We start from the raw sequence: 115,343 nt of genomic DNA on the forward strand, positions 1-115,343 counted from the left end.
GCTCAAATTTAAAAGGTTTCAGCATGTATAAACTTTATTTTTTTCTGTTGTGTGCAATGCTTTGCACCTCTTGCAGTAAGAAATATAAGATAGAAGGTACTTCATCTGTTTCAATGTTGGACGGCAAGATGCTTTTCATAAAAATCCCGGTGGGTGATAGATTGGTCAACATTGACTCGGCTGAAGTGATTCATGGCTTATTCGAGATGCAGGGAAAAGTGGATTCTACGGTACTGGCCTCTTTGTATATGGATGATGACTGCATTATGCCCTTGGTGATAGAACCCGGACATATTGCTATACAGATTGACAATGCGGGGATTACGATTAAGGGGACTCCACTGAATGATTGTTTCAACGACTTCGTGATGCAGAAAAATTCGCTCGATGATCGTGCTTACGAGGTGGAACATGAAGAAAGCCGTATGATTATGGACGGAAAGGACTTGCAGACCGTTCATGAGGAAATCCAGAAAAAACGGGACCAGCTGTCGGAGGAGATGAACCAGCTGGCAAAGACTTTCATCCAGGACAATTATGAGAATGTGCTGGGTCCGGGTGTCTTTCTGATGTTGGGCAACAGTCTGCCTTATCCGTTTTTGACACCGCTTATGCAAGAGATTATAGACGGGGCTCCCGACTCTTTCAAGAATAATTACATGATACAAGAGTATGTGTCGGTGGCGCGTGAGAATATGTCGCATGCCCCTCTTCATTAAAAAAACAATCGGGTAGAAAGAGATTCCCTTGCTACCCGATATTTTTTTCTTCTTTTTCTTATTTCTTTCCTTTGTATTTTTCCGGCAGATCCTTTTCAATGGCCTGATAGGACTCTTCCATCAGCAGGGTCAGGTTTTCCTGTCCTTTTCCCTGTGGGTAAATGGGTTCATGGATGGTCAGTTTCAACGGATGCCAGGAAAGCAGTTTGCCTGTGCGGGGAAGCACGTCGAACGAACCGCTGATGGTCATGGGTACTACGGGCATCTGCAGCTGGTCGGCAATAAGGAAAGCGCCTTTCTTGAACTCGTTCATGTGTCCCGTGAAAGTTCTTCTTCCTTCCGGAAATACCACGAGCGAAGTGCCTCCCTGCAAGATTTTCTCAGCCCGTTTGATGGTTTCGTACACTTTTCGCGGACTGGATTTGTCGACGAAGATGAATCCGGCCGATTCGCAAGCCTTTCCTACAAAAGGAATGTTGCGCAAACTTTTTTTCATCATCCACTTGAAGTTCCGGCCCAGAAATCCGTAGATGAGGAAAATGTCGAAGGCCCCTTGGTGATTGGCCACAAATACGTATGAGGTTTTGTGGTCTATATGCTGATGCCCTTCCACCTTCACCGGGAGCAGAAACAGAAAACAAGTAAGTTGCGACCAGATTTTGCCGGGATAGTATCCCCAGAAATGGCCGTTGCCGAGCCAGCATCCCAACATGGTGGTCAGTGCGGTCAGAATGGTTAGTACAAGAAAAATGGGTAGTCCGATACAGATTTGATAAATGATGTATAAGAATCTCATAATTTGATGTGGTTATTTTGAGGGTTAGTTGAATTATTCTTTCTTTAAAGTGATGACCGTAATCTCCGGCCAGGCTCCCAACCGCATGGGAAAGAGCACATAGCCCAGTCCGATGTTGACATACAAGCCACGATTGCCTTCCAGATACAATCCCCGGTGTTCCGGATAGATAAATTTGGATACGGAAAAGCCGAACAGACTGATTTGCATGTCGTGGGTGTGTCCCGACAAGGTCAGCTGTACGGATGTGTCCGGAAGCACTTTTCTCCGCCAGTGGGTAGGGTCGTGGCTGAGCAGCACTGTGAACATGCCGTCGGTTCCTTTCAGGGCCTTGGACAAATCTCCCCGGTCGGGGAAGGGAGGCTTTCCGCTGTTTTCCACTCCCGCCAGGGCAAGTGAGTCCTTACCTTTATATATTATATGCGAATCGTTCAGTAGCATTTTCCAGCCCATGCGGTTCTCGCGAGCAATCAGACTGTCTACATTGGCCAGACGGGCATGCTCGTTTTCCCATTTCGCGTAGGTGCCGTAATCGTGGTTCCCTAGCACGGCATACACGCCGTCGGGCGCTTTCAGTTGGGAGAATATCGGCATGAATTCCACCAGCTCGTCGGCCCGGCTGTTGACCAGGTCGCCGGTAAAAACGGCCAGGTCAGCTTTTTGTTGGTTGCAGAGGGTAATGGCTTTCCGAAGCGCTTCCCCGTTGCCTTTCCAGCTTCCGGAATGGATGTCCGACAGCTGCAGGATGCGGTAGCCGTCGAAAGCTTGTGGAAGGTCGGGCGAACAGAAAGTCACCTCTTTCACCTGAAAATATTCCTTGCCTTTGAGGGCACCGAACAGGATGTATCCTAAGATGAGTACCGCGGGTACCAGAGAGATGCTGCCGTGAGGCAGGTGGCAGCGGAAAAGTTTCTGGAGCAGTCTCAGCAAGATGCTCGTCAGCATGAAGAGGGTCTTCGGAATGGTGACACACAAGGCCACAATCAGGTACGTTCCGAAATACTCATGCAATTGGTCGTGCCCGATAAGGAATACTACCAGAATCAAGAGCAGCACGAGGGTCGGCCACCAAAATCTCTGCTTCCATTTTTTATTGTGCCAGTGCGACAGATAGGTCTTGCAGATATACCAGTCGGGCAAGAGGAACAAGGCCAGAAACAGAAGTGATACTCTTAATAGAATCATATTGGCAGGTTTAAATGGGGTTAGGATTGTAAGTTGGCAGCCAGGTATTTGCGTAACACGTCGGGCTCCATTTGCCGTCGGGCAGCATAATCCATGAGCTGTTCTTCATCGATTTTTCCCACGGCAAAATAGCGGGAAGCCGGATGCGCGAACATCAGTCCGCACACCGATGCATGCGGCTGCATCATCCCGTTCTCGGTGAGGCGGATGCCGATGCGTTTCATGTCGATGAGGCGGTCGAGCAGGAAGCTGACTGAAATATCCGGCAGGGAGGGATAGCCCACGGCAGGACGGATGCCCTGATAATCTTCGTTCAGAAGCTGCTTCATGGTGAGATGCTCGTCTTTGGCATATCCCCAAACCTCCTTGCGCACGGTTTCGTGTATCTTTTCGGCAGCTGCTTCTGCCAGGCGTTCTCCCAGCGTCTTGATGAGCAGGGCCTGGTAATCGTCGTGCAGGAACTCTTCTTCCATGGCCGGGTCGATGGTGGTGGCAAATCCTCCCACCGTATCCTTGATGCCCGATGAAAGCGGGCGCACAAAGTCACTCAGGCAAAGAAACGGGTCATCGGGTCGTACACGGGTCTGCTGGCGAAGCAAGGGGAACGACGTCCCCTCCAAAATCAGGTTGTCTCCGTCGGCATTGGCCTCCATAAGTCGGTAGATGGCATACACGCCGTATTTCCCGTCAATGTGGTTGAGCATGCGTACAGCTTCCTTATGCAACTGCACGGCTTCGGCAGCCTTGGCACGGTCGGTTTCCGGGAAAGAAGCCAGCCAGCCGGCCCGGCAGGCATCACAGCCATGAATGTCGGCAATGGTGGCGAAACGAGGCTGGAATCCCCACGCATGGAAGAAGTAAATCCAGTTGATGTATTCGGCCAGGTCGTGTATGTCGTAACGGACGGTGGTGATGTCTGTTTTCATGCGGTTTCTTTTATCGTTCAAATTTCAGGGCTTGTCCGCGGTGAGCCTTGTCTACCTTTCCATTCTCATAAACTACCGCTCCGTTGACAAAGGTTTTCTCTACTTTCCCGTGGAACGTACGTCCTTCCATCGGGCTCCAGCCACACTTGCTTTCAATGCAGTCGGTAGTGACGGTCCATTCCTTATGAGGATTCAGCAGCACCAGGTCGGCCTGGTATCCCGGTCGGATGAAACCTCTCCGGCTGATTTGGAAGAGCTGGGCAGGTGCGTGACACATTTTCTGTACCAGTTGTTCCATCGAAAGCAATCCTTCGTGCACCAGTTCATAGATGCTCACCAGCGAGAACTGCAGGGTAGGCATGCCGGATACCGCCTTCAGCGCACCGCCTTGTTTCTCCGACAGCAGGTGAGGGGCGTGGTCGGTGGCAATCACGTCAATCAGGTTCGTGGTCAGTGCCTTTCTCAGGGCATCGCGGTCGGCTTTCGTCTTGATGCTGGGGTTGCATTTGATGCGGGCTCCCAAGCGGGCATAGTCCTCGTCGCAGAACATCAGGTGTGACACACAGGCTTCCGCCGTGATTTTCTTTTCAGTCAGCGGACGGTCTTCCAGCAGGCCCAGTTCGCGTGCCGTACTGATGTGCAGAATGTGCAGGCGGGCTCCGGTTTCCTTGGCCAAGGCTACGGCCAGTGAGGAAGAACGGTAGCAAGCCTCCTCATCCCTTATCAGCGGGTGGAAAGAAATGTCGAGGTCCTCTCCATATTCTTGTTTGTAGCGTTCGGTATTCTGACGGATGGTATTCTGGTCCTCACAATGCGTGGCAATCAGCATACCCGCTTCCGAAAATATCTTTTTCAGTGCCTCCATGCGGTCTACCAGCATGTTGCCCGTACTGGCTCCCATGAAAAGCTTCACGCCGCATACCCGGTTCTTGTCCAGTTCCTTCAGCAAGTGGGTGTTGTTGTTTGTGGCGCCAAAGTAGAACGAATAGTTCACGATGCATTTGGTGGCGGCATCCTGGAATTTGTTGTCCAGTGCTTCCAAGGTAGTGGTCTGCGGGTTGCAGTTCGGCATATCCATGAAAGAGGTGACTCCACCTGCCGCAGCCGCAGCCGTTTCGGTGGCCATATCCGCCTTCTGCGTCAGTCCCGGATCGCGGAAATGTACATGGTCGTCTATCACTCCCGGCAGCAGGAAGCATCCTTGTGCGTCAATCTGTTCGTCACATTCGGCTGCGGGTTTTCCTTCTCCTTCGATAATCTCCTGGATTTTCTCTCCTTCAATAACCACGGAACCGGCAAACCGGCGTCCTTCGTTTACAATGATTGCATGATGTATCCACGTACGTTTCATAAACACTTTTTTCAATTAGAATTCTTGGGGTATTTTTTGAACCAGCTGTCCCATTTCAGCTGGATGACGCCGAACACGGCCTCTCCGAAAATGCTGCTGTTCATCTTGGAAGTACCCAGCTCGCGGTTGATGAAGATGACAGGTACTTCGGTGATGTGGAAGCCGCATTTGTAGGCCGTGAATTTCATTTCAATCTGGAAGGCATAGCCTTTGAAGCGGATACGGTCCAGATGAATGGTTTCAAGCACTTTGCGGCGGTAGCAGACAAAGCCGGCAGTGGTGTCGTGAATGGGCAGGCCGGTGATGAACCGCACGTATTTGGAGGCGAAGTACGACATCAGGACTCTTCCCATCGGCCAGTTGACCACATTGACTCCGCTCACGTAGCGTGAACCGATGGATACATCGGCCCCGTCGTCGTGGCAGGCCTTGTAGAGCCGGGGCAGGTCGTTGGGGTTATGGCTGAAGTCGGCATCCATCTCGAACACATAGTCGTATCCGTGTTCGATAGACCATTTGAAGCCGGTGATATAAGCGGTTCCCAGTCCGAGCTTGCCTTTCCGTTCAATCATGAACAGGCGTTCGGGAAATTCTTTTTGCAGCCGGCGAACGATGTCGGCCGTACCGTCGGGAGAATTGTCTTCGATGACCAGAATGTGGAAACATTTTTCCAGTCCGAATACTGCCCGGATGATATTTTCGATATTTTCCTTCTCATTATAAGTAGGAATTATCACAATACTGTCACTTGTCTGCATGGTGTTTTTATTATGTCGTGCAAATATACATATAAAATATGGATTCCTTTTCGAGTGCTTTATTTTTCTTCGGAAAAACGCAAGTGCGTTTGCCCTAAAGCGCAAGTGCGTTTCAAGTAAAACGTAAGTGCGTTTCAGGTAAAACGCAAGTACGTTTTGAATCAAACGCAAGTGCGTTTTTTTGCCTTCGCCAAGGAACTGGAAAATGGCCTTCTGAGGTGCTCCAGAGGGGGTGGTTGTACTTCCTTCTAAATTTTTTTGAAAAAAAGAAGGTGACGTACCTGCTTTCACAAAAAAAGTTTGTAGACTTGCGCCCGTATTGTAAAATAAGATTTGAAACTGAAGTTATGATTATAGGTATAGATGTGGGAGGAAGCACCACCAAGATTGTAGGCATGGAAGACGGACGCATCCGTCATCCGATGTTTGTGACGGCCACCGACCCTGTGACTTCGTTGTTCGGGGCTTTTGGCAAGTATATATACGACCATTCCATTCAGCTCTCGGAGGTGGAACAGGTGATGCTGACCGGAGTGGGCAGTTCCTATATACAGCAGCCCTTGTACGGTTTGCCCACCGCCCGGACGGACGAGTTCATTGCCAACGGATTGAGTGCGCAGTATGCTACCGGGCTGGACAAGCTGATGGTGGTGAGCATGGGTACGGGCACCTCCTTTGTGCGTGTGGAGAATGAGGAAATTCGTCACATAGGCGGCATCGGTATCGGAGGCGGTACCTTGATGGGCTTGTCGCGCCTGTTGCTGCATACGCAGGACATTCTGTGGGTATCAGAACTGGCGGAGAAAGGCGATTTGCGGAACGTGGACTTGCAGATTCAGGATATTTGCCGTACCTCGTTGCCCGGCCTTCCTTTGGATGCGACGGCTTCGTTGCTGGGCAAACTGGATAACAATGCGGCTCCCGAGGATGTGGCTTTGGGCCTGATGCACATGGTCTTGCAGTCCATCGGGCAGGCAGCCGTACTGTCGGCTCTGGAGATGGGTATCCGCGATTTCGTGCTGATAGGCAACCTGACGCAGCTTCCCCAGTGTCGTCCGGTGTTTGAAACCATCGGGCAGATGTACGACGTACGTTTCATCATTCCGGAGAATGCGGAGTATCAGACAGCCATAGGTGCGGCCTTGGCTTATATCAAAAAAATAGAAACCAGTCTGGTAAGGGAGTGAACCTTATCGGACTGGTTTCGGTCTTAGCCTAAAAACGGTTGAGAATTCTCCTTCCATTCTTGAATGCTTACAACAAAATAATGTTTGGAGCTTACTTGTTTTTTTTATTTTTATCTTTAAATATGGTTCTTATCAGATTAAAAATAGCTACAGTAAAAGCATAAAACAAACAAGGCTTGATGATACTTTTTGTTGAAGTTTCTGTAAACATATAGTACATTGACATCATTCCGAATAATAGAAAAAAGTCCTTAAAAAAAGTGATGTATATCTATAAATTTTTTCAATCATACTAATTGATAAATAGGTAGTGTAAAATGAACTGTGTCAGGATTAGTCTTATTCTTTTCGCAGAATATCCGCAATCAGGTAAATCTGGCTTTCCGTCACCTTTTGTGATTCCAAGGCCGCTTTGTCGGCCAGGAACAAGGCGATGAAGTCCTCTCCCGGTTCGCATCCGGCCTGTGCCTTCCGGTAATGGGACAGGGCCTGAGGGATGTTCCCCATGGCCAGATAGACGTGCCCGGAGTTCAGCCAGTCGTTTGCCTGAGGAGGCTCCAGCGCAAGCAGTTTTTCGTATATCCGGAGGGCATCTTCGTATTTTCCGGACATAAAATAGCACCAGCCGATGGCCCGCCGGGCTTTCTCCGGATGTGTTTCCAGGAATTCCACTTTGTAGAACAGCTTGATGGCTTCCGGATAGTTCTTGAGTGCTGTAAGACATTGTCCCGTCTGCATCAGGAGGTGCAGGTTGTCAGGGTCGGCCTCCAGGACTTTCCGGTAGAAGGTGACAGCCATGGCATAATCTCCGGATTGTTTGTAGCATTGTGCCAGTTGCTTGAGCGTCCATAAATGGTTGGGCTTTAAGGCATCTGCCTGCAGATAGGCCCGGATGGCTTTCTCATAATCCTTGTTTTTCTGGTAGGCAAATCCCAGTTTTTGCCAGATTTCCGCTTGGGCCGGGTCTTTTTCAGCCAATGCTTCATAAAGTATGGCAGCTTCCTGCATGTACCCCTTGGAGAAGAGGTAGCCCGCAATCTGGCCATGATACTCTCCTTTTAAAATCAGGGGACGAAGCAAGCTGTTGTTCCAGAAATCCAGCTTGTCTTTGAAAATGTCGTGCATCTCCTGTCTGAACCGCCACAGCTTGTAGAACCGGTACAGGTTATGGATGTACTGCCGTTGGACGGTGTTGAGTTTCTGTTCTTCCAGGTTCTCGTTCAGATTTAGGTCGTTGGGTATCAGGTCTTCTCCGTTCAGCTTGGAACGCATGAAGGTCTGCTGGTCGTGAGGCAGTGACTGCGTGGCCAGGCAGAAGGAATATTTGTCGGAATCGCAGAATGCCGGGGAGCTGATCATCAGTCCGAGCAAGGATTTCTCGCTGAACGTCTTTCCCTTATAAATTCGGTACAGGTCGGGCACTTTCAAGCTGAACAGATAAAACCAATGGGCCGCTTCCTGGAAAAAGGAGAACGTTTTCAGCTGGGAGAAAGCAGTCATATACGTATCAGCGCCTTCCATCTGTAATTCACCCAATTCGCGCATTTGCTTGTTCATCTGTTCCATGTCTTTCTGCCATTCCGGATTGAGGTCCTCGATGTCCTCTATTTCGATGGCCTTCAGTTCCGGGTTGCGTAATTGGGGGTTACGCATCATTTGAGGAATGATTTCCTCCCTCATTTTCTTGTCAATCTTTTCTGTTTCGCGCGAAAGAAGGAAAATGATTTGGATGTCGTGCAACTGTTTCAGGAGAGACGGGTTATCTTCCATCAGCTTCAATGCGGACACCAGCTCCGGATACAGGCGGATGCGGTCCGACTGGAAATAGGTGGCAAGTGCGATGCCTGCCAGTGCCCGTTGGCTGACTGCGGATTCGCTGCCCTGCTGATAGGCAAAAAACAGCCAGAGGAATTTCCGCTGGTCGAAAAGCTGCAGCAGGCTCAGGGTTACGGCGCTGGTCATCACCGCCTTGTCGTTGGTTGCCATGGAAGAGCTGAGGAACAGTTCGCGGGCTTCCTGGAAGTCTTCTTCACCCCATTGTGTGGAAACCCATATCTTGTTGAACAATTCATCGATGGCATTCTGGTGGAGGGTGTAGTTTTGAAGGGCCTGCTCCTCTTCCTCAGGTGTCTGGGGAGAGGGTTGTTTGGCTGCTTCCAGCATGAAACCGATTTCCTTGAAGGTGTGCGGAGGTGTCTGCGCGAATTTCCTGAATTTATCCGCAAAATAGCCGTAGGCCTTTTCCTGGTCTTTCAGGAAATACGTTTTGTCGGCCAGCTCATATCCCTTGCATAGCAGCTGGTTGTAGATAGTTTCGCGTTGGGGGTCCTGCGTCCCCATTTCCGTATATTGAAGCATATAGTGATAAGTCGTCTGTTGGGTCTCAATCTGCGACTTCAGCTCCCAGTTATTCAGCGTGTTTGCAGCCTCTTTAATCTTGGAGAAAGCTTCCTTGAGTCTTTTCTCGTGTAAGAGTTGAATGATTTCTTTGTGCATGATATTTGTTCAGAAGTCTAAAAATAATGGAGAGGATTCTTTTTCCACCCCCTTCCTTGGGAGACAAAAGTAATAATTATTTCTTACTTTTCCGATTTTGGTGTTTGTATAAAAGAAAAAATAATGCTTTATGGAAAATTGTTTTCTTCTCATTATGAGGTGATTATGCGATTTTTGTGGGTTTTTCTCAGAAAAAGTTGAATTTTTTTTCTGTTGGCGGATAGGGGTTTTGCCGGTAAGCTGCGTTATGAAGACGAAATCACCTAGCTAAGTGAAACAACAGAGAAACTAAACGCAAGACTGTTCATCGATAGAAATTGAATAAGAATTGCATAATTTTTAATGATTAAAAAACTAGAACTTATGAAATTTAAATTTATTGCATTATCTTTGTGTATGTTGGCAAGTGCGAATCTGGTAAAAGGACAAGAACATAGTAAGAATTTCACACCTTCTGAAAACCGCCATGACATCCGTCTTTCGGTGAGTGACGGTTTGACTCAGGGAACGGTCGACGTGTTGGGTATGGGACTGCTGGATGCGGTGACAGGCAGCAAGCGTACAGACGAAAATTACAGTCTGGTCTACGGCTTGGGTTATCGTTATTCTTTCGGACGTTTTAAGGTAGGTGCCGATTTGGGATTCTCTAAATCAAACAGCAAACTGACCTTGGCGGGAGAAACGACTCCTTCTCTGAAAGAAAGCAACCTGAATTTCCTGGTACTCCCGGCTGCGGAATTTGTGTACTATAAAAGAGGGCTGGTAGAATTGTATGGAACGGCTGCTGCCGGTGTGAACTTGAGCCGTCACAAGGAGAGCGCATTGACCGATGCCGGAAAAAAGGCGGTGCAAAAAGCTGATTTGAGCACTTCTTTTGCTTATCAGGTAAATCCGATTGCTTTGCGAGTGGGTAATGACCGGATAGGAGGTTTTGTGGAAGCCGGACTGGGACACAAAGGCTTTGTGACGGCAGGCGTTAGCTTGAAGTTTTAATTAAATTCGAATATTGACTGAATCACGAGAATGAAAGCCAATAGAAAGGACATATTCAAATCCCGCTTTCAGGAACATTATTCAAGGCTATGCCATATAGCCTATGGATATGTTTCTGACGCGGACGATGCGGAAGACATCGTGCAGGAACTCTTTATCGGTGTGTGGAACAAGCAGCTTGATGCCATGCCGGAAAAAGAATTCGCAGCCTATCTGACTACTTCCGTAAAAAACAGTTGTATTTCCTTTCTTCGGAAGCGGCGGGAAGACACGGTGTCGATAGAGGACCATCCGGCTTCTGCCAGCTGTCTGCCGGATGAAATGCCAGAGGAAGGAGCACGTTCTCCTGAGGACCTGCTGCATGCGGCCTTGGCCACGTTGCCTCCCAAATGCAAGGAGATTTTTTTGTTGGCCAAGCTTCAGGGCTTGAAGTATCGTGAAATTGCCGGAAAACTGGCTTTGTCGGAGAAAACAGTGGAGAATCAGATGACAAAGGCCATCAAGTTGCTGCGTGTCTATGTGGCCGAGCATGGTTTTCTGCTGGTGACGGTCATTGTTTCCATTTTATCCATGATTATAAATCGTAAATGAGTATGAACAAGAATGAAGATATAAATGAATTGCTGGCCCGTTATTTTGCACATGAGCCGTTGACTCTTGTTCAGCAACGTGCACTGGATGAGTGGATTTCGGCGAATGGTCAGGAATTTGAACGAATGCGAAAGCTGATGGAGATACCGGTAAAGGTTTCGAAAGAGATTCACTTTGATGCCGAAAAGGCCTGGCAGAAAATCGAACCTCGGTTACAGGAACGTCCGAAAACGGTTGCTTTCCGGCGGAAGATGACTTTTATCTGGTCTGCCGCGGCCTCTCTGCTACTGTTATTGGGAATTGGAGCGTTCTATCTTTTCCGTACAGGTACGGAAGAACAGCTCATCCGTTATGCGAATACAGGCACGAAGGAACAACGGGTGCTTTTGCCCGACAGCTCGGAAGTGATTCTGTATCCGAATGCTACACTGGCCTATTCTTTTTCCGGTAAGGAGGAGGGGCGGCATGCCCAATTGCGAGGTAAGGCTTTTTTCCAGGTGAAGAAGATGCACGGGATACCTTTTCAGGTAGAAACCGCTTTGTTGAATGTGGAGGTACTGGGAACTTCGTTTCTGGTGGATGTGACACGGCAGGAAAAGGCGGGTGTGTATGTCAAGACCGGTAAAGTGCGGGTGGAGGCTTCCAGTCAGGAAGTGGTCATTGAAGCCAACGAGAAGGCGGAGCTGAAGGACGGGGCCTTGCAGGCTGACACGATTTCACGTCCGCAGGATGTGTTTGGCGAAGAGCAACAGGTGCTGGTCTTTGAGCGGACACCGGTGACGGAGGTGGTAAGCGTCATAGCCGAGAAGACAGGAATGCGAATCGATTTGGAAAAAGGGCTGGAGAAGAACCTGATAACCACTCGAATCAGTCTGTCGGAACCGGACATTGCCAGCGAGCTGGCTTTTCTTTGTGGGTGCAAATGTGAGACATTGGTAGAAGGAAAACATTACAGGCTTTATGAAAAATAGATGGCTGTTTCTCTTGTTGTGGATGATGAGTGGTTTCGGATTCCAGCAAGTGAGCGGACAGGAAGTCAAATCAGCGCATACGGTAGCGGAAGAGTGGATTCAAGTTCCTGGCTCTTCCGCTACCGTGTCGCAGTGGTTTGGCTGGATAGAAAAGTACACAGGCATCGTGTTGTCGTATAATGCGGCACAGATAGAGATGGATAAAGTCTGCCGGATAGAACGGGGTGAGAAGATGACCGTAAAGGAGCTGTTGGATAAGATTCTGGCAGGTTATCAGGTAAAGACGGCTTTTGTACCTCCCCGGAAGCTGGTGATTCAGGCACGCCGGATGGAAAACTATTATGTCAGCGGTACCGTGTGTGAGGAGGAAAGCGAGGAACGGTTGTATGGGGCGGTCGTGACATTGGAAGACAGGCGTGGAAAGCAATGGAATACCATCTCGAACGAAAACGGGATGTTCCGTCTGTATGTGCCGGAAGGGCTGTATGTCTTGAAGACTTCCTATATGGGCTATACTCCGCAGACCCGTGCCGTCCGGGTGGAAAAAGACTGCTTTGTCCGTACTCATCTGAAGCCGTTGCTTTTTGAAATAGAGGAAGTGACGGTTGAGTCCGGCAAACGGGAAAATGAGCTGAATGGACTGACGCCTTCTAATTTGCTTTCGTTTAACGGGAACGATTTGTTTTCTCAGATTTGGATTCTGCCGGGGGTGACCTCCTCGTTGGCAGGGCATAATTTTATGGTAGATGGGGGAGGATACGATGAGAATCAGTTGTTGCTGGACGGGGTACCTGTTTTCCATCCGGGCCATTTCAATTCCCTGTTGCCGGTCTTCAATGGAGATGCGGTGAAAAACATGGTGTTCTATAAAGGTTTTTTCCCTACCAGACTGGAAGGGAAAATTTCGTCCGTGACGGAAGTGAATCTGAAAGAAGGAAACAAAGATGAACATGTGCGTACGCTTACACTGGATATGCCGGCTGCTTCGGTTACGCTGGAGGGACCGATTCTCAAGAAGAAACTCTCGTATATGGTGAGTGCACGGCGCAGCTGGCTGGATTTCTTCGATGGACTGTTGTCGGAAGAAAACCGCTTGAACCACTCCATGTATGACTACAATGCGAAATTGTCTTATAGCCTTTCTCCCGTCAGTACACTGAATGTGCTGGCTTACGGTGCACGGGATGACTATCGTTTGCCGATTAAGGAGAATGGCGAGAATGCTTCTGTACTACGCTGGGACAATCAGGTTTACCAGCTGTCCTATACTACGCAAAAAGGCAGTCTTGGGAATACGACTTCCGTATTCTATTCCGCTCATAACAACCGGGCGTACATGGGGGAAATGGGGTATGATGGCGAAAGCTATGTGCATAGCGGCATCAAGTCGCTGAATGCGGCGACAGATTTCAGTTATGCTTATGAGAATCTGTATCATGCCCGCTGGGGAGTGAAATATGCGTATGAAATTTACGATCTGGTGTCGCAAGGGGGAGAGGTGACGGTGCGTCATGAACCAGTGAATCAGGTTTCCTTGTATTATGACAACTTGTTGCGCATCTCGCCCGAACTGTCTGTGCAGGTAGGTGTGCATGGAGTGGGGTATTACCCGCAGCACAGCCGTTCGTACTATAGCATCCAGCCCCGTTTCTCGCTGAAATATTTCCCTTCAGAGAAAAATCTGCTGTATGTGAACTTTTCAAAGATGGAGCAATTCTATCATTTCCTCCGTTTTGACAGTTTTTCTTTGCCTACGGATTTCAGGATGCCCAGTATTGACGGTTTCAAGCCTCGTTCCTCCGAGCATTATGAAGTGGGATGGAGGCATTTTCTGAAAGACGGACAGCTGGAGTTTTCCGCCTACTACAAGACGAGAAGAAATGTGTTGGCCTTGCGGCCGGACACGTGGATTGAGGATGGTTCGTGGCAACAGTATCTGATGGCGGGAAGGGGAGACAGTTATGGGATAAAAGGGTATTACTACCAGCAGTGGAAGCGTTGGACTTTGCAGCTTTCGTATGCGTATTCCCGGAGCCGGGAATGGTTTGGCGAGATGCCGGAAAGAGGAAAGATGCCCTCCTTGTATGATGTGCCTCATCAGTTGGCTGGAGCCGTTTCTTACCAGCTGACGAAGCATTCCTTATTTTCCGTAGGGGGGATGTTGCGCTCGGGAAAGGTCATGCAACTGAATGAAGATTTTGAGCTGTTGCCTGCGGAGGAGTTCCGGAAGAGGCGCGAACCGCTCAATTATCGGGTGGATGTGGGGTATTCTTACCGGAAATCCTTGGGCGAAAAACTGCTCTTACTTCGCTTGGGAGTCTATAATCTGGTGGGCAATCCTTCGGAAGAAGACATCCTGAATTTTTATTCGGTGCATTGGCATAGTAATTGTTTGCCATACGGGAGCATCAGTTTTAAGTTTTGAGTAGTGAATTCTGGCTCATTCTTTGTCTTTTTGTGTGTATATTCAAACGAGATTTGCTATTTTTGCACCATCTATTGATGGAACGATGAGTATAAAAGAACTTCAGGATATTTATGCCAAACATCCTAATATCGCTGGTTTGGCTTCTTTGTGTAAGGATAAGAGTGTAAAAAATGTATTTCTGGAAGGTATGCACGGTTCATGTGCTTCCTTGTTTGCTTCGGCATGGGTCAAGTCCGTGCCGGGTGTGTATGTGTTTATCTTGAACGACCTGGAGGAAGCGGGATATTTTTACCATGACATGGTACAGGTAAACGGAGATGCGGACATCCTGTTTTTCCCTTCTTCTTACCGTCGGGCCATCAAATACGGGCAGAAAGATGCGGCCAACGAGATTCTCCGTACGGAGGTGCTGAGCCGTCTGGAACGGCAGGAGCCGGTGGCAGTGGTCACTTATCCGGAAGCCTTGGCCGAAAAAGTGGTATCCCGGAACCAGCTTTCCGCATCTACCTTGACATTGAAGGTGGGGCAGAAAGAGGAGACGGGGAAACTCATGGAGAAACTTTCCGGCTATGGCTTTGAACACGTGGACTATGTGTACGAACCGGGACAGTTTGCCTTGCGGGGGAGTATCCTGGACGTATATTCCTTTGCATCGGAATATCCTTATCGAATCGACTTCTTCGGTGATGAGATTGACAGTATCCGGACGTTTGAAGTCGAGACGCAGCTGTCGAAAGAGAAAAAGGAGTCGGTGAGTATCGTACCCGAATTGTCTACCTCGGAAGGTTCGGATATCTGTTTCTTGGACTTCGTTTCCCAAAATGCGATTCTTTGGGTAAAGGATTTGCTTTGGGTACGCGAACGTATTCAGGCGGTTCATGACGAGACCGTATCGCCGCAGGCGTTGAAAGCCTATGAAGGGGAGGAGACGGACTTGATGAATCTTTCCCGGAAACTGATTGACGGGGCAGAGTTTACGGTGCGTGCCTTGGAGTTTTTCCGGATTGATTTCGGGCATAAGGCCATAGGAACTCCTCAGGCACGGCTTGCTTTCGAAACTTCCGTACAGCCTATTTTTCATAAGAATTTTGAATTGGTGTCGAGCTCCTTTACCGATTTCCTGCAGCGGGGCTATCGTTTGTATATCTGTTCGGATAGTGCCAAACAGACGGAGCGATTGAAAGATATCTTTCAGGAAAGAGGAGACCGGATTACGTTTGAGCCGGTGGACCGTACGCTGCACGAGGGCTTTGTGGACCATTCGCTTCGGATGTGTGTGTTTACAGACCATCAGATATTCGACCGTTTTCATAAGTACAACCTGCGCAGCGACAAGGCACGGAGTGGAAAGGTGGCTTTGTCACTGAAAGAACTGAATACGTTTGAGCCGGGGGATTATGTGGTGCATATCGACCATGGTATCGGCCGTTTTGCGGGACTGGTGCGCATTCCGAACGGGAATACTACGCAGGAGGTCATCAAGCTGGTGTATCAGAATGACGATGTGGTGTTTGTGTCCATTCATTCGCTGCATAAAATTTCGAAATACAAAGGCAAGGAAGGCGAACAGCCGCGTATCAGTAAGCTGGGAACCGGTGCTTGGGAGAAAATCAAGGAACGGACGAAGACCAAGATTAAGGACATTGCTCGCGATTTGATTAAATTGTATTCGCAGCGTAAACAGGAAAAAGGATTTAAATACAGCCCCGACAGTTTCTTGCAGCATGAACTGGAAGCCAGTTTCTTGTATGAGGATACGCCCGACCAGCTGAAGGCTACTCAAGATGTGAAGGCGGACATGGAGAGCGACAAGCCGATGGACCGTCTGGTGTGTGGAGACGTGGGCTTCGGAAAGACGGAAGTGGCCATCCGGGCGGCTTTCAAGGCAGTGGCCGACAACAAGCAGGTGGCGGTACTGGTGCCGACTACGGTGTTGGCTTTCCAGCATTACCAAACGTTTAAGAAGCGTCTGGAGGGAATGCCTTGCAAGGTGGAATACCTAAGCCGTGCGCGGACAGCCAAGGAAACCAGCCGTATTCTGAAGGAACTGGCCGAAGGAAGCATCAATATACTCATTGGTACGCACAAGATTATCGGGAAGAGCGTAAAGTTCAAGGATTTGGGGTTGCTGATTATTGACGAGGAGCAGAAGTTCGGGGTGAGCGTGAAGGAGAAACTCCGTCAGATAAAGGTGAACGTGGATACATTGACCATGACGGCTACGCCGATTCCGCGTACGCTTCAGTTCTCACTGATGGGAGCCCGTGACTTGTCGGTTATCCAGACTCCGCCGCCCAACCGGTATCCGATTCAGACAGAAGTGCACACGTTTAATGAGGAAATCATTACCGAGGCCATCAACTTTGAAATGAGCCGTAACGGACAGGTCTTTTTTGTGAACAACCGGATTCAGAATCTGGCGGAACTGAAGGCCATGATTCAGCGGAATATTCCGGACTGTCGGGTGTGTATCGGACACGGACAGATGCAACCGGAAGAACTGGAAAAGATTATCTTCGATTTTGTCAACTACGACTACGACGTGCTGTTGGCTACGACCATCATTGAGAGTGGTATCGACATTCCCAATGCCAATACCATCATCATCAACCAGGCGCAGAATTTTGGATTGAGCGACTTGCATCAGATGCGGGGACGTGTGGGACGAAGCAACAAGAAGGCTTTCTGCTACTTGCTGGCTCCTCCGTTGTCGTCTTTGACTCCTGAAGCCAAGCGCCGCTTGCAGGCCATCGAGAATTTCAGTGACTTGGGAAGCGGTATTCACATTGCCATGCAGGATTTGGACATCCGTGGGGCCGGGAACATGCTGGGAGCCGAACAGAGCGGATTCATTGCCGACTTGGGTTATGAAACTTATCAGAAGATTCTGAACGAGGCAGTGACCGAACTGAAAAACGAAGAGTTTGCCGATTTGTATGCCGATGAAATCAAGGCCGGCGAAGAGAAAATCAGCGGTGAAGAGTTCGTGGATGAATGTACCGTGGAAAGTGACCTGGAGTTGCTGTTCCCGAATGAATACATTCCGAGCAGCAGTGAGCGTATGCTGTTGTACCGGGAGCTGGACAAGCTGGAACTGGACAAGGATGTGGAGGCGTTCAGGGCCCGGCTGCTCGACCGCTTTGGAAAGATTCCTCCCGAAGGAGAAGAGTTGCTGCGCATTGTGCCGTTGAGGCGGCTGGCCAAGCGCCTCGGAGTGGAGAAAGTGGTGTTGAAAGCCCAGCGTATGACCCTCTTTTTTGTCAGCAACCTGGACAGTCCGTATTATCAGAGTATGGCTTTCGGAAAGATTATTGCGTATATGTCCAAGAACCCTCGTTACTGCAATTTGCGGGAACAGAACGGACGTCGGAGTATGGTGGTCTCCAAGGTGACCAACGTGAAAGATGCAGTCAGTATCCTGCAGGAAATTGTCAGCCTGGACGGAGAAAGTGCTCAGTAGGCCCCGGTTGTCTCAATCGGGTGACAGTGGGATTGCATTTTTGTTTCAGTAAGCTTGGGATGATTCTTTTTCGGGTCGGAAGAGAAGGACTGGGAGGAATAAACGGCTATTTTTATGCCTCAAACTAAGAAAAGCTTATGAGAAAAACAGGATGGATACTGCCGTTTCTGGTTTTCCCTTTGTGCATGCAGGGGCAGACGGCACGTGAAGAGATTGATGAGAATCCGGCACTGGCGGGAGGAAAATACTATGCCTATGAGGTACCCGATGTGCAGCTTACTTCAGCCCCCGCGGGTTATACTCCTTTTTATATATCGATGTTTGCCCGTCATGGGTCGCGTTATCTGACGAAGGAAAAGAAATATACTCAGCCTTTGTCGCTTCTCCTTGCAGCGGATGAGGCCGGGGTGCTGACCGCAGACGGAAAGCGGGCATTGAAGGTGGTGGCTGCTTTGGCTCAGGAAGCCGAAGCACGTTATGGCGAGCTGACGCCGAAAGGGGCGCGGCAACATCGGGAGCTGATAGACCGGATGTACCGGCATTATCCGGAGGTGTTCGCTGACGGTGTGCATGTGGATGCACGCTCTACCTATAAAACACGAGCCTTTCTTTCCATGGCAGCCGGTTGTGTGGAATTGAAGGGGTTGAACCCCAAGCTGCACATCACCACGCAGGCCAGTGAGGCAGATGCCTATTATATAAAGTACAAGAATCCTTTGTATGAAGCACAGCATCTGGAGAACAGTGACTCGGTGTATCGTGTGGCAGATAGCGTGTATGTGCATCCGGCACGCTTGATGAAACAGCTGTTTCGTGATTCTTCTTACGTAGAGGCTCATATCCAGCCGGTGAAGTTGATGACAGACTTGTTTGAATTGCACGGTATCAGCCAGAGCAGCGACCGTCAGCCCGATTTGTCTTTCCTGTTCACTCCGCAGGAACGGTATGACTTGTGGCAGCGTAACAACTTTGAATGGTACTATGAGAAAGGAGCTTCCCCGTTGAGTGACGACTGCATGTACAAGCTCGAAAAAAATCTGTTGAAAAATTTTATCGAAACAGCCGATACCGTGATTGCTTCCCGAAAGAATGGGGTGACGTTGCGTTATGGACATGACACGAACCTGGCTCCTTTGGCGGTACTGATGGGCATCAATGACTTGCAGGCTTCCACGGCGGACTGGCAGCGCATTGCAGATACGTACCGTACCTATTGTATCATTCCGATGTGTGGAAATGTGCAACTGATATTTTACCGAAAGAAAGGGGTGAAAGAGGTGCTGGTCAAGGTACTGTTGAACGAACGCGAGGTGAAGCTGCCGCTTCACAGTGAGATGGCTCCCTATTATGCTTGGAAAGACGTTCGGAATTACTGGTCGAAAATGCTGGAGAGCATCCAGCTGCCGGTACAGGTAAAGTAGTTTGGAAGCATTATACATATTGTAAGGAGGGGTATTTCTTTTTGAAAGGGGTACCTCTTTTTTTTGCACGTATCTCTTGCCTAAATGTAACAAAAAAGAAATTTCTATGCAATAAGGATGAAAATAGGATGGGATACTTTTGCGGCAAATAAGAAAAGGAAATGAAAGCAAGTATTGTTTTGGCGTTGTTGTCACTGATGTCTGCAAGTGTGCAGGCCAGTGTGGTAAAAGGAAAGATTAAGGATGCACAGACAGGAGAGGAAATTATCGGTGCATCGGTAATGGTAAAGGAAGAGCCCGGAAAGGGAGCTGTTACGGGGTTGGACGGTAGTTTTAACCTGTCTGTCAATCGGGATAAATATACATTGGTCTGTTCTTATGTGGGATACAAAAAATATGAGGTGACCATCACTCCAGACAAGAAAGAAATCGTGATTCCACTGAAAACCGATGATGTGGCACTGGATGAAGTAGTGGTGGTGGCCTCCAATCCGGGAAGAACGGAAGCTGGTGCACGCGGTATTGAACGTCAGGCCATGAATGTGGTCAACGTGATGAGTGCTAAGGCCATCGAGCTTTCACCGGATATCACCGTAGCGAATGTGATTCAGCGTATGTCGGGCGTGACCATCGAGCGGAACAGCAGCGGAGAAGGCCAGTATGCGATTCTGCGGGGTATGGACAAGCGCTATAATTATACTTTGATTAATGGGGTGAAAATTCCGAGTCCGGACAACAAGAACCGTTTCGTGCCGCTGGATATTTTCCCGTCGGAGATGCTCGATCGTTTGGAAGTAACCAAATCATTGACTGCCAATATGGAAGGCGATGGAATCGGAGGAGCGGTCAACCTGATTATGAAGGATGCACCTACGGAACGGCAGTTTACCGTGAATTTGTCGACCGGTTACAATGCCATGTATTTCGGCCGTGACTTTCAGTCGTTCAACCACGGGGCCATCGTCAAACAGTCGCCGTATGAACAGATGGGTATGCCGGAAGACAACCGGGTGACCATGGATAATTTCACAACCGACAACTTACGGATGAGCTGGAAAAAGCCTTTGCCGGATTTGACTGCCGGGATTTCTTATGGCGACCGTTTCTTTCAGAACAAGCTGGGCGTGATGCTGGCCGGCAGTTTCCTGAATACCTATCGTGGTAAGGAAAGCCAATTGTATTATCAGCCGGGCACCACTCACAACGGCATTGAGTATCGTAATTACTCTTCCCAGCAGACCCGTATCGGGGCGCATGCCAAACTGGATTATTTCATTAACGAACATCATAAGTTGACCTGGTATAATGGTTACATGGATATGCGTGAAGCAGAAGTGCGCGACGGACATGACGACAAGGAAGGAGCCGTACGTATGAAGTGGAATCACCAGTATATCATCAATTCTACCTTGAAAGGCGAACATTCCTTTTTGGACGATGGGGCGCTTCGCCTGAACTGGTCGGCAGTTATCTCGAAAGCCTACAGTGAGACTCCGGATAATACGGAAATTTTCTTGCAAGGCACACACGTACAGACTTCTGGAGCAGCTACCCGGCGTTGGGAACACAATTCAGATAAAGATAAGGCGGGATATGTGGACTTGATGTACAAACTGAAATTGGACGGTGGTTCTGTCTTTGATTTCTCTGTCGGAGGTATGTACCGTGACAAGAAGCGTGACAGCTTTTTCAATGAATACACCTTCAACTCGGCAACGGGAGTGAAAGATCCGCAATATCAGGGGGAAGACTGGAATAACTACGATGAGATTTTGTTTACTCCCTTGAAATACGGTAACATCAGTGACCCGTTGAACTACGATGCTTCTGAAAAGATTGGCGCAGGCTACGGAATGGTGAAATATACCTATCGGAAATGGGAGTTCATTGCGGGAGTACGTGTGGAACATACCAATCAAGGATATGTATTGAAGTTCCCGACCGAGAATGAAGATCCCGAGGGAAACCAGAAGTATACGGATGTGCTGCCCAGCTTTCATGCAAAATATGGAGTGCATAAGAATGCCAACCTGCGTTTCTCGTACGCACGGTCTATCAACCGCCCCAGCTTCTTTGAGATTGTGCCTTACAGCATCATCAATGAAGACTACAAGGAAAAGGGTAATCCGGATTTGAAACATACTGTGGCCGACAACATCGACCTGCGCTATGAATATTTTCCGAAATCGTCCGAACAGTTTATGGTGGGCATGTTCTACAAACGGTTGCAGAACCCGATTGAATATGGTTTGCTCAACGAGGGACAGGATACCTACTATAAACCGATGAACTTCGGCGATGCAACCAACCTGGGTGTGGAAGTGGATATCATGAAATATTTCAACTGGTTCGGTATCAAGGCTAATTATACGTACACTCACTCTACGATTACGACCGAGAAGCGTATCATGGACGGCAACGATGTGAAGAGCATTTCGCAGACACGTCCTTTGTTCGGACAGGCGGCCCATGTGGCGAATTTATCGTTGCTTTTCAAAAGCACCAAATATGGCTGGGAAGGACAGATTGCCGGAAGTTATACTGGAAAACGTTTGAGCGATATTTCCAACTGGTATAATGATGATATTTGGGAAGACGGCTACATGCAGCTGGATGCATCTGTGGAAAAGAGCTTCAAGAACGGCATCAGTATTTTTGCCAAAGTGTCCAATCTGCTGGACACTCCTTTGTTGCGATTCATTCAAAGTGGCCCGCAAACAGCGAATGTAACCTCGGAACGGAAAGATGGGAATGTGATAGAACGAAAAGAATGGCACGGACAATCGTTCATGCTGGGAATCAGATATAAACTATAATCAAATATAAATAATTAACTAGTAACTAAATTTATTACGTAATGAGACTGAAAAATTATTTGCTGGCAAGTACAGCTTTGGTAGCGTTGTCTTTTATGGCCGCTTGTACGGAAGAAGATCCTATCGCTAATGGTGACGGTACCGAGAATACGGATGGAAATGATGAAAACAATGGTGGGAACAGTGAGGAAACCAATGACAATGTCATTGTTTGGCCTGCTGATACCGTCGTAAAGCTTACGGATCATTACACTGTGCCGGAAGGAAAGAGCCTGGTGATAAAGGAAGGAGCACAAATCATTGTAAGTTCAGACGGAGTAGGAGCCAATCACGCACCGATTGAGTTTACTGTCAATGGTAATTTGTATTGTGAAGGAACTGCTGAAAAACCGATTTTGTTCTCTGTTCCAGAGAATGAACGTACCAATGAAAATATTTTTGAAGGCCTTTGGGGTGGAATTGTGGCCAGTGCTACTTGTGAGGAAATGCTGATTGACCACACCATCATTGAATATACAGGAGGGCAGGTAATTGAAGGTTCCCCTGCGGCAAGTGCTGAAATCTATACAGCCGGAGATGATGCGTATCCCCAGATTACTACTAACAACATTAACGGACGTTATGTGATTACCAATTCCATCCTGCGCAACGGCTGGTCGGATGGTATTTACCTGATGGGAGGAAATGCCATTATTGCCAATAATATTTTCGCTGCCAACGGATACGACGGGGCGGAAGCTGTAAACGTAAAAGCCGGTTGCGTGGTCGATGTGGCCGACAACGTGATGTTCAGTCCGAATACCAACGGCTTGAAGCTGTCCAGTTCCGGTCAGAGCGAAGACCGTGCAATGGCCAAAATCCAGGCTTACAACAATACTATTATCAATGCCGGATGGCGTCGTGACGGTGAAAAAGGCGGTTGCGTGTATGTCGAAAAGAATGCGTTGGCAAATGTCTTCAATAACCTGATGGTGAACTGCAAGTTCAGAGCTATGACTCCGAATTATGACATTCCGAATAATGTAGATGAAGGTTATAACGACCAGTCTGTCATTGATTATAACTATTATGCTTCCGGTACACAGAAGAGTGATGTAGTGTTTACGGAAGAATCTGGTGTGGCTTATTCTTGGGAAGGATATGCATACGCACATGAAAACTACAATGAAGGCGTGGTAGATGCACACAGTGTGATTACAAAGACTGCTGAAGAATGTGCGGCCAATGACCCGAAATTTGTCAACTTCCCGATTAACGACGTAGCTTTGACAGCTTACGTGTACGATGAGGCATGGGATTTCCAGGTAGAAGCTGGTTCGCCGGTATTGACCGGTGCGTATGCCGGAAACGATGCGGCATTGGCTCCTTATTTTGGAACGGAAGGTTTGAGCGTAAACGGCCAGACATATACATCTCCGAAAGTAGAAGCTCGTTTCGGTGCCTATGGCGCAAAATGATAATTTCCTTTTCTAGGTTTTGTTAAGGCAGTCAGAGTGACTGCGTTTTCCTCAATTGAATAAGTCCGGACAGCCTGTTTCGGGCTTATTCTTTGAATATCTCAATTTATTTAATTTGTTTGTTTTATGATTTCATTGAAGAAATTTTTCTGGACCTGTTGTTTGTCCTTGTCTGTATTGGTGGTGTTTGCGCAGGATGCTTCTGCATGGAAGGCGTTGGAAAAGCCGGTAAACTTTCTGCTGGCCAATGACTTGGGACGTAACGGTTATTACGACCAGAAGCCTATTGCCGAACTGATGGGGCAGCTGGCGGAGAATGTAGATATCGAAGCTGTAGTAGCAGCAGGCGATGTGCACCATTTTGAAGGTGTCCGCAGTGTGAACGACCCATTGTGGATGACCAATTACGAACTGATATACAGTCATCCGGAGTTGATGATTCCCTGGTATCCGGTTATGGGAAACCATGAATACCGTGGCAATACCCAGGCGGTATTGGATTACGCGCAGGTGAGTGCCCGTTGGGAAATACCGGCCCGTTATTATACGAAAGTGTTGGAGAATGACGATGTGACCGTGCGCTTGGTCATGATTGATACCGCTCCCTTGCTGGACAAATATCGGAAAGATGTGGAGAAATATCCGGATGCCTGTCGGCAGGACATGGACAAGCAGCTGGCATGGATGGATTCTGTGCTGACCGCAGCCAAGGAAGACTGGGTGCTGGTAGTAGGGCATCATCCGATTTTTGCCGATACCGACAAAAGCGACGCCGAACGTCTGGACATGGAAAAAAGAGTAGACACTATTCTGCGCAAGCATAAAAATGTAAATATGTACCTGTGCGGTCATATTCATAACTTCCAGCACATCCGCAAGCCGGGAAGTGCCATCGATTATGTGGTAAACTCTTCCGGTTCGTTAAGCCGTAAGGTGAAGACAGTCGACGGGACCCAATTCTGTAGCGGTGAATCCGGTTTCTCTTTGGTTTCGGCCGATAAGAAAGAATTGTGTCTGCACATGATAAACAAGGACGGAAAAGTAATTTATACGGTCCGCCAGGCCCGATAGACCGTTTTGTGTATGTATCCCCGACCGGAAAAATGAGAATTTATAAAATATTTTAGGAATAAAAATACATATTCTGTATTCCGTTGTTTTGTAAACTCGACTTTGCGTTATTGTTTCTGGAAAGGTAATTTTCTCCTCATTTGTAGGTATTTTCTAGGGAAAGAGTAGCGATTTGGCAAAAAAAGAGGCATTCGTTGGAACGGTGTCTCTTTTTTTGCTATTTTTGCACAGTTTTTAGGTTATCTGTGCACGAATGGATTTTTCAGTGCGTGGATAATCAGGTAATTGGGTCGTATGAGAACGATCCGGTATCATAGAAATCATAATTAAAACATAAAGCATGATACACAAAGTATTGATCGCTAACCGTGGTGAAATTGCTGTGCGCGTGATGCGCTCTTGCCGTGAAATGGGCATTCGTACCGTGGCAGTTTTTTCCGAAGCCGACAGAACGGCTCGCCACGTACTTTATGCGGATGAAGCTTGTCTGATTGGCCCTGCTGCGTCTCGCGAAAGTTATCTGAACATAGATAAGATTATCATGGCGGCGAAACGTCATGGAGTGGATGCTATTCATCCGGGATATGGGTTCCTGTCTGAAAATTCAGAGTTTGCACGTCGTTGCCGTCAGGAAGGTATTATTTTTATCGGTCCGGATCCGGAGACAATGGATGCGATGGGTGACAAGATTTCTGCCCGCAAGCACATGATTGCAGCCGGTGTACCGGTCGTTCCGGGTACAGAACAACCGTTGCAGAGTGTGGAAGAGGCCAAAGAAATCTGTAATCAAATCGGTTACCCGGTCATGTTGAAAGCTTCCATGGGGGGTGGAGGTAAGGGTATGCGTTTGATTCACAATGTAGACGAAGTGGAAGAAGCCTATAACACAGCCCGTTCGGAATCTATGTCTTCTTTTGGTGACGATACCGTCTATCTGGAAAAATTTGTAGAAGAACCTCATCATATCGAATTCCAGATTCTGGGTGATAATTACGGAAATGCCGTACATCTTTTTGAACGTGAATGTTCTATCCAGCGCCGTAACCAGAAAATCGTGGAAGAAACTCCTTCTCCTTTTGTCACTCCTGAATTGCGTCAGAAAATGGGTGAGGCAGCTGTGGCTGCGGCAAAGGCTGTGCATTACAAAGGAGCCGGTACGATTGAGTTCCTAGTCGACAAGCACCGCAATTTCTACTTCTTGGAAATGAATACCCGTTTGCAGGTAGAACATCCGATTACGGAAGAAGTGGTAGGTGTGGACTTGGTAAAGGAACAGCTTCGTGTGGCCAACAACGAGCCGCTCCACTTCAAGCAGGAAGACCTGCAGCAGCGCGGACATGCCATTGAATGTCGTATCTGTGCCGAGGATTCAGAAAACAACTTCATGCCTTCTCCGGGTGTCATCCGTCAGCTGATTGAGCCGAACGGCATCGGCGTACGTATCGACAGCTACGTGTACGAAAGCTACGAAATTCCTATTTATTATGACCCGATGATTGGTAAGCTGATTGTGTGGGCTACCACCCGTGAGTTTGCTATCGAACGTATGCGCCGCGTGTTGTACGAATACAAGATTACCGGACTGAAGACTAACATCGGTTACTTGCGTCACATTATGAACGTGCCCGACTTCGTGGAAGGGCATTACAATACCTTGTTCATCCCGAAACACCAGGATATGCTCCGTGAATGGGCCGGACAGAAGGAGGAAGAAACTGAAAACATTGCCATGATTGCCGCTTACATCGACTACCTGATGAACTTGGAAGAAAACAAGTCGGCATCCAGCGATAACCGTCCGATCAGCCGCTGGCGCGAATTCGGTCTGAAAAAAGGAGTATTGCGAATCTAAGCGTGTTTTAATTAAAAAGTAGAAGATTATGGAAATACATATAGGTGACAGAGTTGCGGACGTGACACTGGTCAGCAAGGAAGGCAACAAGGTGCAGCTGACCATCGACGGAGTGCCTTACGATGTAGACATCGTGATGGCCGAAAACGGAAGCTGTTCCATCCTGCACGAAGGAAAGTCGTACAACGCCGAACTGATTCGTAAGGAAGGCGGAAAAAGCTATACCGTGAACGCACATTACCAGTCATACAACATCGACATCATTGACTCACAGGCCAAATACCTGCGCATGCGCAAGGGCGGGGAAGAAAAGCAACAGGACAAGATTGTTTCTCCGATGCCGGGTAAGGTGGTCAAGATTCCGGTAAAGGTAGGCGACCGTCTGCAGGCTGGCGACATCGTGGTAGTGATTGAAGCCATGAAGATGCAGAGCAACTACAAAGTGAACAGTGAATGCGTGGTGAAGGAAATCCTTGTGAACGAAGGAGATTCCGTCAACAGCAATCAGGTAATAATGACATTGGATGTAATTAAAGAAGACGAACAATGACAACAGCAGAACAATATAAGAAATTTGAGGAGCTGGACAAACTGGCTTCTCAGGGCGGCGGTGTAGAACGCGTGGAAAAACAGCATGCCAACGGTCACATGACAGCCCGCGAACGTATCGACATGTTGCTCGACAAGGGTACGTTCAATGAAATCGACAAATTCGTAATCCACCATTGCACAGACTTTGGCATGGATAAGAAACACATTCCGGGCGACGGTATCGTATGCGGTTACGGTAAGATTGACGGTCGTCTGGTATATGTATATGCATACGACTTCACCGTGTATGGCGGTACGCTGAGTGCGACCGGTGCCCAGAAAATCGTGAAGGTACAGGAACTGGCACTGAAGAACGGTGCTCCGGTCATTGCCTTGAACGACTCAGGTGGTGCCCGTATCCAGGAAGGTGTGGGCAGTATCTCCGGTTACGCTTCCATCTTCTATCAGAACACCATTGCTTCGGGTGTGATTCCGCAGATTTCGGCCATCTTGGGTCCGTGTGCGGGAGGCGCCTGCTATTCTCCGGCCCTGACCGACTTCATTTTCATGGTGAAGGAAAAGAGCCACATGTTCATCACCGGTCCGGACGTAGTGAAAGCCGTGACCCACGAAGAAGTGGACAAGGAAGAACTGGGTGGTGCTTATACCCACAGCAGCAAGAGCGGTGTGACACACTTCCTTTGCGATACGGAAGAAGAAACCCTGATGAGCATCCGCGAACTGTTGAGCTTCCTTCCTTCCAACAACATGGAAGATGCGCCGATGATTCCTTGCACCGACGATATCCGCCGTGCGGAAGAATCGCTGATGACAGTCATTCCGGACGACCCGAACATGCCGTACGATATCAAGAACATCATCGAGCCGGTGGTCGACAACCATTATTTCTTTGAAGTGATGCCTCACTTTGCCAAGAACATCGTAGTCGGATTTGCCCGTCTGGGCGGACGTTCCGTAGGTATCGTGGCCAACCAGCCTGCTTACCTGGCCGGTGTGCTCGACATCGATGCCTCTGACAAGGCTTCCCGCTTCATCCGTTTCTGCGACTGCTTCAATATTCCTATCGTGACGTTCGAAGACGTGCCGGGCTTTCTGCCGGGATGCACACAGGAACACAACGGTATCATCCGTCACGGAGCGAAGATTGTGTATGCCTACGCAGAAGCTACCGTACCTAAGATTACCGTGATTACCCGTAAGGCTTACGGAGGTGCTTACATCGTGATGAACAGCAAGCCGATTGGTGCCGATGTGAACTTCTCTTACCCGACTGCCGAAATCGCCGTAATGGGTGCCGACGGTGCCGTAAACATCCTCTACCGCAAGGCTACTCCGGAAGAGAAAGCCAAGGCAGTGGAAGAATACAAGGAAAAATTCTCCAATCCTTACCGTGCGGCCGAACAGGGTTACATCGATGAAATCATCCTGCCGAAAGATACCCGTTACAAACTGATTCAGGCATTGGAAATGACTCAGAACAAGAGCCAGAGCAATCCGCCGAAGAAACACGGCAACATGCCGCTGTAATCAGCTGACGATTATTCAGTAAATCCACATAAGAAGCGAAGAATTCCGCCGGTCATGCGCGAGGAGTTCTTCGCTTTCTTGTATAGTTATCACATTAGATTCTGTCATTATGAAGGAAGCATTTATAAAACTGCATCTTTCCATTCTCATTGCCGGAGGGACGGGCGTGTTCGGGAGACTGATTTCCCTGAACGAAGGACTGCTCGTGTGGTACCGGATGATGTTTGCCTCCGTGATGTTCTTTCTGCTGCTCTCGTGCCTGAAGAAGTTGCGGAAGGTCACTTTCGGCGATGTGGCAAAGATTGCCTCCGTGGGGCTGCTGCTGGCCAGCCACTGGATTTTCTTCTATGGAAGCATCAAGGCCTCCAACGTGTCCATCGGTGTGGTCTGCCTGTCGCTGATGAGCATCTTTACCGCCATCTTTGAGCCCCTCATCAACCGTCACCGCATTTCCTTGCGGGAGATTCTGTTCAGCCTGGTGGCCGTGGGAGGCATCGTGCTGATTTTCCATTTCGACACCCGCTACCGGACCGGTATCTGCATGGGCGTCATCTCGTCGGCCCTGGCTTCGCTGTTTACCATTGTCAACAAGAAAGTGGCCGTGAACTATACCTCCAGCACCATGCTGATGTACGAGATGCTGGGCGGTTTTCTGGGCTTGTCGTGCATCCTGCCTTTCTACCTCCATTATTTCCCCGTGGCCTCCATTCTGCCCGGAACGCAGGATTTCATTTACCTGCTCTGTCTGGCTTCAATCTGTACCGTCGGACTCTATATCCTCCAGATTCAGGTGCTGAAAGTCATTTCCGCCTTTACGGTCAATCTGAGCTACAACCTCGAGCCGATATACAGCATCATCGGTGCCATGATTATTTTTCAGGAAGCCAAGGACCTGAACTTCAGTTTTTATCTGGGCCTGGGACTGATTGTGCTGTCGGTGGTGCTCCAGACCCTCAACGTGCTGTCGCAGCACCATAAGTTTGTACCCTCACTCTACGTCAAATGGAAACGCTGAAAAAACGTATCGAGCAACTGCTGGACACCCTCAACGAGCGGGTGTATGGCAAGGAAGAAGTCATGGCCCTGGCCCTGCTTTCGGCTGTGGCTGGAGAGAGTATTTTTCTGCTGGGCCCTCCGGGAGTGGCCAAGAGTATGGTAGCCCGTCGGCTGAAACTCCTGTTCCGCGGAGGTACCGCGTTCGAATACCTTATGTCGCGTTTCAGTACCCCTGACGAGATTTTCGGCCCCGTGTCCATCGCCAAGCTGAAAAACGAGGACACCTACGAGCGCATGACCGAAGGCTATCTGCCCACCGCCACCGTGGTCTTTCTGGATGAAATCTGGAAAGCCGGTCCTGCCATTCAGAATGCCCTGCTGACCGTCATCAACGAGAAAATCTACCGCAACGGACAGTTCACCGTACAGGTGCCCATGAAAGGGTTGATTGCCGCCTCGAACGAACTCCCCGCTTCGGGACAAGGACTGGAAGCCCTGTACGACCGCTTCCTGGTGCGCAAGCTGGTGGGCGGCATTGAAGACCTGTCCGAATTTGACCAGATGATTCTGACCGCCGATGAAAGCGAGCCGGAGGTGGACGAGCAACTGGCCGTGAGCGACGAAGAATACCGCCAGTGGCAGGAACAGATGAAGGCCGTCGGTCTGCACTATTCCGTGCTGGAAGTGATTCATTCCCTCAAGGATAAGCTGGAAGACTACAACCGTCAGCTGGAAAATGCCGATGTGCCCGCTTCGCCCGCCTTGTACGTGTCCGACCGTCGTTGGAAGAAAATCGTGCGCCTGCTGCGGGCCTCCGCCTTCCTGCAAGGAAACACCGAGGTGCGCCTGTCCGACTGCCTGCTGATGGTACACTGCCTGTGGAACGAGACCGGACAGATAGACTGGGTGCGCGATGCCGTGCTGACGGCAGTAGGCGAGAGCGTGCGCGGCTATGTGCTGAACCTCTCCGGCATTGAAGCCGACCTGCAAGCCCTGAAGAAAGAACTCGATTCGGCAGGAGCCCTGCGCGAACGGGCCGATGCCGGACTGCAATTGGTCGATGCGTATTATTACCAAGTGGAGCGTGTGCGGCTGGCCGGACGGTTGCTCCTCTTCGCTTCCGACTACCAGCAGCTGGACGATACCGGCAAGCAGTTCTACCTGCATAAGGACAAGTACAAGACCGACTGTTACGTGCTGAAGAAATACGACCCCTCGATGCGCGGCAAGGTATCCCCCTCGAAAGTCTACACCCTTCGTCGGGGCCGCCGTTCGGTATTCATCAACGACTATGAATACCCCTTGCTGTGTACGCCCGACTGCACCGCCCTGCCCGCCATGGAAGTACAGTCGCACGAAGACCTTCCCGCCCGCTTCAGTCGGCTGGAGCAGCAGCTCGGCCACGTGGAAGCCCATTGCGGCGACTGGGTGAAAGAAGAAGCCGACTATTGCGCGAACCATCTGTTTGTCGGACGAAAAGAAAAAGAAGCCATGAGCCGGATACTGGGCGAGCCGACGAAAGCCCTGTTCCGCTATCGGAACGGATTGGAGGAAATGAAACATGCATACCGGAAAGAGAACGAGGAATATCCGTCTGAAAGACCTGAAAACAGCCTATTTGGAGCAACTTCGTGAGCGGAGCCGGGCAAGGATGGAAGAATATCTTCAGGGGCGGACGGTGCTGGAGAGCGAGCTGGAAGAATGTGTGTGGGACTATTACCGCAAGACGGTGCCCTCGCTTCAGGAATTCTATTCCCGCTATACCCCCGAATGGGAAGTCTTCTATGCCAACGAAACTCTCTCGTCAGCCGATTTCCTGACCTTCCTGCAACGGATGGAAACGGCTTTTCGCAAGCGTTATACCTTGGCCGAACTCGATGTGTCCTATTACATCGGTCGCCTGTCCCGGCTTCCCGAAGGAAGCGAAGAACGTGCGGCCTTGCAGGAACTCTTCTTGGACAAGTGGCACCATCTGCTCTCGGTGAAGGAATACGACTACCAGTACCAGCACCTTTTCCGCCTGTGCGAGGGGTTCGCCCTGCTGGACAAGTCGTTCGGCCTGAAAACGGAAGGCAACCTCCGGGGTTCACGCGTGAAATGGCTGTTGCGGAACCATCCGGAACTCTATCAGAAAGTGGTGCCCTATGAGAAAGCCATGGAGCAGAACCGCCAGATACGCGAGCTGGTGCGCTGCCTGGGAAAGAACGTGGGTGGACGGAAAGAAAGTTTCGACTCCCTGTCGGGGCTTCGGGCCGACAGCCTGATTCGTCATGCCGCCCAAAGCGACGTGGAAGGAGTGGCCTTGGGCGACGACCTCAACAGCCTGCTGCCCGTGGAGTATTGCTACCTCACGGACGAGGTGCTCTATCCCTTCTTCATGCAGCGCTATGTGGAAAAACGCCTGCAACAGTTCGACTCCTATTCCCGCGAGGATCGTTCCGACCGTTCGCCGGAGAAAAAGAAAGTCAGTGCCCAGGGCCCCTACATCATTTGTGTGGACACCTCCGGTTCCATGCGCGAAGGCCGCGAACGCCTGGCCAAGTCGGCCGTGCTGGCCATTGCCCGACTGACGGAAGCCACCTCGCGGAAATGTTACGTCATTAACTTCTCAGAAGACATCCAAACCCTTCTGGTGCGCGATTTGAAGACCGATTTCCCTGTGCTGGTGGACTTCCTGCAACGTCGTTTCGACGGCGGTACCGATGTGCGTCCGGCCTTTGCCGAAGCGCTGATGATGCTGCGTACCCACGGCTGGCATCGGGCCGATGTGGTACTGATTTCCGATTTCGAGATGCCCCCTCCCGATGACGCGCTGTTGGCCGACATCCATCGTGCCCGATTGCGGGGAACTTCCTTCTATGCGCTGGTGTTCGGTACCCACCCGGAAACGGACTACCTTCACGAGTGTGAAAAGTACTGGGAGATGTATTGAACGGAAAAATCACTTTGCTTTTATCTTCTGATTTTTGCTGGGTATAAGATTTAAAATGCGAAATTCTGCTTTCTTTTTGAAGGGCGGAATTTCGCATTTTTTGTGTATGGCCATGTATCCCCCTCTCTCAGAAGGCTTGTAGAGGGGGTGCTTCCTGTCTGAAAACGGGTATTCGGATGAATCTGGAGAAGAAAATGCGGGGAAATTGGCCTGAAAAGCCGGATTTGACGTCAAAATACCGAAGCGTTTGGAAGAAAACTCCGAAGCGTTTCAGGAAAAACTCTTTGACGTTTGAAGGAAAACGCAAGTGCGTTTGAGAGCAAATGTACTTGCGTTTTGGAAAGATGGTTTTGGGGGCTTCTGGAGAGGGGGCGTGGGTGAAGACTTTTGAGGAGATTTTTTTGTGGAATGGGGGGATTGGAGTGTGAAAATGGGAGTTCCTTTTTGTACGTGTTTGCTCGTGTTTTGTGGAGGATGTGCGTGGGTTCTTTCTTATTTGTGTGATGGTGTTTGTTGTTTTCTTGAATTCCGTTTCTTTTTGGATTTGTATAGATACTTTTCCTTGGGAAAAAGGGAAGCATGGGGGTTGGAGCGACTGAATTAGAAAATTTGAATGAGGAAGGAGGGGAATTGACATTTTGTTATGTTGGAATAACTCGTGACACAGTTTGTTTTACACTACCATATCCATCGTACTGTTTTGTTATGACAACCTAGCTAAAAAAAGAATATAATCTGTATATTTTCCCTTTTTTATCATTGTTCAATGCCATTTATCAATATATTTGTGGGCATCTTCCTGTGTAACAAACAATGATGCGAATTGCAAGTTTAATATATACAGGTTGAATACAGCTATGTCTTTTGACAAATGTCTGTTGTAAAATGAGACTTTAACATCTAATCCACTTAGTTGCATGATATAACAATGCAAAATAATATGAATATGAAACTGAATCACTATATGGGTGTAATAGCATGTATTTCCTTGTTATTGCTTGGTTCTTGTAATTCTGAATATTCGGAAAGTAGAAATTTTGATGATATAATTTTTCAGATAGAAAATGATCCACAATCCTATTTGTTAAAGTTAGATACGATAAACATGAATTGCGTAAAGAATAAAAGAGATGCGGTTCATTTTATATTAGCTGCAATCACACTCAGTTATACGGATAATAATTATTATCCATCAAAGAGTGTGTTGGAAAGGTGCATTCAGATTTTTAAGAAAGAAAAAATGATTCAGCCATACCTTGAAACTTTATATCTTCTTGCGGAAACCTATAAAAAAGAAAATGATATAACAAAAGAAGTCCATACCATAGAAACCGCAATAAATATTGCTAGACAAGAATATGACCAAGAATGGCTTTTTTATCTTTACAGCTATCTCGGTGAAATGTATATCAGGCAATTTAATACCTTGAATTTTATTAAATACCAGACTCTTGCCAATCAATGCATAAAGGATGTAAATTTTCAAGATATGAGTATATCAACTCAAATACAAGTTGCCAAAAGCTTTCTATATTTAGATCGATATAAAGTCTCATACGAAAAATTGAATGAAATAGAAAAACATCTTGGTAAGAAGAATATATTTTTAAGTGAAATAAAACGTCTGCAGGGAATTGCCTTATACAAAATGCAACATTGGGATGCTTGCATAGAAAAGCTGAAAGAAGCTGTAGTTGAGGAAACATCCATTGAACATAAATTCACATGTTTCGCAATTTTGACATATTGTTATTATCGTAAACAGGACTTGTTAAATGCAGAAAAATATAAGTTTCTGGCGATAGAGAATAGTATAAATGGAGGAAATGCCTTTGCAGAAATAGAATTCTATACGTTGTGTGCAGAGTTTGCTCGGTTAAATCATGATGCAGGCGAACAAATAAAATGCCTTAACAAGCTAAAGGAGAAATATGAAATGGCATTTGATTGCCTGAATGGAGAATCATTGGATAAGGCGATACAGGCCTATACAAATATTTGTGAGAAACAAACTATTCATAGACAGATAGTCATTTATAAATACATTCTGGTAGGACTTCTTTTAGTATTATGCGTATCTTTGGTGATATATATACAGATTCGGAAAAAGCAAGTTTATAAGATTCTCGCTTTGCAACAGCAGATTAATTCTTTGGATAACCTTAGAAATGTAAAAAATGAAGTCAAAGAGTTTATTTTGCGTGATTTTGAGATAGCAAAGAAGATAGCAATTTTGCGCTCAACACAGCAAGTGCAGAGTGCAAGATTTCTTAAGGATTTGAAAAAGTATCATATAATAGATGAGAATTATTTGCTCGGTACACAGTGGGAACAGTTTTATAATCATATAGATATATCTTTTGATGGGTTCTATTCAAAACTTATTCAGAAATATTGCCGAAAACGGAGCATCCCCACCCACTCTGAACGGCTTAATCCATCCAGTTTTACCGCTAAATTGGCCTTGAAAAGTGCCTGAAAAACGGAGTATATCCGTTCATTTCAGCTAAAAACGCCACAAAACGCCATAAAAAACGGAGCATATCCGTTCAGTGGTTTGGATATTACGATAGAATCTCCGTTTTCTCTACAGAAATCGGAGTATATCCGTTCACTAATGAGAATGTAATAATACTATAATCAGTTGTCTACATACGGAAAACGGAGTATATCCGTTCACCTTCTCACAGAAACGACAATGCCTGCATAAAAAACGGAGCATGTCCGTTCACTTGCTACTCTTTTCCCGTATCTTGTATGCAGAAAACAATCTTCATACGATACGACTATGGCAGGAAAAAGTAAGAATATGAGCCAGATCAAACAACTTCTTCTACTAAAGAAGAGCGGAATCTCCAACCGCAAGGCTGCTGATATAATCGGCATGAACAAGGAGACAGTGAACAACTACATGAATAAGGTCAACGCTGACAGTCTGAGCCTTGATGAACTTATCAGGTTGGATGATCCCATTCTTGAGCACCGTCTCAAGGGCGGCAATCCTGCATATAGCGACAAGCGTTTTGAAACATTCAAAGCCCTTCTTCCATATCTTCAGGAGGAGATGAAGCGCAAGCATGTCACGCTGAAGCTGCTTTGGGAAGAATACCGTAATGAGCATCCGGATGACCACTACAGCCTGACACAGTTCCGTTTTCATTACAATCAGAACACAGAGGCCAGGAAGGAGTCGCCATCCACCATACTTGCCGACATGCGTACGGGCGGCGAAAAGCTTTTCCTCGATTTTGCCGGTGATACTATGGGATACGTTGACATGGAAACCGGTGAGGTCGTCCAGTGTCAGGCTTTTGTAGCCACTCTGCCTGCAAGCGACTACGGTTATACCCTCTTCGTACGTTCACAGCGTACAGAAGACTTTGTATATGCCATAACGCAGTGCCTGAAACATCTTGGCGGCGTACCAAAGATGCTTGTCCCTGACAACCTTAAAGCTGCTGTTGTCAAGACCGACAGATATGAGCCTTCACTTAACCGTGTAATGGAGGATATGGCCAATCATTACGGTACGGTCATCATACCGGCACGTCCCGTACACCCTAAAGATAAAAGCAACGTGGAAGGGACCGTGAGGCTTGTCTATATGCGTGTGTTTGCCGAACTCCGCAATGAAACCTTCCATTCACTGGAAGAGCTTAACCGGGCAGCCTCACTCAAAATGAAAGCGCACAACCAGAAACGCATGCAAAAGCATCCTTACACGCGTGAGGAACGGTTCCTTGCCGTAGACAAGCCAAATCTTATGCCACTGCCTGACAGAGATTTTGAGATTGTGTCATATACCGATTTGAAGGTGTCAACCAACTGCTGTATCTATCTTGGACGTGACCAGCACTATTATACAGTACCGTATCAGTATATATCCAAAACCGCACATGTCGCATATACACGCACACTGGTAAAAGTATATGTGGACGGTGAGCTTGTAGCCACTCACCTACGTGATTACAACAGGGGAAAGTATACTATCGTAAAGGAGCATCTTGCAAGCAATTCCCGGGAATACAGAGGGATGAGTGCAAAATCATACATAGAGCGTGCCGAGCGTGCATCCGGCATACTGGGAGATGTAATCCGCCGCATATTTTATTCTTCCACAATGCCTCCGGAGACTCATTACAAGACCTGCGACGGGCTTCTAAACCTGCAAAGGAGCAGTGATCCGGTCGTTTTCCAAAAAGCCTGCGAGGCAGCCCTGAATGTAGACAGATGCAACTATCGCTTTATCCGTTTACTGGTAGAGAGCAAGTGTGCCGGTGTGGGGCAACCTTCATCTTCCTTTGCTCCTCCGCAGCACTGTAATATCCGTGGAAAAGCACAGTTCAAATGACAGACTTCTAACACTCAAAACAAATAACGATGGATGAAATTATCAATGCTCTAAGAAACCTTAAGATGCCTGGAATGGCCCATTACTGGGCTACCATGCAGGAGACGCGACAGGCAGAGTCGCTCTCCTTGAAAGACGGTCTGCAACTGCTTATACAGGCTGAACTGGATAACCGGAATCAAAGCCGGAATGCCCGTCTGATAAAAAAAGCACACTTCCGTTATCAGGCTTCCATAAGTGAAGTTATCTATGACTGCAAGCGTGGCGTGGACAAGCAGAAAGTACTTAATCTTGCCACTTGTGACTATGTGAAAAACGGGGTATCCATACTTATTACGGGTGCTGCCGGTACCGGTAAAAGCTGGTTGGGTACAGCGTTTGGTCATCAGGCCTGCATGAACGGATATAAGGTTGCTTATTATAACCTGTACAGGCTCTTCGAGGAAATAAGCCTTGCCCGTATATCCAGTACCCTGCATCGTTTCTTCGCCAAGCTGGCACAGACTGACCTGCTTATACTGGACGACTTCGGCATGAAAGTTCTTGACGGACAACAGTTACTTGACTTTATGGAGATTATAGAAGACCGCCATGGACAAAAAGCTACGATCATCATATCACAACTGCCGGTTGCCAACTGGTACGATGTGATGAAAGGCAACACGACTGCAGCTGATGCAATATTAGACAGGTTGGTACACACAAGTGTGCGCTTCGAGCTACAAGGCAGCAGTTTACGTCAAAAAAGACATCAAAACTGCAACGTTACAGACGAAAATCAATAAATTTGCATCGCCATAGGTAAAGAGTATGAAAAGTGAACGGATATCACCGTTTTGGGTGAACGGATATCAACCGTTTTCAGCAGAAATATCCTATGCTGAATGACAAAGAAGTCCAGTTGTGTTGCATGCTTGTTTCTGGATTCAAGACAGAAGAGATTGCTGCCATTTGGATGAATAGTGTCTTTTCAGTACATAAGTACAAAACTAATATTAGAAAAAAAATTGGTATTCCTGAAGGTGGGGATATTGTCTTGTTTTTAGTTGAAAAACTAGACTTATAATTGCTTTGTCTTATATTACAAGCATTTATACTGTATAGTATTTGATAATCAGATATATACAAATCTATCTTACAAGCTTATTTCTATGGATTACCAATGGTTTAATGGATAGTTTGCCTTAATTTCGCATCAAACAAATATCTGTAGTCTGATGGTATTATTGCCCTGGATTTTATGAAATAGATACAAGGAGACTATAAAATATCTGGCAGTACTACAACAGTAAAAAAATAATGATTTCTTAAGCAAATATGGAAACAATGGTATGGTATTGAATATATGTTAACATTTAGAATTGTATATTATGAAAAGACTTGCATTATTATCGTTGCTGTCATTCTGTTTTATGGCGGTATTCAGTTTTCCTGTAGATACAGCAAAGGTGAACCGTACATTCGCTTTAATGGTAAAATCGGGATATACGGCAGAGACCCAACGTGAATTCTTCGATGCTTTTCCTGTAACCTGGCATGAACTCTGGCTTACATACGGAAACATACCTTCGTTTGATAATCTTAAATCAAGTTTCGAGAAACACATGTACGAAGGTTTGTATAAATTAGATAAGATACCCGACAGCTTGTTTTACGACAGGCTGATAACTCTTGGCATTGGCGGTACTAGGATAGTAGATGATATTGGAGGTTGTCTTCAGGATTTGATAGCAAGGAAACTTGAAGAAAACCCTGAGTTGATGATGGAACGTCTCAGCAAGAAATACTATACGGCATATTTCCCTTTCTGGTATTCCCTTTTCAACAGTCTGCTATGTACTGATGAGAATGTGGAAATATACAGGAAATTAGAGAATTATGAATTAATGTTCAAGGAGAAATATCCGGTTATAATGAACTATATGGAGCAGGCATTTATACTTTCCAATGGTAAGGCCATATTTGAAGACAATCGTTTCCCTTTATACTATAAATCACATAAACCTGAAGAAGTGAAGATGCAGATTCAACGGGAGGACGGAGTATATTTTGTGGCGGAACAGTTTCCGGAATATCCCGGTGGAGTAAACGGAATGTTGGAATTCATAAAAAAGAATTTCAAGTTGCCTGAATCATACTCAGGTAAAAACGTCTTTATAACCGTAAAGGTGGTAATAGACACAAACGGCAATATCAAATCATCCACAATAGATAAAAGTTATGATGAAACAGCGGATAAAGAGGCCCTCAGGGTGGTATCACTAATGCCCCGCTGGAAAGCTGCGATAGACAAGGGAAAGAACGTTCCTTTCTTATACACAATACCTCTCAGATATAAGTGACAATAAGAATTCAATAAGATGGAAATAAATGAAGTCTTGATAAAGAAAGCGGCAGAGCATATAATGCTCAACTCATGTTCTGTCCAGACCTTACAGGAATCATCGTGCGAGTGAAATAAGAAATAGATGTAAAATATGAATCTTTAATGACGATATAGTTTATGAAAAAACAACTTTTAATTACTGCTCTTTTCTTCTCATTTATTTCGGTTTCGGCCCAACAGAAGAAATATTCCCAGGAAGCAATTGACCTGAATGATAGAGCCACGGAAATCATGTTGCGGAATCTTTCAAATAAAGACTCAATAGCGGAGGCGTTGAACTTGTTAGATAAAGCCATCGCTTTGGATCAATCTTATATTACAGCTTATGGAAATAAAGTAAATTTATTATTGTCTGAAGAAGAATATGATAAAGCTATAAAGACCCTTGACGAGGCGATAAAATACAATCCGGAACAGCATGGATTCTATCTTTTGAAAGCTAAAGCACTGGAAGAGCAAGGACAGTCGGAAGAAGCTCTGGCTTTTTATAAAAAAGCATTGGAAACGTGTGAAATTCAGATGAAAAAAAAATCCTGCCGTTGGTTCTTTTCTCGACAGCTATTTCCTGAAATATTGTATTTATGGAATAGACACACCGGCCAGTGAGGTTATATCCGCTATACCGACTTCATTCACAGATGAACAAAGGAAGTCAATCACAGTATTCCTTGATGCGGTTGGTTCCTTCAAAAAATATAAGGATGTATTTATAAAGAACGGTAGTCGGTCATTGAACCAGAAAAAACCTTCTATGCCGCAAAAGCGGGAGGACGGAGTTTACTACGTGGTTGACGAACTGGCAGAATATCCGGGAGGACACGATGCAATGATTGAGTTCGTTAGTAGAAATTTCAGAAAACCAGCCAATAGCAAACCGGGTATTGTTTTGGTGAACTTCGTAGTGGAAGACGACGGCACTATACGTGATGCCGAAATAATGAAAAGTTTGGGCAAGGAAATCGATGACGAGGCATTGCGAGTGGTAAACATGATGCCAAAATGGAAGCCGGCAAAAGTTGGTGGAAAGGTCGTAGCCATGGTATGTAACATCCCTTTTATTGTAAAATAATTTATAGTAAATAACCGGTATTATGGGTGACAATTTGGAACCGGCAGTCTGATAGGGTTGATACTGACACTGGGATTCTGCATATTTATAGTTTAAGATATGAATATTACAAACATTAAATTATGGTTTGAAATGGCGAAAGAAGACGCTGTTTTTTATAGAAGATCAACCTTTGTTTCAAAGTTAGGGAGAAAAATAGAAAAAGATCCTTATTATGGAAAAATAATAGTGTCAAAGCAGAAGTTATAAAAAGATAAATTGCATAAAAAGAAATATGAAAAATATATTGATTTCATTTTGCTTTATAATGTTTTCTATTGGAATACATGGGCAAAACTTTAGTTCGGACGACCTATCGCTACTGAAGAAAACTCCTGAAGTATCTTCATTGTACAATTCTGCATTACATTACGTGCTTCTTTATGAGAACGATGTGGATTCCTTGACAAAAGCTCTCACTTATATTGACAGAGCAATAGTCATTAATCCGAATATATCATACTCTTATTTATGGAAAGGTGAGATATTGTTCCGTATAGGGAAAAAAGAAGAATCATTGAACTTGTTTTCTTCATTATGCGAAAAAGAATCCTGCACTTACCACACGTTATTTTTGACAGGTATGCTGTATGAAAAGACAGGTTTCCCTCAAAAAGCCCTTGAATATTATGACCGCGCATTGGATAAGAACGCAAAATTATTGAAATCAGCTGCATGCAACTTGAAAGATTTCATGTCTAATCTTGTCATACGTTATTTCATAGATGGTAAGATGATGGATATGGATGAAGTAAAATCTTTATTACCAGACCACTTGAAAAGTACAAATGATAAAATAATACAAACAGAAGTGGATAATTTATATAAAAATTTCGATAAGGATAATTATATAAATAACCTGTGGAATCATAATATTATGGAATATTAATGAGGAGGTAAAAAGCTAACCTAAAAAATAGGGAAAAAATTTAGAGGTAAATTTTGTTTTTTTTGTCTAAATATCAGTATCTTAGCGTAAAAGCAGATTATAAGATGAAAGAGTCATTGTATATTCGGAAAGATTTCAAAGGCCAATTATATATGTAGGGATTGTGATAAAAGATTCCGTCATAAATGATAAAAGAGGTTGCTTCAACTGGGAATGCAACCTCTTTTCATTTCTTATTCTGCATTCTTTTTCAACCATTCCTGTCGGCGGAGGTCAGGCAGGTGCTTTACCTTGAAATTCTCAAAGGTGGCATTGAAGCCGTTTCCGTCCGGGCTGGCCGCCATGAGACCTACCATGACAGGGACGTGGTCCTGCAACCAGGCGTTGCGCATCATGACATATTCCTTGTCGTCGAAGGAATAGAAGATTTCCACGGCATCCAACCGTCTGACAGCCTTGATCCATACGTAAGGTACCGGCTTGTCCAGTGTGATGACGCTCCAGTCGGAAGTCTTGTGGGTGACGACCGTGCTCAGGTTGAACTTGCCGTCCACAAACTCAATACCTGTCTTGATGTAGTTTTCATGGTCAATGCGCAGCATCAGTCCGGCCTGGTCGAAACGGGTCTTGTAGTCGCCGGTCACTTTTACCTTCACTTCAAACTCTCCTCCGTAAGTGGTGTAATAGAACGGAGCGTCGTCCACGGTAAAGCCATAGTGTGAAATTCGCCAGTAGTCACTCTGCGGGGTGACAAACATGGTCAGGGCTTGATTTTCAATTTTCCATTGTTCAGGTTCGTTGAACCATTGCATTTTTTCCAGTGTCTGGGCCATTCCGGCTTGAAGCGATGCACCGAGTGCCAGGCCCAGGATTAGTTGTTTTTTCATATCGGATGAAATTAATTCAGGTTTCTAAATAGGTAAAAAGTTTCCCGAGTCATTTGTCGGTAATCATTTTTCCTCGTTATCTTTGCAAATGTAGCGCGTGGGCAACGAATACACAATGATGATTAATAACCATTTTCATGAATATAGTAGATGAATTGAACAGCCGCTTTTTGACGCAAAGTCTGGCTTCAAAGGATGGCGGGCTATCGGCGGTGGAGCTGGATAAATACAAAAAGATAGCTTCCGGTTATGCGGAAATGGAAAATGCGGTGGCCGTGTTGAGCGACATGCATGCCAATGTCAGCTATGTGTATTATGGACAGTTTTCCAAGACGTTGGGTTGGAGGTGTATGCCTTCCGCTGAAAACCGGATTGATTCGATTTGGGAGGATGGAATTTTGAAGCTGATGCATCCGGACGATTTGCACGAGAAATATTTGCAGGAACTCCGCTTTTTCCATTTTGTCAGGCGTCAGCCGAAGATGAAGCGGGCCGATTTTTATCTGGCCAGCAAGCTGCGTATGAAGGACGGGGCAGGTAACTATCAGTTTGTTCTGCATCGGTTGTTTTATGTGTCTTCTCCTGTGACGAATGGGTTGTGGCTGGCTTTGTGCGTGTACACACCTTGGTTCCCGATGTTTGCGGGAAAGAGTGTGGTGGTTAATTCGGTCACGGGCGAGGTGATGGAACTTGGCCGCCGGAATGACTCACAGATTCTGTCTTACCGGGAAACACAGATTCTCCGGCTCATTGCCAAGGGAATGATGAGTAAGGATATTGCCCTCTTGCTTTCCATCAGTATCAATACGGTGAGCCGGCACAGGCAGGAAATCCTGCGGAAGCTTCAGGTGAAGAGTTCCATAGAGGCTTGTCGGGTGGCGAAGGAGCTGGGAATTATGTAAATGGATTCGAAATATACTAAACCTAAATAATAAGACATGAAAAAAATGCTGATTCTATCGGTGCTGCTTGCATGCGGCCCGGCCTGCTTTTCGCAGCAGGTAGAGAAATTCCCTTTGGGAGATTATGAGGAACTGACGGACACGAAGCCTCACGACGGGGTGGAAGTGTGGAATAAGATGACGGTTCCGGTCCAGTTCTGCTGGGGGACAACGGATGTGCGTTACAAGAAACTGGATGTGCCGGATGTGAAGCAGACCGGTACGCTTCGCCTGAAGGCGTGGAAAGGAGAACGAGTGAACGCGCAGGCGGTATTGTGGACACAGAAAGACCTGGAAGGAGCGGAAATGACCGTCAGTGAGTTGAAAAACGGCTCTTCAGTGATTCCGGCTTCGGCGGTACGGACACATTTTGTGCGTTACGTGATGACCGATGAACTGAACAAGGACGGAAGCGGAGGATGCGGTGTACGTGAGAATAAGGCGGAATGGGATTCTTCGATGGTGGCCGATGTGCTTGATATCGTACGGGTGCGGGAGGTGAAGGCACGCAGCACGCAGCCGGTGTGGCTGAATGTGTGGGTGCCTGCGGAGGCAAGGCCGGGAAAATATAAAGGTACATTGACGGTTTCCGGAAAGAATTTCGAGGCGATGAAACTGCCGTTTGAAATTGAAGTTGTGAACCGTACGTTACCGGCTCCCAAGGACTGGGTGTTCCATTTGGATTTGTGGCAGAATCCGTATGCGGTGGCGCGATACTATCAGGTACCGTTGTGGAGCAAGGCGCATTTTGATGCCATGCGTCCCATCATGAAGATGCTGGCCGATGCGGGGCAGCGGGCCATCACTGCCAGTATCATGCACAAGCCATGGGCCGGACAGACGGAGGATGCGTATGACAGTATGATTTTCCGGATGAAGAAATTGGACGGTACGTGGGTGTACGATTATACGGTGTTCGACAAGTGGGTGGAGTTCATGATGAACGAGGTCGGCATCAAGGATTTGATCAGTTGCTATACGATGATTCCGTGGGCGTTGAGCTTTGACTATTTTGACCAGGCGACGAATCGGGTGCAGTTTATCAAGGCGGCACCGGGGGATGAGGCTTACGCGGAATACTGGGGTACGTTTCTGAAGGATTTTTCCCGTCACTTGCGTGAAAAAGGATGGTTTGAAAAGACGGCTATTTCCATGGATGAGCGCCCGATGGAGGCCATGCGGGAGGCTATCAAGGTGATCAAGGAGGCCGATCCGGAGTTCAAGATTACGCTGGCCGGAAATTACCATGAAGAGATTCAGGGCGATTTGTATTACCTCAGTATACCTTACGGGAATCAGTTTCCGGCAGAAGTGAAAGCGGAGCGCGAGCGCAAAGGACAAATCAGTACGGTGTACACGTGTTGTACGGAGGCGTTCCCGAATACCTTTACGTTTTCCGCACCGGCTGAAGCGGCATGGACAGCGTTACATGCTGTGGCAGGTGGATATGACGGGTATCTGCGTTGGGCCGTGAACAGCTGGCCGATGGATCCGTTGCGCGACTCTCGTTTCCGTACATGGGCAGCTGGGGATACTTACAGCATCTATCCGGGTCCGCGTAGCAGTATCCGCTTTGAACGGCTGGTAGAGGGCTTGCAGGATTGCGAGAAAATCTATGTGCTGCGGAAGGAACTGAAAGCCAAGGGGGCTACTGGAAAGCTGAAGAAACTGAATGACAAACTATCGGAGTTTACGCCAGAAGGTTGGATAAAGACGAACAAGAAATCGCCTGCCTTGATGGTGAAAGAAATGAATGCATTACTGAATGAGATGTAATCAAAGGCGATGAGTTGCAATAAAAAAAGTCCGGTCGGAATGGCCGGACTTTTTAGTATGATAAAACGGTAAGAAATTATTTCTTGGTGCTCGGATTGTAGCGTGCGTTCAAACCGTCTACGATTTCCTGTGTGATATCCAATGATTTGTCGGCATACAGCAGGTTGTCCAACTGGGTGTTGCTGATAATCAGGCTGTAGCCTTTTTTCTGGTTATACACTTTCAAGAATGAATTGATGGAGTCGCGGAGCTGCAGGCTGTTCTTTTGGTTTTCTGCTTGAAGGTCAGCGTAAAGCTTTTCCTGCAACTGCTGCAAGTCGCGCTGTTTCTGCAACAGACGGGCATTTTCCTGCTCTGCACGTTCACGGCTGGCAAATCCGTTGTTTTCCAATTTACGCTGAAATTCTCTCATTTCTCCATCCAGCTCTTTTGCTTTTTCGTTCAAAGTGGTACGGATGTTTTCTTCTTTTTGAATCATCAGTTCGTTCAAATCGTTCCAAAAGCGGTATTTTGTCAGCAGGGAATCTACTTCTACATAGGCAATTTTCATATTGGTACCTGCTACTGCCGGAGCAGATGCTTCAGTGGAAGTTCCTTTCTTTTCTGTACATTGTGCGAACAGGAATACTACGGCAAGTGCCAGGAGTCCTTTCAAAACATTCGTTTTTTTCATAATGATATCGATAATCGTTTTTAGTTAATTATTAGCCTTTTATTCAGTATCAGCTTGGGCTGACTGCCTCTCCGGAATGGCATGGGGATTGAGGTGCTGGGCGGCACGGTCCTGCGACTGTACGCATCCGATTCCTCTCTTACGCATGGCCTTGCTTCCGCTTACATGGGTGTTGGGGAAGCGTCCGTTTTTCTTGAAAAGTATCTTTACTGATAATAGCGCTATGCAGATAGCAACTATTAACAAAGTTATCAGAAGAGTCTTGAGCATTTCTATTAATTTTGTGGTGCAAAGATATAGTTTTTGTCACGATTCCTTAGGGTTTTGTCTTTAAAAAAGCCTTCTATATAGGGAAAAAACGTGGATTTAACTTTTGTTTGCATGCAATTTTTAATCGTTTATAGAAATACTTTTATGGAAAAGAAAGATTTACAACCGGCATCGGTGTTCCATTATTTTGAGGAAATCTGTCGTGTGCCGCGTCCTTCAAAGAAAGAAGAAAAGATTCGGAAGTATCTGGTCGATTTTGCCCAGGCACAGGGGCTGGCGTACAAGGTGGATGAAGCTGGGAATGTGCTGATATGCAAACCGGCTACAGCAGGCATGGAGCATTTGAAGAAAGTGGTGCTGCAGTCGCACATGGACATGGTGTGCGAGAAGAACAACCAGACGATACATAATTTTGAGACGGACCCGATTGAAACGTATATCGACGGGGAATGGTTGAGAGCGAAAGGTACTACGCTGGGAGCGGACAATGGCATCGGAATGGCTACCGAACTTGCGGTGCTGGCTGCAAACGACATTCAACACGGTCCGCTGGAATGCTTGTTTACCGTGGATGAGGAAACTGGACTGACCGGGGCTTTTGCCTTGAAGGAGGGGTTCATGAGTGGCGATATCCTGATTAACTTGGATTCGGAAGATGAAGGGGAACTGTTTATCGGGTGTGCCGGAGGAGCCGGTACTACGGCTGAATTCCCGTGTCCGATGACGGCGGCTCCGGAAGGTTATTTCTTCTTCCGGGTGACTATCAAAGGACTGACGGGCGGTCATTCTGGGGATGACATCAACAAGAACCGGGCGAATGCCAACAAGTTGCTCGACCGTTTTCTGGTTATCCTGATGGAGCAGTATGATTTGCGTCTGGCTCTGATTGACGGAGGAAATTTGCACAATGCCATTCCGCGTGAGGCGCATGCCGTGTGTGCGGTGCCGATGGCCGACAAGGAAAATGTACGGGTAGCCCTGAATATGTTCCTGGCCGATGTAGAAAATGAGTTCTCTGTAACGGAACCGAATCTGGTTATGGAACTGGAATCGGAAACGCCTTGTGCGGAAGTGATGGAAAAAGGAGCGATGGAGCGCTTCCTGCTTTCATTGTATGCCGTACATCACGGAGTATATGCCATGAGCCAGGACATTGAAGGGTTGGTGGAAACTTCTTCCAACTTGGCTTCGGTAAAGATGCGTGATGGGAAAATTGTTGTGGTGACCAGTCAGCGCAGTTCCATTCTGTCTTCTCGCGAGGATATGTCGCAGATGGTACGTGCGGCTTTTGAGCTGGGTGGGGCGACTTGTGTCACTGGGGACGGTTATCCGGGCTGGAAACCGAATCCGTCGTCTGCTATCCTGAAGGTAGCGGTGGAAAGCTACAAGCGTCTGTTTGGAGTGGAACCGAAAGTGAAGGCTATCCATGCCGGACTGGAATGTGGCTTGTTCCTGGAGAAATACCCGTTGTTGGACATGGTTTCTTTCGGACCGACGTTGCGCGGTGTACATTCACCGGACGAACGTATGTTGATTCCTACGGTAGATAAGTTCTGGCGTCACCTGCTGGATGTGTTGGCTCATATTCCGGCTCGTGTATGAGAACAATGATTTATAGTTTGCTGGGGATAGTGTGTGGCTTGTGGGCCACACCGCTCCTGGCACAGCACTCGTTTCGGGTGATGGAATACAATGTGGAGAACTTGTTTGACTGCCGTCACGATTCGTTGAAGCAGGATACAGAGTTTCTTCCGGGGAGTGTGCGGAACTGGACATATTCTCGTTTTCAGGACAAGCTGGATAAGATTGGAAAGGTGATTCTGGCGGCGGGGAAAGAACAGGTGCCCGATTTGGTCGGTTTGTGTGAAGTAGAGAATGATTTCTGTTTGAAAAGTCTGACCCGTTATTCCTCTCTTCGGGAGGCGGGGTATAAATATGTGATGACTTCTTCGCCCGATGAGCGTGGCATTGATGTGGCGCTGTTGTATCAGCCTGCCTCATTCCGTCTGTTGATATCGCAGAAAATACGTATTCCGTCGGATTCGTTGGGAATGCGGCCTACCCGGGATATCCTGTATGCTTCGGGGCGTGTGGTCAGCGGGGACACCTTGGATGTGTTTGTGTGTCATCTTCCCTCGCGTGTGGGAGGAGCAGAGAAGACGGATCCATATCGTTTGTGGGTAGCTCGCAGAATCCGTCAGGCAGCTGATTCGGTCATGGCCAAAAGACAGAATCCCCGTCTTATTATCATGGGTGATTTTAATGATTATCCTGATGGAAAGTCATTGCAGGAAGGTCTGCGGGTTTCCACTTTGTCGGATGAACCGGATGTGTGTGCATTGTATAATCTGATGGAGAACCAGCAGGAGGGTACCTACCGTTATAAAGGTGAATGGGGGGTACTTGATCAGATGGTGGTGAACGGAGGTTTGCTACAGCCCAATGTCCGTACCCGGACTTCAAAGGAAAAGGCTGCCATCCTGCGTTTCCCTTTCTTGTTGGAAGAAGACAATGTGTATGGAGGGGAGATGCCTTTCCGTACGTATAAAGGAAGACGGTATCATGGGGGATACAGTGACCATCTTCCGGTGCTGCTGGAGCTGCAGGTGGAAGAATACAAATAAAGAAAGGGTGACTTTTGTCACCCTTTCTTTATTTGTATTGTAAGTGGAATTCCACGACGGCTTCTATTCCTTTCCTGAAAATATCGAGCGAGAAATTTTCATTTGGGGAATGGATGGCATCGCTTTCCAGTCCGAATCCCATCAGAATGGTCTTAATGCCGAGTATTTGTTCGAAGTCGCTGATAATAGGGATACTTCCTCCGCGACGTACGGCCAGCGGTTTCTTGCCGAAAGCTTTCTCAAACCCTTTTTCTGCGGCTTGATAGGCGGGGTGGTCAATGGGGCAGACATAGCCTTCGCCGCCATGCAGGGGAGTGACTTTTATTTGTACATAATCGGGGGCCTGCCGGGTGAGGTAGTCTACAAACAGCTGGGAAATCTTTTCATGTTGCTGGTGGGGAACCAGTCGGCTGGAAACCTTGGCGTAGGCTTTGGAGGGCAAAACTGTTTTGGAGCCTTCACCGGTATATCCTCCCCAAATGCCACAGACATCGAATGAAGGGCGGCAGCTGTTACGTTCCAATGTAGAGTAGCCTTTTTCGCCTTTCAGGGCTTTCACGCCGATGGCTTCCATGTATTTCTTTTCGTCGAACGGAATCTGGGCAATCATTTCGCGTTCGGCAGCCGGCACTTCTTCCACATCGTCATAGAAATGGGGGACGGTAATGCGACCGTCTGTATCGATAACCTTGGACAGTAAGTCGCAGAGCACGTTGATGGGATTGGCTACGGCTCCGCCGAAATGTCCGGAATGGAGATCACGGTTCGGACCGGTCACTTCGATTTCCCAATAGGCCAGACCTCTTAGGCCGGTGGTGAGGGAGGGAAGGTCTGCGCCCAGCATGCTGGTATCGGACACTAGAATAACATCGGCTTTCAGAAGTTCCTTGTGGGCTTTCAGGAAAGCATTCAGACTGGGTGAACCGATTTCTTCTTCTCCCTCAAAAATGAATTTCACGTTATGGTGAAGCAATCCTTCCCGTACGAGGTATTCAAAAGCCTTGACTTGAATCATGGACTGTCCTTTATCATCGTCGGCTCCGCGGGCCCAGATATGTCCGTCGCGTATTTCTGGTTCGAAAGGCGGGTTTTTCCACAGTTCCAGCGGTTCGGCCGGCATCACGTCATAATGTGCATATACCAGTACGGTGGGGGCATCGGGGCTGACACGTTTTTCGGCATAGACCAGCGGATGTCCATCGGAGGGCATTACCATGGCCTCGTCGGCTCCTGCTTCGAGCAACAATTGGCGCCAGCGTTCGGCGCAGGCCAGCATGTCATCCTTGTGGACAGGAAGGGCACTGATGCTGGGAATACGGATGAGGCTGAACAGTTCGTCGAGGAACCGAGCTTCGTTTGCTTGGATATAGGGTCTGATTTCCATGCTGTGTGTATTATTTATAGGTGCGTAGTTTTATTAAGCAAATAATAATCGAGTATTGTCATGGCTGCCATGGCTTCTACAATGGGGACTGCACGAGGCAGGACGCAGGGGTCGTGACGGCCACGTGCCTTTAAAATGGTTTCATTGCCGTGGATGTCGACCGTGGGCTGTTCCATCAGTACGGTGGCTACTGGCTTGAATGCAACCCGGAAATAAATGTCTTGTCCGTTACTGATGCCTCCCTGGATACCTCCGGAGCGGTTGGTGCGGAAAGCAATCTTGTCGTTCTCGCGGTAGAAGATATCGTTCTGCTGGCTACCTTTCATCTCCATGTGTCCAAAACCTTGTCCGTATTCAAAGCCTTTGACGGCATTGATGCTGAGCATGGCATTGCCCAAAGCGGCATGAAGCTTGCCGAAGACTGGCTGTCCCAGTCCGATGGGGCATCCTTGAATGACACAGCTGATGACCCCGCCGATAGTATCACCTTCCCCTTTGGTCTGGTAGATGTAATCGGCCATTTGCTTGGCCAGTTCCTGGTCGGGGCAGCGTACGGGATTGTTTTCGATGGTACTCAGGTCATACTTGGTATAATCTTTGTCTAGTTTGAAGGTTCCCACCTGTGAGGTGAAGGCAGTGATGCGGATGCCCAACTGCTTCAGGGCCAACTTGGCAAGGGCGCCTCCTACTACGCGGGCGATGGTCTCACGGGCAGAGGAACGTCCGCCTCCCCGGTGGTCGCGTACGCCATATTTTTGCGTGTAGGTGAAATCGGCATGTGAAGGACGGAATACCTCCTTCATGTTGTCATAGTCGTTGGAATGTTGGTTGGTGTTCCATACGACAAATCCAATGGGACAGCCCGTAGATACACCTTCATAGATTCCGGAAAGGAATTCTACTTCATCGGCCTCTTTTCGGGCGGTTGTGATGGAGGATTGGCCAGGCCGGCGACGAGCCAGTTCCTGTTGTACAAACTCCATATCGATGGCAATGCCTGCGGGAAATCCGTCAATGACACCGCCTATGGCTTTTCCGTGTGACTCACCAAAGCTGGTGAGGCGGAAGATATTTCCAAAAGTGTTGTTGTACATGGTTGTATAGTATAATTGTATTTATTATTAGAATTTGCTTCCGGCACCTCCGCCGCCAAAGCTTCCTCCTCCGAAACTTCCGCCACCGAAGCCACCTCCAAAGCCTCCGCCTCTTCCGAATCCTCCGCCAAAGAACGGTCCGCCCAGGAAAGGGCCTCCGTTTCCGCCCCGGTGGTGGAAATCATCGTCATTGACTTTCCGCTGGGTGCGGCGTACATGTCCACAATGGCTGCAGAGGTAGGTGACTTCTTCGGTACGTACGCCTCCCGTACGAGAAATCGTTCGTACGGAAACCTGTTTCAGGGTATGCTTGTGGCAGTTAGGACATTTGTTTCGTTGGCGTACCGAATACCAGAGTAGGGCGGGAACCAGAATGAAACAGCATCCCAGTACAATGAAAAGCAGGAGGTTGTCGGATTCTCCCTCAGGAGGAGTGGGGGAACCGGAACTCTTGTCCAGTATCTGACGTACGGCTTGGACTCCTGCCATCATACCGGCATCCCAGTTGCCTTTGCTCAGGTAAGGATTCATGTAGCGGGTTTGGATACGTTTACAAATGGCATCGGGAAGGATGCCTTCCAGACCGTATCCGGTAGCAAACTGGATGCACCGTTCTTCGGTGACCAGCAAGATGACCAGTCCGTTGTCCTTCTTTTTTTGGCCGACTCCGTTTTTCTCACCCAACTGGTAAGCAAAGTCAAAGCAGTCGCCTCCTTCTATCTGGCGGACTGCCACAACCAATGTTTGGATGCCGGTTTTCTGCTCCAAGGCAAAAAGGGTGGTATCCATGGCGGCTACGGCGGCCTCACTTAGTACACCATCGGGGTTACTGACGTACCGTGCCCGGTTTTGCAAGTGTACCATGGGAATGTCTTCCACCTTGTATCCTTCTGCTTGTAAATGGCAGAAAAATGCAGTCAGTAAAAAGAACAGCCCAAGTAAAAAATAACGTTTCATGAGGAAGTCCGGTTTAGAACTTTACTTCCGGGGCTTTCTCGCTGCCTTCTTCTGCTTCGAAATAAGGACGCTTCTCAAATCCGAACATGCCGGCAATGATGTTCTTCGGGAAACGGCGGATGTTGGTGTTGTATTCGCGGGCTGTTTCGTTGAATTTCCGGCGTTCCACGCTGATGCGGTTTTCGGTTCCTTCCAGTTGTGCCTGCAACTCCTTAAAATTCTCGTTGGCTTTCAGGTCTGGATAATTTTCCGTGACGGCAAGCAAACGGCTCAATGCACTGCCTACTTCTCCTTGTGCTTTTTGGTAAGCGGCAATTTTTTCAGGAGTCAGGTCGTCTATGTTGATACTCATCTGAGTAGCTTTGGCTCTGGCGGATACTACGGCATCGAAAGTTTCCTTTTCATGGGCGGCATAGCCTTTGACGGTATTGACCAGGTTTGGAATCAAGTCGGAACGACGCTGGTACTGGTTTTCCACATTGCTCCATGCCGTGCCTACGGTTTCTTCTTGAGTGACCAAAGAGTTATACGAACTGACGCAGTATACTACCAAAATGACTACTACTGCGATGAGAATAATCCATGTTTTTTTCATACGTGTTATTTATGTTTTATGATTAGTTTCAGTGGCAAACATACACAAAAATCTCTTTTTTTGCCTATCTTTGCACAATAATTTTGATAAGTTGTAATATTATATATGAAGAATATCCGAAACTTTTGCATTATTGCACACATTGACCACGGGAAGTCCACCTTGGCCGACCGTTTGCTGGAATATACACAGACCATCAAGATTACGGAAGGACAGATGCTGGATGACATGGATTTGGAACGTGAGCGTGGAATTACTATCAAGAGTCATGCCATTCAAATGGAGTATAATTATAAAGGTGAGAAATATATCTTGAATTTGATTGATACTCCGGGACATGTGGATTTCTCTTACGAGGTGTCTCGTTCCATAGCGGCATGTGAAGGTGCTTTGCTGGTAGTGGATGCTTCGCAGGGTGTGCAGGCCCAGACCATTTCGAACCTGTATATGGCATTGGAGCATGATTTGGAAATCATTCCGGTGATGAACAAGTGTGACATGGCCAGTGCGATGCCGGAAGAAGTGGAGGATGAAATAATCGATTTGCTGGGATGCAAACGTGAAGAGATTATCCGTGCTTCCGGTAAGACAGGATTGGGAGTGGAAGAAATCTTGCAGGCCGTGATAGAACGGATTCCGGCTCCTCAGGGAGATGAGAATGCTCCGTTGCAGGCCTTGATTTTTGACTCTGTGTTCAACTCTTTCCGGGGAATTATCGCTTATTTTAAAGTGGAGAACGGAATTATCCGTACCGGTGACAAGGTGAAATTCTTCAACACCGGGAAAGAATATGTGGCAGATGAAGTGGGGGTGTTGAAGATGGACATGGTACCGCGGAAAGAACTCCGTACGGGTGATGTAGGTTATATCATTTCGGGTATTAAGACTTCAAGAGAAGTGAAGGTGGGCGACACCATTACACATATTGACCGCCCGTGCGACAAGGCAATTGACGGATTTGAAGAAGTGAAACCGATGGTGTTTGCCGGGGTTTATCCGATAGAAGCGGAGGATTATGAGAACTTGCGTGCTTCCTTGGAAAAGCTTCAGTTGAACGATGCGTCTCTGACCTTTCAGCCAGAATCTTCTCTGGCGTTAGGATTTGGTTTCCGATGCGGTTTCTTGGGACTTCTCCACATGGAAATTGTACAGGAGCGTCTGGACCGTGAGTTTGACATGAATGTCATTACGACGGTGCCGAACGTATCTTATATGGTATATGATAAGCAGGGGGGAGTGCAGGAAGTGCACAATCCGGGTGGTATGCCAGATCCTACTTTAATCGATCACATTGAAGAACCTTATATTGACGCCTCCATCATTACAGCGACCGATTATATCGGTCCGATTATGACTTTGTGTTTGGGTAAGCGAGGTGAGCTGGTAAAGCAGGACTATATTTCCGGAAATCGTGTGGAACTGCATTACAAGATGCCTTTGGGAGAAATTGTGATTGATTTCTATGACAAGCTGAAGAGTATTTCCAAGGGATATGCTTCGTTCGACTACCATCAGTCGGGTTTCCGTCCTTCCAAATTGGTAAAACTGGATATTCTGCTGAACGGAGAGTCGGTGGATGCACTGTCTACCTTGACTCATTTTGACAATGCTTACGATTTGGGTCGCCGGATGTGTGAGAAATTGAAGGAACTGATTCCACGCCAACAGTTTGAGATTGCTATCCAGGCAGCCATTGGGGCCAAGATTATTGCGCGCGAAACCATCAAGGCAGTGCGAAAGGATGTGACGGCCAAATGTTATGGAGGTGACGTGAGTCGTAAACGTAAGCTGCTGGAAAAGCAGAAAAGAGGGAAAAAACGGATGAAGCAGATTGGTACTGTAGAGGTGCCTCAGAAGGCATTTTTGGCAGTACTGAAGCTGGATTAAGTGTTAATTTGTGATATGGAAGCGTCAGAAAGACAAATTTTTGTCTTTCTGACGCTTCTTCTTTTATCCATTCAGCAAAAAAAATTATAAAATTATTTGCCTTGTTTGTTGTATTTACAAATATAAATGCTTAGTTTTGTTACTGAAATAAGAGGTTTTAGAATGATTGACGATAGGTACCTTTTTTAAATTGTTGTTAAATCTATTATTAAAAAACACGAGTATTAACCATCTTACTTTTTTAATTCAAATGAATGCTAAAATAAAAACAGTGAGGTATAAAAAAATAAAGAGATGGGGCAGTATAATCATTTAAGTCGTCCTATTTTGGACTCTGATCGTTCTGAACTGAATGAAGAAGAAAAAAAGAAACTTTTTCAGAAATGTATATTGATGGTGGATATGTATGTCAAGTCGCATATTCATAATTTGGATGATGCCCATAACTTACGCCAGGAGATATTGTTGAAGGCACTTGAAGCTTATGATAAATCTTATCATGAAAGAGGGCGTTTTAAGGCGTGGGTAATGACCATTGCCATGAATATGGTACGTGACTATTACCGTAAGAAGCAGAGAGGACCTTACATCATTCTTATCGGCTATGAGCCATTGAATCTGGTATATGAAAGTCGCCCATGGAGCTACTTCTGTAAGTGTGATTATGCTTGTGAGGTATTACGTGAAGTGCTAATGGAACTCACTTTGCCTGAACGGGAATTGATTCAGGATCGTTTTTACTTATGTATAAGTCTCCGACGAGCAAGTGAAAAGCGGCATATCAGTAAATCGGCCTGTTCTAAACGGTGTCAAAAGATTCTGATGAAGATTCAATCGAAATTTAGGGATAGAGGAATTGACGGACAGTTCTTAATTGAATTGTAAATAAAGAAAAGTATCTGGATGGTTTTTCCTATCTGGATGCTTTTTTTCTTGTTTATCAGAATTATTCTTTTAAAGTTGAATGTTTTTTGTACATTTGCACACGAAAACAATAAAAGGATATCTTTATGTTAACATTGGATTGTATTTATCGGGCTTCATTTGCCTTGAAAAACGTAATACGGAGAACCGATTTGATTTATGCTCCTCAGATAAATCCTGAAAGTCAGATTTATCTTAAACCGGAGAATCTGCAATATACCGGTTCCTTTAAATTGCGTGGGGCATGTTATAAAATATCTCGTCTGACGGATGAGGAAAAAGCAAAAGGGGTGATTGCCTGTTCTGCAGGGAATCATGCACAGGGAGTTGCTTTAGGAGCTACCAAGCATGGCATAAAATCGTTGATTTGTTTACCGGAGGGGGCCCCAATTTCGAAAGTGGAGGCTACGAAGCGTTACGGTGCTGAAGTTTGTCTGGTACCGGGCGTGTATGACGATGCTTATCAGAAGGCGTTGGAACTCAAAGAGGAAAAAGGCTATACCTTCATTCATCCTTTTGACGATGAATATGTCATAGCGGGACAAGGAACCATTGGATTGGAATTGCTGAATCAGCTTCCGGATGTGGAAGTCGTGATTGTCCCGGTCGGTGGGGGAGGATTGATTTCGGGTGTGGCTTATGCATTGAAATCATTGAAACCCGACGTGAAAGTGTATGGAGTACAGGCTTTGGGCGCTCCCAGCATGTTACGTTCTATAGAACATGCCAAGCGTGAATGCCTTTCTTCTGTTTCTACGGTGGCGGATGGCATTGCGGTGAAAGAACCGGGTGAACATACGTTTGAGTTATGTAGCAAGTATGTGGACGGTATTGTAACCGTAACGGAGGATGAGATTTGCGCTGCTATATTGGCATTGATGGAGCAGCAGAAATTGATTGCGGAAGGGGCTGGTGCAGTCTCTGTAGCCGCAGCTATGTTTAATAAGGTTCCGGTAGCGGGTAAGAAGACCATTTGTGTGGTTTCAGGTGGCAATATTGATGTGACTATTTTGAGCCGTGTGATTGGCCGCGGACTGGATATGTCCGGACGTTCCTATACAGTAACGCTTGATTTGCATGACAGACCGGGGGAACTGATGGGAGTGGCTGCTGTGATAGCTCGCTTGGGCGGAAATATCATTTCTGTTTTGCATGAGCGAAACAACAATAACAGTAATGTGACAGCTTGTTTTCTGCGCTTGGTAATGGAAACACGTAATGCGGAGCATATTGCGCAGATTCGGAATGCGTTGCTGGAAGCTGGCTATTCTATCGTTGACTGACGATAAAAAAGAAGAGGGACAGTTACTGGGGTACAAGACTGTCCCTGTAAATTTACTTTTTTTAAACAGATTTTCTCCGTTAGCGTTACCAACAAAACAATATTTATCGTACATTTGCCACACATTTGTAATGTATGGTTTGCAAAAATGACTAATACAATAAAACATCTAGGTATTGTGGAAAGCATCAACGGTTCTTATCTGAAAGTAAGGATTGTACAGACTTCTGCCTGCTCTTCGTGCAGCATAAAAGGGCATTGCAGTGCGGCGGAGTCTAAAGAAAAACTGATAGATGTGTACAATAAGGACGGGCTTGACTGCCAGGTTGGAAGTCAGGTTATGATAAGCGGAGCAGCATCCTTGGGAATGAAAGCAGTAATGTGGGCTTTTATTTTTCCTTTTGTGGTGTTGCTCGTTTCACTTTTTGTTTCCATGTGGATTACAGGGGATGAGGCGGTTTCTTCGCTTGTTGCTTTATGTATGCTTATACCTTATTATCTGATACTTTTCGTTTGCCGGGAGAATTTTAGACGTACTTTTGTTTTTGTTTTGGAATCAATTAATAATTAATAAACTAACTTTATATTATGAGTTTAATTTTGGTTGCAGTGATTTCACTGGGTGCCATAGGCTTGATTTCAGCTGTTATCTTGTATGTGGCTTCCAAGAAATTTGCTGTGTATGAAGATCCGCGGATTGGACAAGTTGCTCAAGTGCTTCCTCAGGCCAATTGTGGTGGATGTGGTTTTCCGGGATGTTCGGGTTTTGCCGCAGCTTGCGTGAAAGCCGGTTCTCTGGAAGGAAAAATGTGTCCGGTGGGTGGCCAGCCTACGATGGATAAGGTGGCAAGTATCTTGGGACTGGAGGCTGTGGCTTCTGAGCCTAAGGTGGCAGTCGTAAGATGTAACGGAACCTGCGCCAATCGTCCGAAACTGACGCAGTATGATGGAGTACGTTCTTGCGTAGTAGCCAATTCAACCTTTGGTGGAGAGACTGGATGTACTTTCGGTTGCTTGGGATGTGGTGATTGTGTGTCGGCTTGCCAGTTTGATGCCATTCACATGAATCCGGAAACAGGCCTTCCGGAAGTAGATGAGTCCAAATGTACGGCGTGTGGAGCTTGTAGTAAAGCTTGTCCGCGTAACATCATTGAAATCCGTCCGAAAGGAAAGAACAACCGGAGAGTTTACGTACAGTGTGTCAACAAGGACAAAGGGGCTGTGGCCCGTAAAGCTTGTGCAGCTGCCTGCATCGGTTGTGGAAAGTGCGTAAAGGTATGTCCGTTTGAAGCCATTACTTTGGAAAACAACTTGGCCTATATCGATCCGGCTAAGTGTAAATCTTGTCGCAAGTGCGAAATGGAGTGTCCGCAGCATGCTATTATAGCGGTGAACTTCCCTCCTCGTAAACCGAAGGCTGAAACACCTGCTGCTGAAAAGACAACGGTAGAAAAGCCTGCAGCTAATCCTACCCATACGGAAGCTGTAAAGAAGGAAACTGTAACTCCGGCTGCCGGAACTCCGAAGCAAACCGAGGCTTAATCTTATAATTGTATAATACTAAATAACATAACAGTGAAGACGTTTAGAATTGGTGGAGTTCATCCAGCAGAAAATAAATTGTCAGCCGGGAAGGCCATAGAAACGCTTGCGCTCCCTAAGCAAGCCGTGTTCCCGTTGTCTCAGCATATTGGTGCGCCTGCTACTGCCATCGTGAAAAAAGGCGATGTGGTGAAGGTCGGTACCAAGATAGCTGAAGCAGGTGGCTTTGTATCGGCTGCTATCTTCTCTTCCGTTTCCGGTAAAGTAAACAAGATAGACAGTGTGATTGATGCGAGTGGTTATCGTAAACCTGCCATATTCATCGATGTGGAAGGTGATGAGTGGGAAGAGTCGATTGACCGCAGCACGGAGTTGGTCAAGGAATGCAATCTGACTCCGGAAGAAATTGTAGCAAAAATTAAAAATGCCGGTATCGTGGGCATGGGTGGTGCCTGCTTCCCGACGCATGTGAAACTGACACCTCCTCCCGGATGCAAGGCTGAATGTGTTATCATCAACGCCGTGGAGTGTGAGCCCTATCTGACTGCCGACCATCGCCTGATGTTGGAGAAGGCCGACGAGATTCTGGTGGGCGTACAAATTCTGATGAAAGCAGCCAAAGTAAATAAAGCTTATATCGGTATCGAAAACAACAAGCCGGATGCTATTCAGCTGATGACTCAGAAAGCGGCAGCTTATCCGGGCATTGAAGTTGTTCCATTGAAAGTAAAATATCCGCAAGGAGGTGAAAAGCAGCTGATTGATGCGATAATCGGGCGTCAGGTACCGGCTCCTCCTGCCATCCCTATCAATGTAGGGGCTGTGGTGCAGAACGTAGGTACGGCGTATGCGGTATATGAAGCCGTTCAGAAGAACAAACCTTTGTTTGAACGGGTAGTGACCGTTACGGGTAAGTCATTGAAGAACCCGTCTAACTTTCTGACTCGTATGGGAACTCCGATGAGCCAGCTGATAGATGCCGCCGGTGGCCTGCCGGAAGATACCGGAAAAGTAATCGGCGGTGGTCCGATGATGGGTAAGGCGTTGGTGAATACCGAGGTACCTATCTGTAAAGGTAGTTCAGGTGTACTGATTATGAACGACAAGGAGGCACGCCGTGCAGAGCCGCAGCCGTGTATCCGTTGCGCAAAATGTGTGAGTGCCTGTCCGATGGGCTTGGAACCCTTCTTGCTGGCCACTTGCTCGGCTCACGGCGACTGGGAACGCGTGGAGCACGAAATGATTATGTCGTGCATCGAATGCGGTTCATGCCAGTTTACGTGTCCTTCTCATCGTCCGATGTTGGATTACATCCGTTTAGGTAAAGGTAAGGTGGGCGGTATCATCCGTGCACGTAATGCAAAAAAATAATTGGAGAATCTTATGGCAAACAAATTAATAGTATCCTTATCGCCGCATGTACATAGTGGCGACAGTGTACAGAAAAACATGTATGGCGTGCTGATTGCGCTGATACCGGCTTTGCTTGTATCTTTCTACATGTTCGGCTTAGGAGCAGTGGTGGTGACACTGACTTCTGTCATAGCCTGCTTGTTCTTTGAATGGGCTATCACCAAATATATCTTGAAGCGTGAACGTACCACTATTACCGATGGTTCGGCAGCGTTGACTGGAGTGTTGCTGGCATTCAACTTGCCTTCCAATCTGCCGTTGTGGATTATCATCATCGGTGCGCTGGTAGCTATCGGTGTGGGAAAGATGACATTTGGTGGTTTGGGATGCAATCCGTTCAACCCGGCTTTGGTGGGACGTATTTTCCTGTTGATTTCTTTCCCTGTACAGATGACTTCCTGGCCGGTAGTGGGACAGCTCACCAGCTATACGGATGCGGAAACGGCAGCTACTCCGCTGGCATTGATGAAGATGGCCGTACATGGCGATGCCAATGCCTTGAGTCAGCTTCCTGATACGATGTCTTTGTTCCTGGGTAACAATCCGGGATGTATCGGTGAGGTGAGTGCGTTGGCCTTGTTGCTGGGACTTATCTATATGTTGTGGAAGAAGATTATTTCTTGGCATATTCCTGTTTCCATTCTGGTCACTGTGTTTGTGTTTTCTGGACTGATGCATTTGGCAAATCCTACGGTATATGCTTCTCCGTTTGCCCATCTGTTTACCGGAGGTCTGATGCTGGGAGCTATTTTCATGGCAACCGACTATGTCACTTCGCCGATGACCCACAAGGGCATGCTAATCTATGGGGTAGCCATCGGTTTCCTGACCGTAGTAATCCGTACTTTCGGTGCCTATCCGGAAGGTATGTCGTTCGCCATTTTCATCATGAACGCATTTACTCCGTTGATTAATACATATTGTAAACCAAAACGCTTCGGGGAGGTAGTGAAGAAATGAAAAAACTAGAATCATCTTTAAAGAATATGGCTCTGGCACTGACCGGATTTTCCGTAGTGGCCGGAGGTTTGCTGGGCTGGGTGAACGATGTGACCGCAGAACCGATTGCACAGGCTAACGCCAAGACGTTGAGCGATGCCATTGCTGTAGTGGTTCCTGGTTTTGACAACAATCCGGCAGAAGCTCCTGAAACAGTAGAAGTCAATGGGGCTACGTATAAAATCTATAAGGCGACCAAGGATGGACAACCTATCGGGGCGGCAGTAGAATCGGCTTCCAATGGATTTGGCGGTACGTTGACCGTATTAGTCGGATTCGATAACGAAGGAAACATCATTGATTATTCCCTTTTGAGTCATTCTGAAACGCCGGGGCTGGGTTCAAAGGCTGCCGACTGGTTTAAGAAAGGCGCCAAAGGCGACATTACCGGAAAGAATCCAGGAAAGGCCCCTTTGACCGTCAGCAAAGATGGGGGAGATGTGGATGCCATTACGGCTTCTACTATTACTTCACGTGCTTTTCTGCTGGCTGTGAACAATGCCTATGCAGCTTATATGAATCAGCATGTAGATGGGGCTAGCGGCGCTTCTCAGCAGAAAAAAGGTGCTGAGGAATATGAAAAAGCAGATACGACGAATGTAGAACCCGTTAAATAATAGGAGGACAGGCTATGAATAACTTTAAAGTGTTAATGAATGGGATTGTTAAAGAAAATCCTACGTTTGTACTCCTTTTGGGTATGTGTCCGACTTTGGGTACAACTTCTTCTGCCATCAACGGTATGGGTATGGGACTGGCTACAATGTTCGTATTGATTTGTTCCAACGTGGTGATTTCTCTGATTAAGAACTTGGTGCCGGACATGGTACGTATTCCTATTTTCGTGGTAGTCATTGCGTCGTTTGTAACCTTGTTGCAGATGGTGATGCAGGCATACGTGCCGGCATTATATGCTACGCTGGGATTGTTCATTCCGTTGATTGTGGTAAACTGTATCTTGCTGGGACGCGCGGAAGCTTTCGCGGCCAAGAACAATCCGGTTTCTTCCTTCTTTGATGGATTGGGTATGGGACTTGGATTTACCATTGCCTTGACCTTGCTGGGCGGTGTACGTGAGTTTTTGGGTACAGGTAAGCTATTTAATATCGCAATTATGCCGGAAGATTATGGCATGCTGATATTCGTACTGGCTCCCGGTGCGTTCATTGTATTGGGATATCTTATTGCGATTGTAAACCGCTTGAAAAAAGCATAACCCTTAAAAATAGAAAAATATGGAATATATATTGATATTTATTACCGCAATCTTTGTGAACAACATCGTGTTGTCACAATTCTTGGGTATCTGTCCGTTCTTGGGAGTTTCCAAGAAAGTTGAAACCGCCATGGGTATGGGAGCAGCGGTAGCTTTCGTGTTGACGCTGGCCACAATCGTGACATACGTCATTCAGAAGTTTGTGCTGGATGCATTCGGCCTGGGATATCTACAGACCATTGCATTTATCCTTGTTATTGCCGCATTGGTGCAGATGGTGGAAATTATTTTGAAAAAAGTTTCACCTTCTTTGTATCAGGCTTTGGGTGTATTTCTGCCTTTGATTACTACTAACTGCTGTATTCTGGGTGTGACCATCTTGGTGATTCAGAAAAACTATGATTTGCTGACAGGTGTGGTTTATGCATTCTCTACTGCACTGGGCTTTGCGCTGGCATTGATTGTGTTTGCCGGTATCCGTGAACAGCTGAGCCTGGTCAATATTCCTAAAGGAATGCGTGGTATGTCTATTGCATTGGTTACGGCAGGTTTGCTGGCAATGGCCTTTATGGGCTTCTCTGGAGTAGATAAGGGCTTGGCTGTGTTATTTGGTTTGAATTGATTTTGTCATTTTAATAGAATAACCTCATAAAAAGTGTTATCCAAGGTGTATTTGGATAACACTTTTTTAATTTTTTAATGGCAGCTTGGTGTACATTTCAATCTTTTTTTCTACTTTTGTAGAGATATAATAAATGACTTTAATAAAGGAGTTAAATATAAGAAAACCTTAGTGTTATGAAAAAAAGAATTCTCGTGACAGGTGGAACCGGATATATAGGTTCTCATACTGTGGTTGAATTGCAGAATAGCGGTTACGATGTAGTAATTGTGGACAACCTTTCTAATTCACGTGCAGATGTAGTGGATAGTATCGAACAAATCACAGGCATACGTCCTGCTTTTGAAAAAGTAGACTGTTTGGACCAGGCAGGCTTGGATGCTGTGTTTACTAAATACCCGGGTATCGAAGGTATTATTCATTTTGCTGCAAGCAAGGCTGTAGGTGAGTCTGTTCAGAAACCGCTGCTATATTATCGTAACAACTTGGTTTCATTGATTAACCTACTGGAGTTGATGCCAAAGCATGGCGTAAAAGGAATTATCTTCTCTTCTTCTTGTACGGTTTACGGTCAGCCGGATAAATTACCGGTAACTGAAGAGGCTCCTATTAAGAAGGCTGAATCTCCTTACGGTAATACGAAGCAGATTAACGAAGAGATTATTCGTGATACTGTGACTTCCGGTTCTCCGATTCATGCCATCATGTTGCGTTACTTCAACCCGATTGGTGCGCATCCTACTGCTTTGATTGGTGAACTTCCGAATGGTGTGCCGCAGAACCTGATTCCGTATCTGACACAGACTGCCATGGGTATCCGTGAAAAACTGAGCGTGTTCGGTGATGACTATGATACACCTGATGGTTCTTGTATCCGTGACTATATTTACGTGGTAGACTTGGCTAAAGCACACGTTATCGCAATGGACCGTATTTTGGGTGACAAGCAGAAAGACAAAGTCGAAGTATTCAACATCGGTACAGGACGTGGTCTCTCCGTATTGGAACTGATTCACAAGTTTGAAGAGGCTACAGGCGTGAAGTTGAACTACCAGATTGCGCCGCGCCGCGCAGGTGATATCGTGAAGGTTTGGGCTGATCCTGCTTATGCAAACGCAGAGCTGGGCTGGAAAGCTGAAACTTCTATTGAAGATACCTTGCGCTCTGCCTGGAAGTGGCAGGTTCACTTGCGTGAGAAAGGAATTATGTAAAATTGAATCTTAATAAATCGAAAAATACTGAACTAAATACGTTTTACAACGTTATATGTGATGTACAGCTCTTGTAATGGTTGTCTATGTGAATAGCTAATCGTGAAAGCTGACTTCCATTCGGAACAAGCAGGGAGTTGTATTTTTGCATAGTAGTTTTGTCGTGTTTTATTTTGTGTTTGTGTTGTGGCTGTTCTCCGACGAGAGTCGGGGAACAGTTTTTTTGTATTTAGGGATTTCATTGTATTCTTTCATCCGATATTCGAATCAGGAGAGTGGGATTTCCAGATTATAAACCACTGATGAAAGCCTGGGGGATTCTCGCCAAGCTTGTCTTTTCGGATAGTGACATGAAGTATTATATCTGCATGCAGGTAGTAAGAAAATTCACTCAGGATTGTGGGTACCATCTTTCGAAGATCGCTTTTCTCCATCGGGCTGGTGTATCCCTTTCTTTTTCCGGAGCTTCTTCTAAAAAACAATTGTCTGATAAAGGAAATAATCTGTTTTCCTCACGGTAGTTTGAAAGGAAAATTTTCCCTCGACTCGTTCGTGCGGAGACCTCGTCACGTTCGTGACGAGCACTTGGCACGTACGTGATAAGCCATTGACACGAACGTGATGAGGTATATGAGGTAGGGTGTTTGACAAAATTTGCTGAGATTGTTTGGCCATCAGGCCGAAAAACTCTATCTTGTATCCAGTATGAAAAATCAGACAACTATGGAAATCAAGCATGATGAATCCCGGCAGGAGTTTTATGTGGAACTGGAAGGGCATCGGGCCTATGTAGCGTATCAGATTCACGATGGAGGATTGGACATACGGCATACCATTGTGCCGGAAGCCATTGGAGGAAGGGGCATAGCCTCGGCCTTGGTAAAAGCTGCTTACGGTTATGCCCATTGTAAAGGATTGAAGGCGGTGGCCACTTGCTCGTATGCCGTCATTTGGTTGCAACGGCATCCTGAGTATCAGGGAGAAGTGGGAGAGGATTATGCCGGAAAAGGAACCTGTGCCCTGTAAGGAAGGGCACAGGCATATTGCTTTTAGACGCGGTAAATTTTCTTTTTCTTGATGAAAAACAGCCACCGTAGGAAAGATGCGGTGAAGGTGTGGCTGAAGGAGTTGATTTCGTCCGTGCGGTCGTCAATGTCGTTCAGCAGTCTTTCTGCGTCTTTTTCAGACAACATACCGCTGTTGACCATCTGCCGCACGGTACGGCGTTCATTGCTCAGCAGCATACGGATGGATTTGACAGTCAGTGCGTGGCCGTATGCCTTCGGGAAATTTTCCGCCAGGTTGCCGATAAAGGTTCCCATACGGGTGATGTTGTCGTTAATCTCTGCGCGTAGGACTTCCAGTACGGGTTGCTGTTCACTGGTAATCCATTCGGACGACGTCAGGTCGTTCAGCAATTTCAGGCTTTCTTTCTGCAAGATGATGAATCCCCGCCCCAGATCATAGACCACCGTGATGCGTTCACGGAAATAGAAGGTCATCCAGTTCTGGAGGTAAGGAAGTCCCCGCAGATTGTTCAGCACATCGGTTCGTTGGCAGAACTTGAAGATGGAATGCCGCATGTTCAGCGGATACTTCCCGTCGTGGTCATACAGTTCATCCAGTGAGTTCATAAGTCGCAGGAAGACCACTTTCGAGATAACTCCTTCTTCATAAATCTGCCGGCAGACAGCTTTTTCCTTGTCCAGCACGCGCAGACGGATTTCCGGAAGCATGGCTTGGTTCTGCGGATTCTTGGCCGGTTCTTGCGGGCGGTTGGTCATGTAGCTTTCCACCTTGTTCCAGTTGGCACCTTCCAAGGCTTCTCTCTTCTTCAGGCTTTCTAGGTATTTCTCGGAATTTTCGCGAACCGATTTCTCAATACGGTATTCCAGCATGGTACGAGCCGAGGGGATGTGTGTCAGTCCCAATCGGTTCAACAGTGCCCGCATGGTCGTGGCATTGATGCACAAGGTCAGGGTCACAATGCCGGCTGTGAAGAACAATACCTGACTCCGGATATCTTCGGGAATAGCCGGGGTATAGGAGACCATCAGGGCCAGCGTCATGGCCAGTGCCCCGCGCAGTCCGCCCCAGGTGAGGATGACCGATTCCCGTTTGGTAAGTCCGTATCCCAACCGTTTCATAACCGGATAGAGCATCATAATCATGGCAAAGCGAATCAGGTTGAGGGCGACATAAAGGAGTAGGAGTATGCCGAGCGCACTCCAGGAGAAGTCCACTTTTTCCGCAATGACGATGCCCACCAGAATAAAAATCAGCGTATTGGCGATGTAGGTCAGCAGCTCCCAGAAATGTTCCATGAAGGTGTTCACCTGAGGCTTCAGCCGTGGTTTCCCTACGTAGGTTACGGTCAGCCCGAAGGCTACGAGGGCAATAACGCCCGACACACCGAGGTAGTATTGCGAGAGGATGAACGTGAGATAAGCTGCCAGGATGATGACACTGTTCTGCACCATTTCCTCCGAATTGATGCGGGTGATGAACCAGATGACGATGCGTGCCAGAAAGAATCCTAGCAGGGTACTGATGCCCACTTCCTGAATGAATGTGACGAGAGGAGAGGTATGGCTGGCTTCGCCCGACACGTAGGCTCCGAAGAAGAGCATGAAGCACACGATACCTGTTCCGTCGTTCAGCAGGGATTCCGCATCTACGAGGGTGGAGAAACGTTTACTGGTTTTCAGCTCGTGCAGCAGGGCCACGACGGCTACCGGGTCGGTGGCACTGATCAAGGCACCGAACATGAGGGCAAATGCCCAGGTCCATGATTCGAGCCCGGGAACAAACGTGGCGATACCCATAAGGAAAGCCCCTGTCAGCAGCATGCAGATGACGAGTCCCGGAGCAGCCAGCAGGGTGGCGTTGGCCAAGGTCTTCTTGAAGATATGCAGGTTGAGTTCGTAGGCCGCATCAAAAATCAGGATGGGCAGGAACAGGTAGAGAATCAGGTCGGGATTGATGTTGGCTACAGAATTGACGGCACTGTGCAGTTCTGGCATCGATTGGAACACTCCAGTGCGGTTCAGTACGCCGACAAGGATTCCGATGGCGAACAGACCGACTGTGTAGGGAAGTCGGCTGTGCTTGAGCAAGGATTTCAGGATAGCCCCGATAATGAGTCCTCCGATGGTCAGCAGCAGAGGGGCAAGAAAGGTGTATTCTTCCATAGTTTGTTGTCCAATAAAAATGAGCATTTGAATATTTAACAAAGTTAAAAAATCAAATGCTCATAAACAAGTGGTTTGCTTCTTATTTCTCCTTTTTTCTTGCGATTTCTTCGGCCATCTTGCGGGCAGTAGCCCGGTCGGGCTTACCAGTTCCGGTCTGTGGCAACTGCCGGATGCGGAAGATTTGCTTGGGTCGCCAATAGGGAGGAAGGGAATTGAACGCCTTTCTCAAGGCTGTTTCCGGGCAAGTGCCGTGCTCGTCTTCCAGCAGCAGTACGATGCGCTCCCCAAATTTAGGGTCGGGGACGGCAGTTATTTGGAAGGGAGTTGCCAGAAAGGATTTCAGCGCATTTTCCACCTCTTCAATCTGTACCTTGACGCCCCCCGTATTGAGCGTGTTGTCTTTTCGTCCCAGAATACGGAACTGTCCTTGTGTGTTAAATTCACAGATGTCATTGGTGGTCAGGATGTCCGGGCAGACAGCTGGGGCCTGGATGGTCAGGGTATGTTCCGGTGAAAGAGATAGCTTGACGTATGGGAAGGGCGTGTACCAGTCGGAGGCTTCCGGACCGTTGAGGCGTCGCAAGGCAATGTGCGACAGGGTTTCCGTCATGCCATACGTGCTCCATACGGCGTGTGGAAATGACAACAGTTGCTTTCCCAAAGACGCATCGATGGCTCCTCCGCCGATGATGAGGTGACGGATTTGCCGAAGGCATTCTTTTTCTTCGGCCACTTGCAAGGTGTTGTACACCTGCATGGGAATCATGGCAGCGAAAACGGGAGCAGTACTTCTCTGTGCCAGTGGATGTCCGCTGGGAGTGACTGGAAGCAGGTTCAGTCCGGCCACCAGCGCACGGACTACTACCATCTTTCCGGCGATATATTTTAATGGCATGCAGAGAAGGGCCGTATCGTTTGCCGTCAATTCCAAAAAGCTGACCGTCAGCATGGCGCTTTGCATCATGCGTTGTTTTTCTACCCGTAGTGGCTTGGGTGTCCCCGTTGAACCGGAAGTGTGTACCTGTACAGTATCGTTGTCGTCAAACCATTCACTTAGGAAATCGGCTAAGTAAGCTTGGAAACTGTCCGCTCCGTATTGGGCATAGAAGGTTTCCTGTAGGATACTGGGTTGGCCTTCCTGTCGGGCACGGGCCTCTGCAACCGAATAGTCCACTCCTTCTATCCGGATGTGCTGACGGGCAATGTCGGTGATAAATGTAGGATTGTTCATGTCAGGGACGATTCAGGAAAGTTAGAAAATCAGGGGCCTTTTCTTCGGGATGGAACCACAGGCAGTCGCCCTCGATGTGCAGCGGATAGTCGAGGTTGTCGGTAAAGAGTAGGCCGGTACCGAGTCCCTGTGGCATGGTCGGGTGAAGTGTGGCACACCATTGGGCGATGGCGTTCAGGCCGATGTTCGATTCCAGCGCCGAAGTCACCCAGTAGCCGATGCCCCTTTCCTGAGCCAGTGAAATCCATTCTTCTGCCCCTCGGATGCCTCCGTGGAGCGACGGTTTCAGGATGATGTATTGCGGACGGATGGTATCTAGCAATTCTTTTTTCCGGCAGGTTTCGTTCACGCCAATCAGTTCCTCGTCCAATGCGATAGGGAAGGGAGAGGCGGCGCATAAAGTCTTCATTGCTTCCCATTGTCCGGCCCGTATGGGCTGTTCGATGGAATGTAGCTGGAATTCGTTCAGTTGTGTCAGTTTCCACAGGGCATCTTCCGGTTGGAAGGCTCCGTTGGCATCCACACGGAGTTCGATGTCGGAAGCGGAAAAATGACGGCGGATGTGTGCCAGCAGTTCCAGTTCACGTTCAAATTCGATAGCCCCGATTTTTACCTTGATACACCGGAATCCGGCTTTCATCTTTTCTTCAATGCGGCGGTACATCTCGTCAAAATTGCCCATCCAGATGAGTCCGTTGATGGGAATACCTTGTGTGCCTCGGCTGAAGGGCGTATCCCAAAATCTCAGGCTATGGGCTTGTAGGTGGGCAAAGGCCGTTTCCAGTCCGAAAAGGATGGACGGATAGGGGTGGAGTGCTTCGTAGTCGATGAGACCATCGACTGCGGTCTTTTCACAGATTTCAGCCAGCAGACGAGGGTAGTCGGGCAAGTCATCACAGCTCAGGGCAGGAAGGGGGGCACATTCACCTACACCACACTGTCCGGTTTCCGTGTCGGTGAGCAGCAGATACCAGACTTTCCGGGTGTGGTACACTCCGCGAGATGTACCGGCAGGTTGTTTGAAATGGAGGGTACGCGGAAATATTTTCAATGAATACATGATAAATTCTATGAGGGATGAAACAATAAGCGGACAGAAAGCAAAAGCAAGTTTCGCTTTCTGTCCGGTAGAAATTTGTGGGATGAATCAATCAGGGGAATTTAGGATACTTGCTCCAGTCGGGTTTCCGTTTTTCGAGGAATGCTTTTCCGCCTTCCTGTGCTTCGTCGGTCATGTAATAGAGCATGGTGGCGTCTCCGGCAAGTTCTTGGATACCAGCCTGTCCGTCCAATTCCGCATTGAGTCCGGCCTTGATCATGCGCAGGGCCAGTGGACTGTGTTGCATCATGGTTTCGGCCCATTCCACTACTTCATCTTCCAGTTGGTCGAAAGGCACCACCTTGTTCACCAGTCCCATTTCCAGTGCTTCTTGGGCAGAATACTGGCGGCAGAGGAACCAGATTTCGCGGGCTTTTTTCTGTCCCACAATCCGGGCCAGATAAGAAGAACCGAATCCGGCATCAAAACTGCCCACACGAGGCCCTGTCTGTCCGAAGATGGCATTATCGGAAGCGATGGTCAGGTCGCAGACCACGTGGAGCACATGTCCGCCCCCGATGGCATATCCGTTGACCATGGCAATGACCGGCTTCGGGATAGAGCGGATTTGTTTCTGTACATCGAGCACGTTCAGACGGGGTACGCCGTCGGTGCCTACATAACCCCCGTGCCCTTTCACGTGCATGTCGCCGCCGGAGCAGAAGGCTTTGTCGCCGGCGCCTGTCAGTACCACCACGTTGATGTCCTGACACTCACGGCAGATGAGCAGGGCATCGCTGATTTCAGAAGTAGTGGTCGGGGTGAATGCATTTCTATATCGCGGACGGTTAATGGTAATTTTGGCAATACCATGATAGAAATCAAACAGAATATCCTGGTATTCTTTGATGGTTTTCCATTCTCTGGGTTGTGACATAATGCTTGTTATTTTAAGTTGTGATAATATGTTTTCAGGTGTTCAATGTCCTTGTCTTTTTCTGTAAATACTTCCAGCAGCATCGGTTGTGAAGTGATGGAAGGCTGGGTGAATGCCTCGACAGCCTGGTCCAGCTCCTCGTCGTTATGGGCGGAGAGGTAGTGGAAGCCACGGTCTTCGGCCCATGCTTTGGCCGAGGTGCGGTGTGTGGCCGTGATGAAACGTCGGCTGTTGTCCTGCATCTCCAGTCCCGGAAGTGCATGGAAAATTTCGCCTCCTTCGTTGTTGAGCAGGAGAATGCGTACGTTGCTTCCGTAGTTGGTGTTCCAGAGGGCATTCATGTCATAGAAGAAACTTAAGTCGCCGATAAAGATGAAATTGAGCTTGTCGGAGGCTGTGGCGTAACCGAGGGCTGTGGACAAGGAACCTTCGATGCCGTTGGTTCCCCGGTTGGACAAAACTTCCACTTCCTGAGGGAGCGGGAACAGTTGGGCATAGCGTACCGTTGAGCTGTTGGCCAGGTGGAGTGAGCAAGGTGTCGGCAGGTGCCTGATGACTTTTCCGATGGCACTCATCTCGGAATAGGGAAATTCGGCTTGCGGAATCTGCTTGGACAAGGCTTCCCAGGCACGCGGGTATTCCGGCGTACGGGTGTCCATCATCGGCGCAATCTTTTCCAAAAACTCAAACGGGTCCATCTCGATGACGGTGGTCAGAGAACCGAAGAGGTCGGCTATTTGTCCGTCGGGAGCTACGTGCCAGTGTTCTACCGGCGGATGGCGACGAAGGAATTTCTTGAGCCGTTTGGAGATGATGTGTCCCCCGTATGTGATGAGCAGTTCCGGACGCATCTTTTGCTGCGCCTCAAAATCCATGGAGCAGAGCAGCGGCTCGATGTTGCGGATGGGTTGTCCCGGAATGGTCTGGTTGCTGATGTTTTCGGTGAACCAGGCAAAATGCTTGTAGAGCATCTTGCTAGATTTCTTGTCGAACAGGTAAATCAGGTTCATCTGTCCCACCACCACCATGCGTCGTTGGTAACGGTTCAGCCGTTCGATGAGCGGCTGGTAGTCCTTGTCGTACACGTTCAGTCCTTGGTAACGGGTAATGACCCGTGCTTCGGGAAGTTCCGTTACCGGAAGTTTAAAGAAGGGCTCACTGATGGGAACATTGATATGTACAGGTCCTTTTCCATGGTGGTCAAGTTCCATGAGAGCCTCGTTGATAAGTCGGTTGCAATACCATTCGTCTTCTTCCGTCTGTACTTCGGGCAAGTTGACCGATTTTTTGACCAAGCTGCCAAACACCCCCGGCTGCGGAAGCGTTTGTCCGTCCATCTGGCCAATCCATGCTGCAGGGCGGTCGGCCGAAATCACTACAAGAGGAACTTGCTGATAGAAGGCTTCGGCCACGGCTGGGTGAATATTCAGCAGGGCCGTACCCGATGTGCAGCAGATTGCCGCAGGTTGGCCTCCGTTCAGTGCCAGTCCTAAGGCAAAAAAGCCGGCACTACGTTCATCGGTCACCGGATAGCAAGTAAACTCCGGAATGTTGACCAAGGTTTGTACGATGGGAATGTTCCGGCTTCCGGGGCATAACACAATCTTCTGTATGCGGTGAGCTTTCAGCAGGGCTACGAGCTGCAAGATATTTTTTTTGTCGGTATACATGATTCTTTTATATGTTTTAGATTGACAGGATATTTCGCATGGTATTCATTTTCTGCTGCGTTTCTTCCCATTCGGAATCGGCGGTGGAGTCGGGCAAGATACCTCCTCCCGCATAAAGGGTGGCTGTATTTCCTTCCACGTGCATGCAGCGCAGATTGACATAGAGGGTGGTATCACCTTGCGGATCTATCCATCCGATGATGCCGGAATAGAAAAGACGGTCGTGCGGCTCTGTTTGCAGAATGAACTGATAGGCTTCTTCCTTTGGGAGTCCGCAGACGGCGGGAGTTGGGTGCAGTTCTTGCAGTACATTGCCCAAATGGTCTGTGTCCTTTAGTGTAAAGTGAAAGTCGGTCTTTAAATGTACCAGCTGGCCGGCTCGGGCGGTATAGGGCCCTTTTTCGATCAGCTTGCTGCCGAATTTCTTGACGGTCTTACGGATATATTCTCCTACAAAGGCCTGCTCTTCCCTGTTCTTTTTGCTCCATTCCGTAGGCATGATTTCTCCCTGCATGGGCATGGTGCCTGCCAGGGCCACAGTGTGCCATTCCTTCTCGTGTCCGCTGAGGATGATTTCGGGCGTACTGCCTATCCACGTACCGGTGGAAGGAGTGTGACACAAGGATATCATCATGCGCGGATAACTGTTGCAGGCTTGGATGAACGTAGCCAGTGGAGAAAACGCTTCGTGCAGTGGCTGGACCGTACTTCTGGAAAGCACCAGTTTGCGGAACAGCTTTTCTTTCAGCGGAAGGATAAAGTGGCTGAATGTTTCGGTATATTGTTCCTTTTCTTCTTTTTCAGAGGGTTGTGGCGTTGTACCCGCCTTGTCTTGAGGGAGAGATTGAAGCGGATGCATGGATGCTGGATGGCGAGTCATCCATTCCTGCAAGGCTTGTTTAATCTCTTCCCAGTCGTGTGCCACGATGTCCGGACGAATTAATATTGCGGGGCGTGTGTCGGTCAGTTGGAACGGAGATAAAAGAAACCCTTTTCGCCGATTCACTTCTTTCAGACTATTTATAATGATGGGCTTTCCTTCTTCTTGCATAACCAGGATCGGTTCATCTGTCCACGGGAGCCGGTATAGCGCAAAGCACACTTCTTGCCCCGTAAATGAATCGATAAGGTGGTGATAGATGGTTTCCGGAGTTTTCATGAACGTTTCTTTACTATTTGGTTGACGATGCGTGCAGTAGAAATCAAATTTCCCGTAGAGTTGGTGATGTCTACATTCCACAAGTGAGAGGTGCGGCCACGGTGAATCAGTCGTCCTGTAGCAATCACATATTCTCCCTTGGGAACCATGCGGAGGTGGTTGGCACTGACTTGAATGCCACAGGGCATTTCTCCAGGGCTACACAACGGGATGGAGCCGTGTCCGGCTACAATTTCCGCGAGAGCCAGCGAGGCTCCGCCATTGAGTATGCCAAATGGTTGGCAGGTCTTTTCATCGACTGGCATTTGGGCTTTGACATATCCCTCTTCCATTTCGAGAAACTGAATACCTAGATGGGCTCCCATGGAGTGACTCAAATCAGGCAGTTTGTAAGAGGTTTTATCATTCATGGATGCGTTCAGTTTGTGGTTATAGTTGCAAATGTACACATTTCCCTGCAAAACATGAGAATTCATTGAATAATTAAACATCTTATGGAAGAGTTGTTAAATGAAAAGAATAACAAGTTTTGTGTAATTGGCGGATTACCTTGTCTATTCATAAAACAAACCTGCGGTTTCCATGAAAAAAATAAACTTTTTTTGTCTCTTGGATTCTTTTTTGTTATTTTTGTTATAAACAAAGAGTGTATGGACTTGTTATGAAGCATTATTATAAAGTGGGAATAGGGGTCGGCCTTTTCTTTTTGTGGATGATGATGGGATGTGGTGTGAAGGAGAATAGGAGCCCGGTCGATTTCTTTGAAAGATTTTATCAGCAGATGGAGAGAATTTCTGCCGAATCACCGGAGCATGTCAGCCGGATGGTCGATCGGATTATTCCGTCTGTAAAAGATAGCACGATGTATTATCGTCTATTGTTATTGAAAGTAAGGAGCTGTTTCCTTTCGTTTAGACTGGATTCTGCCTCTTATTTTCTGGATAAGATTGGGGCTTTTTGCGATAGGCAGGCAGATAGTCCGGAAGTAGCTCGGTTGTATGCAATGGTTTACAACGCGAGAGGGAATATTTGTGTACGTACTTCTCAGGCGGATTCCGCTTGCCAGTGTTATCTGAAGTCCTTTGAATATGCCACTCGCGGTGGTAATCGTGAATCTTTACCTGATATCTGTCTGAACTTGGCTGATGTTTATGTAAAAAAGGGGCGCTATGATTTAGGAGCTCTATGGTACAATCGTTCTTTGTCTATTGCCGATTCATTAAATATGTCTGACAAGCAAAGATTCCCGGCTTATTATGGGCTGGCTCAAGTGAATATGGAATTGAGGGATTTTGCCGCGTGCGATTATTATTATAATCTGGCTTCCCGTTATTATGACCAGATGCATCCTTTTGAGAAGCATATTTATTTGAACAACAGAGGAAATTCCTATTACTACCGCCAAGATTACAAGACTGCCCTGAAATATTTCCGTCGTTCGTTGGGGGTAGTCAATCAATATCCGGATATGAATTTTGAGCGGAATCTGACCATGATTAATTTGGGGGAAGTGTTTCTGCTGTTGAACAACTTGGATTCCGCTTCCTATTATTTACAGAAATGTCGGGGCTTTTTTGATTCCATTCACCATTCCACAGCTTTGTATTGTATTGATACGCAGCTTATGGAGCTGGCGTTGAAACAGGGTAACGTAGCCTTGGCTCAAGAACGTCTGAAACATGCGAAAGAATATGACCAGGTGGAACCCAATATGATTCATGTACGCAACCGTTATTTGCAGCGGTATTATGAAAAGGTGGGGGACTATAAACAGGCGTATCATTATTTGAAGGAAAATCACCGTATGGACGATTCCATACGAAATGAGCGGGTGAAAATGCGTGCGGCTGAAATCGAATTGAAGTATGAGCAAGACAGCACGCTGATGAAAAAGGAGATTTTTATTCGTGAGAAGGAGAATCAGCTACTTCAGATGCATCAATGGATGTATATCATTGTAGGTGGATGTTTTCTGTTGATAGCAGTGGCTTTTGTCATCATATTGTATCGCAAGCGTTTGCAGGAGAAGGAGCAATGGCGTATGCAGAGTGCAATTTCTTCTTTGCGTCTGGAGAATGTGCGTAACCGGATTTCTCCCCATTTTGTTTTTAATGTGTTGAATCGTGAAATGAACCTTCATAAGGGTGAGGCGGAAAGCAAGAACCTGATTGGGCTGACGAAATTGATACGTAGGAACTTGGAACTGACTGATTGTCTGGCTGTATCACTGGCGGATGAGCTGGAATTTGTGGATACGTATGTAGATTTGGAGAAAGAATCATTGGGAGATGATTTCCATTTTCAGCAGGAACTTGATGAACGGATTGATTTGCAGGCAGTGAAAGTGCCTTCCATGTTGTTGCAGATACCTGTGGAGAATGCCATCAAGCATGGGTTGCGGCTAAAAGAGGGAAAGCGGTTGTTGATAATTAAAGTCAGCCGGTTGGACGATGGGCAAGTAGATATTGTGGTTTGTGACAATGGAGGAGGTTATCGTCCGGTAAGTGTGAATCGAGGTACGGGAACAGGTATGAAGGTGATTACACAAACTATCCAATTGCTGAATGCGTATAATCCACGTCCTATTTTGGTGAAGATTAATAACGTGGTGGTAGGAGATGAGAATGAGATGGGATGCGAGGTACGGTTTGTTGTTCCATTGAACTATTCTTTTCAATTTAAGAAAATTAGAAAGGCATGAATGATAAAATTAAGGCCGTCATTGTGGATGACGAAGAAACGGCCATTGATAATCTTTGTTTTGAACTCAAGAAGTATCAATGGGTATCAGTGGAAGGGATTGCCCATAATGGAAATTCAGGCATCCGTCTGATTGAGAAAGAGCATCCGGATTTGTTGTTCTTGGATGTGGAACTCCCCGATATGCTGGGGATGGACGTGGCTATCAAAGTGCATGAGATTCAGAACTGGGACATGCATATTATCTTTTATACGGCGTATAACAAATATCTGATAGACGCGTTGCGTAATTATGCTTTCGATTTTCTTTTAAAGCCTGTAGATCCGAATGAACTGGCTAAGGCTTTGGGACGCTTGCGTGAGACGGGTGTAAAGAATTCTACGAATTTTCTGGTGAATAATGGCCGGGAAGGGGAGAAGTCTTTCATGGTAGTTACCCCGATGGGTGATTTACGGGTGTTGCGTGTGTCTGATATCGGTTATTTCCGGTATGTATCTGACAGGAAAATCTGGGAGGTAGCTTTGGCTAATGGGTCTTTTATTCCTTTAAAACGGAATACAAGGGCGGAGCATCTTTGTGCATACGACCCGGCTTTTGTGCAGATTCATCAGTCGTATATCATTAACATGAATTATTTGTTGATGGTACAAGGGGGACAGTGTGTGATGTATCCCCCGTTTAATGAGGTCGATGAGCTTCAGGTTTCAAAGAAATACAAAAAGGAAATGATGGAACGTTTCTGTCAATTGTAGTGAATTTGTTTTTGCAGTTTAGTGACAAAAAAACTGTATTTGGTAATGGATATGTTGTCTATGGTTCATAAGCCGTAGTTTGTGCTTTTTCCCATATTAAAGATATTTTTATTTTTGCATTAAAACTTATTAATGAGATTGAGTATGAAAAAAGTTAGATGCAAAAGTTTGTTTTTGTTGGGAAGTCTGTTGATATGGGGGGGCACGCTACATGCTCAGTATCTGCGTTCTTCTTATTTTATGGAAGGCACCAGTGCACGTTTGCAGTTGAATCCGGGCCTGCAGCCAACAAAGGGCTATTTCAATGTTCCTGTCATTGGCTCATTTAACATGTCGGCTTCTTCTAATGTACTGGGTACAAGTGACATCATCGATATCTTAAATTCAGGAAGTGATTTGTATTCAAATGATAAGTTGTTTGATCGCTTGAAGACGGATAACCGTTTGAATGTGAATCTGAATACCGATATTTTATCTTTTGGCTGGTATAGAGGAAAGGGTTTCTGGAGTGTGAATGCCGGTTTGCGTGCGGATGTTGGAGTGGCATTGGCAAAAGACATGTTCTCCATGATGCGTACAATGAACGGCTTTTCTCTGGAGAACATCGCAGGTACCAACCAGAGTTATAATATGTCTAATCAGACGTTGAATATGAAGATGTATGCCGAACTGGGATTAGGGTATTCTCGTCAGATTACAGAAAAGCTGACTGTAGGGGCACGCATAAAGATATTGTTGGGATTGGCCCGTGCTGAAATGAATGTGAACAGGTTCGACTTGAATTTGGATGTACCCAACTTGAATTACCCTAGTTATTCAGATTATGCTTCTCGTGGCGAACTTTCTCCTTCGGATTGGTATGGAGCTCATTATGATTATGTGGCAGATGGTAACGTAATTACGACCTTGAAAGGGGGTGGTATGACATTTGACCAGAATGGAAAAATAGATAATTTCGACTTGGAGGCAGGTGATTTGGGTGTTGCAGGTTCTGGATTCGGCATTGATTTGGGTGCAAGTTATAAGGTCTGGGACAATCTGACCGTATCTGCTTCTCTGCTGGATTTGGGCTTCTTGAAATGGAAAGAGAGTGAGACCACGGTGGCTACGGTAACGGGCAGTGAGAATGTGACGATTACGTCTGAGAATTACGACCATTATATTGGAGGCGATTTCTTGTCATTTGAGCGTTTTGATTTTAAAGAAGGCTCTCCAGAGAAGGTAAAGACGAAAACTCGCTTGTATTCTACTTTGCTGCTTGCCGGAGAATATGGTTTGTTGAATAACAAATTGAGCGTGGGAGCAATGTATACGGTTCGCTTCGTACAACCTAAGGCTTTAAATGAATTGACCTTTCTGGCTACGATTCGTCCAAAGAGTTGGTTGAATGCAGCTATCAGCTACTCTCCGATTCAGGCTGGCGGTAAATCAATCGGTCTGGCCGTGAAATTGGGCGCATTATTTGTAGGAACCGATTATATGTTCTTTGGTGGTAATTCCAAGGCTGTAAATGGATTCTTGGGCATTTCTTTCCCTTTGGGTGGTGCTCCTAAATCTTCTGCTGAATTATAAGTTATCTATTGCTATACGTATAGGCTGCCTTCCCAATTGTAAATGTGTATTGTCTATGGGTTACATTGGGTTGGCAGCCTTTTTTATGGATTTTCAGAAGGAAAGTTCTTTTAATACCTCTCCATTGAGTTGGCGGATAGCGATTTTTCCGTGTTCGTAGCTTGCAAAGGTAGGAGGGTTCCCTCCTTTAGGGAAAGTAATGGAGCCTGTATTGCAGATAATCCCATGTCCCGTTTTCTCCAGTTTCCACAGGTGAGTGTGTCCGTAGAAGAAGGCGTCATATCCATTACAGGGTAGTTGTTCTTCGTGGTAGATGTGACCGTGCGTGAGGAATAGCTTTTTTCCTTCATCCACCACTAAGGTGTAGTCTGATAAAATGGGAAAGTTCAGCAGCATTTGGTCTACCTCAGAATCACAATTTCCACGTATGGCCACGATGTCTGAGGATATTTCGTTTAATTTCTCGGCAATACCTTTAGGATTGAGTCCTTCTGGCAGTCCGTTTCGGGGGCCATAGTTTAGAATATCTCCCAAGATGAGGAGCATGTCGTAATGATGAGTATGGTAGAACTGCAACACTTGTTCCAAGGCAGGAAGACAGCCATGTATGTCTGATACGATTAAATATTTCATATATGTGTGGTTTTAATTAAAGCGGTGCAAACTTAGTAAAAAGCAGGTATTTGTCATAAAAAAACGGCCGCCTTATATAGGCAGCCGTTCTTATTATGAGGGGCTAAATGAATTATTCAGCTTTTTCGTTGCTCCAGTCCATTGCAGCCATACGTTTGTATGAATCGTAACGTTTCTTGGCCATCTTTTCGCAAGCTTCGAACAAGTCGGCAGCTTCCGTCGGATACTGTTTCATTACAGATGCAAAACGGACTTCACCTTTCAGGTAATCCTGGAAGTTATCCCAGTTCGGTTCTTTAGAGTCGAGTGAGAACGGATTCTTACCTTCGTCTTCCAAAGCCGGGTTGAAGCGCCACAAGTGCCAGTAGCCGCATTCTACAGCTTTTGCTTCTTCAGCCTGAGATTTACCCATACCAGCTTTCAAACCGTGGTTGATACATGGAGCGTATGCGATGACCAATGACGGTCCAGGATATGCTTCTGCTTCGCGGATAGCTTTCAATGTCTGAGCTTGGTCAGCACCCATCGCAATCTGAGCTACATATACATAACCGTAAGTAGTGGCAATCAGACCCAGGTCTTTCTTGCGTACACGTTTACCAGAAGCAGCAAATTTAGCGATAGCACCCAGCGGAGTAGCCTTAGAAGACTGACCACCTGTGTTAGAGTAAACTTCAGTATCCAGTACGAGGATGTTTACATCTTCGCCAGAAGCGATGACATGATCCAAACCTCCGTAACCGATATCATAAGAAGCACCATCACCACCGATAATCCACTGTGAACGTTTGATCAGGTAATCTTTGAACTCAGCGATAGTAGCACAGTATTCGCATTTGTCTTTTGCAGCTTCTACCATCGGGATAATCTTTTCAGCAGCAGCTTTGCTCTTGTCTGCATCGTTGCGTCCGTCAATCCATTCCTGGAATGCTTCCTTGTATTCGGCCGGAGTTCCTTCAGCGGCAATAGCAGCTTTCATGGCATCTTCCAAACGGTTACGCAGTTTCTTGTTGGCCAATTCCATACCCAAACCGAATTCACAGAAGTCTTCGAACAATGAGTTAGCCCAAGCAGGACCCTGACCTTTTTCGTTGGTAGTGTATGGAGTTGAAGGAACAGAACCAGAGTAGATAGAAGAACATCCAGTAGCGTTTGCTACCATTTCACGGTCACCGAACAACTGAGAAATCAGTTTCACGTACGGAGTTTCACCACAACCAGAGCAAGCTCCAGAGAACTCGAACAACGGAGTAGCGAACTGAGAGTTCTTCACGTTAGCTTTGATGTCTACCAAGTGCTGTTTAGACTTCACGTTCTCTGAGCAGTAAGTCCAGTTGGCAGCTTCAGGCAGCTGGCTTTCCAGATGTTTCATAGTCAAAGCCTTGCCACCCTTCTTCGGGTTACCCGGACATACATCGGCACAGTTACCGCAACCCAGACAGTCGAGTACGTCTACCTGTACGCGGAATGTCATACCGTCGAATTGCTTGCCGACAGCCTTCAGCATCGGGAAGTTTGCACCCTTCTGTTCTTCTGCATCGAGTACGAACGGACGGATAGCAGCGTGAGGACAAACGTATGCACACTTGTTACACTGGATACAGTTTTCAGGATTCCATTCCGGAACGAATGCAGCTACACCACGTTTTTCGTATTTAGCTGTTCCCTGATGCCATGTACCGTCTTCGATACCCTTGAATGCAGATACCGGCAGCAAGTCACCATCCTGCGCATTGATCGGACGAACAACTTCGTTGATGAATGCAGGATCGTTGTTGGCAGCAGCAGCTTCCACTTCCAGGTTAGCCCAAGCTGGGTCTACAGTCAGCTGTTTGTATTCACCACCACGGTCAACGGCTGCGTAGTTCTTGTTGACTACGTCTTCACCCTTCTTGCCGTAAGACTTCACGATGAACTTCTTCATCTGTTCTACAGCCAAGTCTACAGGAATAACGCCTGTGATACGGAAGAATGCAGACTGCAGGATAGTGTTGGTACGGTTACCCAGACCAATTTCCTGAGCAATCTGAGTGGCGTTGATATAGTAAACAGTGATGTTGTTTTCTGCGAAATATTTCTTTACCTTGTTCGGCAGGTTCTTAGCCAGTTCTTCACCTTCCCAGATAGTGTTCAACAGGAAAGTACCGTTCTTGCGCAGACCACGGGTTACATCGTACATGTGCAAGTAAGCCTGAACGTGGCAAGCTACGAAGTTCGGAGTGGTTACCAGATAAGTAGAGTGAATCGGGTGATTGCCGAAACGCAGGTGAGAACAAGTGAAACCACCAGATTTCTTAGAGTCGTATGAGAAGTAAGCCTGGCAGTATTTATCTGTGTTGTCACCGATGATTTTTACAGAGTTCTTGTTGGCACCAACTGTACCGTCAGCACCCAAACCATAGAACTTAGCTTCGAATACACCTTCTGCACCGAGAGCGATTTCTTCTTTCTGAGGCAGAGAAGTGAAAGTCACGTCATCCACAATACCGATAGTGAAGTGGTCTTTCGGCATCGGGAGTTCCAGGTTTTCGTATACTGACAGAATCTGAGCCGGAGTAGTATCCTTTGAACCCAGACCGTAACGTCCGCCTACAATCAACGGAGCATTTTCCTGTCCGTAGAATACGTCTTTTACATCCAGATACAACGGTTCGCCGTTTGCACCCGGTTCTTTTGTACGGTCGAGAACAGCAATACGTTTTACAGTCTTAGGCACCTTAGCCAAGAAGTGCTTAGCAGAGAACGGACGATACAAGTGAACGGCTACCAAACCTACTTTCTTGCCCTGAGCAGTCAGGTAATCGATAGCTTCGCGAGTAGCTTCTGTCACAGAACCCATGGCGATGATGATGTTTTCTGCATCTTCTGCACCATAGTAGTCAAACAGACCGTAGTTACGTCCTGTGATCTTGTTGATTTCGTTCATATATTCTTCTACGATTGCAGGAACTGCCTCATAGTAAGGATTACCTGATTCTCTGTGCTGGAAGAAGTGATCCGGGTTCTCAGCCATACCGCGTGCAACCGGTTTGTTAGGACTGAGGGCACGTTCGCGGAATTCAGCCAATGCTTTCTGGTCGATAAGCGGAGCCAAATCTTCGTTGTCCAGTTTTTCAATCTTCTGGATTTCGTGAGAAGTACGGAAACCGTCGAAGAAGTTAACGAACGGTACACGTGATTTAATTGTAGACAAGTGAGCTACACCCGCCAAATCCATAACTTCCTGTACAGAACCTTCACACAGCATAGCGAAGCCCGTCTGACGGCAAGACATCACATCCTGATGGTCACCGAAGATACACAATGCATGAGAAGCCAGTGTACGTGCTGAAACATGGAATACGCAAGGCAAGAATTCACCTGCGATTTTGTACATATTAGGGATCATCAACAGAAGACCCTGAGAAGCAGTATAAGTAGTTGTCAATGCACCAGCCTGAAGAGAACCGTGTACTGCACCGGCAGCACCACCTTCAGATTGCATTTCCTGAACCAATACAGTTTCGCCGAAGATGTTTTTACGACCTGCGGCTGCCCATTCATCTACATGTTCAGCCATAGTAGATGACGGAGTGATAGGGTAGATAGCAGCTACTTCCGTAAACATGTACGAAATATGAGCAGCAGCTTCGTTACCATCACAAGTGATGAATTTTTTTTGTTTAGTCATACAATTACTAATTAAATATTGAGTAATACAATCATATTGTTATCAGTATAAGAAACCAAATAGCCACAAGGGTATTTGGTCTCCGTGTCCTATTTCCATCTTGTGCATCGCATAGTAGATGTTTGGGTTGCTTTTGTATTTGCTTCCTTCTCCACATATCCGGAAATGGAGGTTGTCGTCTACTACAAAAGATGTCCCTTTTTCGCCCTTGTTTACCTTGTGGTCTTTCCATAAGGAATTGACAAAGAATGTTTCCAGTACATCCTGTTCTTCCACTTTTACCGGGTAGATACTGTACATCAGATTCGTGTTGTGCATCATGATTTTAGCCGGTTTTTTAGGAAAACTTTCACCTTTCGGATAAACCATGTTGATCAGCCTTGAATCTGCCAAATATTTGATGTAGTTCATGACCGTAGCTCGTGAGGTTTGTATCTCGCTGGCGAGTTGGCTCACATTGGGTGCAACCGGTCCATCTACAGCTAGCAAATATAGTAATTTTTTGATTTTAGACAGATATTTCAGCTCAATTTGTTTGATGAGGAGAATGTCCACTTCAATCATCATGTTCATGGTTTTCAACAGGTTCTCGGAGAAATTCCTTTTTTCTAGAAAGAAAGGGTAAAACCCATGATGGATGTAGTCCTGGAAATAATTGAGCGGATTGATGTGCGGTAAAATCGTTTTTACGATATGTTCGTGGTTATGCAAGACTTCATCGAGGGTGTAAGAGGAAAAATGATTCCCTGTTTGTAGATTTAAAAATTCACGGAATGAGAACCCTCTCAGATTATAGGATTTAACGATACCGTTCAACTCTGGATTTTCATCTTTCAGTCGCATGACAGAAGAGCCGGTAAACACGATTTTGAGCTGTGGATACCGTTCATAACACGTACGCAGGTCGTGGCTCCAGTTGGGAAGCTTGAATACTTGGTCAATTAGTAGTACTTTTCCTCCTCGTTTGACGAATTCTCCCGCAAAGTCTACCAGACTATACTTGGAGAAATAGAAATTATTCATGTTTACGAACAAGCATGAACGGTCTGTCCCGAATTTTTCTTTTGCATATTGTAAAAGAAAGGTGGTTTTTCCTACCCCTCTTGTACCTTTAATACCAATCAGTCGGTCGTTCCAGTCAATTTCGTCCATCAGGTCACGACGTACAGGGGCATTGGTATGTTCTACCAAATAGCTATGTGTTCTGTAAAATGCTTCCATGAATTCTGTATCTACGCTGCAAAGATACGAATACTTCATTATATTGCAAACTGGAGATGACAAAAATTCATTTCCTCTAGAAAGATTTTTTGGTTCTTTTTTAGCGGAATTTTAAGGGAAAAGGTGAGAGGAAAAAGCTACAAGCATCCTTGTTTTTCCAGCCATGAAAACGGGGATGCTTGTAGTTTTTATTTGTGGATGTTTTTGTAATCCGTTAGAATTGGTAATTTTCTTCTACCCATTCAATGAACGCTTTGTTTACTTGTTTGGTTCCTCCCGGAGTAGGGTAGTCTCCGCTGAAGTACCAGTCTCCCGGATGGGCCGGACAGGCTTCATGCAAGCCTTCCAATGTCTGGTAGACGATTTGAACCTTCGCCCGTGTGCCTGCAGGAGTCAGCAGCGCTGCAATCTTCTCTGAGATTTCTTCATCGGTAAAAGGTGCATAGATTTCCTTTACGTAGTTGCGCATCTTTTCTTTCGGCAAGGTCAGCTGTTCTTTTGATTTTCGGTAAGCATATTCGATGACATGCTGCATGTCACGCTCTTCCAGTAGGGCAATGGCAGCTTTGAAAGCGATGAATTGTTCCATGCTGGCCATGTCGATGCCGTAATAGTCCGGATAGCGGACCTGAGGAGAAGAAGAGACAATGACGATTTTTTTCGGTTGCAGACGGTCGAGAATGCCAATGATGCTCTGTTTCAGGGTCGTGCCGCGTACAATGCTGTCATCAATGATGACCAGGTTGTCTTTGCGGGGCACAAGGCTACCATAAGTAATGTCGTACACATGTGCGGCCAAGTCATTTCGTGTATTGCCTTCGGCAATGAAGGTACGGAGCTTGATATCTTTGATGGCAACCTTTTCGCTTCGGATGCGTTGCGAAAGGATTTTCTCCAGCTCCTGATGGTCTGGCTTGTGTCCTAAAGCTTCGATTTGTTTTATTTTTAATCGGTTCAGGTAATTGTCTAATCCCTGTAACATTCCGTAGAAGGCGACTTCCGCTGTGTTGGGAATAAAGGAGATAACGGTATGGGCTATGTCATGGTCTACGGCCGAAAGGATAGGTTCTGTCAGCATTTCACCCAGTTTCTTTCGTTCCCGATAAATGTCAACGTCACTTCCGCGACTGAAATAGATTCGTTCGAACGAGCAAGGTTTGGGAACACCCGGTTTGTTGATTTGTGCCAGTCGGAGTTGTCCTTTTTTATTGACTAACAAAGCTTGTCCCGGCATCAGTTCGTGGATGCTTTCCGCTGGAATATTCAAAACGGTCTGGATGACCGGGCGTTCAGAGGCCAGCACCATAATCTCGTCATCCTGATACCAGAATGCCGGGCGGATGCCCCATGGGTCGCGTACGGCAAAAGCTTCTCCGCTTCCTGTCATTCCACAGATTACGTATCCGCCGTCCCATTTTGGGGAAGATGTCTTTAATACATTGGTCAGGTCAATCCGGTCCTCAATGGCATGAGTGATATCCATGCCTTTCAGCCCTTCTTCCTTACACTGGTTGTAGAGGCGTTCTACCTCTCTGTCCAAGCGGTGTCCCACTTGTTCCAGCATGATATACGTATCGGCATATTTGCGGGGGTGCTGTCCGGCTTCCGTGATGTCGGCAAATATTTCGTCTACGTTAGTCAGGTTGAAGTTACCGCATAACGCCAGATTTTTTGCCCGCCAGTTGTTGCGGCGAAGAAACGGATGTACATACGAGATTCCGCTTTTTCCTGTGGTCGAATAGCGTAAGTGTCCCATGTAAAGTTCGCCGGCAAAAGGCAGACACTTCTTGGCAAATTCGGCATCGTGCAGTTGTTCTTCTGTCAAATCTTTATATTGCTGATGCACATTGTTGAAGATTTCAGTAATGGCTCCCGCACCCAGTCCTCTTTCACGGAACATGTATTCTTCGCCGGGATTGGCTTGTAGTTTCACGCAGGCCAGTCCTGCGGCTTCTTGCCCTCTATTGTGTTGCTTCTCCATTAACAAGTACAGCTTATTCAAGCCATACATCCATGTGCCATATTTTTCCTGATAATATTCCAGTGGTTTTAAAAGCCGTATAAGGGCCACCCCACATTCATGTTTTAATGTTTCCATTTATTTTCGGTTTCAGACTTTGTAAAGATTTCCTTTTACAAAATAACAGACAATTATTAGAACGCGTAATGTGTCTACTTGAAAAAATAGATTTATTCTTCCCTGATGTGATAATTGTAATAAAAACAATCATAAATGATTTTAGGTTAAAACTTTTTGTGTGGTTTTTATTTTAAAATAAAAGTATGTATGAGTGGGGGTGAAAATATTGTCATGAAAAATCATCTAAACCTGTCATATTGGAAGTTATATTCTTATTTTTGTGGACAAATAGAATGAAAATAGAGAACTAGGTGTTAAATAAGAAAGACAAAATGAGGATAGCAGGAGATTTTATGAAGAAAGACAAAGCAGGAGTTGCGGAAAGTCGTCCGGCTTCTTCCGGCCTTTATCATCCGGAGTACGAGCATGATGCTTGCGGTGTGGGAATGATTGTAGACATCCATGGTAACAAATCGCATGATTTGGTGGATGCTGCCTTGAAGGTGTTGGAGAATATGAAACATCGTGGTGCGGAAGGAGCTGATAATAAAACAGGTGACGGCGCAGGTATCTTGTTGCAGATTCCGCATGAGTTTATTTTGCTTCAAGGTATTCCGGTTCCGGAGAAGGGAAAATACGGTACGGGACTGGTGTTCCTTCCGAAGGATTTGAAAGAGCAAGAGTCTATTTTAAGCATTATGATAGAGGAGGTGGAACGCGAAGGTTTGTCGTTGATGCATTTGCGTTCTGTTCCGGTGAACTCATCCATCTTGGGCAAAAGTGCACAGGAAACCGAACCTGATATCAAGCAGGTGTTCATTACGGGAGCTACCGATTTGGAGAGTTTTGAACGTACCTTATATATCGTGCGCAAAAAGATTGAACGCCGTGTGCATCACAAGGACTTTTACATCGTTTCTTTGTCGAGCAAAAACATTATATATAAAGGTATGCTTTCTTCTGTGCAGGTGCGTGAATATTTTCAGGACCTTACGCAGCCTTACTTTACCAGTGGGTTGGCAATCGTGCATTCTCGTTTTAGTACGAATACATTCCCTACATGGAGTTTGGCGCAGCCGTTCCGTTTGTTGGCACACAATGGAGAAATCAATACTATTCGTGGAAACCGCGGGTGGATGGAAGCGCGTGAAAGTGTGCTTTCCACTCCGTTGCTGGGCGATGTGAAAAAGATAGGTCCGATTATCCAGCCGGGAATGAGTGACAGTGCTTCGCTCGATAATGTACTGGAGTTCTTCGTCATGTCAGGATTGAGCCTGCCTCATGCGATGGCCATGCTGGTACCTGAATCGTTCAATGACAAGAATCCTATCAGTGAAGACTTGAAAGCTTTTTATGAATACCACTCTATCTTGATGGAACCGTGGGATGGTCCGGCTGCCTTGTTGTTCAGTGACGGGCGTTATGCTGGAGGTATGTTGGATCGTAACGGTCTGCGTCCGGCCCGTTACCTGATTACCAAAAACGATATGATGGTGGTAGCCAGTGAAGCAGGTGTCATCAATTTTGAACCGGAAGCCATCAAGGAAAAAGGACGTTTGCAGCCGGGTAAGATTCTGTTGGTCGATACCCAGGAAGGTCGTATCTACTATGATGGCGAATTGAAAGATCAGTTGGCGACAGCCAAACCTTATCGTCAGTGGCTTTCTACCAACCGGATTGAGCTGGATACATTGCGTAGCGGCCGTAAGATTTCCAATTCTGTTCCAGACTATGAACGCCGTTTGCGTGCTTTCGGCTTTACACGTGAAGATATCGAGCGCACGCTTACGCCGATGTGTATCAATGGAGCTGAACCGACTGCCTCCATGGGTAACGATACTCCGTTGGCGGTATTGTCCGATAAACCTCAGGTTTTGTTCAATTATTTCCGCCAGCAGTTTGCGCAGGTCACTAATCCGCCTATCGACCCGATACGTGAGGAACTGGTGATGTCATTGACGGAATACATCGGTGCTGTGGGTACGAATATTTTGTTGCCGAGCGAGTCGCACTGTAAGATGGTGCGTCTGCCACACCCTATTCTGAACAATACACAACTCGATATTTTGTGTAACATCCGTTACAAGGGATTCAAGACCGTAAAACTCCCGATGCTGTTTGATGCGGCAAAGGGCGCCGAAGGTCTGCGTGAGGCATTGAATGAATTATGCAAGAAGGCGGAAGCTGCAGTGGACGAAGGTGTAAACTACGTTATCCTTTCCGACCGTGAGATTGACAAGGAGCATGCGGCCATTCCTTCCCTGTTGGCGGTGAGTGCCGTACATCATCACCTGATTTCCGTACAGAAACGTGTACAGACCGCGTTGATTGTTGAAAGTGGTGAAATTCGTGAGGTGATGCATGCGGCCTTGTTGCTGGGGTACGGAGCCAGTGCCATCAATCCATATATGGTATTTGCCATTCTGGACGATATGGTCAAGAAAGGTGATGTGCAGCTGAACTATGAAACGGCAGAAAAGAATTATATCAAGGCTGTCTGCAAGGGACTTTACAAGGTGATGAGTAAGATGGGTATCAGTACGATACGTTCTTACCGTGGAGCCAAGATTTTCGAGGCTGTGGGTCTGGGCAGTGAAATACTTTCCACTTATTTCGGTACACCTTCCTCTTCAATCGGAGGTGTGGGACTGGAAAGCATTGCCAAAGATTACAAGGCGTTCCATGATGCAGGTTTCGATGAAGAAGAGGTGAGCGATTTGCTGCCTTACATCGGACAGTTCTCTTACCGGAAGGACGGTGAGAAACATGCGTGGAATCCGGAAACCATCAGTGCCTTGCAGTTGGCTACTCGCTTGGGAAGCTATGCTAAGTTCAAAGAATATACCCGTCGGGTAGACGAGAAGGAAAGTCCGATTTTCCTGCGCGACTTCTTCACTTTCCGTCGTAATCCGATTCCATTGGATGATGTGGAACCAGTGGAAGAAATCGTGAAACACTTTGTGACAGGAGCCATGTCATTTGGTTCTATCAGTAAGGAAGCACACGAAGCCATGGCCTTGGCCATGAACAAGCTCAACACACGTAGCAACACGGGTGAAGGAGGGGAGGATTCTGATCGTTTCCATGAAACCTACGACGGTATCTCCTTGTGCAGTAAGACCAAACAGGTGGCTTCCGGACGTTTTGGGGTGACCACTGAATATTTGGTAAATGCCCAGGAAATTCAGATTAAGGTAGCTCAGGGTGCCAAGCCGGGTGAAGGCGGACAGCTGCCGGGCTTCAAGGTAAACGAGGTGATTGCCAAGACGCGTCATTCTATTCCGGGCATCTCACTGATTTCACCTCCCCCTCATCACGATATCTATTCTATCGAAGATTTGGCTCAGCTGATTTTCGATTTGAAGAACGTGAATCCGAAGGCTAAAATCAGTGTGAAGCTGGTGGCCGAGAGTGGTATCGGTACCATTGCAGCCGGTGTGGCAAAGGCCAAGGCCGATTTGATTGTCATTTCCGGAGCGGAAGGCGGTACGGGAGCTTCTCCTGCCTCTTCTATGCGTTACGCAGGTATCTCTCCGGAAATCGGTTTGAGCGAGACACAGCAGACACTGGTGCTCAACGGACTCCGCGGACAGGTGCGTTTGCAGACCGACGGACAGTTGAAGACCGGACGCGATATCATCAGCATGGCTTTGCTGGGGGCAGAAGAATTCGGACTCGGAACCTCTGTACTGATTGTATTGGGTTGTGTGATGATGCGTAAGTGTCATGCCAATACTTGTCCGGTGGGAGTGGCTACACAGGATCCGCAGTTGCGGGCACACTTCCGTGGCCATTACCGCTATGTGGTCAACTTCTTCCGCTTCCTGGCACAGGAAGTACGCGAATACCTGGCAGAAATGGGATTCTCTCGTCTGGAAGACATTGTAGGTCGTACAGACTTGATTGAGATACGTCCGACAACCAATGAAAAAGCCTCGTTGCTGGATTTCAGCAAACTGTTGCATAAGGTAGATAATGGGGCTGCTCTGCATAATGTGACCGAACAGCGTCATGAGATAGAAAACGTGAAAGATGTCAGCATGTTGGCTGCCGCACGTGAAGCGTTGGAGAACCGCAAGGAGGTATCGTTGGAATATGCCATAGCCAATACAGACCGTTCGGTGGGAGCCATGCTTTCGGGAGCAGTAGCTGCCAAGTATGGTCAGGCAGGATTACCTGCACAAACCATTCAGGTGAAGTTCAAGGGTTCTGCCGGACAAAGTTTCGGTGCCTTCCTGCCACACGGTGTCAGCTTCAAGTTGGAAGGTGAAGCCAACGACTATTTGGGCAAGGGCTTGAGTGGAGGACATATTTCCGTACAGCCTCCGGTAAGAAGCAATTTCCTGGCCGAAAACAATGTGATTGCAGGCAATACGCTGTTGTATGGTGCTACTAGCGGTGAGGTGTACATCAACGGATGTGTGGGCGAACGTTTTGCCGTACGTAATTCCGGTGCCATTGCCGTGGTAGAAGGAGTGGGCGACCACTGCTGTGAATACATGACCGGCGGACGTGTGGTTGTCTTGGGCAAGACCGGACGCAACTTCGCCGCAGGTATGAGTGGCGGTGTGGCTTACGTGTGGGACAAAGACCGTAACTTCGACTATTTCTGCAACATGGAGATGGTGGAACTGTCGTTGCTGGAAGATGCCACTGCCCGTAAGGAACTGCATGAACTGGTTCGTCAGCATTATTTGTACACAGGTTCTCAGCTGGCTCGTACGATGCTGGACAACTGGGGCCATTACGTGGAAGAATTCATTCAGGTGACTCCGATTGAATACAAGAAGGTACTGGCCGAAGAGCAGATGCGCAAATTGCAGCAGAAAATTGCAGAAGTACAGCGTGATTATTGATTAATTGTTGAACAGTAAAAAACTAGATATATGGGAAATCCAAAAGCATTTCTGACCGTTCCCAGACAAGAAGCCGGATATCGTCCGATACATGATCGTATCAGAGACTTCAGTGAGGTGGAACAGACGTTGAACACAAGTGAGCGAAAGTTGCAGGCATCGCGGTGTATGGATTGCGGAGTGCCTTTCTGCCACTGGGCTTGTCCGGTTAGCAATCGTCCTCCTGAATTTCAGGATGCCATGTACAAGGGAAAATGGAAGGAAGCTTATGAAATACTCTCCGAAACCAATGACTTTCCGGAGTTTACCGGACGTGTCTGTCCGGCGTTGTGCGAAAAAAGTTGTGTATTGAAACTGAGTATGGATGCGCCGGTCACTATCCGTGAAGATGAGGCCGCAGTGATTGAAGCAGCCTTCCGTGAAGGTTATGTGCAGCCTCGCCAGTACAAGCGGAACGGGAAATCGGTGGCCGTCATCGGCTCCGGACCTGCCGGACTGGCTGCAGCCAACCAGTTGAACCAGAAAGGATACGCCGTTACGGTGTTCGAGAAACTGGAATATGTGGGTGGACTGTTGCGTTTCGGTATTCCGAACTTCAAGCTCAGCAAGTCAGTCATCGACCGTCGTATTGCGGTGATGGAGGCTGAAGGCATTACGTTCAAAGTGAATACGGATATCGATGTCACTCATCTGCCTGAAGGTTTTGATGCTTATTGCGTTTGTACGGGTACACCGCAGGCACGTGACTTGAATATCCCGGGCCGTGATTTGAAAGGCATCCATTTTGCCATGGAAATGCTGGCACAGCAGAATCGTGTGCTGGCCGGACAGCAGATTCCGAAGGAAGAGCGCATTACTGCCAAAGGAAAGAATGTGCTGGTTATCGGAGGTGGTGATACGGGAAGCGACTGTATCGGTACTAGTAACCGTCAGGGAGCGCTTAGCGTGACACAGATTGAAATCATGCCCAAGCCGCCGGTAGGCTATAATCCCAAAACTCCGTGGCCGCAGTGGCCCATCGTGCTCAAGACAAGCAGCAGCCATGAAGAAGGTTGTGTGCGTCGCTGGAGCCTGACTTCCAACCGTTTTCTGGAAAAAGACGGTAAAGTCTGCGGAGTGGAAGTGGAAGAAGTAGAATGGATTCCGGGAGCAGAAGGAGAACGTCCGGTGATGAAACCTACCGGCAAGAAGGAAGTGCTGAAAGCCGACTTGGTTTTGCTGGCTATGGGTTTCCTCCGTCCGGAACAGCCGGAATTCCCGGCCAATGTATTCGTTGCAGGTGATGCCGCTACCGGAGCCAGTCTGGTGGTGAAATGCATTGCAGGCGGACGAAAGGCGGCTGCAGATATAGATGCATATCTGAGCCGTAAATAACAGATTTTCATACAAAATATAAATAGAACGACTATGTGTGGCATTGCAGCTATTTTAAATATTAAACAACAGACTCCTGAATTGCGAACCAAGGCTTTGGCCATGGCTCGCAAGATTCGTCACCGCGGGCCCGACTGGAGTGGAATTTATTGTGGGGGCACAGCTATCCTGGCTCATGAACGTTTGTCGATTGTCGATCCGGAAAGTGGGGGCCAACCGTTGTATTCACCCGACAAGAAACAGATATTGGCTGTCAACGGTGAAATTTATAACCACCGCGACATCCGTAAGAAATATGCCGGGAAGTACGAGTTCCAGACCGGTAGTGACTGTGAAGTGATTCTGGCGCTGTATCGGGACTACGGCATCCATTTCTTGGAAGAGCTGAACGGTATTTTTGCCTTCGTGCTTTATGATGCAGAAAAGGATGAGTTTCTCATTGCCCGCGACCCGATTGGCGTGATTCCACTTTACATCGGTTATGACAGCGACGGAAAGGTATATTGCGCCAGCGAACTGAAAGCGCTGGAAGGATTCTGCGAACGTTATGAACCTTTCCTGCCGGGACATTATTATTCCAGCAAGGAAGGAAAGATGGTACGTTGGTACAAACGCGACTGGACCAGTTATGAGGCAGTGGCCGATGCGCCGGCTTCGGTAAGTGCCCTGCGCGAAGGACTGGAAAAGGCGGTTCGCGGACAGCTGATGAGCGATGTGCCATACGGTGTGTTGCTTTCAGGAGGTTTGGATAGTTCAGTGATTTCGGCCATTGCCAAGCGCTATGCGGCCCGCCGTGTGGAAACCGACGGACAGATGGCTGCCTGGTGGCCTCAGCTTCATTCATTCGCCATTGGTCTGGAAGGAGCGCCCGACTTGGCGAAGGCACGTGAAGTGGCCGATTACATCGGTACGGTACACCACGAAATTCATTATACCATTCAGGAAGGACTCGATGCCCTTCGCGATGTGATTTATTACATTGAAACCTACGATGTGACAACTGTCCGTGCATCTACTCCGATGTACCTCTTGGCGCGTGTCATCAAGAGTATGGGTATCAAGATGGTGCTCAGTGGGGAAGGAGCCGATGAGATTTTCGGAGGCTACCTTTATTTCCACAAGGCTCCCGATGCGCGTGCTTTCCACGAAGAAACCGTGCGCAAACTGTCTAAACTTTACCTGTACGACTGTTTGCGGGCCAACAAGGCATTGGCTGCTTGGGGAGTAGAAGGGCGTGTGCCTTTCTTGGACAAGGAATTTCTGGATATTGCCATGCGCCTGAATCCAAAAGCTAAGATGTGTCCGGGCAAGACCATCGAGAAAAAGATTGTGCGCGAGGCCTTTTCCGACATGCTGCCCGAGAGCGTGGCATGGCGTCAGAAGGAACAGTTCAGTGACGGAGTGGGATACAGCTGGATTGATACGCTGAAGGAATTTACTTCCAAAGAGGTATCCGACGAACAGATGGCTCATGCTGCCGAACGTTTCCCCATCAATCCGCCGCGTAACAAGGAAGAGTATTATTACCGTTCCATCTTCGAGGAACATTTCCCGAGCGACAGTGCGGCCAAGAGTGTGCCCAGTGTGCCGAGTGTAGCCTGCTCAACGGCAGAAGCATTGGCATGGGACAAGGCTTTCGCAAATGTCAATGAGCCGAGCGGACGTGCGGTGGCCGATGTACACGAAGAAGGATACAAAAACTAAGTAGCGATTATATATGAAAATAGAATTTACAAAGATGCACGGTCTGGGTAATGATTACATCTATGTGAATACGATGAAATACCCGTTGGCTGACCCTGAAAAAAATTCAATTGAGTGGAGCCGTCCTCACACAGGAATAGGTAGTGACGGACTGGTGCTGATTGGGGCTTCAGACAAAGCCGATTTCAGCATGCGCATATTCAATGCCGATGGTTCGGAAGCCATGATGTGCGGAAACGCCAGCCGCTGCATCGGAAAATATTTATACGAAGACGGACTGACTACAAAGACGGACATCCTTTTGGATACGCTTTCCGGTATCAAGGAACTGCATCTGCAGGTCAATGAAGGAAAAGTGGAGAGCGTGCGGGTAGATATGGGCATTCCAGCCGATATCCATCCGGTGGACTTGGGTGAATCATATCCTTACCAGAAAGGAATCGCTGTATCTATGGGAAATCCGCATCTGGTCATCTTCGTGGACAAGATGGAAGAGGTGGATTTGCCGGCAGTGGGACCGGTGCTTGAGCATCATCCGCTGTTCCCCGACCGGGTGAATGTGGAATTTGCCCAGGTGCTGGACAAGGAAACCATCCGCATGCGGGTGTGGGAGAGAGGCTCCGGAATCACCCAGGCTTGTGGCACAGGGGCCTGTGCCACTGCGGTAGCGGCGGCTTTCACCGGCAGGTGTGGGAACCATGCCACCATCTGTATGGACGGAGGTAAACTGACAGTCGACTGGAAAGGAGAGGGAAATCATTTGTATATGACCGGCCCTGCAGTCAAAGTATTCGACGGAACAATAGAATTAAAAGAGTAAGACAGAACATCAGATGATACAAGTTAACGAAAACTTCATTAAACTGCCCGGAAATTATCTGTTTTCGAGCGTAGCCCAAAAAGTAAATGCGTTTAAAACTGCCCATCCGGAGGCCGCACTGATTCGTCTGGGAATTGGCGACGTGACTCGTCCGCTGCCCCCAGCTGCCATCAAGGCCATGCACCATGCAGTGGATGAAATGGCCAGTTCGGATACCTTTCATGGATACGGTCCCGAACAGGGATATGATTTCCTGATTCAGGCCATCCTGACTCATGATTATCAGCCAAGAGGTATCGAATTGCGTCCGACGGAAATCTTTGTGAGCGATGGTGCCAAAAGCGATACAGGTAACTTCGGCGATATTCTCGGCACAGGCAACAAGGTGGCTGTGACCGACCCGGTGTATCCGGTATATATTGACAGCAACGTCATGGCCGGACGGGCCGGTGACTTGCAAGCCAATGGCCAGTGGAACCGCTTGACTTATTTGCCTTGCACAGCCGAAAACCATTTTGTGCCTTCTCTTCCTACAGAACCGGTAGACATGATTTACCTGTGCTATCCGAACAATCCGACGGGAACCACACTGACCAAGGAAGAATTGCAGAAGTGGGTGGATTATGCCTTGGAACATAAGGCATTGATTTTGTATGATGCAGCGTATGAGGCTTACATTCATGAAGCCGATGTGCCACATTCCATTTATGAAATCGAGGGAGCCCGTTCGTGTGCCGTAGAGTTCCGCAGTTTCTCCAAGACAGCCGGATTTACGGGTGTGCGTTGCGGTTATACCGTGGTACCGGAAGAAGTAAAGGCTATGACCACCTCTGGCGAAGAGGTAGCACTGAACCATTTATGGAACCGTCGCCAGTGTACGAAGTTCAATGGAACCAGCTACATTACCCAGCGGGGTGCCGAGGCCATTTACACTCCCGAAGGGCAGGCAGAAATCAAGGAAACCATAGAATACTATATGGAGAATGCCCGCCTGATGCGTGAAGGTCTGCAGGGTGCCGGATTTACTCTCTATGGTGGTGTCAATGCTCCTTATATTTGGGTGAAAGCGCCCGAAGGCTTGGATTCATGGAGCTTCTTCGATATGCTGCTTCACGAAGTGAATGTAGTAGGTACTCCAGGCGTAGGCTTTGGACCGAGCGGAGAAGGCTTTTTGCGTCTGACTGCTTTCGGTAAACGCGAAGACTGCCAGGAAGCCATGAGTAGAATAAAAAACTGGGCCGGACGTTAATCCGACCCAGTTCTTAAAACCGCCAGCCTATCCCGATCGAGAGTGAATGAAAAAATGGGCGTTTTTTCCCGAGATTAAGTCGTTTTCCATCGAAAACCGTTTCCCGGACGCCAGAGAGTAAGGGTCAAGGTTAGAGAAGGTGTATCCCAGAGAGATTATCAAGCTTTCTTCCATTCCCAAGGAAACGGAAGTTTTCAGCTGAGAGGATAAAGGCTCCGCACGGGAAGTTGTGATTTTCTTCATAGAAGTGGGGAGTCCATACACCTGTGGAATTTGGGATATAGCCAGGGTTTTTCCTTTATTCCGTTTGCTCTTCGACGGTTACTTCTTTCTTGTCGTAGAAGACCAGTACAATTTCTCCTTTGGCAGGAGTATCGTTGTCTTTGGTATCCAGTTTCACGCTTCGTTTCAAGGTGAGCAGGTATTTTCCTGTGGGTACCTTCTCAAAAGAAACTCCGTCGCGGCTATCGTTCAGGGTTCCATAATATACAGTATATTCTTCCAGGTGGTTTGGGTTGTCCAGCGTAGCCTCCAGTTCTTCGTTGGCAGCTATCTTTTCTCCCGTCCATCCTATCACTTCCTGGTTGGAAACCGTGGTGCGTGTGGAAGGTATATATATAGGGTGAATCCATTTCTTGTAAGCATAATTTACCAGTGTGCGTGTTTCCTTTTGCTGAGTGCGTTGGAACACGAATGACACCGTTTCAGTCTTTCCAAGTGGTATGAAATAGGAATAGCCGAAAATAGTATTTCCATCAAAAGTGTTGAATCCCATTTCCTTGCCGTTGGCCATGACAGACGACCCTCCTGTAAGTCTGATATCTTTCAGAGGTGTATCCTTTTCCCGTGAGAAATGGGCATAGGCCAATGTAGGGTGTGAGTCGGAAAATGCAACCAGATACTTTTGATAAATAGGTACAGCATCTGGCAGATTTTCGGAGTTTTCCTCACTGCATCCCGCAGTGAAGAAAACCAATAAGCCATACATCATCCAACAAAATAGTTGTTTTACATTCATTAGTTATACAAGTTTTGATAGATTTACGATGGCAAAGATAGGGGGAATGTGTGAAATTCATGGCAAATGATGATGTACACAGGCGGTATTTAAATATCTGGTAAACAGTGTGTTGATAATTTACCTGATGTACATCGCCCTTAAAAGCCCGCAATGAACTCATCAAAACTGCTGTTTTCGATGCGCATTTTTTCTTTCAACCGCATTTTCCGGCGCGAGATACTTCCCTTGGCAATGTGGTAGATTTCGGACAGAAGAGACAGTGGAAGATCCATTTTCACCAGGCAGCAGAAACGGAGTTCCTCTTCCGTGAGCTGGGGACAGTGTTCCTTCAGCCGGGTGGTGAAGCCGTCAAAGCAGGTATCCGTGTTTTGCTGGATGATGTCCCATTCGTCTTCCGTCAGGTGAAGCGCTCCCTGCGAGTTTCTTTTCCGCAGGAGCGAGGGAAGGGTAATGGCATTCAGTTGCCGGTAATATTCCACACTCTTGTGCAGCCGGTCGATTTCCTGTTGCTTCAGCCGTTCCTGCTCGTGAGCCAGTGCCACTTCCGCCTCTTTCCGTTTCAAGCTTTCTTCCATCCGCATCCACTGGGTTTCCTTGAGTTCCTCGGCCAGCTTCTGTTTGTGCGTACGGATACGGTGGAGCAGTAATAACAGAATCAGAATCACAAGTCCCAATGCCACCACCATCCGGTAGAAAATCAGCTTGTGGTGAGCCGTTTCCATTTCTGCCTTGTTGGCCCGTTCACGTTGCAGCTTGTATTCCTGCATGTCCTGTATTTTTCCGATGACCATTTCCTTCCGTTCCGTGCTCAGCGAGTCGTGCGACAGGACGTACTTTCGCATGTAGGCGTTTTCCCGTTTCCCATCTCGTAGGTTTCCATACATTTCAAACAGGCGGCGGTAGGCCTCCGTGCGTTGTTTCAAGGTCAGGCCCAGTAAAGAAGGCAAAATATAGTGTGTAGCCGAATCAGCTTTCAGAAGCGAGGCAAAGATGTATCCTTTTTGCGTATGCAAGACAGGAGTTTGTTCTTCCGACAGATTTTTGTGGATGGCCTCGTTGATATAATGAAAGGCACTGTCCGTCTGCTCCTGTTGCAGATAGATACGCGAAAGATACAGTTCGTTCTGCACGGTGGAAGCAGTCGTTCCGGAGGACATGCAGGCAAGGGCCTTCCGGAAATAGGTTTTTGCGGTTTCGGGATTTTTAGGCAAATAGAACAATGCCTTTTCCTGCCACAAATCGGCATACGAGGTAGAGTCGTTCAAGAACCGGGCCATTCTTTCCGCCGCTCCCAAAGTGCGTGCCTCTTCCACGGTATCTGCTTTGAAACGGCTGATGCGGATTTGCTCAAGGTAAATCTTGAACTGCAACAGACTGTCAGTGTGAGGATTCGTTTCGGCTGTCTGTGGAGAGGGCGTCTCATGTTGAGAGGGAGTACATGCGAAAAGCGTGCACAAGAGTAGAACCCACGCTCCCCAAGAGCGTATAAGTAGGTTTATGGAATGTGAGAAAATAGACATCGGTTAGTCAGGTTAGTTAGTTCGGGGACGAAGTTACTAAAAATCTTGCCGGAATGCATATTTTTTGAATAAAAAATAAGTTTTGGAATTTGGGAAATCTTTCATTTGTTATTCTGATGCTTATTCTTTAGCTTTGCCTTGATAGGAAAAACACGAAAAAGAAATGGAACAATTGCAAAGCAGGCTGTCCAAATGGCAGGTGATGGTTCTCTCCCGTGAGCTGCATGATGACGAGGAAGGCATCTGTAAGGTTTGTCATCTTATGCTGCATGCAGAAGAGGCACGGTCGGCTTCCAATGCGGCATGGATACTCTCCCATTTGTCGGGAGAAGACAAGAGGCTCTATCTTTCTCCCTTTTATGATGAGATTACAGACCGGGTAATGGCGTCCAATTTGAAAATACGCCGGGGGCTTGTGCTGTCTATTTTGCTGGATTTGGTGACTGATAGGAATTTCCGGACAGACTTGTTTGATTTTTGTCTTATCCATGCAGTTGATAAGAAGGAAGCAGACAGCAGCCGTTCGATGATGATAAAATTGGCTGCGAAGATGTGCCGCTTTGTTCCGGAACTGGCCAATGAACTGAAAGTCTGTCTGGATATGCTGGAATATGAAATGACGCCAAGTATTGTGACAGCCAAGAGAAATGCCCTGAAGGTGGTGGCAGTATTGATGAAGCAAACGATGATAAATCAGGAGAATTCTTCTTTACGAAAAATCCCCAACGTAGGTTCACAGACCGAACAAGATTTGATGGCAATGGGATATACCTCTGTTGAATCGCTGAGAGGAAAGAAAGCGGAGGATTTATACGAGGAAGAATGTCGTTTGCGTGGGTGTACGATAGATCGTTGCCAGCTTTATCTGTATCGGGCTTTGGAATATTTTGTTAATACGGGAAATCCTGATAGGGAGAAATGCAAATGGTGGTACTGGAAAGATGATTTCTTTTATCCTTCCCCGTGTGGGGCACGGTGTGTGGAGTGTCTGTCATTTCCGAAAGAATGTAAAGGATGTAGAAAGATAAAAGGCAAGGTGCATTGGCTTCAATACACAGGCGATACCGTATGCCCCATCTGGAAATGCTGCAAGGAAAAGAAGCGGGAAAATTGTGGAGGATGTCCGGATTTACCTTGTAGCCGTTTTATGAAAGACCCTTCCATTTCGGATGAGGAGAATGAAGCCAACTTGAAAAAGATGATGGCTAATCTTGCGACGTATAAAAAACATACATAATTATGGAAACAGAAAGATTGATTCTCAGGCCATGGCGTGAGGGAGATGCACCTTCGCTCTATAAATATGCCAAGGACCCAGCTGTAGGACCGATTGCCGGCTGGCCACCACACAGGTCTGTAGAAAATAGTAGGGAAGTGATACGTGATATTCTTTCGGCTCCGGAAACTTATGCGGTAGTGTTGAAGGAAACTAATGAGCCTGTTGGCAGTGTGGGCATTATGTTTGGAGACGGCATACATAGTGCCGACATGCAGGAAGGGGATGCAGAAATTGGTTATTGGATTGGAGTTCCTTATTGGGGTAACGGTCTGATTCCTGAGGCTGTCAATCGTCTACTGAGTCGTTGCTTTGAGGAGTTGGATATACGACGAGTGTGGTGTGGTTATTATGATGGAAACACCAAATCGCGTCGAGTAATGGATAAATGTGGATTTAAGTTTCATCATACAGAAGAGTGCAAACTTTCTCCATTAGGTGATGTACGGATAGAACATTTTACTTTGTTGACAAAAAAGGACTGGGAAAAAATGAATAATTGATTCCATGGAAAGTGTAGCTGACTATATGATTCGTCCTTTGTATCCAGAGGAAATCCATTTGCTGAGGGATTTTCTTTATGAAGCGATTTTTATTCCTGAAGGAGTTGAACCTCCGTCGATAGATGTGGTGGATTTGCCCGAGTTGAGGCTATATGTGGAGGATTTTGGCAAGAAAAAAGATGATTGTTGCTTGGTGGTCGAGCAGGATGGCAAGGTGGTTGGGGCAGTGTGGACACGTATCATGAAGGATTATGGTCATGTGGATGAGAATACCCCTTCGCTTTCCATTTCCTTATACAAAGCATATCGGAACCGAGGGTTGGGCAGCCGGTTGATGAAGGAGATGCTGAATCTGCTTGAAAATAAAGGTTATCATCGTGTTTCTCTTTCTGTTCAAAAGACTAATTACGCTGTCCGTATGTATTTAAAACTTGGATTTGAGGTTATAAAGGAAACAGAGGAGGAGTTTGTTATGGTGAAAGATCTATTTACTCGGATGCTGGGCACAGTCGGACAACATTCCAACATTGGTCGGAATTTTACTTGTCAGTGTAGTTCCTGTAAAGCGATTAGATGGTTAAAACCGAGATACAAGATTCGTCCGCTTGTTGAAGAAGATATATCCGAAATGCAGCAATTGTTTCGTTCTACCGTACTCAATGTGAATTTGAGAGATTATACGAATGAAGAGGTTATGGACTGGGCATCTTGTGGTGATGATGTAGCACATTGGAAAGATCTTTTGTCGCAAAATTACTATATCGGAGCATTTGATGAACAAGACAGAATGGCAGGATTCTCTTCTATGAATAAGAAAGGGTATTTACATTCGATGTTTGTGCATAAAGACATGCAGGGAAAAGGAGTTGCTACTCAGTTGCTTGAAGAAGTGGAAAAGATGGCCGTTGCGTATGGAGTCACTGAAATCACATCGGAAGTAAGTCTGACCGCTCGACCGTTTTTTGAGCGAAAGGGGTATAAGGTGGTTAAATCTCAGAAGTGCAGAGCCAATAAATTGATGCTGACGAATTTTGTGATGCGCAAGTGCATTCTCTGATGTCCATATTTTTTCTTCTTGTGTGGATTTGAAAACGCGCTGGCACCAATGAGAAAGTATGCTTGAATTTTTTATGTCTCTCACGCGGGAAACGTATGTTTCTGCTTCCGGAACCGTATGTTTCCCGTGTGAGAAACGTACGGTTTAGGGCAGAGAAACATGGAAAATGATTCGTCAGATGATGAAATCGGTTGGGGAGTTTCTTCATTTACAGACGGATACAGTATTCTATAATGGCCTGTTCGTTTTCCGGAATTCTGTCGGGCTGATATTCTTGTATTTCTTGAATAATCTGTTCAGGTGGCTTTCCCAAAAGCATTCAACAGTATTAATAAATTATCGGAATACCTTTTGAACATCTCCCATAAATATTGAAGATATTTCCCTATTTTTGGAATTGCAATGAATATACTTCCAATTTTCAGGAACAAATACATGGGAACTATGGATAAAAAAACAATTACAGCTTCTGTAGAGCGCATTGCCGCTTGCGGGCTATATTGCGGAGCGTGCCGCAAGTATCTCAAAGGGAAATGTCCGGGATGCCGGCAGAATGACAAGGCAGCTTGGTGTAAAATCAGACAATGCTGTCAAGCGAAAGGTTTCGTCAGTTGTGCTGATTGTGATATGGACGTAAAGGCCTGCAAGACACATAATAATGTGATAGGAAAAATTTTTTCTTTTCTGTTCAATTCCGACCGTGCAGCGTGTATTCGTTACATCCAGGCAAATGGATATAAAGCTTTTGCGGAAGAGATGACCCGACGGAAAGCACAGACGATAAGAAAGAGATAATTACAGGGCAGCCCTTTTAAAATGCAAACCGCAACAAAAAAAGATGGAAATATATAATTTGCTGGATGTCAAATCAAGGGACGAGTAACGGGAATGGCTCATGCTGAATCATTAAAAGGAGGCAGAGTTTTGGGTAGCGGTGAAAAATAACAGAGGCCACAACCTCCACGGTCGCGGCCTCTTTCTCAAACAACCAATAAGAAATAAGAGATAATCCTTTAGGGTGTGGATTATCTGATGAACAGCAGTTCTCTATATTTAGGAAGTGTCCACATCTGGTCGTCGACAATCAGTTCAAGCTTGTCGATGTGGTAACGAATCTGTTCCAGCATCGGAGTTATCTTGTCATGATATTCAACGGCTTTCGCACGTTCGTCAGTAATCTTGTTAGCCACTTTGCGTGCTTCTACCATTGTGTCTACGTGTTCCTTGATGTAAGAAGTGTGTTCAGCAATCTTACGGATGATAGCCAGGTTCTCGGCAGACAGCTTTTCTGCTTCTTCTGCAGGGAAAATCTGTTTCATCTTGTAGACATTGTCAATCAGCTTGCTCTGATATTCAATGGCTACCGGAACGATGTGGTTCATTACCAAGTCGCCCAAAACGCGGGCTTCAATCTGGATTTTCTTCGTATAAGTTTCCCATTTCACTTCGTTGCGGGCTTCCAGTTCCTTGCGTGTCATGACGCCTGCTGATTCGAACATGCGTACACTGTCTTCTGTCAGGTACTGGTCGAAGATGACCGGACAGCTGGTTTCGCAGTCCAGACCACGGCGGGCAGCTTCTGCTTTCCATTCATCGCTGTAACCGTTGCCGTCGAAGCGGATAGGCTTGCTCAGTTTGATGTATTTGCGTACTACCTGAATGATGGCTGAAATCTTCGGTTCGCCTTTTTCAATCAGTTCGTCTACTTCTTTCTTGAATTCTGTGAGCTGTTCAGCCACGGCTGTGTTCAGGGCAATCATGGCGCTGGCGCAGTTGGCTTCTGAGCCTACGGCACGGAATTCAAAGCGGTTACCTGTGAAGGCGAATGGAGAAGTACGGTTACGGTCGGTGTTGTCAATCAACAGTTCCGGAATCTGCGGAATGTCGAGCTTCATACCGTGTTTGCCACCCAAGGTAATCAGTTCGTCGGTAGCACTGTCTTCCATGTGGTCGAGCACTTTGCTCAGCTGGCTTCCCAGGAATGAAGAGATGATGGCGGGAGGTGCTTCGTTGGCTCCCAGACGGTGTGCGTTGGTGGCACTCATGATAGAGGCTTTCAGCAGTCCGTTGTGTTTGTATACTGCCATCAGGGTATTGACGATAAATGTGATGAAGCGCAGGTTCTCTTCCGGAGTCTTGCCCGGAGCCATCAGCAGCGTACCGGTATCTGTACCGAGTGACCAGTTGTTGTGCTTACCGGAACCGTTGACACCTTTGAACGGTTTTTCGTGCAACAGTACGCGGAATCCGTGTGTACGTGCCACTTTACGCATCAGTGACATGATCAGCATGTTGTGGTCTACGGCCAAGTTGCATTCTTCGAAGATAGGAGCCAATTCGAACTGGTTCGGAGCTACCTCATTGTGGCGTGTCTTTACCGGAATACCCAGTTCAAGAGCCTGGATTTCGAGGTCTTTCATGAAGGCTGCCACACGGGTAGGGATGGCACCGAAATAGTGGTCTTCCAGCTGCTGGTTTTTAGATGCTTCGTGACCCATCAAAGTTCGTCCAGTCAGCAACAGGTCCGGACGTGCGGCATACAGGCCTTCGTCTACCAGGAAGTATTCCTGTTCCCATCCCAGGTAAGCCATTACTTTCTTTACATTCGGATCGAAATAGTGGCATACATCTACGGCAGCTTTGTTTACTGCGCGGAGGGCTTTCAGCAACGGAGCCTTGTAGTCGAGTGATTCACCGGTATAGGCGATGAAGATAGTCGGGATACACAAGGTGTCGTCTACCACGAACACAGGTGAGGAAGGATCCCATGCACTGTAACCACGGGCTTCGAATGTGTTACGGATACCTCCGTTCGGGAAAGAAGAAGCATCCGGTTCCTGCTGCACGAGCAGTTTTCCGGAGAATTCTTCCATCATGCCACCCTTTCCGTCGTGTTCTACAAATGCGTCGTGCTTCTCAGCAGTGCCTTCCGTCAGCGGCTGGAACCAGTGAGTATAGTGGGTGGCACCCAGTTCGCTGGCCCATTTTTTCATCCCTTCGGCCACAGCATCGGCAATCTGGCGGTCAAGAGCCGCGCCATTGTCCATGGCATCGATGAGCCGTGCAAATACCGTAGAAGGAAGGTATTTGAACATTTTTTCTCTGTTGAATACGTATTTGCCAAAGTATTCTCCCGGTCTTTCTTTGGGAGCGGGCACTTCCAGTGGTTTTGCCTGGAAGGCCTTTTCTACTACTCTGAATCTTAATGTTGACATGTTACTGTAAATTTTTATTGGTTATTTATTAGTTAGTAGTGAATGTTCAATTTTAATTTAATGGTTGTAGGCTGATTCTCCATGTTCGTAGATATCCAGTCCTTCTTCTTCGATTCTGGCTGGAACACGCAAACCGTGTACTTTGTCGAGAACCTTGAAGATGATGTAGCCCATGATGGCAGCCCAGCCGCCTACGATGATGACACCGAAAATCTGTGCACCGAGGAATCCGAAACCGCCTCCGTAGAATGTACCTCCGTCTACGGCGAACAGACCTGTCAGGATGGTTCCAAGGCTACCGCACACGCCGTGTACAGATGAGGCACCTACCGGGTCATCGATTTTCAGACGGTGTTCGATGAATTCTACTGAGAAAATCATGACGGTTCCGCAGATAGCTCCGATGATGGCAGCACCCGCAGGAGATACCATGTCGCATCCGGCTGTGACACCGACCAGTCCGGCAAGGATACCGTTGAGGGTCAGTGAGAGGGAAGGTTTGCCATATTTAACCCAGCTAACCAGCAAGGCCATCATACCACCGGTACAAGCTGCCAGGTTGGTGGTAAGGAACACGTGTGAAATGGCTGTCTGGTCGCCAGAAGTGGCAGCGGCAAGCTGTGAGCCCGGGTTGAAACCGAACCAGCCGAACCAGAGGATGAATACGCCCAGGCAGGCGAGGGTCAGGTTGTGTCCGGGGATGGCTTTTGACTTTCCGTCTTTGCCGTATTTCCCTAAGCGGGGACCGAGGATGGCCGCGCCGACCAGTGCAATCCATCCACCTACAGAGTGTACCACTGTAGAACCGGCAAAGTCATGGAAGGTGTAGCCGAAGAAAGACATCATGAATGAACTCGGGTCAGCGTTGGTGAGCCATCCTCCTCCCCAGGTCCAGTGACCGGATACAGGATAAATCAGGACACTGATGGCTATGGTGTAGACCAGATACATGGAGAACTTGGTACGTTCGGCCATGGCACCTGATACGATAGTGGCAGATGTGGCACAAAACACGGTCTGGAAAATAAGGAAGCCTTCAATCGGAAGACCGTTCTGGATGATGCGGTCCATGGCGTCCAGATCGAAGATATGCGGGGTGCCGAATACATCTCCTACGCCAAACATCAGTCCGAATCCGATGAACCAGAACAGGATGGAACCTACCATGAAGTCAACCAGGTTCTTCATCAGGATGTTGGCGGTGTTTTTGCTGCGGGTGAACCCGGCTTCTACCAAGGCGAATCCCGGCTGCATGAAGAATACCAGCATGGCTGCCAGCAACATCCATACGGTATTGATACCGGTGGACAATTCTGAAATTTTGTCGACTGTGCCTGCTTCTTCAGGAGAAGTCTGTGCGGCTGCAATTAATGGAAAAAGAAGTAAGAAAAGGGGTATGAGGGTCTTGCGGTATGCGCCATGCACACCTTCTTTAAACAGTTTCATAATCTTTACCTTTTTAATTAATACCTGTGTTGATAATCTCCCGTCGGGCTTATTTTTCCTGCTCGGCATTGTAGAGTGAAATATCTCCACGTTCACCGGTACGGATGCGGATGGAGTCTTCCACGGGGATGATGAAAATACGGCCGTCGCCGATTTCACCGGTGTAGGCCGATTTCAGGATGGCCTGTACGGTCTTTTCCACATTCTTCTCGCGCACCACAATGGAAATCAGGATACGTTCGATGGAACTGGTGTCATATACCACCCCACGATAGATACGTCCTTCACGGGTCTTTCCGATACCTCTTACTTCATAGTAGGAGAACCATTCGATGTCGGCGGCCAGCAGTGCCTCCTTCACTTCTTCGAACTTGGTTCTACGGATGATTGCTTCAATTTTCTTCATAATGACGTTATATTTGTATATTGTATTGTTTTGTTATCCTGTATAATCTTTTGCCTTAATTCTGACTAATACCTTGTCATCTCTCTTTTAATTGCTCTAATCGTATGTTTCTATATTAAAAACTGAGTCCAAAAACAAAATAGGCACCTTCTGTAGCCGGATTCCAAATGGCTTGGGCAAATACCGGAAGTGAGAAAGAGTCGGTAAACTTGATTTCTTTCGTGGCTTGCAGGCTGATGTGGGAAACCTCAAATCCGTTAGCTCCGTTGTTGTAGAAACTTGTTTCCCAAGGAGTGGCTCCGATTTCAGCCGACCAGTCCAAACCTCCCAGCTTGAAGGGAGCGGCGATGCTGAAGTAGGAAGAATAGGCCCGGTCGCCATTGGCTTTCACTCCGTCGGCCCCTGCAAAGTTGGTGTACCAGTTGACGGCCAGTACGCCAAAATCGTATCCCACCTGAGCTTCGAATACATGTGCTGTGTTGTGTGCGCCGTAATGGAAATACTGCGGTCCGTTGTTGAACCAGTAGTCGGTGACTGATACACTGAATCCTCCGGTGCTATACCCCAATGTCAGGTCGAATTCTTTTGTGTCGTCTTTGTCTATTCCCACAGAACCCCATCCTGAAAGAGAGAACCCTTTATAGGACACGGAGGCAGAAGGTTGAATGCTGACATTTCCTAAGTCCTGTCCACGCCAGATATATCCGCTGACAAGGTCAGCACCAATGCTGGCTTCTACTTTGTCTTGGGCCATCGAGATGGCTGGAGCTCCTGCTAATGTGAGCAATGCGACTCCGGTGAGATACATTCTTTTCATTTGCTTTCGTGTTTTTAGTTAATGTTGTCGTTAATAACCTCTTTAGTTGTATTGTCTTTTTGTATTGTATTTTCTTGTTTTGCCTTTCTTTTTGTTTTTCGATATGCAAATGTACTTCCTTTTAGACGTATATTTCAATAAATAGCTCTCTTTTTTGTATTATATTTTTTATGGTGTCGGTTTGTTTCTTTTTTCCTCTATTATTGTTTTAAATTGAAATATTTTATCCCTTGTTTTGTTTCATTTGTTTAATGCAGCAGAAATGCTTTCCGTTAAACGTGCCCTTTGAGGGTAGCTTTTGGCGTTGAAACAGGGTTGTGGAGTTTGTTTTTTCCGTACTTTTGTGTCATATTTTAATCCTGATGTGTATGCATTCACCAGTATATTTGTTCAATCCTGACTATGATATGGCTATGGCCAATTTTACTCCTTATTACAAGGCACCGGCGGAAATCTTGCGGATGGCTGCCGATTTGTCGGTTCTTCCGGTGTGGTTTGCCGGGGAGGGTAGTGAAGTGAAAGTGGACTGTCTGGAGCGGGTAGCACTGTTTCGTTGTCAATTGGGTGAAATTTGTCCGGAAGGAGAAGGAAGGGAGATTTTGTCCGGGTTGCTTTCTTCGGTAGATTGGACGGCACAATGGCCCTCTGCCCGTTATGTACCTTGGGGATGGACCCCTGCTTTGGTGCATCGGTTACGTTTGGAAGGGGTGGACGAGGAGTTCCTTCCTACCGCAGAGGAAATGCAACGGATTCGTTATCTTTCATCCCGGGAGCGGTGTCTGGAGATATTGCCGGCATTTGCTGGTTGGGAAGGCATCTGTGGGGAGATGAAAGCTTGTAAGCAGTTGACTGAGGTAGATACGTTCATACGGGAAAGAGGGCAGGTTATCTTGAAAGCTCCCTGGTCGGGAAGTGGTAGAGGGCTTTGGAAGGTTTCTGCGGCAAGCTGGAATGCACAGCTGGCGGGATGGGCGTCCCGTATCTTGAAGGTACAGGGAAGGCTGATGGCAGAGCCCATTTATGACAAGGTGGCTGATTTTGCCATGGAGTTTTTCTCAGATGAGAATGGGGAGGTCCGGTTTGTGGGATATTCTTATTTTGAAACGGATGTGCACGGGAATTATAAAGCAAACCGTCTGTTGAGTAATACTGCTATTGAGGAACGGCTTTCACGTTATGTGTCGTTGGAACGGTTGTCGTGTATCGGGGCTTGCCTGGAAGCGTCGTTGAAAAAGTTGCTGGGGCAAGCTTATCAGGGTTATTTAGGGGTGGATATGATGGTATGTCGTGTGGAAGACGGGTATCGGATACATCCTTGTGTGGAGATTAACCTGCGTATGAATATGGGGGTACTTTCCCGGATTTTATATGACAGGTACGTACATCCTTTGTCGGAAGGAGAATATGTGGTGGAACATTACTTGCGTGAAGGGGAAGCACTCTCGTTTCATCGGGAGATGGTGGAAAGATATCCTTTGGAGTGGAAGGAGGGAAAGGTGGCATCTGGCTACCTTCCTCTGACGCCAGTGAGGGAAGATACCCGGTTTCAGGCTTATCTGCGGGTGGAAGTAGGGGCATAAAAAAAGTCCGGAGAACTTCCGGACTTTTTTATGTTTTGTAGGAATGAGGTTTAGAAGAAGAGATAACGTTTGTCTTCCACTTTTGCTTTCTGATACAGGTCATTGATGAGCTGGCTTCCTGCGATACGTGCGGCCATGTTGCTCAATGTGGCTTCTTCCTGTTTTGCATCAAATTTCTCATTGCCCTTATCCTTGGCATATACCTGAATCATATAAACACCTGCATTACCCTTGACAGGAGCGCTTACTTTGTTGACTGCGGTTTTGGCAGCTACAGCACCGATAACCGGTTCGCTGGCGCGTGTCACTGAAATATAAGCCGGTGCGCTGAAAGTAACGTGTTTTACTGAATCACTCACTGCATCTTTCATGCCTTTTACCTGAGCGATAGAGTTGTATTTCTTCATTTCAGCCATAATCTGGTCTGCTTTCTTGTCGCGACGGATTTCATTCTTCAGCATTTCTGCTACCGAGTTGATGTCACGGTAACCAGCTTCATGAATCTTGTCGAGAGCTACTACCATCAGGTGGTCGTTTTCACCACATTCATACAGCGGAGAAACTTCACCCGGTTTTGCGGCGAAAATCCATTTCAGGGCTTCGCGAGTGGAACGTACACCACCTACATAGTGTTCTGCACTGGAGAGGTCGGTGCGCGGTGTCAGTGTATAACCACTTTCTTCTGCATTCTTGACCATTGATTCGATGGTGGTGTTCTGTGCTACAAACTGGCTGAACTTGTTGTAGGCTGCATTGTAGGTTTCCTTGCTGAATTCAACCGGACGTTTTACTACAGCAACTTTATACTTGGTCTGCATACCTTTTTTGTCCATTACCTGCAGAATCAGGTTGGCCTGTCCCATGTTCACGTTTGTCAGTTCGTTTACAGGCTGGTTGAGCAGTGTGTTGATGAACTTGCTGTTGTCGGCATCCAATTCGGCACCTTCCCAGCTTTGTGAATTAACCCAAGTTGTTTCACCTGTCTGTCCGTAGATTTTAGCTACAGCAGCGAAGTCGGCTCCACCTTTCAACGCATTGTAGATACTGTCGGCCAGCGTCTTTGTCTTTTCTTCTGTGTCGGCATATACCTGAATCTGGCGGAACTGGATAGAATCAGGAGAAGAAACTTTGGCCAGCACCTTGAAGGCATTGTAAGAATCGTCTGTCTGATTGTAGTAAGGGCCATATATTTCATTTACGCCTGTAGAGTCAAGACGGGCAGCCACATCGGCAGGGAGTACCGTCTTTTTTACCGGAACGTCTGAATAGTTTACAGAAGAACCTGTAGAACGTACGAAGGTTCCGAAGTCAGTGGTTGTGTTAGCCAGCTGGCTGCTGTATTCTGTTACTTCTTTTTCAACAGCTTTGCGGTCTGCATCCGACGGAACGACTTTCACATCGATGTAGCGGATGTCGCGTGTTTCTACCAGCTGCTTGAACTGTTCTTTCTTTTCATTGTAACGGTCCTTGATTTCGCTGTCGGAAACCTGGATGGTTGAATCGCTGATAGAGCTGTAGGGAACACCAGCCAGCAGCAAATCGCTTTGTTCTGTACGAGATTTGAATGCATCTTCTGCAGATACCGGATTCGAAATCAATGATTTTGTAACCAGATTCTGGTATTTTTCGGCCAACGTGCTTTCAGCCAGGGTCTTTTCTACGAACTTCCAGAAGGCGCCCATTTTCTGATAATATTCTACATATTGTGCCGGCATTTTGCTAGCGTCCATATTGGCATAGTCTACCAAGAATTTTTTCAGCATATCTTTATCGAACATGCCAGTCTGCGGATTACGGAACGGAGTCTGCATCAGCAACGGGTGAGTTCCTTGGTCGATGATGGCTTGAATTTCGGCATCTGTCACTTTCAGACCCAGTTTCTTTGCCTGTTCAGCAATCAGTTTGTTGTTGACGTAGCTCTGCCATACCTGATCTTTTACGTTGTTCAACTGATCTTCCGTGAGGGAATTCAGTCCGTTTGTCAGTTTGATGACTTCGCTGAGCTCATCTACCATCTTTTGATAATCTTGTGCACTGAGAACTTCCCCGTTCACTTCTCCTACGTCTTGTTTACCTTGATGCGGCTGGAGCACTTTCCATGCGTCTCCCGCAATGAATGCAAAAAGGGCAAGACCGATTACGATGACCAATAAAGGTCCTTTGCTTCGAATTTTTTGTAAAGTTGCCATTTAAAGTTATTATTTTTTTGTTTATTGTTTTTATATTTCTGCTATTAGCGCACGAAGATACAAAAAATACTGTTTAGTCGCTATTTTCTCTCAAAAAAATGCTTATTTCTGTGTAATCAGCTTCACCAGTTCAATTCGATTGGCGCTCACTTTGATAATTTTGAAAGTGAAACCTTCCGTCTCGATGACTTCGTTTACTTTGGGAATGCTTTGGCATTCATTGAGGATAAGTCCGCCTATGGTCTGGTAATCTTCGCTTTCCGGCAGGTTCAGGTTGAATGTCTCATTGGCTTTTTCTATGTCCATTCTTCCGGAAAAGATGTATTCGTTTTCTGAAATCTGTTTGGCTACCGTAGAGGTCGTATCGTGTTCGTCTTCTATGTCACCTAAAATTTCTTCTATCAGGTCTTCCAGTGCCACAATGCCTGAAACTCCTCCAAATTCGTCCACCACCACGGCCAATGAGCGTTTCTGCTGCTTGAAGATGCGCATTAACTTATGTGCAGCCATTGTTTCCGGAACGAATGGAATGCTGCGGATGTTATTCTGCCATTCTGTGGTTCCTTTGAACATTTCGGATGAATGGATGTAGCCTATGATGTTGTCAATATTGTCTTTGTACACGATGATTTTACTGATACCGTTCTCTATGAATACTTTTTTCAGTTCGGCAAGGGAAGTCTCTGAATCTACGGCAATGATTTCTGTACGTGGAATCATGCAGTCACGTATCTTTACATTGGAAAAATCGAGTGCATTGCGGAATATTTTGATCTCATTGTCAATTTCTTCTCCTTCTTTTCCTTCTTCAATGCTGCTTTGTATGAAATAGTCCAGATCGACTTTGGTAAAGGCCTTTTCCCGGTCTTCCTTATTGGTCTTGACTCCCACAAGGTGCAGGATGCCGCTGGAAAGTACGGACGAGAAACGGCTGATGGGGTAGAGTAGGATATAGCAGATGAAGGCAGGCAGACTGAATGCCTTTAGTGTTGCGTTGGGATTCAGCTTGAATAACGTTTTGGGAATGAATTCTCCTGTCACAAGAATAATCAGAGTAGAGATGATGGTTTCTATCGATACAAGTAATGCTTGGTTGGAAATGACATCTGCAAGGATATAGTGTTCAATAAGTTGGGCCATCAAGATACCGTAGATAACTAGGGCGATGTTATTTCCCACCAGCATGGTAGAGATGAAATTATTGGAGTGTCGATAGAATACGGAGAGGATGTAAGACGACACATTGTTCGTCTTTTCCATCTCAAAACGTAGTTTATTGGAAGATACGAAGGCAATTTCCATTCCCGAAAAAAAAGCGGAAAATGCCATAGATATAAGTAACTGGATGATAAGTCCCATGATAAATGGTTTTATTGGGGAGTCCGTGTGCTGTCTGCTTGCACAGCGTTGTCTTCAACCGTAAAAATACCTGTATTGTTATAAATTTGATATTCAGTCATCTGCTGGTTGGATTCAAAGCCGTATCCAGTCAGTACCTTGTCCACTTGTTCGATGCGTATAAATTTGTCTGAATAAATCTTTTCTTTGCCTTGATCCCAGAACATCAGTTCGGTATCGAATTTGTCGCCCCGCTGGCTTTGGATATGTACGTTTCCACGTAATTCCCAAAGTTTTTTGGGCTCATAGTAGTATGCTGTATCTGCTTTGATGCTGGCATCTATATGAAAAAGACTGTCAAACTTTTCCAGATAAATTCCTTTTTCGAAAGCCCAGAATGGAGGGTTTCTATGACTGTAAATAAGCCATTCTGCCGTGATGATTTTATAGCGAATCATTCCGGAGTCGGAAATGAGTGTGGTAACTCCTGTAGTGCGCATGTCGGGCAGGGAGTCGCTTTCTTTTACGGCAGCGGCTGTGGATTGTTCTTTCTTCCCACATGCAGGAACAAAAAGAAACATAACAGTTGCCCATGTGGCAACTGTTATGTTTATAAATAGTTTATATATGTGCTTTTTGAATTTGGCTGACATATATTATCTGATGGTTGTGGTTTCACCAATCCATCCGCCGATTGTGACAGAGTTACCTTTCTTCAAGCCCAGGAAGAAGAGGTCTTCATCTTTCGGAGTATGTCCGGCGTATGTGTTAATCAGTTTCTGAGCTTCTTCAGCCACACTCGGGTCTACGCTCTTTGCACGCTGCAATTTATCGATAGCGGCGAAATAAGTACATTTGTTCAATGCAGCTTCGTCACTCCAGTTCGGGCTTGATGCATACATCTGTGCAATCAGGATGTAAGCTTTACCATATTTGCTGTTGAAAGAAAGAGCCTTGTTTGCATATTGTTTTGCTTTGCTCAACTGTTTCTTGCTGAACAATACTACGGCAGCACTGTATGCATAATCAGCTTTCTTGTCTGCATCTTGTTCGAGTTCGATAGCCTGGTCAAAGTATTCCACACTCTTGTTCATGTCGCCTTTCTTGTAATACATGTAGGCACATCCGGCTGCTGTGGCAGCTGTCGGTTCAATGGCATGAGCAGCTTCAGAGGCGATGAAATAAGCTTCTTCTTCTGTACACTTCAACATCTGCATGACGTTGATTACCTGTTTCAAATATTCCAGGTTGTTCTTGTTCTGGCTTACTTTCGGGCCATAGATAGCCTGCAAATTTTCGCAGCTTGCCGCACCACTGTTGATGAAGTAGGCGTCTACATTGTCTTTAGCTGTCTTCAGTAATTTTTTGTCTCTTTCTTTAGTGGCAGCTTTCAGTGCTTCTTCTGCATAGCCTGAAGTTGTCAGATAGTCTTGGATGAATTGTTCTTTGTGTGCATCGTCACTTTTCAGTTTACGAGAGGACATATCCATCAGGTCCTGGAACATGAAGTAATCGGAAGCGGCTTTTTCCAGGTCTACAGCTTCTTTGGTCATTTCATAAGCCTTGTTCACATCGATGTTTGATCCAGAGAACATGATGTAGTCATGTGCTTTCATACCCAGGATAGAGCCTTTAGTGGTAGGAGTTTTTACAAGCTGATTCAGGCCATCAAGGTACTTGATTCGCTGATCGTGTACAGCCATCAATTCGTCCAGATACTTCTTTTGTTGTGCGGCATCTTTTGAACTGGCAATCAGGGCACGCAGGATTTTGGCACCATTGGTGTAAGTACTTACTTGGGCCAAGGGAGCTTCTGTAAATACAGCCATCCATGGCTTGTATGCGTCAACAAAGTTGTCAGTTTTTACATATTCACTGTAAATACTGATGTTTTGCAAGCAGCGGAGACTATCTTCTCCGTGTCCAAAACGAGAACCGTCTTCCACTCCTTTTTGAGCGAAAGTTGCTGTAGCGCTTAAAGACAACGCACACAGCATTGTAAACATTTTCATTTTCATCGTATGTAAGATTAGTTGTTCATTGTGTTTATTTTTCATATTAATTTACTCTCCATTTCATGAACCAGTGTTCATTGAATGTCAAACCGATTTTCAAGACGAAGCGATTTTCTGATAGCATGTCGCTTGCTGATGGTTTGGCATGAATGTATTGTCCGGTAATACTTAAGACACTGTTTCGCTGATAGAGCTTCAAAGGTAATCCAAATCCAAAACTTACTCCATATTCTTTCGGTCCTTCCACCATACTCTGTGCGACAGGTATCTGGAGATTGGAGTTTGCATAATAGGCACCGAGTCTGTAACGTACACGGCTGAAATAATTTCGTCCGTATTCTTTAGGCAGGAATTCTGCTCCCACGGCAACCTTGGTGCGGTCTTGATATAAATCTGTCCGGTTGTTGTATTTTACTCCGCCCCATTTCTGGAGTGTGTAATCTGCCTCTACTGTCAGATTTTTTTTATGTTTCCATGCCAGTCCGGCTCCATAGATATGGGGTATTCCATAAGAGTCATTTATTTGTTGTTCGCTGACCACGGAGTAGTTGCTTCCATTGGTTATCTGGGTACCTTGAGTGTCATGGCCATTAAGTACGTGTCCCAAACTGTAGGTCAGTCCCAGTGTCATTTCATCTTCCTTGTTAATCGGCTGGGTGTATTGGAGACCGAAGCTCGCATGATAACTGCTTATTGACACCGTGTTGTATGTGATGGTCCGGTCTCCTCCGTTACTGAGTGTTGCCGTTGTCTGGTATTTTAGTTTACCATATAAATAACCGATATTGGCACCAATTGACAGTTTGTCAAAGATCTTGAAACCTAATCCTCCGAAGATTTGTTGCAGGCCTCCGTCACCATAAAAATTATTAGAGATGGTGACATCGCTGCTGTTTTCTATCGATTTGGTTCTGGTAAAGTTATATCCTACGGTAGAAAATGGAGTATATCCAATGGTCATTCCCAATCGGGGATGGAGCCTGAACTGCATACCGATATAGTCAAAACTGGAGTTTTTTGCATTTGTTTTGTATTGTCCTTCTTGAAAGTTTGAGCTTTTTAGTGACATTCCTGCATCGAAAATGAAGGAAAGTGAATCTACAGCTGTGTAAGATGCTGGATTCATGGCGTTTATGTGTTCATTTGTTCTGAGTGCATATCCCACTCCTCCCATTGCCGAGTTGTTTGTGAAGCTTTGATCAAACATGTCGCCTAACCCATAACGCGTGTAAGGTGAATTGGTGCTTATTTGTGCACTCACAATAGTGGCACTTGCTATAAACCATGAACCAACAAGTATCTTTTTACTTAACATTATAATTCAATATTCTGTTTAAACCTTTCAATACTAAAAATCTATCTGCAAAGATGATACTTTTTAAATTTGTATCAAAAGAAAATTTATCTCCTCCAGTTAAAAAAACCAAAAGGTCGGGATATTTCTTTTGCAGAAGAGTGATATAGCCGATAATTTCAAATTCAATTCCTCTGATTACTCCGGCTCGGATAGCAGTTTCTGTATCGAAACCGAATTCAGGAGTTTCTCCTTTTCTTTCAATTAAAGGAAGTTTGTCGCAGCAGG

At 46.8% G+C, this 115,343-nt stretch carries 91 protein-coding genes (1 of these 91 running past the window's edge); 55 read left to right on the plus strand and 36 right to left on the minus strand.

Annotated elements, in window-relative coordinates; translation table 11 throughout:
* Positions 1–23: 23 nt before the first annotated feature.
* Positions 24–719 (plus strand): DUF4369 domain-containing protein, encoded by a 696-nt coding sequence (locus tag BQ7480_RS04990; protein ID WP_072541963.1) that lies wholly within the window; start codon positions 24–26, stop codon positions 717–719.
* A 58-nt stretch (positions 720–777) separates the two neighbouring features.
* Here BQ7480_RS04990 and BQ7480_RS04995 read toward each other — a convergent pair whose 3' ends face one another.
* Genes BQ7480_RS04995 through BQ7480_RS05015 form a run of 5 tightly spaced genes read right to left on the minus strand, consistent with a single transcriptional unit; the run spans position 778 to position 5,735 of the window.
* The gene (locus tag BQ7480_RS04995; protein ID WP_072541964.1) at positions 778–1,515 is read right to left on the minus strand and encodes a lysophospholipid acyltransferase family protein; all 738 of its coding nucleotides are present in this window, start codon (positions 1,513–1,515) and stop codon (positions 778–780) included.
* Positions 1,516–1,548: 33 nt separating this feature from the next.
* Positions 1,549–2,700 (minus strand): metallophosphoesterase, encoded by a 1,152-nt coding sequence (locus BQ7480_RS05000; protein ID WP_072541965.1) that lies wholly within the window; start codon positions 2,698–2,700, stop codon positions 1,549–1,551.
* Between the two features lie 20 nt (positions 2,701–2,720).
* On the minus strand, positions 2,721–3,626 hold the full coding sequence (locus tag BQ7480_RS05005; protein WP_072541966.1) for a vitamin B12 dependent-methionine synthase activation domain-containing protein: 906 nt from the start codon (positions 3,624–3,626) through the stop codon (positions 2,721–2,723).
* Positions 3,627–3,636: 10 nt separating this feature from the next.
* Positions 3,637–4,977, minus strand: coding sequence for a dihydroorotase (locus tag BQ7480_RS05010; RefSeq protein WP_072541967.1), 1,341 nt, complete (start codon positions 4,975–4,977; stop codon positions 3,637–3,639).
* Positions 4,978–4,988: 11 nt separating this feature from the next.
* Entirely contained in the window at positions 4,989–5,735 is a 747-nt protein-coding gene (locus tag BQ7480_RS05015; protein WP_072541968.1) for a polyprenol monophosphomannose synthase, read from the minus strand.
* Between the two features lie 347 nt (positions 5,736–6,082).
* Here BQ7480_RS05015 and coaW point away from each other — a divergent pair, with 347 nt between their 5' ends.
* On the plus strand, positions 6,083–6,922 hold the full coding sequence (gene coaW / locus BQ7480_RS05020; RefSeq protein WP_072541969.1) for a type II pantothenate kinase: 840 nt from the start codon (positions 6,083–6,085) through the stop codon (positions 6,920–6,922).
* Positions 6,923–7,261: 339 nt separating this feature from the next.
* On the opposite strand, the gene BQ7480_RS05025 is transcribed toward coaW, so the two are convergent.
* Positions 7,262–9,418, minus strand: coding sequence for a tetratricopeptide repeat protein (locus BQ7480_RS05025; RefSeq protein WP_072541970.1), 2,157 nt, complete (start codon positions 9,416–9,418; stop codon positions 7,262–7,264).
* Between the two features lie 363 nt (positions 9,419–9,781).
* Here BQ7480_RS05025 and BQ7480_RS05030 point away from each other — a divergent pair, with 363 nt between their 5' ends.
* From BQ7480_RS05030 to BQ7480_RS05140, 24 genes are all read left to right on the plus strand, one after another.
* A complete protein-coding gene (locus BQ7480_RS05030; protein WP_072541971.1) occupies positions 9,782–10,411 on the plus strand; it encodes a hypothetical protein in 630 nt (209 codons plus the stop codon).
* Positions 10,412–10,441: 30 nt separating this feature from the next.
* The gene (locus tag BQ7480_RS05035; protein ID WP_072541972.1) at positions 10,442–11,002 is read left to right on the plus strand and encodes an RNA polymerase sigma-70 factor; all 561 of its coding nucleotides are present in this window, start codon (positions 10,442–10,444) and stop codon (positions 11,000–11,002) included.
* A gap of 2 nt (positions 11,003–11,004) precedes the next feature.
* A complete protein-coding gene (locus BQ7480_RS05040) occupies positions 11,005–11,973 on the plus strand; it encodes a FecR family protein (protein ID WP_072541973.1) in 969 nt (322 codons plus the stop codon).
* Positions 11,963–14,398, plus strand: a complete 2,436-nt coding sequence (locus BQ7480_RS05045) for a TonB-dependent receptor (protein WP_072541974.1) — start codon at positions 11,963–11,965, stop codon at positions 14,396–14,398. Before BQ7480_RS05040 ends, BQ7480_RS05045 begins: the two co-directional genes overlap by 11 nt.
* 85 nt (positions 14,399–14,483) lie before the next feature.
* Positions 14,484–17,861 (plus strand): transcription-repair coupling factor, encoded by a 3,378-nt coding sequence (gene mfd / locus BQ7480_RS05050; RefSeq protein WP_072541975.1) that lies wholly within the window; start codon positions 14,484–14,486, stop codon positions 17,859–17,861.
* A gap of 137 nt (positions 17,862–17,998) precedes the next feature.
* On the plus strand, positions 17,999–19,282 hold the full coding sequence (locus BQ7480_RS05055) for a histidine-type phosphatase (RefSeq protein WP_072541976.1): 1,284 nt from the start codon (positions 17,999–18,001) through the stop codon (positions 19,280–19,282).
* A gap of 161 nt (positions 19,283–19,443) precedes the next feature.
* Positions 19,444–22,098, plus strand: a complete 2,655-nt coding sequence (locus BQ7480_RS05060; RefSeq protein ID WP_072541977.1) for a TonB-dependent receptor domain-containing protein — start codon at positions 19,444–19,446, stop codon at positions 22,096–22,098.
* 41 nt (positions 22,099–22,139) lie between these two features.
* Positions 22,140–23,555, plus strand: a complete 1,416-nt coding sequence (locus BQ7480_RS05065; RefSeq protein ID WP_072541978.1) for a hypothetical protein — start codon at positions 22,140–22,142, stop codon at positions 23,553–23,555.
* Between the two features lie 126 nt (positions 23,556–23,681).
* The gene (locus BQ7480_RS05070; protein ID WP_072541979.1) at positions 23,682–24,626 is read left to right on the plus strand and encodes a metallophosphoesterase; all 945 of its coding nucleotides are present in this window, start codon (positions 23,682–23,684) and stop codon (positions 24,624–24,626) included.
* A 340-nt stretch (positions 24,627–24,966) separates the two neighbouring features.
* A complete protein-coding gene (accC, locus tag BQ7480_RS05075) occupies positions 24,967–26,478 on the plus strand; it encodes an acetyl-CoA carboxylase biotin carboxylase subunit (RefSeq protein ID WP_072541980.1) in 1,512 nt (503 codons plus the stop codon).
* A gap of 28 nt (positions 26,479–26,506) precedes the next feature.
* Positions 26,507–27,028 carry an acyl-CoA carboxylase biotin carboxyl carrier protein subunit gene (locus BQ7480_RS05080; protein ID WP_072541981.1) on the plus strand — a complete coding sequence of 174 codons (522 nt, stop codon included), beginning with the start codon at positions 26,507–26,509 and terminating at the stop codon, positions 27,026–27,028.
* Positions 27,025–28,557, plus strand: a complete 1,533-nt coding sequence (locus BQ7480_RS05085) for an acyl-CoA carboxylase subunit beta (protein WP_022354531.1) — start codon at positions 27,025–27,027, stop codon at positions 28,555–28,557. Before BQ7480_RS05080 ends, BQ7480_RS05085 begins: the two co-directional genes overlap by 4 nt.
* A 109-nt stretch (positions 28,558–28,666) precedes the next feature.
* Positions 28,667–29,572, plus strand: coding sequence for a DMT family transporter (locus BQ7480_RS05090; protein WP_072541982.1), 906 nt, complete (start codon positions 28,667–28,669; stop codon positions 29,570–29,572).
* The gene (locus BQ7480_RS05095; RefSeq protein ID WP_072541983.1) at positions 29,560–31,188 is read left to right on the plus strand and encodes an AAA family ATPase; all 1,629 of its coding nucleotides are present in this window, start codon (positions 29,560–29,562) and stop codon (positions 31,186–31,188) included. The genes BQ7480_RS05090 and BQ7480_RS05095 overlap by 13 nt, the downstream gene beginning before the upstream one ends.
* The gene (locus BQ7480_RS05100) at positions 31,115–32,485 is read left to right on the plus strand and encodes a vWA domain-containing protein (RefSeq protein WP_072543909.1); all 1,371 of its coding nucleotides are present in this window, start codon (positions 31,115–31,117) and stop codon (positions 32,483–32,485) included. The genes BQ7480_RS05095 and BQ7480_RS05100 overlap by 74 nt, the downstream gene beginning before the upstream one ends.
* A gap of 946 nt (positions 32,486–33,431) precedes the next feature.
* A complete protein-coding gene (locus tag BQ7480_RS05105; protein WP_139255714.1) occupies positions 33,432–34,964 on the plus strand; it encodes a LuxR family transcriptional regulator in 1,533 nt (510 codons plus the stop codon).
* Between the two features lie 309 nt (positions 34,965–35,273).
* The gene (gene istA, locus BQ7480_RS05110; RefSeq protein ID WP_072541985.1) at positions 35,274–36,836 is read left to right on the plus strand and encodes an IS21 family transposase; all 1,563 of its coding nucleotides are present in this window, start codon (positions 35,274–35,276) and stop codon (positions 36,834–36,836) included.
* A 29-nt stretch (positions 36,837–36,865) separates the two neighbouring features.
* Positions 36,866–37,621, plus strand: a complete 756-nt coding sequence (gene istB, locus BQ7480_RS05115; RefSeq protein WP_071150252.1) for an IS21-like element helper ATPase IstB — start codon at positions 36,866–36,868, stop codon at positions 37,619–37,621.
* 92 nt (positions 37,622–37,713) lie between these two features.
* Positions 37,714–37,902 carry a helix-turn-helix transcriptional regulator gene (locus BQ7480_RS05120; protein ID WP_072541986.1) on the plus strand — a complete coding sequence of 63 codons (189 nt, stop codon included), beginning with the start codon at positions 37,714–37,716 and terminating at the stop codon, positions 37,900–37,902.
* Between the two features lie 304 nt (positions 37,903–38,206).
* On the plus strand, positions 38,207–39,178 hold the full coding sequence (locus BQ7480_RS05125) for an energy transducer TonB (RefSeq protein ID WP_083581762.1): 972 nt from the start codon (positions 38,207–38,209) through the stop codon (positions 39,176–39,178).
* A gap of 161 nt (positions 39,179–39,339) precedes the next feature.
* Positions 39,340–39,828: a tetratricopeptide repeat protein gene (locus tag BQ7480_RS05130; protein ID WP_072541988.1), complete on the plus strand. Its 489-nt coding sequence runs from the start codon at positions 39,340–39,342 to the stop codon at positions 39,826–39,828.
* A 145-nt stretch (positions 39,829–39,973) separates the two neighbouring features.
* Positions 39,974–40,291 (plus strand): energy transducer TonB, encoded by a 318-nt coding sequence (locus tag BQ7480_RS05135; RefSeq protein WP_139255715.1) that lies wholly within the window; start codon positions 39,974–39,976, stop codon positions 40,289–40,291.
* 99 nt (positions 40,292–40,390) lie between these two features.
* Positions 40,391–40,540, plus strand: a complete 150-nt coding sequence (locus BQ7480_RS18000) for a hypothetical protein (protein WP_154670758.1) — start codon at positions 40,391–40,393, stop codon at positions 40,538–40,540.
* Positions 40,541–40,565: 25 nt separating this feature from the next.
* Positions 40,566–41,219 (plus strand): tetratricopeptide repeat protein, encoded by a 654-nt coding sequence (locus BQ7480_RS05140; RefSeq protein ID WP_139255716.1) that lies wholly within the window; start codon positions 40,566–40,568, stop codon positions 41,217–41,219.
* 233 nt (positions 41,220–41,452) lie between these two features.
* On the opposite strand, the gene BQ7480_RS05145 is transcribed toward BQ7480_RS05140, so the two are convergent.
* Positions 41,453–42,106, minus strand: a complete 654-nt coding sequence (locus BQ7480_RS05145) for a DUF1349 domain-containing protein (protein WP_072541990.1) — start codon at positions 42,104–42,106, stop codon at positions 41,453–41,455.
* Positions 42,107–42,243: 137 nt separating this feature from the next.
* On the opposite strand from BQ7480_RS05145, the gene BQ7480_RS05150 reads away from it, so the two are divergent.
* Both BQ7480_RS05150 and BQ7480_RS05155 read left to right on the plus strand, forming a co-directional pair.
* Positions 42,244–43,008: a response regulator transcription factor gene (locus BQ7480_RS05150; RefSeq protein ID WP_072541991.1), complete on the plus strand. Its 765-nt coding sequence runs from the start codon at positions 42,244–42,246 to the stop codon at positions 43,006–43,008.
* Positions 43,009–43,044: 36 nt separating this feature from the next.
* Complete coding sequence (locus BQ7480_RS05155) at positions 43,045–44,823, plus strand: DUF4091 domain-containing protein (RefSeq protein ID WP_072541992.1); 1,779 nt, start codon at positions 43,045–43,047, stop codon at positions 44,821–44,823.
* A 76-nt stretch (positions 44,824–44,899) separates the two neighbouring features.
* Here BQ7480_RS05155 and BQ7480_RS05160 read toward each other — a convergent pair whose 3' ends face one another.
* Positions 44,900–45,496, minus strand: coding sequence for an OmpH/Skp family outer membrane protein (locus BQ7480_RS05160; RefSeq protein ID WP_072541993.1), 597 nt, complete (start codon positions 45,494–45,496; stop codon positions 44,900–44,902).
* Between the two features lie 39 nt (positions 45,497–45,535).
* Positions 45,536–45,766, minus strand: coding sequence for a hypothetical protein (locus BQ7480_RS05165; RefSeq protein WP_072541994.1), 231 nt, complete (start codon positions 45,764–45,766; stop codon positions 45,536–45,538).
* A gap of 144 nt (positions 45,767–45,910) precedes the next feature.
* Between BQ7480_RS05165 and BQ7480_RS05170 the strand changes: the two genes are divergently transcribed.
* Together BQ7480_RS05170 and BQ7480_RS05175 are read left to right on the plus strand one after the other, a co-directional pair.
* Positions 45,911–47,368, plus strand: coding sequence for an aminoacyl-histidine dipeptidase (locus BQ7480_RS05170; protein WP_072541995.1), 1,458 nt, complete (start codon positions 45,911–45,913; stop codon positions 47,366–47,368).
* Between the two features lie 5 nt (positions 47,369–47,373).
* Positions 47,374–48,390 (plus strand): endonuclease/exonuclease/phosphatase family protein, encoded by a 1,017-nt coding sequence (locus BQ7480_RS05175; protein ID WP_139255818.1) that lies wholly within the window; start codon positions 47,374–47,376, stop codon positions 48,388–48,390.
* Positions 48,391–48,418: 28 nt separating this feature from the next.
* Here BQ7480_RS05175 and BQ7480_RS05180 read toward each other — a convergent pair whose 3' ends face one another.
* Genes BQ7480_RS05180 through BQ7480_RS05195 form a run of 4 tightly spaced genes read right to left on the minus strand, consistent with a single transcriptional unit; the run spans position 48,419 to position 52,420 of the window.
* On the minus strand, positions 48,419–49,774 hold the full coding sequence (locus BQ7480_RS05180; RefSeq protein WP_072541997.1) for a dipeptidase: 1,356 nt from the start codon (positions 49,772–49,774) through the stop codon (positions 48,419–48,421).
* A gap of 14 nt (positions 49,775–49,788) precedes the next feature.
* Positions 49,789–50,868 carry a chorismate synthase gene (aroC, locus tag BQ7480_RS05185; RefSeq protein ID WP_072541998.1) on the minus strand — a complete coding sequence of 360 codons (1,080 nt, stop codon included), beginning with the start codon at positions 50,866–50,868 and terminating at the stop codon, positions 49,789–49,791.
* 27 nt (positions 50,869–50,895) lie between these two features.
* Positions 50,896–51,825 (minus strand): TPM domain-containing protein, encoded by a 930-nt coding sequence (locus tag BQ7480_RS05190; protein ID WP_072541999.1) that lies wholly within the window; start codon positions 51,823–51,825, stop codon positions 50,896–50,898.
* Between the two features lie 13 nt (positions 51,826–51,838).
* Positions 51,839–52,420, minus strand: a complete 582-nt coding sequence (locus BQ7480_RS05195) for a LemA family protein (protein WP_072542000.1) — start codon at positions 52,418–52,420, stop codon at positions 51,839–51,841.
* Positions 52,421–52,525: 105 nt separating this feature from the next.
* On the opposite strand from BQ7480_RS05195, the gene lepA reads away from it, so the two are divergent.
* The 12 genes from lepA (at position 52,526) to BQ7480_RS05255 (ending at position 64,542) form a co-directional block, all read left to right on the plus strand.
* Entirely contained in the window at positions 52,526–54,307 is a 1,782-nt protein-coding gene (gene lepA, locus BQ7480_RS05200) for a translation elongation factor 4 (protein WP_072542001.1), read from the plus strand.
* A 294-nt stretch (positions 54,308–54,601) separates the two neighbouring features.
* On the plus strand, positions 54,602–55,192 hold the full coding sequence (locus BQ7480_RS05205; RefSeq protein WP_083581763.1) for an RNA polymerase sigma factor: 591 nt from the start codon (positions 54,602–54,604) through the stop codon (positions 55,190–55,192).
* A 125-nt stretch (positions 55,193–55,317) separates the two neighbouring features.
* Positions 55,318–56,514: a threonine ammonia-lyase gene (gene ilvA / locus BQ7480_RS05210; protein WP_072542003.1), complete on the plus strand. Its 1,197-nt coding sequence runs from the start codon at positions 55,318–55,320 to the stop codon at positions 56,512–56,514.
* Positions 56,515–56,661: 147 nt separating this feature from the next.
* Positions 56,662–57,084, plus strand: a complete 423-nt coding sequence (locus BQ7480_RS05215; protein WP_072542004.1) for a SoxR reducing system RseC family protein — start codon at positions 56,662–56,664, stop codon at positions 57,082–57,084.
* Positions 57,085–57,101: 17 nt separating this feature from the next.
* A complete protein-coding gene (locus BQ7480_RS05220) occupies positions 57,102–58,055 on the plus strand; it encodes a Fe-S cluster domain-containing protein (RefSeq protein WP_072542005.1) in 954 nt (317 codons plus the stop codon).
* 33 nt (positions 58,056–58,088) lie between these two features.
* A complete protein-coding gene (gene rsxC, locus BQ7480_RS05225) occupies positions 58,089–59,426 on the plus strand; it encodes an electron transport complex subunit RsxC (protein ID WP_022354262.1) in 1,338 nt (445 codons plus the stop codon).
* A 12-nt stretch (positions 59,427–59,438) separates the two neighbouring features.
* The gene (locus BQ7480_RS05230; protein WP_072542006.1) at positions 59,439–60,428 is read left to right on the plus strand and encodes an RnfABCDGE type electron transport complex subunit D; all 990 of its coding nucleotides are present in this window, start codon (positions 59,439–59,441) and stop codon (positions 60,426–60,428) included.
* Positions 60,425–61,084: an RnfABCDGE type electron transport complex subunit G gene (locus tag BQ7480_RS05235; RefSeq protein WP_072542007.1), complete on the plus strand. Its 660-nt coding sequence runs from the start codon at positions 60,425–60,427 to the stop codon at positions 61,082–61,084. The genes BQ7480_RS05230 and BQ7480_RS05235 overlap by 4 nt, the downstream gene beginning before the upstream one ends.
* Before the next feature lie 14 nt (positions 61,085–61,098).
* Positions 61,099–61,683, plus strand: a complete 585-nt coding sequence (rsxE, locus tag BQ7480_RS05240; RefSeq protein WP_072542008.1) for an electron transport complex subunit RsxE — start codon at positions 61,099–61,101, stop codon at positions 61,681–61,683.
* Positions 61,684–61,702: 19 nt separating this feature from the next.
* Positions 61,703–62,305, plus strand: coding sequence for an electron transport complex subunit RsxA (gene rsxA / locus BQ7480_RS05245; protein ID WP_072542009.1), 603 nt, complete (start codon positions 61,703–61,705; stop codon positions 62,303–62,305).
* Positions 62,306–62,481: 176 nt separating this feature from the next.
* On the plus strand, positions 62,482–63,516 hold the full coding sequence (gene galE, locus BQ7480_RS05250; protein WP_072542010.1) for a UDP-glucose 4-epimerase GalE: 1,035 nt from the start codon (positions 62,482–62,484) through the stop codon (positions 63,514–63,516).
* A gap of 723 nt (positions 63,517–64,239) precedes the next feature.
* On the plus strand, positions 64,240–64,542 hold the full coding sequence (locus tag BQ7480_RS05255) for a GNAT family N-acetyltransferase (RefSeq protein WP_072543910.1): 303 nt from the start codon (positions 64,240–64,242) through the stop codon (positions 64,540–64,542).
* A 23-nt stretch (positions 64,543–64,565) separates the two neighbouring features.
* Here the strand turns inward: BQ7480_RS05255 and BQ7480_RS05260 are convergent, their stop codons facing one another.
* From BQ7480_RS05260 to BQ7480_RS05290, 7 genes are all read right to left on the minus strand, one after another.
* Positions 64,566–66,707, minus strand: coding sequence for a cation:proton antiporter (locus tag BQ7480_RS05260; protein ID WP_072543911.1), 2,142 nt, complete (start codon positions 66,705–66,707; stop codon positions 64,566–64,568).
* Between the two features lie 82 nt (positions 66,708–66,789).
* The gene (locus BQ7480_RS05265) at positions 66,790–67,941 is read right to left on the minus strand and encodes an AMP-binding protein (RefSeq protein WP_072542011.1); all 1,152 of its coding nucleotides are present in this window, start codon (positions 67,939–67,941) and stop codon (positions 66,790–66,792) included.
* 1 nt (position 67,942) lies between these two features.
* Positions 67,943–69,001, minus strand: coding sequence for an o-succinylbenzoate synthase (locus BQ7480_RS05270; protein ID WP_072542012.1), 1,059 nt, complete (start codon positions 68,999–69,001; stop codon positions 67,943–67,945).
* A gap of 91 nt (positions 69,002–69,092) precedes the next feature.
* Positions 69,093–69,917, minus strand: a complete 825-nt coding sequence (menB, locus tag BQ7480_RS05275) for a 1,4-dihydroxy-2-naphthoyl-CoA synthase (protein WP_072542013.1) — start codon at positions 69,915–69,917, stop codon at positions 69,093–69,095.
* Between the two features lie 8 nt (positions 69,918–69,925).
* Positions 69,926–71,587, minus strand: a complete 1,662-nt coding sequence (gene menD, locus BQ7480_RS05280) for a 2-succinyl-5-enolpyruvyl-6-hydroxy-3-cyclohexene-1-carboxylic-acid synthase (RefSeq protein WP_072542014.1) — start codon at positions 71,585–71,587, stop codon at positions 69,926–69,928.
* A 16-nt stretch (positions 71,588–71,603) separates the two neighbouring features.
* Positions 71,604–72,746: an isochorismate synthase gene (locus BQ7480_RS05285; RefSeq protein WP_072542015.1), complete on the minus strand. Its 1,143-nt coding sequence runs from the start codon at positions 72,744–72,746 to the stop codon at positions 71,604–71,606.
* Complete coding sequence (locus tag BQ7480_RS05290; RefSeq protein WP_072543912.1) at positions 72,743–73,156, minus strand: PaaI family thioesterase; 414 nt, start codon at positions 73,154–73,156, stop codon at positions 72,743–72,745. The genes BQ7480_RS05285 and BQ7480_RS05290 overlap by 4 nt, the downstream gene beginning before the upstream one ends.
* 251 nt (positions 73,157–73,407) lie before the next feature.
* On the opposite strand from BQ7480_RS05290, the gene BQ7480_RS05295 reads away from it, so the two are divergent.
* From BQ7480_RS05295 to BQ7480_RS05305, 3 genes are all read left to right on the plus strand, one after another.
* Positions 73,408–75,447, plus strand: a complete 2,040-nt coding sequence (locus BQ7480_RS05295; RefSeq protein ID WP_235816638.1) for a tetratricopeptide repeat protein — start codon at positions 73,408–73,410, stop codon at positions 75,445–75,447.
* Positions 75,444–76,199 carry a LytR/AlgR family response regulator transcription factor gene (locus tag BQ7480_RS05300; protein WP_072542016.1) on the plus strand — a complete coding sequence of 252 codons (756 nt, stop codon included), beginning with the start codon at positions 75,444–75,446 and terminating at the stop codon, positions 76,197–76,199. Before BQ7480_RS05295 ends, BQ7480_RS05300 begins: the two co-directional genes overlap by 4 nt.
* Positions 76,200–76,343: 144 nt before the next feature.
* The gene (locus tag BQ7480_RS05305; RefSeq protein ID WP_072542017.1) at positions 76,344–77,771 is read left to right on the plus strand and encodes a DUF5723 family protein; all 1,428 of its coding nucleotides are present in this window, start codon (positions 76,344–76,346) and stop codon (positions 77,769–77,771) included.
* A 93-nt stretch (positions 77,772–77,864) separates the two neighbouring features.
* On the opposite strand, the gene yfcE is transcribed toward BQ7480_RS05305, so the two are convergent.
* The 4 genes from yfcE to BQ7480_RS05325 all read right to left on the minus strand — a co-directional run bounded on the left by yfcE (position 77,865) and on the right by BQ7480_RS05325 (position 85,393).
* Positions 77,865–78,404 (minus strand): phosphodiesterase, encoded by a 540-nt coding sequence (gene yfcE / locus BQ7480_RS05310; protein ID WP_072542018.1) that lies wholly within the window; start codon positions 78,402–78,404, stop codon positions 77,865–77,867.
* Between the two features lie 112 nt (positions 78,405–78,516).
* Complete coding sequence (nifJ, locus tag BQ7480_RS05315) at positions 78,517–82,074, minus strand: pyruvate:ferredoxin (flavodoxin) oxidoreductase (protein ID WP_072542019.1); 3,558 nt, start codon at positions 82,072–82,074, stop codon at positions 78,517–78,519.
* 42 nt (positions 82,075–82,116) lie between these two features.
* Positions 82,117–83,295, minus strand: a complete 1,179-nt coding sequence (locus tag BQ7480_RS05320; protein ID WP_072543914.1) for an ATP-binding protein — start codon at positions 83,293–83,295, stop codon at positions 82,117–82,119.
* Between the two features lie 214 nt (positions 83,296–83,509).
* Positions 83,510–85,393, minus strand: a complete 1,884-nt coding sequence (locus BQ7480_RS05325) for an amidophosphoribosyltransferase (protein ID WP_072542020.1) — start codon at positions 85,391–85,393, stop codon at positions 83,510–83,512.
* 335 nt (positions 85,394–85,728) lie between these two features.
* Here BQ7480_RS05325 and gltB point away from each other — a divergent pair, with 335 nt between their 5' ends.
* From gltB to BQ7480_RS05350, 5 genes are read left to right on the plus strand one after another with little or no spacing between them, the layout of a single operon-like run.
* The gene (gene gltB / locus BQ7480_RS05330) at positions 85,729–90,231 is read left to right on the plus strand and encodes a glutamate synthase large subunit (protein ID WP_072543915.1); all 4,503 of its coding nucleotides are present in this window, start codon (positions 85,729–85,731) and stop codon (positions 90,229–90,231) included.
* Positions 90,232–90,261: 30 nt separating this feature from the next.
* Complete coding sequence (locus tag BQ7480_RS05335; protein ID WP_072542021.1) at positions 90,262–91,605, plus strand: glutamate synthase subunit beta; 1,344 nt, start codon at positions 90,262–90,264, stop codon at positions 91,603–91,605.
* Between the two features lie 33 nt (positions 91,606–91,638).
* A complete protein-coding gene (gene asnB, locus BQ7480_RS05340; RefSeq protein ID WP_072542022.1) occupies positions 91,639–93,309 on the plus strand; it encodes an asparagine synthase B in 1,671 nt (556 codons plus the stop codon).
* A 13-nt stretch (positions 93,310–93,322) separates the two neighbouring features.
* A complete protein-coding gene (dapF, locus tag BQ7480_RS05345) occupies positions 93,323–94,129 on the plus strand; it encodes a diaminopimelate epimerase (RefSeq protein WP_072542023.1) in 807 nt (268 codons plus the stop codon).
* Between the two features lie 13 nt (positions 94,130–94,142).
* Positions 94,143–95,378: an LL-diaminopimelate aminotransferase gene (locus BQ7480_RS05350; RefSeq protein WP_072542024.1), complete on the plus strand. Its 1,236-nt coding sequence runs from the start codon at positions 94,143–94,145 to the stop codon at positions 95,376–95,378.
* A gap of 298 nt (positions 95,379–95,676) precedes the next feature.
* On the opposite strand, the gene BQ7480_RS05355 is transcribed toward BQ7480_RS05350, so the two are convergent.
* Together BQ7480_RS05355 and BQ7480_RS05360 are read right to left on the minus strand one after the other, a co-directional pair.
* Complete coding sequence (locus BQ7480_RS05355) at positions 95,677–96,396, minus strand: hypothetical protein (protein WP_139255719.1); 720 nt, start codon at positions 96,394–96,396, stop codon at positions 95,677–95,679.
* A 140-nt stretch (positions 96,397–96,536) separates the two neighbouring features.
* Positions 96,537–97,769 carry a hypothetical protein gene (locus BQ7480_RS05360; RefSeq protein ID WP_139255720.1) on the minus strand — a complete coding sequence of 411 codons (1,233 nt, stop codon included), beginning with the start codon at positions 97,767–97,769 and terminating at the stop codon, positions 96,537–96,539.
* A gap of 313 nt (positions 97,770–98,082) precedes the next feature.
* Here BQ7480_RS05360 and BQ7480_RS18130 point away from each other — a divergent pair, with 313 nt between their 5' ends.
* From BQ7480_RS18130 to BQ7480_RS05385, 4 genes are all read left to right on the plus strand, one after another.
* Entirely contained in the window at positions 98,083–99,156 is a 1,074-nt protein-coding gene (locus tag BQ7480_RS18130) for a helix-hairpin-helix domain-containing protein (protein ID WP_235816640.1), read from the plus strand.
* A gap of 2 nt (positions 99,157–99,158) precedes the next feature.
* Positions 99,159–99,698 carry a GNAT family N-acetyltransferase gene (locus BQ7480_RS05370; RefSeq protein ID WP_394332619.1) on the plus strand — a complete coding sequence of 180 codons (540 nt, stop codon included), beginning with the start codon at positions 99,159–99,161 and terminating at the stop codon, positions 99,696–99,698.
* A gap of 4 nt (positions 99,699–99,702) precedes the next feature.
* On the plus strand, positions 99,703–100,755 hold the full coding sequence (locus BQ7480_RS18430; RefSeq protein ID WP_235816641.1) for a GNAT family N-acetyltransferase: 1,053 nt from the start codon (positions 99,703–99,705) through the stop codon (positions 100,753–100,755).
* 444 nt (positions 100,756–101,199) lie between these two features.
* Positions 101,200–101,550 carry a DUF3795 domain-containing protein gene (locus tag BQ7480_RS05385; protein ID WP_072543918.1) on the plus strand — a complete coding sequence of 117 codons (351 nt, stop codon included), beginning with the start codon at positions 101,200–101,202 and terminating at the stop codon, positions 101,548–101,550.
* Positions 101,551–101,780: 230 nt separating this feature from the next.
* Here the strand turns inward: BQ7480_RS05385 and BQ7480_RS05390 are convergent, their stop codons facing one another.
* From BQ7480_RS05390 to BQ7480_RS05405, 4 genes are all read right to left on the minus strand, one after another.
* Positions 101,781–103,970: a glutamine synthetase III family protein gene (locus BQ7480_RS05390; protein ID WP_072542028.1), complete on the minus strand. Its 2,190-nt coding sequence runs from the start codon at positions 103,968–103,970 to the stop codon at positions 101,781–101,783.
* A 57-nt stretch (positions 103,971–104,027) separates the two neighbouring features.
* Positions 104,028–105,416 (minus strand): ammonium transporter, encoded by a 1,389-nt coding sequence (locus BQ7480_RS05395; protein WP_072542029.1) that lies wholly within the window; start codon positions 105,414–105,416, stop codon positions 104,028–104,030.
* Positions 105,417–105,465: 49 nt separating this feature from the next.
* Positions 105,466–105,822 carry a P-II family nitrogen regulator gene (locus BQ7480_RS05400; RefSeq protein ID WP_022354420.1) on the minus strand — a complete coding sequence of 119 codons (357 nt, stop codon included), beginning with the start codon at positions 105,820–105,822 and terminating at the stop codon, positions 105,466–105,468.
* A 115-nt stretch (positions 105,823–105,937) separates the two neighbouring features.
* On the minus strand, positions 105,938–106,639 hold the full coding sequence (locus BQ7480_RS05405) for a hypothetical protein (RefSeq protein WP_072542030.1): 702 nt from the start codon (positions 106,637–106,639) through the stop codon (positions 105,938–105,940).
* 368 nt (positions 106,640–107,007) lie between these two features.
* Here BQ7480_RS05405 and BQ7480_RS05410 point away from each other — a divergent pair, with 368 nt between their 5' ends.
* Positions 107,008–108,219 (plus strand): hypothetical protein, encoded by a 1,212-nt coding sequence (locus tag BQ7480_RS05410; protein ID WP_083581764.1) that lies wholly within the window; start codon positions 107,008–107,010, stop codon positions 108,217–108,219.
* 50 nt (positions 108,220–108,269) lie between these two features.
* Here the strand turns inward: BQ7480_RS05410 and BQ7480_RS05415 are convergent, their stop codons facing one another.
* From BQ7480_RS05415 to BQ7480_RS05440, 6 genes are all read right to left on the minus strand, one after another.
* Positions 108,270–110,408 (minus strand): peptidylprolyl isomerase, encoded by a 2,139-nt coding sequence (locus tag BQ7480_RS05415; protein ID WP_072542032.1) that lies wholly within the window; start codon positions 110,406–110,408, stop codon positions 108,270–108,272.
* Positions 110,409–110,510: 102 nt separating this feature from the next.
* Positions 110,511–111,767: a hemolysin family protein gene (locus tag BQ7480_RS05420; RefSeq protein WP_072542033.1), complete on the minus strand. Its 1,257-nt coding sequence runs from the start codon at positions 111,765–111,767 to the stop codon at positions 110,511–110,513.
* 11 nt (positions 111,768–111,778) lie between these two features.
* A complete protein-coding gene (lptC, locus tag BQ7480_RS05425; protein WP_072542034.1) occupies positions 111,779–112,399 on the minus strand; it encodes an LPS export ABC transporter periplasmic protein LptC in 621 nt (206 codons plus the stop codon).
* 3 nt (positions 112,400–112,402) lie between these two features.
* Positions 112,403–113,764, minus strand: a complete 1,362-nt coding sequence (locus BQ7480_RS05430) for a tetratricopeptide repeat protein (protein ID WP_072542035.1) — start codon at positions 113,762–113,764, stop codon at positions 112,403–112,405.
* Positions 113,765–113,804: 40 nt separating this feature from the next.
* Complete coding sequence (locus BQ7480_RS05435) at positions 113,805–114,887, minus strand: BamG family beta-barrel-assembly machinery protein (RefSeq protein ID WP_235816642.1); 1,083 nt, start codon at positions 114,885–114,887, stop codon at positions 113,805–113,807.
* Positions 114,888–115,065: 178 nt separating this feature from the next.
* On the minus strand, positions 115,066–115,343 hold the 3' end of the coding sequence (locus tag BQ7480_RS05440; RefSeq protein ID WP_072542037.1) for a type III pantothenate kinase. Its footprint extends 448 nt past the window's final position; only the last 278 of its 726 coding nucleotides appear in the window; its start codon lies off the right edge, out of view; it ends in the stop codon at positions 115,066–115,068.

The sequence above is a fragment of the Bacteroides mediterraneensis genome (assembly GCF_900128455.1).
GTDB classification, from domain to species: domain Bacteria; phylum Bacteroidota; class Bacteroidia; order Bacteroidales; family Bacteroidaceae; genus Phocaeicola; species Phocaeicola mediterraneensis.

Coding starts and splice junctions, on each gene's coding strand:
- BQ7480_RS04990 (WP_072541963.1), top strand. CDS start 24: ATGTATAAACTTTATTTTTTTCTGTTGTGTGCAATGCTTTGCACCTCT.
- BQ7480_RS04995 (WP_072541964.1), bottom strand. CDS start 1,515: ATGAGATTCTTATACATCATTTATCAAATCTGTATCGGACTACCCATT.
- BQ7480_RS05000 (WP_072541965.1), bottom strand. CDS start 2,700: ATGATTCTATTAAGAGTATCACTTCTGTTTCTGGCCTTGTTCCTCTTG.
- BQ7480_RS05005 (WP_072541966.1), bottom strand. CDS start 3,626: ATGAAAACAGACATCACCACCGTCCGTTACGACATACACGACCTGGCC.
- BQ7480_RS05010 (WP_072541967.1), bottom strand. CDS start 4,977: ATGAAACGTACGTGGATACATCATGCAATCATTGTAAACGAAGGACGC.
- BQ7480_RS05015 (WP_072541968.1), bottom strand. CDS start 5,735: ATGCAGACAAGTGACAGTATTGTGATAATTCCTACTTATAATGAGAAG.
- coaW (WP_072541969.1), top strand. CDS start 6,083: ATGATTATAGGTATAGATGTGGGAGGAAGCACCACCAAGATTGTAGGC.
- BQ7480_RS05025 (WP_072541970.1), bottom strand. CDS start 9,418: ATGCACAAAGAAATCATTCAACTCTTACACGAGAAAAGACTCAAGGAA.
- BQ7480_RS05030 (WP_072541971.1), top strand. CDS start 9,782: ATGAAATTTAAATTTATTGCATTATCTTTGTGTATGTTGGCAAGTGCG.
- BQ7480_RS05035 (WP_072541972.1), top strand. CDS start 10,442: ATGAAAGCCAATAGAAAGGACATATTCAAATCCCGCTTTCAGGAACAT.
- BQ7480_RS05040 (WP_072541973.1), top strand. CDS start 11,005: ATGAACAAGAATGAAGATATAAATGAATTGCTGGCCCGTTATTTTGCA.
- BQ7480_RS05045 (WP_072541974.1), top strand. CDS start 11,963: ATGAAAAATAGATGGCTGTTTCTCTTGTTGTGGATGATGAGTGGTTTC.
- mfd (WP_072541975.1), top strand. CDS start 14,484: ATGAGTATAAAAGAACTTCAGGATATTTATGCCAAACATCCTAATATC.
- BQ7480_RS05055 (WP_072541976.1), top strand. CDS start 17,999: ATGAGAAAAACAGGATGGATACTGCCGTTTCTGGTTTTCCCTTTGTGC.
- BQ7480_RS05060 (WP_072541977.1), top strand. CDS start 19,444: ATGAAAGCAAGTATTGTTTTGGCGTTGTTGTCACTGATGTCTGCAAGT.
- BQ7480_RS05065 (WP_072541978.1), top strand. CDS start 22,140: ATGAGACTGAAAAATTATTTGCTGGCAAGTACAGCTTTGGTAGCGTTG.
- BQ7480_RS05070 (WP_072541979.1), top strand. CDS start 23,682: ATGATTTCATTGAAGAAATTTTTCTGGACCTGTTGTTTGTCCTTGTCT.
- accC (WP_072541980.1), top strand. CDS start 24,967: ATGATACACAAAGTATTGATCGCTAACCGTGGTGAAATTGCTGTGCGC.
- BQ7480_RS05080 (WP_072541981.1), top strand. CDS start 26,507: ATGGAAATACATATAGGTGACAGAGTTGCGGACGTGACACTGGTCAGC.
- BQ7480_RS05085 (WP_022354531.1), top strand. CDS start 27,025: ATGACAACAGCAGAACAATATAAGAAATTTGAGGAGCTGGACAAACTG.
- BQ7480_RS05090 (WP_072541982.1), top strand. CDS start 28,667: ATGAAGGAAGCATTTATAAAACTGCATCTTTCCATTCTCATTGCCGGA.
- BQ7480_RS05095 (WP_072541983.1), top strand. CDS start 29,560: ATGGAAACGCTGAAAAAACGTATCGAGCAACTGCTGGACACCCTCAAC.
- BQ7480_RS05100 (WP_072543909.1), top strand. CDS start 31,115: ATGCATACCGGAAAGAGAACGAGGAATATCCGTCTGAAAGACCTGAAA.
- BQ7480_RS05105 (WP_139255714.1), top strand. CDS start 33,432: ATGAAACTGAATCACTATATGGGTGTAATAGCATGTATTTCCTTGTTA.
- istA (WP_072541985.1), top strand. CDS start 35,274: ATGGCAGGAAAAAGTAAGAATATGAGCCAGATCAAACAACTTCTTCTA.
- istB (WP_071150252.1), top strand. CDS start 36,866: ATGGATGAAATTATCAATGCTCTAAGAAACCTTAAGATGCCTGGAATG.
- BQ7480_RS05120 (WP_072541986.1), top strand. CDS start 37,714: ATGCTGAATGACAAAGAAGTCCAGTTGTGTTGCATGCTTGTTTCTGGA.
- BQ7480_RS05125 (WP_083581762.1), top strand. CDS start 38,207: ATGAAAAGACTTGCATTATTATCGTTGCTGTCATTCTGTTTTATGGCG.
- BQ7480_RS05130 (WP_072541988.1), top strand. CDS start 39,340: ATGAAAAAACAACTTTTAATTACTGCTCTTTTCTTCTCATTTATTTCG.
- BQ7480_RS05135 (WP_139255715.1), top strand. CDS start 39,974: ATGCCGCAAAAGCGGGAGGACGGAGTTTACTACGTGGTTGACGAACTG.
- BQ7480_RS18000 (WP_154670758.1), top strand. CDS start 40,391: ATGAATATTACAAACATTAAATTATGGTTTGAAATGGCGAAAGAAGAC.
- BQ7480_RS05140 (WP_139255716.1), top strand. CDS start 40,566: ATGAAAAATATATTGATTTCATTTTGCTTTATAATGTTTTCTATTGGA.
- BQ7480_RS05145 (WP_072541990.1), bottom strand. CDS start 42,106: ATGAAAAAACAACTAATCCTGGGCCTGGCACTCGGTGCATCGCTTCAA.
- BQ7480_RS05150 (WP_072541991.1), top strand. CDS start 42,244: ATGAATATAGTAGATGAATTGAACAGCCGCTTTTTGACGCAAAGTCTG.
- BQ7480_RS05155 (WP_072541992.1), top strand. CDS start 43,045: ATGAAAAAAATGCTGATTCTATCGGTGCTGCTTGCATGCGGCCCGGCC.
- BQ7480_RS05160 (WP_072541993.1), bottom strand. CDS start 45,496: ATGAAAAAAACGAATGTTTTGAAAGGACTCCTGGCACTTGCCGTAGTA.
- BQ7480_RS05165 (WP_072541994.1), bottom strand. CDS start 45,766: ATGCTCAAGACTCTTCTGATAACTTTGTTAATAGTTGCTATCTGCATA.
- BQ7480_RS05170 (WP_072541995.1), top strand. CDS start 45,911: ATGGAAAAGAAAGATTTACAACCGGCATCGGTGTTCCATTATTTTGAG.
- BQ7480_RS05175 (WP_139255818.1), top strand. CDS start 47,374: ATGATTTATAGTTTGCTGGGGATAGTGTGTGGCTTGTGGGCCACACCG.
- BQ7480_RS05180 (WP_072541997.1), bottom strand. CDS start 49,774: ATGGAAATCAGACCCTATATCCAAGCAAACGAAGCTCGGTTCCTCGAC.
- aroC (WP_072541998.1), bottom strand. CDS start 50,868: ATGTACAACAACACTTTTGGAAATATCTTCCGCCTCACCAGCTTTGGT.
- BQ7480_RS05190 (WP_072541999.1), bottom strand. CDS start 51,825: ATGAAACGTTATTTTTTACTTGGGCTGTTCTTTTTACTGACTGCATTT.
- BQ7480_RS05195 (WP_072542000.1), bottom strand. CDS start 52,420: ATGAAAAAAACATGGATTATTCTCATCGCAGTAGTAGTCATTTTGGTA.
- lepA (WP_072542001.1), top strand. CDS start 52,526: ATGAAGAATATCCGAAACTTTTGCATTATTGCACACATTGACCACGGG.
- BQ7480_RS05205 (WP_083581763.1), top strand. CDS start 54,602: ATGGGGCAGTATAATCATTTAAGTCGTCCTATTTTGGACTCTGATCGT.
- ilvA (WP_072542003.1), top strand. CDS start 55,318: ATGTTAACATTGGATTGTATTTATCGGGCTTCATTTGCCTTGAAAAAC.
- BQ7480_RS05215 (WP_072542004.1), top strand. CDS start 56,662: ATGACTAATACAATAAAACATCTAGGTATTGTGGAAAGCATCAACGGT.
- BQ7480_RS05220 (WP_072542005.1), top strand. CDS start 57,102: ATGAGTTTAATTTTGGTTGCAGTGATTTCACTGGGTGCCATAGGCTTG.
- BQ7480_RS05230 (WP_072542006.1), top strand. CDS start 59,439: ATGGCAAACAAATTAATAGTATCCTTATCGCCGCATGTACATAGTGGC.
- BQ7480_RS05235 (WP_072542007.1), top strand. CDS start 60,425: ATGAAAAAACTAGAATCATCTTTAAAGAATATGGCTCTGGCACTGACC.
- rsxE (WP_072542008.1), top strand. CDS start 61,099: ATGAATAACTTTAAAGTGTTAATGAATGGGATTGTTAAAGAAAATCCT.
- rsxA (WP_072542009.1), top strand. CDS start 61,703: ATGGAATATATATTGATATTTATTACCGCAATCTTTGTGAACAACATC.
- galE (WP_072542010.1), top strand. CDS start 62,482: ATGAAAAAAAGAATTCTCGTGACAGGTGGAACCGGATATATAGGTTCT.
- BQ7480_RS05255 (WP_072543910.1), top strand. CDS start 64,240: ATGGAAATCAAGCATGATGAATCCCGGCAGGAGTTTTATGTGGAACTG.
- BQ7480_RS05260 (WP_072543911.1), bottom strand. CDS start 66,707: ATGGAAGAATACACCTTTCTTGCCCCTCTGCTGCTGACCATCGGAGGA.
- BQ7480_RS05265 (WP_072542011.1), bottom strand. CDS start 67,941: ATGAACAATCCTACATTTATCACCGACATTGCCCGTCAGCACATCCGG.
- BQ7480_RS05270 (WP_072542012.1), bottom strand. CDS start 69,001: ATGTATTCATTGAAAATATTTCCGCGTACCCTCCATTTCAAACAACCT.
- menB (WP_072542013.1), bottom strand. CDS start 69,917: ATGTCACAACCCAGAGAATGGAAAACCATCAAAGAATACCAGGATATT.
- menD (WP_072542014.1), bottom strand. CDS start 71,587: ATGTATACCGACAAAAAAAATATCTTGCAGCTCGTAGCCCTGCTGAAA.
- BQ7480_RS05285 (WP_072542015.1), bottom strand. CDS start 72,746: ATGAAAACTCCGGAAACCATCTATCACCACCTTATCGATTCATTTACG.
- BQ7480_RS05290 (WP_072543912.1), bottom strand. CDS start 73,156: ATGAATGATAAAACCTCTTACAAACTGCCTGATTTGAGTCACTCCATG.
- BQ7480_RS05295 (WP_235816638.1), top strand. CDS start 73,408: ATGAAGCATTATTATAAAGTGGGAATAGGGGTCGGCCTTTTCTTTTTG.
- BQ7480_RS05300 (WP_072542016.1), top strand. CDS start 75,444: ATGAATGATAAAATTAAGGCCGTCATTGTGGATGACGAAGAAACGGCC.
- BQ7480_RS05305 (WP_072542017.1), top strand. CDS start 76,344: ATGAAAAAAGTTAGATGCAAAAGTTTGTTTTTGTTGGGAAGTCTGTTG.
- yfcE (WP_072542018.1), bottom strand. CDS start 78,404: ATGAAATATTTAATCGTATCAGACATACATGGCTGTCTTCCTGCCTTG.
- nifJ (WP_072542019.1), bottom strand. CDS start 82,074: ATGACTAAACAAAAAAAATTCATCACTTGTGATGGTAACGAAGCTGCT.
- BQ7480_RS05320 (WP_072543914.1), bottom strand. CDS start 83,295: ATGGAAGCATTTTACAGAACACATAGCTATTTGGTAGAACATACCAAT.
- BQ7480_RS05325 (WP_072542020.1), bottom strand. CDS start 85,393: ATGGAAACATTAAAACATGAATGTGGGGTGGCCCTTATACGGCTTTTA.
- gltB (WP_072543915.1), top strand. CDS start 85,729: ATGAAGAAAGACAAAGCAGGAGTTGCGGAAAGTCGTCCGGCTTCTTCC.
- BQ7480_RS05335 (WP_072542021.1), top strand. CDS start 90,262: ATGGGAAATCCAAAAGCATTTCTGACCGTTCCCAGACAAGAAGCCGGA.
- asnB (WP_072542022.1), top strand. CDS start 91,639: ATGTGTGGCATTGCAGCTATTTTAAATATTAAACAACAGACTCCTGAA.
- dapF (WP_072542023.1), top strand. CDS start 93,323: ATGAAAATAGAATTTACAAAGATGCACGGTCTGGGTAATGATTACATC.
- BQ7480_RS05350 (WP_072542024.1), top strand. CDS start 94,143: ATGATACAAGTTAACGAAAACTTCATTAAACTGCCCGGAAATTATCTG.
- BQ7480_RS05355 (WP_139255719.1), bottom strand. CDS start 96,396: ATGAATGTAAAACAACTATTTTGTTGGATGATGTATGGCTTATTGGTT.
- BQ7480_RS18130 (WP_235816640.1), top strand. CDS start 98,083: ATGGAACAATTGCAAAGCAGGCTGTCCAAATGGCAGGTGATGGTTCTC.
- BQ7480_RS05370 (WP_394332619.1), top strand. CDS start 99,159: ATGGAAACAGAAAGATTGATTCTCAGGCCATGGCGTGAGGGAGATGCA.
- BQ7480_RS18430 (WP_235816641.1), top strand. CDS start 99,703: ATGGAAAGTGTAGCTGACTATATGATTCGTCCTTTGTATCCAGAGGAA.
- BQ7480_RS05385 (WP_072543918.1), top strand. CDS start 101,200: ATGGATAAAAAAACAATTACAGCTTCTGTAGAGCGCATTGCCGCTTGC.
- BQ7480_RS05390 (WP_072542028.1), bottom strand. CDS start 103,970: ATGTCAACATTAAGATTCAGAGTAGTAGAAAAGGCCTTCCAGGCAAAA.
- BQ7480_RS05395 (WP_072542029.1), bottom strand. CDS start 105,416: ATGAAACTGTTTAAAGAAGGTGTGCATGGCGCATACCGCAAGACCCTC.
- BQ7480_RS05400 (WP_022354420.1), bottom strand. CDS start 105,822: ATGAAGAAAATTGAAGCAATCATCCGTAGAACCAAGTTCGAAGAAGTG.
- BQ7480_RS05405 (WP_072542030.1), bottom strand. CDS start 106,639: ATGAAAAGAATGTATCTCACCGGAGTCGCATTGCTCACATTAGCAGGA.
- BQ7480_RS05410 (WP_083581764.1), top strand. CDS start 107,008: ATGCATTCACCAGTATATTTGTTCAATCCTGACTATGATATGGCTATG.
- BQ7480_RS05415 (WP_072542032.1), bottom strand. CDS start 110,408: ATGGCAACTTTACAAAAAATTCGAAGCAAAGGACCTTTATTGGTCATC.
- BQ7480_RS05420 (WP_072542033.1), bottom strand. CDS start 111,767: ATGGGACTTATCATCCAGTTACTTATATCTATGGCATTTTCCGCTTTT.
- lptC (WP_072542034.1), bottom strand. CDS start 112,399: ATGTCAGCCAAATTCAAAAAGCACATATATAAACTATTTATAAACATA.
- BQ7480_RS05430 (WP_072542035.1), bottom strand. CDS start 113,764: ATGAAAATGAAAATGTTTACAATGCTGTGTGCGTTGTCTTTAAGCGCT.
- BQ7480_RS05435 (WP_235816642.1), bottom strand. CDS start 114,887: ATGAATCCAGCATCTTACACAGCTGTAGATTCACTTTCCTTCATTTTC.